This window comes from Rhodobacteraceae bacterium M385 (assembly GCA_025141835.1).
Lineage (GTDB): Bacteria > Pseudomonadota > Alphaproteobacteria > Rhodobacterales > Rhodobacteraceae > Gymnodinialimonas.
Genome location: CP081102.1, coordinates 2785041 through 2900383, shown reverse-complemented (window position 1 = coordinate 2900383; position 115343 = coordinate 2785041). Strand labels below are relative to the sequence as shown.

Annotated in this window: 106 protein-coding genes and 1 tRNA gene (2 of these 107 cut by a window edge); 61 read left to right on the top strand and 46 right to left on the bottom strand. The window is 59.0% G+C overall.

What is annotated here, in order from left to right; genetic code table 11:
* The 3 genes in view from K3728_14115 to K3728_14105 are tightly spaced (at most 2 nt apart) and all read left to right on the top strand, a layout consistent with a single transcriptional unit that may run on beyond the window.
* Nucleotides 1–708, top strand: the 3' end of a protein-coding gene (locus K3728_14115; protein ID UWQ94822.1) for a tripartite tricarboxylate transporter permease. 807 nt of this gene lie to the left of the window's left edge; the window shows 708 of its 1515 coding nt (coding positions 808–1515); its start codon lies beyond the left edge, outside the window; it ends in the stop codon at nucleotides 706–708.
* Nucleotides 701–2947, top strand: a complete 2247-nt coding sequence (locus K3728_14110) for a DUF3604 domain-containing protein (protein UWQ94821.1) — start codon at nucleotides 701–703, stop codon at nucleotides 2945–2947. The genes K3728_14115 and K3728_14110 overlap by 8 nt, the downstream gene beginning before the upstream one ends.
* 2 nt (nucleotides 2948–2949) lie before the next feature.
* Entirely contained in the window at nucleotides 2950–4140 is a 1191-nt protein-coding gene (locus K3728_14105; GenBank protein UWQ94820.1) for a CoA transferase, read from the top strand.
* A gap of 13 nt (nucleotides 4141–4153) precedes the next feature.
* Here the strand turns inward: K3728_14105 and K3728_14100 are convergent, their stop codons facing one another.
* From K3728_14100 to K3728_14070, 7 genes are all read right to left on the bottom strand, one after another.
* Nucleotides 4154–5536, bottom strand: coding sequence for an FGGY-family carbohydrate kinase (locus tag K3728_14100; GenBank protein UWQ94819.1), 1383 nt, complete (start codon nucleotides 5534–5536; stop codon nucleotides 4154–4156).
* Nucleotides 5533–5847, bottom strand: a complete 315-nt coding sequence (gene rhaM / locus K3728_14095) for an L-rhamnose mutarotase (protein ID UWQ97569.1) — start codon at nucleotides 5845–5847, stop codon at nucleotides 5533–5535. Before rhaM ends, K3728_14100 begins: the two co-directional genes overlap by 4 nt.
* Nucleotides 5847–6872 (bottom strand): ABC transporter permease, encoded by a 1026-nt coding sequence (locus K3728_14090; protein ID UWQ94818.1) that lies wholly within the window; start codon nucleotides 6870–6872, stop codon nucleotides 5847–5849. Before K3728_14090 ends, rhaM begins: the two co-directional genes overlap by 1 nt.
* Nucleotides 6869–7867, bottom strand: a complete 999-nt coding sequence (locus tag K3728_14085) for an ABC transporter permease (GenBank protein ID UWQ94817.1) — start codon at nucleotides 7865–7867, stop codon at nucleotides 6869–6871. The genes K3728_14090 and K3728_14085 overlap by 4 nt, the downstream gene beginning before the upstream one ends.
* On the bottom strand, nucleotides 7864–9393 hold the full coding sequence (locus tag K3728_14080; GenBank protein ID UWQ94816.1) for a sugar ABC transporter ATP-binding protein: 1530 nt from the start codon (nucleotides 9391–9393) through the stop codon (nucleotides 7864–7866). Before K3728_14080 ends, K3728_14085 begins: the two co-directional genes overlap by 4 nt.
* A gap of 64 nt (nucleotides 9394–9457) precedes the next feature.
* A complete protein-coding gene (gene rhaS / locus K3728_14075; protein ID UWQ94815.1) occupies nucleotides 9458–10477 on the bottom strand; it encodes a rhamnose ABC transporter substrate-binding protein in 1020 nt (339 codons plus the stop codon).
* A gap of 33 nt (nucleotides 10478–10510) precedes the next feature.
* Nucleotides 10511–11311: a DeoR/GlpR family DNA-binding transcription regulator gene (locus tag K3728_14070; protein UWQ94814.1), complete on the bottom strand. Its 801-nt coding sequence runs from the start codon at nucleotides 11309–11311 to the stop codon at nucleotides 10511–10513.
* 192 nt (nucleotides 11312–11503) lie between these two features.
* Between K3728_14070 and K3728_14065 the strand changes: the two genes are divergently transcribed.
* Together K3728_14065 and K3728_14060 are read left to right on the top strand one after the other, a co-directional pair.
* Complete coding sequence (locus tag K3728_14065; protein UWQ94813.1) at nucleotides 11504–13606, top strand: bifunctional rhamnulose-1-phosphate aldolase/short-chain dehydrogenase; 2103 nt, start codon at nucleotides 11504–11506, stop codon at nucleotides 13604–13606.
* Nucleotides 13607–13618: 12 nt separating this feature from the next.
* Nucleotides 13619–14866 (top strand): L-rhamnose isomerase, encoded by a 1248-nt coding sequence (locus K3728_14060; GenBank protein ID UWQ94812.1) that lies wholly within the window; start codon nucleotides 13619–13621, stop codon nucleotides 14864–14866.
* Between the two features lie 410 nt (nucleotides 14867–15276).
* Here the strand turns inward: K3728_14060 and K3728_14055 are convergent, their stop codons facing one another.
* Nucleotides 15277–16074: a GntR family transcriptional regulator gene (locus K3728_14055; protein UWQ94811.1), complete on the bottom strand. Its 798-nt coding sequence runs from the start codon at nucleotides 16072–16074 to the stop codon at nucleotides 15277–15279.
* Nucleotide 16075: 1 nt separating this feature from the next.
* Between K3728_14055 and K3728_14050 the strand changes: the two genes are divergently transcribed.
* From K3728_14050 to K3728_14015, 8 genes are all read left to right on the top strand, one after another.
* Nucleotides 16076–17356 carry a sugar ABC transporter substrate-binding protein gene (locus K3728_14050; GenBank protein ID UWQ94810.1) on the top strand — a complete coding sequence of 427 codons (1281 nt, stop codon included), beginning with the start codon at nucleotides 16076–16078 and terminating at the stop codon, nucleotides 17354–17356.
* Nucleotides 17357–17422: 66 nt separating this feature from the next.
* Nucleotides 17423–18307 (top strand): sugar ABC transporter permease, encoded by an 885-nt coding sequence (locus K3728_14045; protein ID UWQ94809.1) that lies wholly within the window; start codon nucleotides 17423–17425, stop codon nucleotides 18305–18307.
* A complete protein-coding gene (locus tag K3728_14040) occupies nucleotides 18304–19119 on the top strand; it encodes a carbohydrate ABC transporter permease (GenBank protein ID UWQ94808.1) in 816 nt (271 codons plus the stop codon). The genes K3728_14045 and K3728_14040 overlap by 4 nt, the downstream gene beginning before the upstream one ends.
* A 12-nt stretch (nucleotides 19120–19131) precedes the next feature.
* Entirely contained in the window at nucleotides 19132–20187 is a 1056-nt protein-coding gene (locus tag K3728_14035; GenBank protein ID UWQ94807.1) for an ABC transporter ATP-binding protein, read from the top strand.
* A 23-nt stretch (nucleotides 20188–20210) separates the two neighbouring features.
* Nucleotides 20211–21332 carry a hypothetical protein gene (locus tag K3728_14030; GenBank protein ID UWQ94806.1) on the top strand — a complete coding sequence of 374 codons (1122 nt, stop codon included), beginning with the start codon at nucleotides 20211–20213 and terminating at the stop codon, nucleotides 21330–21332.
* Nucleotides 21332–22129: a 2,4-dihydroxyhept-2-ene-1,7-dioic acid aldolase gene (locus K3728_14025; GenBank protein UWQ94805.1), complete on the top strand. Its 798-nt coding sequence runs from the start codon at nucleotides 21332–21334 to the stop codon at nucleotides 22127–22129. The genes K3728_14030 and K3728_14025 overlap by 1 nt, the downstream gene beginning before the upstream one ends.
* Nucleotides 22119–22817, top strand: coding sequence for an alpha/beta hydrolase (locus K3728_14020; GenBank protein UWQ94804.1), 699 nt, complete (start codon nucleotides 22119–22121; stop codon nucleotides 22815–22817). The genes K3728_14025 and K3728_14020 overlap by 11 nt, the downstream gene beginning before the upstream one ends.
* Nucleotides 22814–23527: an RraA family protein gene (locus tag K3728_14015; protein UWQ94803.1), complete on the top strand. Its 714-nt coding sequence runs from the start codon at nucleotides 22814–22816 to the stop codon at nucleotides 23525–23527. The genes K3728_14020 and K3728_14015 overlap by 4 nt, the downstream gene beginning before the upstream one ends.
* A 3-nt stretch (nucleotides 23528–23530) precedes the next feature.
* Here K3728_14015 and K3728_14010 read toward each other — a convergent pair whose 3' ends face one another.
* The 3 genes from K3728_14010 to K3728_14000 are packed head-to-tail and all read right to left on the bottom strand — an operon-like array spanning nucleotide 23531 to nucleotide 26174.
* Complete coding sequence (locus K3728_14010; GenBank protein ID UWQ94802.1) at nucleotides 23531–24295, bottom strand: TIM barrel protein; 765 nt, start codon at nucleotides 24293–24295, stop codon at nucleotides 23531–23533.
* A complete protein-coding gene (locus tag K3728_14005; GenBank protein UWQ94801.1) occupies nucleotides 24292–24939 on the bottom strand; it encodes an aldolase in 648 nt (215 codons plus the stop codon). The genes K3728_14010 and K3728_14005 overlap by 4 nt, the downstream gene beginning before the upstream one ends.
* Complete coding sequence (locus tag K3728_14000; GenBank protein UWQ94800.1) at nucleotides 24936–26174, bottom strand: four-carbon acid sugar kinase family protein; 1239 nt, start codon at nucleotides 26172–26174, stop codon at nucleotides 24936–24938. Before K3728_14000 ends, K3728_14005 begins: the two co-directional genes overlap by 4 nt.
* 572 nt (nucleotides 26175–26746) lie before the next feature.
* On the opposite strand from K3728_14000, the gene K3728_13995 reads away from it, so the two are divergent.
* The 3 genes from K3728_13995 to K3728_13985 all read left to right on the top strand — a co-directional run bounded on the left by K3728_13995 (nucleotide 26747) and on the right by K3728_13985 (nucleotide 32770).
* Nucleotides 26747–28414: a GMC family oxidoreductase N-terminal domain-containing protein gene (locus tag K3728_13995; GenBank protein ID UWQ94799.1), complete on the top strand. Its 1668-nt coding sequence runs from the start codon at nucleotides 26747–26749 to the stop codon at nucleotides 28412–28414.
* Between the two features lie 42 nt (nucleotides 28415–28456).
* Nucleotides 28457–30964 (top strand): CoA transferase, encoded by a 2508-nt coding sequence (locus K3728_13990; GenBank protein UWQ94798.1) that lies wholly within the window; start codon nucleotides 28457–28459, stop codon nucleotides 30962–30964.
* 153 nt (nucleotides 30965–31117) lie between these two features.
* Nucleotides 31118–32770, top strand: a complete 1653-nt coding sequence (locus tag K3728_13985; protein ID UWQ94797.1) for a BCCT family transporter — start codon at nucleotides 31118–31120, stop codon at nucleotides 32768–32770.
* A gap of 183 nt (nucleotides 32771–32953) precedes the next feature.
* On the opposite strand, the gene K3728_13980 is transcribed toward K3728_13985, so the two are convergent.
* The 3 genes from K3728_13980 to K3728_13970 all read right to left on the bottom strand — a co-directional run bounded on the left by K3728_13980 (nucleotide 32954) and on the right by K3728_13970 (nucleotide 36941).
* Nucleotides 32954–34297, bottom strand: coding sequence for a TrkH family potassium uptake protein (locus K3728_13980; protein ID UWQ94796.1), 1344 nt, complete (start codon nucleotides 34295–34297; stop codon nucleotides 32954–32956).
* 2 nt (nucleotides 34298–34299) lie between these two features.
* Nucleotides 34300–34965: a TrkA family potassium uptake protein gene (locus K3728_13975; protein ID UWQ94795.1), complete on the bottom strand. Its 666-nt coding sequence runs from the start codon at nucleotides 34963–34965 to the stop codon at nucleotides 34300–34302.
* Between the two features lie 350 nt (nucleotides 34966–35315).
* Nucleotides 35316–36941 (bottom strand): hypothetical protein, encoded by a 1626-nt coding sequence (locus tag K3728_13970; GenBank protein UWQ94794.1) that lies wholly within the window; start codon nucleotides 36939–36941, stop codon nucleotides 35316–35318.
* Between the two features lie 163 nt (nucleotides 36942–37104).
* On the opposite strand from K3728_13970, the gene K3728_13965 reads away from it, so the two are divergent.
* Nucleotides 37105–38589: an aldehyde dehydrogenase family protein gene (locus K3728_13965; GenBank protein ID UWQ94793.1), complete on the top strand. Its 1485-nt coding sequence runs from the start codon at nucleotides 37105–37107 to the stop codon at nucleotides 38587–38589.
* Here the strand turns inward: K3728_13965 and K3728_13960 are convergent.
* Nucleotides 38578–39348 (bottom strand): DNA-binding transcriptional regulator, encoded by a 771-nt coding sequence (locus K3728_13960; protein ID UWQ94792.1) that lies wholly within the window; start codon nucleotides 39346–39348, stop codon nucleotides 38578–38580. The two genes, K3728_13965 and K3728_13960, sit on opposite strands and share 12 nt — an antisense overlap.
* Nucleotides 39349–39450: 102 nt before the next feature.
* Between K3728_13960 and hpaD the strand changes: the two genes are divergently transcribed.
* The 8 genes from hpaD (at nucleotide 39451) to K3728_13920 (ending at nucleotide 48472) form a co-directional block, all read left to right on the top strand.
* Nucleotides 39451–40464: a 3,4-dihydroxyphenylacetate 2,3-dioxygenase gene (gene hpaD / locus K3728_13955; protein ID UWQ94791.1), complete on the top strand. Its 1014-nt coding sequence runs from the start codon at nucleotides 39451–39453 to the stop codon at nucleotides 40462–40464.
* Nucleotides 40461–41438: a fumarylacetoacetate hydrolase family protein gene (locus tag K3728_13950; protein ID UWQ94790.1), complete on the top strand. Its 978-nt coding sequence runs from the start codon at nucleotides 40461–40463 to the stop codon at nucleotides 41436–41438. Before hpaD ends, K3728_13950 begins: the two co-directional genes overlap by 4 nt.
* Nucleotides 41439–41512: 74 nt before the next feature.
* On the top strand, nucleotides 41513–41845 hold the full coding sequence (locus K3728_13945; GenBank protein ID UWQ94789.1) for a RidA family protein: 333 nt from the start codon (nucleotides 41513–41515) through the stop codon (nucleotides 41843–41845).
* The gene (locus tag K3728_13940; GenBank protein UWQ94788.1) at nucleotides 41842–42612 is read left to right on the top strand and encodes a 3-keto-5-aminohexanoate cleavage protein; all 771 of its coding nucleotides are present in this window, start codon (nucleotides 41842–41844) and stop codon (nucleotides 42610–42612) included. Before K3728_13945 ends, K3728_13940 begins: the two co-directional genes overlap by 4 nt.
* A gap of 87 nt (nucleotides 42613–42699) precedes the next feature.
* Nucleotides 42700–43701: a TAXI family TRAP transporter solute-binding subunit gene (locus K3728_13935; GenBank protein ID UWQ94787.1), complete on the top strand. Its 1002-nt coding sequence runs from the start codon at nucleotides 42700–42702 to the stop codon at nucleotides 43699–43701.
* A 46-nt stretch (nucleotides 43702–43747) separates the two neighbouring features.
* Complete coding sequence (locus tag K3728_13930) at nucleotides 43748–45664, top strand: TRAP transporter fused permease subunit (protein ID UWQ94786.1); 1917 nt, start codon at nucleotides 43748–43750, stop codon at nucleotides 45662–45664.
* A gap of 68 nt (nucleotides 45665–45732) precedes the next feature.
* Nucleotides 45733–47268: a sulfatase-like hydrolase/transferase gene (locus K3728_13925; GenBank protein ID UWQ97568.1), complete on the top strand. Its 1536-nt coding sequence runs from the start codon at nucleotides 45733–45735 to the stop codon at nucleotides 47266–47268.
* A gap of 22 nt (nucleotides 47269–47290) precedes the next feature.
* Entirely contained in the window at nucleotides 47291–48472 is a 1182-nt protein-coding gene (locus K3728_13920) for an aspartate/tyrosine/aromatic aminotransferase (GenBank protein ID UWQ94785.1), read from the top strand.
* A gap of 283 nt (nucleotides 48473–48755) precedes the next feature.
* Here the strand turns inward: K3728_13920 and K3728_13915 are convergent.
* The 4 genes from K3728_13915 to K3728_13900 form a co-directional block, all read right to left on the bottom strand.
* A tRNA-Leu gene (locus tag K3728_13915) sits at nucleotides 48756–48843 on the bottom strand.
* Nucleotides 48844–49057: 214 nt separating this feature from the next.
* Nucleotides 49058–49597, bottom strand: a complete 540-nt coding sequence (locus K3728_13910; GenBank protein UWQ94784.1) for an adenine phosphoribosyltransferase — start codon at nucleotides 49595–49597, stop codon at nucleotides 49058–49060.
* 16 nt (nucleotides 49598–49613) lie between these two features.
* Complete coding sequence (locus K3728_13905) at nucleotides 49614–50309, bottom strand: DUF2927 domain-containing protein (GenBank protein ID UWQ94783.1); 696 nt, start codon at nucleotides 50307–50309, stop codon at nucleotides 49614–49616.
* A gap of 115 nt (nucleotides 50310–50424) precedes the next feature.
* Nucleotides 50425–50901 (bottom strand): N-acetyltransferase, encoded by a 477-nt coding sequence (locus tag K3728_13900; GenBank protein UWQ94782.1) that lies wholly within the window; start codon nucleotides 50899–50901, stop codon nucleotides 50425–50427.
* A 96-nt stretch (nucleotides 50902–50997) separates the two neighbouring features.
* On the opposite strand from K3728_13900, the gene K3728_13895 reads away from it, so the two are divergent.
* Nucleotides 50998–51606 carry a flavin reductase family protein gene (locus tag K3728_13895; GenBank protein ID UWQ94781.1) on the top strand — a complete coding sequence of 203 codons (609 nt, stop codon included), beginning with the start codon at nucleotides 50998–51000 and terminating at the stop codon, nucleotides 51604–51606.
* Between the two features lie 121 nt (nucleotides 51607–51727).
* Here K3728_13895 and K3728_13890 read toward each other — a convergent pair whose 3' ends face one another.
* Nucleotides 51728–53350 (bottom strand): SulP family inorganic anion transporter, encoded by a 1623-nt coding sequence (locus tag K3728_13890; GenBank protein ID UWQ94780.1) that lies wholly within the window; start codon nucleotides 53348–53350, stop codon nucleotides 51728–51730.
* A gap of 208 nt (nucleotides 53351–53558) precedes the next feature.
* Here K3728_13890 and K3728_13885 point away from each other — a divergent pair, with 208 nt between their 5' ends.
* Nucleotides 53559–54437: an S-methyl-5'-thioadenosine phosphorylase gene (locus K3728_13885; GenBank protein UWQ94779.1), complete on the top strand. Its 879-nt coding sequence runs from the start codon at nucleotides 53559–53561 to the stop codon at nucleotides 54435–54437.
* 57 nt (nucleotides 54438–54494) lie between these two features.
* Entirely contained in the window at nucleotides 54495–55118 is a 624-nt protein-coding gene (locus K3728_13880) for a LysE family translocator (GenBank protein ID UWQ94778.1), read from the top strand.
* Here the strand turns inward: K3728_13880 and K3728_13875 are convergent.
* Nucleotides 55115–55984 (bottom strand): LysR family transcriptional regulator ArgP, encoded by an 870-nt coding sequence (locus tag K3728_13875; protein UWQ94777.1) that lies wholly within the window; start codon nucleotides 55982–55984, stop codon nucleotides 55115–55117. The two genes, K3728_13880 and K3728_13875, sit on opposite strands and share 4 nt — an antisense overlap.
* A 92-nt stretch (nucleotides 55985–56076) precedes the next feature.
* On the opposite strand from K3728_13875, the gene K3728_13870 reads away from it, so the two are divergent.
* Nucleotides 56077–56685 carry a LysE/ArgO family amino acid transporter gene (locus tag K3728_13870; GenBank protein UWQ94776.1) on the top strand — a complete coding sequence of 203 codons (609 nt, stop codon included), beginning with the start codon at nucleotides 56077–56079 and terminating at the stop codon, nucleotides 56683–56685.
* On the opposite strand, the gene ptsP is transcribed toward K3728_13870, so the two are convergent.
* A complete protein-coding gene (ptsP, locus tag K3728_13865) occupies nucleotides 56669–58912 on the bottom strand; it encodes a phosphoenolpyruvate--protein phosphotransferase (protein ID UWQ94775.1) in 2244 nt (747 codons plus the stop codon). The genes K3728_13870 and ptsP overlap by 17 nt on opposite strands.
* Nucleotides 58913–59153: 241 nt before the next feature.
* On the opposite strand from ptsP, the gene K3728_13860 reads away from it, so the two are divergent.
* The 6 genes from K3728_13860 (at nucleotide 59154) to mdoH (ending at nucleotide 68271) form a co-directional block, all read left to right on the top strand.
* A complete protein-coding gene (locus K3728_13860) occupies nucleotides 59154–60767 on the top strand; it encodes a thiamine pyrophosphate-binding protein (protein UWQ94774.1) in 1614 nt (537 codons plus the stop codon).
* Nucleotides 60754–61956, top strand: coding sequence for a CoA transferase (locus K3728_13855; protein UWQ97567.1), 1203 nt, complete (start codon nucleotides 60754–60756; stop codon nucleotides 61954–61956). Before K3728_13860 ends, K3728_13855 begins: the two co-directional genes overlap by 14 nt.
* 218 nt (nucleotides 61957–62174) lie before the next feature.
* On the top strand, nucleotides 62175–63542 hold the full coding sequence (locus K3728_13850; protein ID UWQ94773.1) for a tetratricopeptide repeat protein: 1368 nt from the start codon (nucleotides 62175–62177) through the stop codon (nucleotides 63540–63542).
* Between the two features lie 18 nt (nucleotides 63543–63560).
* A complete protein-coding gene (locus K3728_13845) occupies nucleotides 63561–64862 on the top strand; it encodes an OpgC domain-containing protein (protein ID UWQ94772.1) in 1302 nt (433 codons plus the stop codon).
* A gap of 23 nt (nucleotides 64863–64885) precedes the next feature.
* Complete coding sequence (locus tag K3728_13840; protein ID UWQ97566.1) at nucleotides 64886–66397, top strand: glucan biosynthesis protein G; 1512 nt, start codon at nucleotides 64886–64888, stop codon at nucleotides 66395–66397.
* Nucleotides 66394–68271: a glucans biosynthesis glucosyltransferase MdoH gene (mdoH, locus tag K3728_13835; protein UWQ94771.1), complete on the top strand. Its 1878-nt coding sequence runs from the start codon at nucleotides 66394–66396 to the stop codon at nucleotides 68269–68271. The genes K3728_13840 and mdoH overlap by 4 nt, the downstream gene beginning before the upstream one ends.
* Nucleotides 68272–68276: 5 nt before the next feature.
* On the opposite strand, the gene K3728_13830 is transcribed toward mdoH, so the two are convergent.
* From K3728_13830 to K3728_13810, 5 genes are read right to left on the bottom strand one after another with little or no spacing between them, the layout of a single operon-like run.
* Nucleotides 68277–69086 (bottom strand): polyhydroxybutyrate depolymerase, encoded by an 810-nt coding sequence (locus tag K3728_13830; protein ID UWQ94770.1) that lies wholly within the window; start codon nucleotides 69084–69086, stop codon nucleotides 68277–68279.
* A 48-nt stretch (nucleotides 69087–69134) separates the two neighbouring features.
* Nucleotides 69135–69614, bottom strand: coding sequence for a rhodanese-like domain-containing protein (locus K3728_13825; GenBank protein ID UWQ97565.1), 480 nt, complete (start codon nucleotides 69612–69614; stop codon nucleotides 69135–69137).
* Nucleotides 69598–70143 (bottom strand): SCO family protein, encoded by a 546-nt coding sequence (locus K3728_13820; GenBank protein ID UWQ97564.1) that lies wholly within the window; start codon nucleotides 70141–70143, stop codon nucleotides 69598–69600. Before K3728_13820 ends, K3728_13825 begins: the two co-directional genes overlap by 17 nt.
* Nucleotides 70144–70148: 5 nt before the next feature.
* Nucleotides 70149–70733, bottom strand: coding sequence for a hypothetical protein (locus tag K3728_13815; protein ID UWQ94769.1), 585 nt, complete (start codon nucleotides 70731–70733; stop codon nucleotides 70149–70151).
* Nucleotides 70734–70735: 2 nt separating this feature from the next.
* Entirely contained in the window at nucleotides 70736–71179 is a 444-nt protein-coding gene (locus K3728_13810; GenBank protein ID UWQ94768.1) for a hypothetical protein, read from the bottom strand.
* Nucleotides 71180–71321: 142 nt separating this feature from the next.
* Between K3728_13810 and K3728_13805 the strand changes: the two genes are divergently transcribed.
* Nucleotides 71322–71531 (top strand): hypothetical protein, encoded by a 210-nt coding sequence (locus K3728_13805; GenBank protein UWQ94767.1) that lies wholly within the window; start codon nucleotides 71322–71324, stop codon nucleotides 71529–71531.
* On the opposite strand, the gene K3728_13800 is transcribed toward K3728_13805, so the two are convergent.
* From K3728_13800 to glmU, 5 genes are all read right to left on the bottom strand, one after another.
* Nucleotides 71532–72770 carry an aspartate kinase gene (locus K3728_13800; protein ID UWQ94766.1) on the bottom strand — a complete coding sequence of 413 codons (1239 nt, stop codon included), beginning with the start codon at nucleotides 72768–72770 and terminating at the stop codon, nucleotides 71532–71534.
* 229 nt (nucleotides 72771–72999) lie between these two features.
* The gene (locus K3728_13795) at nucleotides 73000–73683 is read right to left on the bottom strand and encodes a DNA alkylation repair protein (protein UWQ94765.1); all 684 of its coding nucleotides are present in this window, start codon (nucleotides 73681–73683) and stop codon (nucleotides 73000–73002) included.
* Nucleotides 73680–74285, bottom strand: coding sequence for a GNAT family N-acetyltransferase (locus tag K3728_13790; GenBank protein UWQ94764.1), 606 nt, complete (start codon nucleotides 74283–74285; stop codon nucleotides 73680–73682). The genes K3728_13795 and K3728_13790 overlap by 4 nt, the downstream gene beginning before the upstream one ends.
* A complete protein-coding gene (gene glmS, locus K3728_13785) occupies nucleotides 74282–76090 on the bottom strand; it encodes a glutamine--fructose-6-phosphate transaminase (isomerizing) (protein ID UWQ94763.1) in 1809 nt (602 codons plus the stop codon). Before glmS ends, K3728_13790 begins: the two co-directional genes overlap by 4 nt.
* A gap of 3 nt (nucleotides 76091–76093) precedes the next feature.
* Nucleotides 76094–77458 (bottom strand): bifunctional UDP-N-acetylglucosamine diphosphorylase/glucosamine-1-phosphate N-acetyltransferase GlmU, encoded by a 1365-nt coding sequence (gene glmU / locus K3728_13780; protein ID UWQ94762.1) that lies wholly within the window; start codon nucleotides 77456–77458, stop codon nucleotides 76094–76096.
* Between the two features lie 132 nt (nucleotides 77459–77590).
* Between glmU and K3728_13775 the strand changes: the two genes are divergently transcribed.
* Together K3728_13775 and K3728_13770 are read left to right on the top strand one after the other, a co-directional pair.
* Nucleotides 77591–78256 (top strand): HAD hydrolase-like protein, encoded by a 666-nt coding sequence (locus K3728_13775; GenBank protein UWQ97563.1) that lies wholly within the window; start codon nucleotides 77591–77593, stop codon nucleotides 78254–78256.
* Nucleotides 78257–78310: 54 nt separating this feature from the next.
* Complete coding sequence (locus tag K3728_13770) at nucleotides 78311–79510, top strand: DegT/DnrJ/EryC1/StrS family aminotransferase (protein UWQ94761.1); 1200 nt, start codon at nucleotides 78311–78313, stop codon at nucleotides 79508–79510.
* Between the two features lie 72 nt (nucleotides 79511–79582).
* On the opposite strand, the gene K3728_13765 is transcribed toward K3728_13770, so the two are convergent.
* The 3 genes from K3728_13765 to secG all read right to left on the bottom strand — a co-directional run bounded on the left by K3728_13765 (nucleotide 79583) and on the right by secG (nucleotide 82552).
* Nucleotides 79583–80173: a porin family protein gene (locus K3728_13765; GenBank protein UWQ94760.1), complete on the bottom strand. Its 591-nt coding sequence runs from the start codon at nucleotides 80171–80173 to the stop codon at nucleotides 79583–79585.
* 183 nt (nucleotides 80174–80356) lie between these two features.
* Nucleotides 80357–82000 carry a CTP synthase gene (locus tag K3728_13760; protein UWQ94759.1) on the bottom strand — a complete coding sequence of 548 codons (1644 nt, stop codon included), beginning with the start codon at nucleotides 81998–82000 and terminating at the stop codon, nucleotides 80357–80359.
* A gap of 183 nt (nucleotides 82001–82183) precedes the next feature.
* Nucleotides 82184–82552 carry a preprotein translocase subunit SecG gene (gene secG, locus K3728_13755; protein UWQ94758.1) on the bottom strand — a complete coding sequence of 123 codons (369 nt, stop codon included), beginning with the start codon at nucleotides 82550–82552 and terminating at the stop codon, nucleotides 82184–82186.
* 317 nt (nucleotides 82553–82869) lie between these two features.
* Between secG and K3728_13750 the strand changes: the two genes are divergently transcribed.
* Nucleotides 82870–84165, top strand: a complete 1296-nt coding sequence (locus tag K3728_13750; GenBank protein ID UWQ94757.1) for an adenylosuccinate synthase — start codon at nucleotides 82870–82872, stop codon at nucleotides 84163–84165.
* A gap of 61 nt (nucleotides 84166–84226) precedes the next feature.
* Entirely contained in the window at nucleotides 84227–84451 is a 225-nt protein-coding gene (locus K3728_13745) for a DUF2842 domain-containing protein (GenBank protein ID UWQ94756.1), read from the top strand.
* A gap of 84 nt (nucleotides 84452–84535) precedes the next feature.
* Here the strand turns inward: K3728_13745 and K3728_13740 are convergent, their stop codons facing one another.
* A complete protein-coding gene (locus K3728_13740; protein UWQ94755.1) occupies nucleotides 84536–86935 on the bottom strand; it encodes a hypothetical protein in 2400 nt (799 codons plus the stop codon).
* Nucleotides 86936–87143: 208 nt separating this feature from the next.
* Between K3728_13740 and K3728_13735 the strand changes: the two genes are divergently transcribed.
* The 7 genes from K3728_13735 (at nucleotide 87144) to K3728_13705 (ending at nucleotide 94433) form a co-directional block, all read left to right on the top strand.
* A complete protein-coding gene (locus K3728_13735) occupies nucleotides 87144–87833 on the top strand; it encodes a thiamine diphosphokinase (protein ID UWQ94754.1) in 690 nt (229 codons plus the stop codon).
* Between the two features lie 52 nt (nucleotides 87834–87885).
* The gene (gene rpiA / locus K3728_13730; GenBank protein ID UWQ94753.1) at nucleotides 87886–88674 is read left to right on the top strand and encodes a ribose-5-phosphate isomerase RpiA; all 789 of its coding nucleotides are present in this window, start codon (nucleotides 87886–87888) and stop codon (nucleotides 88672–88674) included.
* Nucleotides 88675–88904: 230 nt separating this feature from the next.
* Nucleotides 88905–90260, top strand: a complete 1356-nt coding sequence (gene gor / locus K3728_13725; GenBank protein ID UWQ94752.1) for a glutathione-disulfide reductase — start codon at nucleotides 88905–88907, stop codon at nucleotides 90258–90260.
* A 102-nt stretch (nucleotides 90261–90362) separates the two neighbouring features.
* Nucleotides 90363–91544, top strand: a complete 1182-nt coding sequence (hflK, locus tag K3728_13720) for an FtsH protease activity modulator HflK (GenBank protein ID UWQ94751.1) — start codon at nucleotides 90363–90365, stop codon at nucleotides 91542–91544.
* A 1-nt stretch (nucleotide 91545) separates the two neighbouring features.
* Nucleotides 91546–92448: a protease modulator HflC gene (locus K3728_13715; GenBank protein ID UWQ94750.1), complete on the top strand. Its 903-nt coding sequence runs from the start codon at nucleotides 91546–91548 to the stop codon at nucleotides 92446–92448.
* 7 nt (nucleotides 92449–92455) lie between these two features.
* Nucleotides 92456–92650 (top strand): DUF2065 domain-containing protein, encoded by a 195-nt coding sequence (locus tag K3728_13710; GenBank protein ID UWQ94749.1) that lies wholly within the window; start codon nucleotides 92456–92458, stop codon nucleotides 92648–92650.
* 307 nt (nucleotides 92651–92957) lie between these two features.
* Nucleotides 92958–94433 carry a Do family serine endopeptidase gene (locus tag K3728_13705; protein UWQ97562.1) on the top strand — a complete coding sequence of 492 codons (1476 nt, stop codon included), beginning with the start codon at nucleotides 92958–92960 and terminating at the stop codon, nucleotides 94431–94433.
* A gap of 90 nt (nucleotides 94434–94523) precedes the next feature.
* On the opposite strand, the gene K3728_13700 is transcribed toward K3728_13705, so the two are convergent.
* Together K3728_13700 and K3728_13695 are read right to left on the bottom strand one after the other, a co-directional pair.
* Nucleotides 94524–95093, bottom strand: a complete 570-nt coding sequence (locus K3728_13700) for a peptidoglycan-binding protein (GenBank protein UWQ94748.1) — start codon at nucleotides 95091–95093, stop codon at nucleotides 94524–94526.
* Nucleotides 95094–95159: 66 nt separating this feature from the next.
* Complete coding sequence (locus K3728_13695; GenBank protein UWQ94747.1) at nucleotides 95160–95561, bottom strand: hypothetical protein; 402 nt, start codon at nucleotides 95559–95561, stop codon at nucleotides 95160–95162.
* Between the two features lie 90 nt (nucleotides 95562–95651).
* Here K3728_13695 and K3728_13690 point away from each other — a divergent pair, with 90 nt between their 5' ends.
* The 3 genes from K3728_13690 to aspS all read left to right on the top strand — a co-directional run bounded on the left by K3728_13690 (nucleotide 95652) and on the right by aspS (nucleotide 98777).
* Nucleotides 95652–95975, top strand: a complete 324-nt coding sequence (locus tag K3728_13690; protein UWQ94746.1) for a 2Fe-2S iron-sulfur cluster binding domain-containing protein — start codon at nucleotides 95652–95654, stop codon at nucleotides 95973–95975.
* A gap of 6 nt (nucleotides 95976–95981) precedes the next feature.
* Complete coding sequence (locus tag K3728_13685) at nucleotides 95982–96827, top strand: VCBS repeat-containing protein (GenBank protein ID UWQ94745.1); 846 nt, start codon at nucleotides 95982–95984, stop codon at nucleotides 96825–96827.
* 174 nt (nucleotides 96828–97001) lie between these two features.
* On the top strand, nucleotides 97002–98777 hold the full coding sequence (gene aspS, locus K3728_13680; protein UWQ94744.1) for an aspartate--tRNA ligase: 1776 nt from the start codon (nucleotides 97002–97004) through the stop codon (nucleotides 98775–98777).
* Here aspS and K3728_13675 read toward each other — a convergent pair.
* Nucleotides 98774–99481, bottom strand: a complete 708-nt coding sequence (locus K3728_13675; protein UWQ94743.1) for a response regulator — start codon at nucleotides 99479–99481, stop codon at nucleotides 98774–98776. The genes aspS and K3728_13675 overlap by 4 nt on opposite strands.
* 165 nt (nucleotides 99482–99646) lie before the next feature.
* On the opposite strand from K3728_13675, the gene mce reads away from it, so the two are divergent.
* Complete coding sequence (gene mce / locus K3728_13670; GenBank protein ID UWQ94742.1) at nucleotides 99647–100051, top strand: methylmalonyl-CoA epimerase; 405 nt, start codon at nucleotides 99647–99649, stop codon at nucleotides 100049–100051.
* A complete protein-coding gene (locus tag K3728_13665; GenBank protein UWQ94741.1) occupies nucleotides 100051–100338 on the top strand; it encodes a DUF1467 family protein in 288 nt (95 codons plus the stop codon). Before mce ends, K3728_13665 begins: the two co-directional genes overlap by 1 nt.
* Here K3728_13665 and K3728_13660 read toward each other — a convergent pair.
* The 3 genes from K3728_13660 to topA all read right to left on the bottom strand — a co-directional run bounded on the left by K3728_13660 (nucleotide 100301) and on the right by topA (nucleotide 104421).
* On the bottom strand, nucleotides 100301–101014 hold the full coding sequence (locus K3728_13660; protein UWQ94740.1) for an EI24 domain-containing protein: 714 nt from the start codon (nucleotides 101012–101014) through the stop codon (nucleotides 100301–100303). The two genes, K3728_13665 and K3728_13660, sit on opposite strands and share 38 nt — an antisense overlap.
* Nucleotides 101011–101607: a nitroreductase family protein gene (locus K3728_13655; protein ID UWQ94739.1), complete on the bottom strand. Its 597-nt coding sequence runs from the start codon at nucleotides 101605–101607 to the stop codon at nucleotides 101011–101013. The genes K3728_13660 and K3728_13655 overlap by 4 nt, the downstream gene beginning before the upstream one ends.
* Before the next feature lie 69 nt (nucleotides 101608–101676).
* Nucleotides 101677–104421 carry a type I DNA topoisomerase gene (gene topA / locus K3728_13650; GenBank protein UWQ94738.1) on the bottom strand — a complete coding sequence of 915 codons (2745 nt, stop codon included), beginning with the start codon at nucleotides 104419–104421 and terminating at the stop codon, nucleotides 101677–101679.
* A gap of 116 nt (nucleotides 104422–104537) precedes the next feature.
* Between topA and K3728_13645 the strand changes: the two genes are divergently transcribed.
* Nucleotides 104538–104975, top strand: a complete 438-nt coding sequence (locus K3728_13645; GenBank protein UWQ94737.1) for a hypothetical protein — start codon at nucleotides 104538–104540, stop codon at nucleotides 104973–104975.
* Here the strand turns inward: K3728_13645 and dprA are convergent.
* The 4 genes from dprA to tldD form a co-directional block, all read right to left on the bottom strand.
* On the bottom strand, nucleotides 104972–106183 hold the full coding sequence (gene dprA / locus K3728_13640; protein UWQ94736.1) for a DNA-processing protein DprA: 1212 nt from the start codon (nucleotides 106181–106183) through the stop codon (nucleotides 104972–104974). The genes K3728_13645 and dprA overlap by 4 nt on opposite strands.
* Before the next feature lie 74 nt (nucleotides 106184–106257).
* Nucleotides 106258–106737, bottom strand: coding sequence for a hypothetical protein (locus tag K3728_13635; protein ID UWQ94735.1), 480 nt, complete (start codon nucleotides 106735–106737; stop codon nucleotides 106258–106260).
* A complete protein-coding gene (locus tag K3728_13630; protein UWQ94734.1) occupies nucleotides 106734–107048 on the bottom strand; it encodes a hypothetical protein in 315 nt (104 codons plus the stop codon). The genes K3728_13635 and K3728_13630 overlap by 4 nt, the downstream gene beginning before the upstream one ends.
* A gap of 3 nt (nucleotides 107049–107051) precedes the next feature.
* Nucleotides 107052–108476 (bottom strand): metalloprotease TldD, encoded by a 1425-nt coding sequence (tldD, locus tag K3728_13625; protein UWQ94733.1) that lies wholly within the window; start codon nucleotides 108474–108476, stop codon nucleotides 107052–107054.
* 207 nt (nucleotides 108477–108683) lie between these two features.
* Between tldD and coxB the strand changes: the two genes are divergently transcribed.
* From coxB to K3728_13585, 8 genes are all read left to right on the top strand, one after another.
* Nucleotides 108684–109574, top strand: coding sequence for a cytochrome c oxidase subunit II (coxB, locus tag K3728_13620; GenBank protein UWQ94732.1), 891 nt, complete (start codon nucleotides 108684–108686; stop codon nucleotides 109572–109574).
* A gap of 9 nt (nucleotides 109575–109583) precedes the next feature.
* A complete protein-coding gene (gene cyoE / locus K3728_13615; GenBank protein UWQ94731.1) occupies nucleotides 109584–110513 on the top strand; it encodes a heme o synthase in 930 nt (309 codons plus the stop codon).
* Nucleotides 110513–110719, top strand: a complete 207-nt coding sequence (locus tag K3728_13610; protein UWQ94730.1) for a hypothetical protein — start codon at nucleotides 110513–110515, stop codon at nucleotides 110717–110719. The genes cyoE and K3728_13610 overlap by 1 nt, the downstream gene beginning before the upstream one ends.
* Before the next feature lie 17 nt (nucleotides 110720–110736).
* A complete protein-coding gene (locus tag K3728_13605; GenBank protein UWQ97561.1) occupies nucleotides 110737–111291 on the top strand; it encodes a cytochrome c oxidase assembly protein in 555 nt (184 codons plus the stop codon).
* 19 nt (nucleotides 111292–111310) lie between these two features.
* Nucleotides 111311–112123: a cytochrome c oxidase subunit 3 gene (locus K3728_13600; protein ID UWQ94729.1), complete on the top strand. Its 813-nt coding sequence runs from the start codon at nucleotides 111311–111313 to the stop codon at nucleotides 112121–112123.
* A 175-nt stretch (nucleotides 112124–112298) separates the two neighbouring features.
* The gene (locus tag K3728_13595; GenBank protein ID UWQ94728.1) at nucleotides 112299–112970 is read left to right on the top strand and encodes an SURF1 family protein; all 672 of its coding nucleotides are present in this window, start codon (nucleotides 112299–112301) and stop codon (nucleotides 112968–112970) included.
* Between the two features lie 11 nt (nucleotides 112971–112981).
* Nucleotides 112982–114370: a threonine synthase gene (gene thrC, locus K3728_13590; protein UWQ94727.1), complete on the top strand. Its 1389-nt coding sequence runs from the start codon at nucleotides 112982–112984 to the stop codon at nucleotides 114368–114370.
* A protein-coding gene (locus K3728_13585) for an insulinase family protein (protein UWQ94726.1) crosses the window boundary here: on the top strand, nucleotides 114367–115343 show its 5' portion. The gene runs 283 nt beyond the window's last position; only the first 977 of its 1260 coding nucleotides appear in the window; the start codon lies at nucleotides 114367–114369; its stop codon lies beyond the right edge, outside the window. Before thrC ends, K3728_13585 begins: the two co-directional genes overlap by 4 nt.

Genomic DNA, 115343 nt, shown 5'->3' with positions numbered 1-115343 from the left:
CCGGGTCTTGGTTCTTCCATCGCTGCTTTCGTGGCATATGGCGAAGGAAAACGGCGCGCCAAGAACCCCGACACTTGGGGCACGGGCGTCCTCGAAGGTGTCGCCGCACCTGAAGCGGCCAATAACGCCGTATCAGGTCCATCCATGGCACCATTGCTGACGCTAGGCATTCCCGGATCGACCATCGGAGCGATTTTGATGGGCGTGTTCCTTATCCACGGAATTCAGATCGGGCCAACGCTTTTCACAACGTCACGGGAGTTGATCTTCAACCTCTTCGCTTGCGGACTGATCGGCATCGCGATGTACGGCTTGATCGGCTATTTCGGCGCGGCTTGGGTGGGGCGGTTCATCACCAAAATTCCCGTAAAAGTGCTCTATCCCATCATCTTTTTGACGTCCTTCATTGCCGCGTTCGCGTCGCGAGGAAACCTTTTCGACATACTTGTTATGGTTGTCGCAGGGTTTGGTGGCTGGCTTATGAAGAAGTTCGATTTTAACCCTGCCGCCTTCGTTATCAGCTTCGTGTTGGCAGGTGGTGCAGAAGAAACCTTCCGGCAATCGCTGCTGCTATCACACAATGGATTACTGATCTTCGTAACCCGACCCGTAGCGTTGTTATTTCTTATCATCGGCCTCGCCGCCCTCATTTTCCGGGCACGTGCGTTAAGCCAACAAGCAAAGGAGGCTTCGCTTAAAGATGCCTGATCATTCCTATCGTCCGGACCTTATGGGCCACGCCACTCTTGCCGACACCACACCTGTCGTTGCGGGGGCTTGGTCAAATTTCACCTTAACCTATACTGCGGGCCAATTTGGAATTGACGACCTGGGCGGCGTGCGCGTGGCAATGCGGACGCATTCAGATATGACGCCGCTGCAAACAACTGACCCCAAAGCCCCCGGCTATCTGACGGTTGAAGCCTCTAATGGCGCGCCGATTGACTACCGCTTCGATTACAAGCGCAACATCCGTCCATGGGGTAATTGTATCACCGTCCTGTGCAAGGGTTTCCTGAGGCCAGAAGACAGGTTGATCTTCCGCATAGGAGATCCGCGCGAAGGTTCCCCTGGCGTGCGCATGCAAACGCATTGTGAAAGTGCATTTCAATTTCGAGTCACCGTCGATGCTTTTGCGACGGTGGACTTCACGCCAATTCTAGAGGAGCGTCAGCCAGTCATCGCCATTGTCCCCGGCCCACCGGTGGTCTGGAAGGCCTTGTTGCCGACGCTGCGCCGTCCGGGAGAGCCGTTTCGGGCGATCGTTAAAGCCGAGGATCGCTGGGGAAATCCTAGTGATGGGTTTAATGGCATCCTTCGCATAAAGGCTACTCCTGAAATTGCAGGTTTGCCCGATACTGTCACCCTTGCGAAAGGTGAGTATTCGGCGATCATCGATGATCTTACCCTTGACGCGCCGGGGGATTATCAGATCGACATCCTCCATGGGGAAACAACTCTCGCGAGCACGAATATTCTGCGAATTGCCGATACCCCATATGCGCATTTCTGGTCGGACATGCATGGTCAATCCGGTGAAAGCATCGGCACTGGAACAGCACGGGAGTACTTTACATTCGCACGTGACCGCAGCTTCGTTGATGTCACCGGCCATCAGGCGAACGACTTCCAAGTCTCGGACGAATTTTGGGATGAAATTAACGAGCTAGCAGCGGAGTTCGACGAGGAAGGGAAATTCCTCTGCCTGCCCGGCTACGAATGGTCCGGGAATACAGGCTTGGGCGGAGATCATAACATTTGGTATCGAACAGAAGGTCGACCAATTTACCGCTCTAGTCGCGCACTGATTTCGGACGAAACGAACCCGGATACCGACTGTCATGATGTAAAGGACCTCTTTGAGGCTCTGCAAGGGGAAGACGTTATCGTTGTACCACATGTAGGCGGCCGGTTTGCGGATGTTTCCTATGCGCACGATGCCCGACTTGAGCCGTCAGTCGAGGTTCATTCCTCCTGGGGTACGTTTGATTGGATAGTCGAGCAAAGCCTTCAGAACGGCCATCGTATCGGGATCGTCGCCGGGAGCGATGGTCACAAGGGACGCCCCGGTGCGAGTTATCCCGGAGATGCTAAATTCGGCTCGTATGGTGGTCTGACCTGCCATCTTCTGCCGGAACTTAGTCGTGATGCGTTGTTTGAACAGTTTCGCCGCCGCCACCATTATGCAACCACAGGTGTGCGCTTGTTCTTGTCTAGCACCATAACGTTCGACGCCCCGGCGCATATCTATGACCGCAACCCAGATTTCGCGCCCAACCGTTTCACGTTACAAGACCACGCGATTATGGGCGATATTGTGCGGAGCAACTTCGACACTGCATCATTAGAAATTGAAGTTTCAGCGCCTTCGCCGATTGAGCGGGTCGATCTTTTCGACAGAAATGAATTGATGGAAACGGTTCGGCCTTTCACGGGGTTCGATCTTGGTGATCGGATCCGGATTATCTGCAAGGGGCAGGAAACACGGGGGCGAGGGCGCTTGGTAAAGTGGTCAGGAACGGCACGTTTGACCGGAGCCACAGTTACGCGGATTGCTGCAGTGAACTATTATAATCCGGATAGACAGCCACAACTTACCGCTCCGGACGTAATTGAGTGGGAGACCGTAACAACGGGAGGCTTCTCGGCGATTGATGTATGGCTATCTCGAGAAAGTGAAGATGTAGTGGTTGAGATCGAGACGAACCTAGGCGCTCTGAAGTTACCCCTTTCAGATATCCGTGACACGCCCACTGTCTTGGAATGTGGAGGGATCGACAAGACGCTGTCTGTTCAAAGATTGCCCGAAACGCTTTCCGAACGCAGCATCAAGATCTCTCGACGGATCAGCGCCCCGAACGATGGCGAGAGGGCCATTTTCGCACGAGTCTCGTTGGAGGATGGGCATGTCGCTTGGTCTAGTCCCATATATCTCGGGAAGGAATAAGCATGACTAGCCCCCTCGTAGGTATTCGGGTGATCGATTTTACTCATGTTCTGGCCGGGCCTGCCTGTGCCTATTACCTTGGGCTTTTGGGAGCGGAAGTTATAAAGGTCGAAAGCTCATTGCGCGGCGATGCCATGAGACACCGGGGTGGGACCGACCCAGATAGGGCGACTCAAGGGATGAGCACGGCCTATGTAACGCAAGCGGCGGGTAAGGCAGCGATTGCACTGGACTTAGCTACACCAGACGGCAAACGGGCGATGCAAGATCTGTTGCGTTCGGCCGACGTGCTTGTCGAAAACCATCGCCCTGTTACGCTAGCTGAGCTTGGCCTTGATGAGGCGAGTAATCTAGCTCTCAACCCTTCGCTTATCCATTGTGCAATGACGGGATACGGCAGGGGGGGCAGCAAAGCCAATGCTCCTGCCTATGATGTGAATATTCAGGCCGCATCCGGCATTATGTCTATCACAGGCACAACTGATACTGGCCCGCTTCGAACCGGAGCCCCGATCATGGATTACTCCACAGCTTTGGCCGCCGGTTTCGCAATTTCCGCGGCATTGTTTGAGCGTGAGAGAACCGGCCGAGGTGCCTTCATTGATGTCTCGATGCTGGACACGGCATATACGTTAATGAGTTCAACGATTACCGACTTCTTGGCGACAGGGAACGAGCCTGTCGGCCGCGGCAACGCCGCCAACAGTCGAAGCCCCGGGGCCGGCAGTTTCCCCTGTAAAGAAGGTGTGTTGAGTCTTGGGGTCAACGAGGAAACTCAATTCCGGGCACTCGCTATTGGGCTTGATCGTTCCGAGTGGTTAAGTGACCCGCGTTTCGCAAAACGTGACGCACGCAAGGAGAACTCAGGTCTTCTTGAAGTGGAAATTATTCGGGCTTTAGCACAGAGAACGGCCGATGAGTGGGAAGGGCACCTGCTCAAACTCAACGTACCTGTCGCGAAGGTACGCACGTTACCTGAAAGTCTGCAAATGACTGATGTCGAAGCACGCGGCTATCTACATCGTGACGAAGAAAGCGGACTGATGGTTCCCTGCCTGCCATTTCGTATCGGACAGGATATGGCACACAAGCCGCTTGGCACGATGAAAAGCCATGGTGCCGATACAAAGACTATCTTAGATGGGCTTTGTTCCGACACTTTGGAAGCAGATCGAAAAAAGCTTCTGCCCTAGCGCAAAAAATCAATCAATCTTTGGCTAATTGATTAGCGCAGGCCTTACGCCAATCGTTGGCGTAGCGTTTCAACGCAGACTGCAAGTCTTCTGAGGTTTCATGAACATCCAAGTTAAGCTGGTTTGGATGGTCACAAACCAACAATGCAGCACCTTGACTGGTTCCAGTTGAATTGCTTGCGCCCGAAATGGCACATTCCGTAGCTACGGCCAACAATGATAGATATTCTGTGTTTTCCGCAAATGGCCCCTCTACAACGATATCCCCTCGATGCCCCGTAAGGGAGAGGCAAGTCGCCGTCATCATCGCGCAATAATAGGAGGCCGCAACGCTGCGTTGCCCGCTGCCTATTTCAGGTTGGAATGGGCGCCACGCGCTTTCGCTGCCCGCGAAAGGGCCGGTCGATTGTTCCAAAGCAGGCATTAGCATTGTGCCATTGTCCAACACGTCATCCACGTCTGCGGGCGTAGGCACAACATGTGCGTCGGCTACAATCTGTTCAAACTCGCGCCCGCCCATGAAGCGTGCGGAAGGCACCGGTTGCCCAAGCGCGTTGACATTGATCAATGTATCTCGGTCAGGATCCAGCGTCGGATTGGTTCCTCCAATCGTCATTGCGATGACCCACGTACCTGTTGAGACGACGGAGAATGGTGTTTTACGGGAAAGCAGATGAGGCAAGAGCGACGCGTTGGAATCGTGGATCCCGCAGGTCACCGGCGTGTCGGCGGGTAGCCCAGTGCAGTTGGCGATTTGTTCTTTGATGGGGCCTAAGACGTCAGATGCCATGCGGACGGGTGCGAGCTTTTCTGAGATCCCAAGTGTTTCGATCAAAGAAGATGGCGCGTCGTTCGTCGGGTTCCACAAATCAGTGTGACAGCCAAGCGATGTCCGCTCGGTCGCGGTGACGCCGGTCAGCCGATACGCCCAATACTGGGGATAGGTCAGGATTTGAGCCACGCGATCTTTCAGCGTCAGATCTTGCTGGAACATCCAATACAGTTGAGCGCCGATGTTGAGGCCGCCTGCAAGTCGGGCAGAGCCGGTCTCCGAGAACAATGGTCTGATGGCGTCATAGGCTTCGGCCAGATCATCTGGGCCATGATGCTCGTAATCTAGCATCGGCGCGGCAAGATCCCCGTTGACATCCAGCAGAACGCAGGACGCGCCGTGTGTCGTGATAGAGATTGCATCAATCCCATAGCTGGCGTGAAAGTTGCGCAAGTTGGACAGCAAAAACGCCCAGTGACCCTCTAGATCGAAATGCGGCCAAGGCGGGCCGGACAGCACCATGTTTGGGCGAGTCACGACAGCCACCTCTTGCAAGGTGGCGCGATCAACCAGCGCCAGTTTGGCATTGGTCTTGCCGATATCGATGACAGCGATATGGGTCATGGCAGGTGGAACAGCGGCGTTAGCGGCGTCGCTACCGGCGCGTTGTTGGGATGGGTTTCCATGATGTCTGCCATATGAGCCCACCAGCGTTGCATGACGGGATGATCCGGCAAGGCGTCCATTTCATGATCGTCGGTGCGCCACAGAACGCCGAACAAGATGCCGGTGTCCTCATCAAAGTGGATGGAGTAATCCGATACGCCTGCATCCTTCAGAAGCGCCACCAGATCTGGCCAGATTGCATCGTGCCGCGCTTGATACTCCGCCTGGCAACCGGGACTAAGCTTCATCTTGAAGGCATATTTTTCCATCATGCCCTCCGGTACGCTTGGAATTGAGACCAAAGACGCGGCAGGGCGATAACGCCGATCAAAAGGCAACCGATGAAGATCGACATGACAATCCCCGGCACGTTCAAAAGGCCCAGACCGAAAGTCACCAACCCCATAACAAAAGCGGCAATTACAACGCCCTGCACGCTACCCGATCCACCAAGGATATTGACGCCGCCCAGAACGACCATGGTGACGATTTCAAGTTCCCACCCTAGGGCGATTGTGGGCCGGGTAGAGCCTAATCTTGCCGTCAAACATATGGCCGCGACGCCTGCCATTAGCCCCGTCAGAAGAAACAGGATGAACTTCACCCGCGCCACTCGGATGCCTGAAAACAATGCGCCTGTCGGGTTGTTGCCGATGGCATAAATCGTACGGCCAAAGTTGGTTTTGTGCAGCAAGACATAGTAAATCAGGGCAAGGAAGGCGAAGAGAACGAATTCGAACGAGATCACCCAGTAGACGTACCCTTGACCGAAGTAGCTGAATTCGGGGGGGTAACCGCGGAAGCCTTGATCGCCCAAAACGATGTAAGAGATGCCGCGAAACAAGCTCATCGTGCCGATGGTTACGACGATGCTCGGCAAGCCGAGGCCTGTCACGAGAAAGCCGTTGAACGCGCCGCACAATAGACCTGTGGTGAGACCGATCAGCACCAATGGCACCACGCCCATGTCAAATTGCAGCGCCCATCCCATGGCGGTAGAGGCAAGTGCAATGATGGAGGCAACAGAAAGGTCGATTTCTCCGGCCACAATCAGCAATGCCATGGCAAAGGCGATCATAGCCTTCTCGGTGAAATTGAACGTGGCGTCCGACAGGTTCCAAGCGTTCAGGAAATAAGGCGACAGAAAGCTGTTGGTGATGAAGATTGCCACGGCTACAGCGAGAAGCAAGGTTTCCCACGATTTGAACGCCTTCAGGGCAGGGCTTTGCAACCGGTCGGGCAAGTGGCGGGACGTGTTTTGGGCGAGGCCGCCTTTTGAAGTTGTGTCGGTCATGATGTGGGCGCTCCTTGTGCTTCGGCTTCTGCGCGCTTCAGGATGATGCGGCCCTTAGAGCGGCCGGCGCGGGCGTTGAATGACACCGCAATGACAATTGCTGCGCCGGAAATGGCCAACTGCCAGAACGGAGAGACACCGACCACGGGAAGGGCATTTTTGATGATCCCCAGGAACAGAGCCCCTAGGATGGCGCCCGTGATGGTGCCCGCACCGCCAGCGATGGCAATGCCGCCGATGACGCAAGCGGCCACGACCTCAAGTTCAAACCCTTTGGCGATATCCACATAGGCGACGGAGTAACGCGCCACCCATAGGTATCCGGTCAAACCTGCCAACATCCCCGATAAAACAAACGCCCAGAACTGCGTCTTGCCCACGTTGATGCCTGTGTAAACGGCGGCGTGGGGGTTGCCGCCCACTGCGTAAAAGGCGCGACCCAAAGGTGTACGGGCGATCACTACGAAGAAGGCGAATGCTGTGAGAATGGCTAACCACGCCAAGACGGGAAGGCCGATGATTTGCGCACGGGGGAAGCCTGTGAAGGCGGCGGACATCTCGTGGGCGTTAACCCACGCGCCCTCGGAAATGACGAAGATGAAGCCCCGGTAGATGGTTAACGTGCCCAATGTTACAACGATGGGCGGGATCGCAAGCTTCCACACGAGGATGCCGTTGATCGCGCCCAAGGCGGCCCCAAGGGCCAGTGCCACGGCGATTATCGCGGGGATCGGGATATCAGGATAAGCGACGTTGAGCATCGCACAAACCATTCCCGTTAGCGCAAGGTTTGCCGCCACGGATAGGTCAATGCAACGCGTCAGGATCACAATGGCTTGGCCAATTGCAAGGATGATTAGCGGCGACGTGTCGGTGAAAACATTCACCAGATTGGCGGGCACAATGAAGGCCGGGAACCGGCTCGCGATAAGCGCGACAAGCACGGCGATCACGCCCACCAGAAGTATTTCGCGGGATTTCAGGATGCGGGTCATGTTGGCTCTCCTATTCCGGCGGCGTGGCGCACTAGGGTTTCTGGCGATAGGTCATCGCGGGACAATTCCGCTGCGATCAGCCCTTCGCGCATGACGATCACGCGGTCGGACATGCCAAGGATTTCAGGGATTTCCGAGCTGACCATGATAACGGCCAAACCTTCGGCGGCCAGTTCGGCCATAAAGGCATGCACCGCCGCTTTCGATCCGATGTCGATACCCTTCGTCGGTTCGTCCAAAATAATCACGCGCGGTTTGGTCGCCAGCCATTTGGCGATGACCACCTTTTGCTGGTTGCCGCCCGACAGGTTGCCCACGTCTTGATCCAGCGAGGCCGCGCGCAGTTCCAACCGCTCGGTGTATTCGCGGGCAAGGGAGAATTCATTGGCCAGACGCAAGAACCCCGCACGAGAGGTTTGGGACAGCGACGGCAGCGTCACGTTCTGGAATATCGGCAGGCCTAGAACGGCACCCTGAGCGCCACGATCTTCAGGCACATAGACGATGCCATTGGCAATCGCCTCGGCAGGGGAGTTGATCGAGATAGTCTTGTTGTCCACGGTAATCGTGCCAGCCGACGGCTTGGTGATCCCGAACAGCGATTGCATCAACTCGGAGCGCCCCGCGCCCACAAGTCCGTAGAATCCAAGGATTTCTCCGGCATTGAGGTGGAGAGAGATGTCATCAAATTCAGTAGGATGGCTATAGCCTTCTACTCGCAGCACCTCGGCGCCATTGGATGCGACGCGTTTGGGGAAAATCTGATCGACAGCGCGGCCCACCATAAGCTGCACCAGATCGCCTTCGGACACATCGGCCATTAGGCCGCGCCCCACATGTTCGCCGTCACGGAACACGGCATAACGGTCGGCGATGCGGAAAATCTCGTCGAATTTGTGAGAGATGAACAGGATCGCGCGGCCTTCGGCCTTCAGGCGATCAACCAGTTCATAAAGCTCTTCAATTTCCTTTTGCGATAGCGCAGCGGTCGGCTCGTCCATGATGACCACGCGGGCATCCACAGACAGCGCGCGGGCAATCGCCACAAGGTGTTTATTGGCAATGCCAAGATCTTTTAGCGGTGTTGTGGCGCGCAGGGGCGCGTCGATCCGGTCCAGAATGTCTTGGGCGCGGGCGTTCATCTGGGCGGTATCAATCAGCCCGAAGCGGCCGCGAGGGGCATGGCCAATAAAGATGTTTTCGGCCACCGATAGCTCATCAAACAGCACCGTTTCCTGGTGGATGGCGGTGATACCTGCGGCAGTGGCATCTTCGGCGGAGGTGAAATTTACCCGACTACCATCAACCGTAATCGTACCCCCATCAGCGCGATAGATACCTGTCAGAACCTTCACAATCGTGGACTTTCCCGCGCCGTTTTCGCCGATCAAAGCCGTCACTTGGCCGGGGTAGAGCTCTAACGACACGTCGCTTAGGGCTTTGACGCCGGGAAAGGTCTTGGTGATGGCCTCTAGACGGAGGACAGGCGTGTCCTGCGCGCTGGCCTGTTGGAGAGCGGGTTGCATTAGGAGATATCCATTTGGAGTGAGGGTGCCCGGCCCACGTCAAAAGGGGGCCGGGCGCGAGAAATCAGAAGACTTCGCGGAACTGTTCGATGTTGGAGGCGTCGTAAGTGAACGGATTGGCCATGGGGCCTGTATTGGTGGCGTCCAGCTCAACTTCACCCATCCGACCCATCGGAATAACCGCGCCTTCTTCAGCAACAGCGCCGTTTGCTGTCAGCTCATGGGCCAACATGGTTGCGGCATAGCCCAAGTCGATCGGGTTCCAGATCGCAAAGGACTGCGACGCGCCGGATTCGATGGCGCCAGCCATCTCGGACGGCAGGCCAAGACCCGTAACGTTGACTTGGCCGACCATGCCCTGATCCACAACCGCTTGGGCTGCCGCCACAATACCCACCGAAGTCGGCGCGATGATCGCATCAAGATCAGGGTAGGTCTGCATTAGGCCCACAGCTTCGCGGTAAGAGCGATCTGCAAGGTCATCGCCATAGACCGTAGCTACCACTTCGATATCGGGGTAGTCGCCCATGACGGCGTTCATTTCGGCAATCCATGTGTTCTGGTTGGTCGAAGTCGCCGTGGCCGACAAAAGCGCCACTTGGCCGCCATCGGGCAAGTGATCTGCTGCCAGTTGGATGATCGTGCGGCCAATCAGAGCATCAGATGAAGGCGCGAGGTGCAGCATCCGGCCTTCCTCGGCAACGCCCGAGTCAAACGACAGCACCGTGATGCCGCGTTGCATGGCGCGTTGTAGGGCGGGCACGACTGCGTCCGGGTCATTTGCCGAAATAACAATCGCGTCGACGCCTTGGGCGATCAGCGAGTTGATAACTTCAATCTGGCCTTCTGCGGTGGTCGAGGTGGGGCCGGTGTAGATGATTTCCACGTCGCCCAGTTCCTCGGCGGCTTCCATCGCGCCTTCGTGGGCGGCTTCAAAGAAGCCGATGCCAAGTGCCTTAACAACAAGCGCTATGCGCATTGGTTCATGGCCGTCGGCATAGGCGGATCCTCCCGCCATCATCATTGCGGCCAGCGCCGTGCCGCCAAAAATGCGCCGTGTGATTGAAGTGTGTTTAATGCTCATGTGATATCCTCCCATGGATGAGCGATGGCGCGGTTATCCCGCCCCGGTTTCCGACGCCGAACTGGTCTGCGCCACGATTAGTTTGATATCTGCAGCCTCCAACATTGTGGCCGCCCGATCCGAAATGCCGTCGTCGGTGATCACCACATCAATGCGGGTCAGCGGACACAGCACGAGGCTGGATCGGCTTTCAAATTTGGAGCTATCGACCAGCACAACCAATTCGTCGGCTTGCCCGATCAGCTTGTTTTCGGCCTGGATCAGCAGGGGATCTGCCTCCATTAGGCCCAAGGGCCCAAGGCCGTGGGCCCCCATAAACATTCGCGTCGCGGCAAAGTTGCGGGTCACGTCGTTGTCGAATGGCGACAGGATGATGTTTTGCTCGCGGTAGATCACCCCACCGGACAGCATCACTGTGTTCTTGGAATTCTTCAGCAAATGTTCCGCGATCGGAAAGCTGTTAGTGAACACCTGCATCCGACGCATCGCCAATGGGTGCACCATTTGGAACGTGGTTGTACCGCCATTGATGATGATCGCGTCGCCATCGTCACACAGTTCCACCGCCGCGCGCGCAATTGCCTGTTTCTCGGGGCCGCGCATTGTTTCGTTCACTGCAAAGGTGCGCCCTGCAAGGCCTACAAACTGCGGGGGCGTGATCGCCTCTGCCCCGCCACGCACCCGGCGCAACCGCTTTTGGATGTGTAGGGTATTAATGTCGCGTCGCACGGTTGCCTCAGACGCGCCTGTCAGCGCGCAGAAGTCTGCGACGGTAGCAACCGGGCGCTCTTGGACTGCGGACAATATGACCCTGTGGCGTTCTTTCTCGTGCATTGATTCCTCCCGAACCGTTCCCAAACGTGGCGCTTCTCCCAATCACTTGTCAATCATTAAATGTCATTTCCAGTCATTCTGCGATGCAGCATGACTGGAAATGATTATTTATGATTGACTTGATTGCAGGTTCCCCTCAAGTTGGCGGCAACCAAATTTGCAGAGCGCACGCCGTTCAATGGGAGAGAATGCATGTTGGAAGTCACTGAAAAAGCTAACCTATCTAACCTTTGGGATGATGCCAAAGCTGCCCAGATGTCCGAGTCGGAGAAGCTGCTCTACCGCTCCAATCTGCTGGGATCAGACAAGCGGATCACCAACTACGGCGGCGGTAATACCTCGGCCAAAGTGATGGAAGTTGATCCGCTAAGCGGTGAAAAAGCCGAAGTCTTGTGGGTCAAAGGTTCGGGCGGGGACGTGGGCTCGATTAAGATGGATGGCTTTGCGACGCTCTATATGGACAAGTTGCGTGCGTTGAAGGGGATCTATCGGGGGGTAGAGTTCGAGGACGAGATGGTCGGACTGCTGCCCCATTGTACCTTCAACCTGAACACTCGCGCGGCCTCTATTGACACGCCGTTGCACGCCTATGTGCCGCGCAAGCACGTAGATCACATGCACCCCGATGCGATCATCGCGATTGCCGCTGCCGCCGACAGCAAGGCGATCACAGCGGAAATTTTTGGCGATGACATCGGTTGGCTGCCTTGGAAGCGGCCTGGCTATGAGCTTGGCCTTTGGCTTGAGAAATTCTGCCTAGAAAACCCAGACGCCAAGGGGGTCGTACTGGAAAGCCACGGTCTGTTTACTTGGGATGACGACGCCAAGGCTTGCTACGAGCTGACGGTGGGAGTGATCCAGAAAGCGATGGATTGGTTCGCTGACAAGACCGCTGATGTGCCGGCATTTGGTGGTGCGATCCGCGAAAGTCTGCCCGCAGCCGAACGCCGCGCCGTGGCGGCGCGCTTGATGCCGGCAATCCGGGGCATGGTATCCGGCCAACAGCATATGGTCGGTCATTTCGAGGACAGCGATACCGTTCTGAAATTCGTGAACGCCAAAGACATGCAGGCGCTGGCTGCCCTTGGCACATCCTGCCCGGACCATTTCCTGCGCACGAAAATCCGGCCTCTCGTTGTCGATTTCGACCCGGCCAACGCCGATGTTGACGCGGTGCTCGAGGGCTTGCCCGCCCAGGTAAGTGCCTACCGCGACGACTACGCCGCTTATTATGAACGCTGCAAGCGCGACGACAGCCCGGCCATCCGTGACCCCAACGCCGTGGTTTATCTGGTGCCCGGCGTCGGCATGATTACTTTCGCCAAGGACAAGGCCACCGCACGGATTTCTGGCGAATTCTACGTCAACGCTATCAATGTGATGCGTGAAGCCAACGCGGTCAGCACCTATTGCGGCCTACCAGAACAAGAAGCCTTCGATATCGAATACTGGCTTCTGGAAGAGGCCAAATTGCAGCGTATGCCCAAGCCCAAGTCTCTTGCGGGACGCGTCGCATTGGTGACCGGTGGGGCCGGCGGTATCGGGGCGGCAACTGCCGCGCGGTACTTGGCTGAAGGGGCCTGCGTGGTTCTGGCGGACATCGACGAAAACGCCTTGAGCGCAACGCAAGACGCCCTGACAGCACAATTCTCGGATGACGTGGTCCGTTCGGTTATAATGAATGTCACCAGTGAGGCAGCCGTGGCCGAGGCTTTCGCCAATGCCAGCACAGAGTTCGGCGGCATCGACATCCTGGTCTCAAACGCAGGTATCGCCTCTTCTGCGCCGATCGAAGAAACCTCTTTGGCGTTGTGGCAGAAGAACATGGACATCCTTAGCACCGGCTACTTCTTGGTGAGCCGTGAGGCGTTCAAACTGCTCCGCGTGCAGGACATGGGCGGTTCTGTTGTGTTCATCGTCTCGAAAAACGGGTTGGCGGCCAGCCCCAACGCCTCGGCCTATTGCACGGCGAAGGCAAGCGAGCTGCATTTGGCCCGTTGTCTTGCGCTGGAAGGCGCAGAGGCGGGCATCCGTGTTAACGTTGTAAACCCAGATGCGGTGCTGCGCGGCTCGAAAATCTGGCAAGGCGAATGGCTGGATCAACGCGCTTCTACATACGGCACCGACAAGGAGGGTCTGGAAGCGATGTACCGCGACCGCTCCATGCTGAAGCGCTCGGTCCTGCCGGAAGATATCGCGGAGGCCGCGTATTTCTTTGCCGCCGATCTGTCGGCCAAATCCACGGGCAACATCATCAACGTGGACGCCGGCAATGTCCAAGCGTTCACGCGCTAAGGGAGCGGGCACATGAGCAATCAAGCCTATACCCTTGCGCGACAGATGTTTGCTGACTGGGGCGTTGATACCGAAGCTGCGATGGATCGTCTTTCGCAAATCCCGATCTCCATGCATTGCTGGCAGGGCGATGACGTTGTGGGGTTTGAGACCAAATCCGGCGCGTCAGGTGGCGGCATTCAAGCGACGGGCAATCACCCTGGCCGCGCCCGCACCCCCGATGAATTGCGCGCCGATCTAGAGTTTGCCTACAGCCAAATTCCGGGCCAGCATCGTCTGAACCTTCACGCGATGTATCTGGACACGGATACCACGCCCGACCGCGACGAGATCGAATACGATCACTTCGCCCCTTGGGTGGATTGGGCGAAAGAGCAGGGCTTGGGACTCGACTTCAACCCGACGTTCTTCGCCCACGCCAAGGCCGATGATAACCTGACGCTAAGCCACCCCGATCAGGGCATCCGTGATTTCTGGATCGAACACGGCAAACGGTCGCGTGAGATTGGGGCGCGGATGGGGGCTGAGCTTAACAGCGCCTGTGTGAATAACATTTGGGTGCCTGACGGCTACAAAGATACGCCTGTAGACCGTATGTCGGCCCGTGTTCGGTTGGAGGGATCGTTGGATAAGATGTTCACCGACGCCCACGACCCGTCGCAGCTGTTGGACGCGGTGGAAAGCAAGCTGTTCGGGATCGGTGTTGAAGCCTGCACGGTGGGCAGTCACGAGTTCTATATGGGCTACGCGATCCGCAACAAAAAGTTGCTGTGCCTTGATATGGGGCATTTCCATCCCACGGAAAACGTTGCCGATAAGCTAAGTTCCGTGGCGCTTTCGCTGGATCAAATCCTGCTTCATGTCTCTCGGCCAATGAGGTGGGACAGCGATCATGTGATTTTGCTGAACGATGACATTATGCAAATGGCGCAAGAGCTGGTGTTTGCCGATCTGTTGGATTGCACCCGCATAGGGCTCGACTTTTTTGATGCTACAATCAGCCGTACAGCTGCCTGGGTGATCGGCACTCGGAACATGCAAAAAGCACTTTTGCGCGCGCTTTTGATGCCGCGTGCGGAACTAATGGCGGCGGAGGCGTCTATGGACAACACGGCCCGGATCATGATGCTCGAAGAGGCCAAGGATCTTCCCGCAGGGGCGGTATGGGCAGAATTCTGTGCTCGCCAGTCAGTACAAGAAGGACAAGCATTGATGGGGGCACTGTCAGCATACGACAGCCAAGTTTCCTCGCGGTCGTAACTTACTGAAAGGGTCGTCCCTTGAAGCAAGGGACGGCTTTGTTGCCCTGGCCTGTTGATACACAAGTCTCCCTGTCTGAGGTCAGCACTTGTGGAGTTGATGCCCCAACCGCTACTTGTTTGGACGCAGTCTCTGAAGGGCCGGCTAGGACGCGCCTGAGATAATGCCGAAGTCGTGGCCGTGGTGAACGTTTGCCGGGCGCATCTATGAAGTGGGTACGCCCGAATTACATCGACCTAGCATAGTGCTGGCAACCAGACCACGCGCCGAAGCATGTAGCTGAGAGATCTCAATCGAAAGCCGGGACGGGAATTGAGAACGACAAGTGACCTAAACGACCTTTCATGGCGGAACAAATTGCTTGCCAGATTTAGTGTGGCTGAACCCTATCCGTTACCGAAGTCCTGCTCCTATCGCGACGCGCGACGCCCTTGATGGCGCCTTTCATACAAGATCCTGTACGCTTCGGCTGACGCGGGTAAGTGTTTTCTCGTCGCTTCGACATACACGTCGCTCGCGGTTCCACGCATTGCTTGGATAATATCCCGGTGCTGCGCAATCACTTGAGCCATATGATTTTGGTCGTCATATTTGACGACCCGGATCGGTTGGGCCATTCGGGAATGCTGGGCGATCAGAGCTTCAAGGCGAGGGTTTTCACAGCATGAAAACTGCAGTTCATGAAATTCTTGATTGAGCCAGAATACCTGGCGAAAATCGCCACGTTGAACGGCGGCAGCGTGCTGGTTCGAGACCTCGGTCAGACGATCTACAACTGCAGGGTCTACAGGGAGTTTTGTACGCGCGGCTGCGGCCGTTTCCAAAATGATGCGGACATCATAAAGAGCGTCTACTTCGGCGGGCGTCAGTTCTACGACTTCAACCCCGCGATGCGGCTGGCGCACCAAAAGGCCTTGGGTCTCTAGCAATGTGAAGGCGCTGCGCACCGAGTGCCGCTTGGCATCATATTGCGCCATCACGCTGTCTTCCGTGATACGGCTTCCGGGTGGGTAGATCCCGAAGATTATGTCGTTTTCCAGATCTTGTTCGAGTGCTGTCGGCATCGTTTTCCCGTTAAAAGGCTGTCTCACTGTTATATCCATAATCGGCAGGGCTGCGCCATCAACAAAATTATCAATAATAATATTGACGAAAAAGCGTGCAATCTTTACCGATGGCTGCGTGAGGAATAGGTCTAGGGAGGACACTATGAGATTTTTGACCAGCACGCTTGCTATCACGGCCGCTCTTGCGGCGAGCCAAGCCGCCGCATGGGAGGCGACTGAAGGCCAGCCCTATGCAGGGCAGACCGTTCGTATTTTGGCGGTGACGTCCAGTCAATTTCAAGCGCATGAAGCGCGATTTGCTGAGTTCGAAGAGGCGACAGGCATCGATGTTGAAGTCGATTACGTGCCGTTCCCAAACATGCGCGAGGCGTTGACGGCCGAGATGATCGGCGGCAGCGGCGACTACGACGTTGTGTCGATCATGGATCAGTGGGTGCCATCGCTGGTCAACCTGATCCAGCCCATCGGTGACGGCATTGCGGCGCAAGGGACGGACCTGTCAGATTTTCCCGCCGCGCACATGCGCCATGGCATGATCGGCGATGAACTGTACGGTCTTCCCGTGCGTGGCCACGTTCAGTTGATGTTCTATCGCACCGACCTGTTTGAACAGGCTGGCGTTGGAGTTCCCGAGACCTGGGAAGATGTAGTGACCGCCAGTCAGGCGATTCAGGAGGCCACGGACGCCGCTGGTATCGCATTGCCCTATGGGCGCTTGAACGGTCAGAACCTTATGGTCTGGATGAACCTGCTTTGGGGGCACGGCGGTGACCTTTTCGACGATGCAGGGCAACCGATCTTCAACTCTGAAGCCGGCGTCATGGCGACGGAGCAGTATATTGGCTTCCTAGCCGACGACGAAATCGCGCCCGCCGGTTCGGCCGTTTTTGTAGAGCAGGATGCGGTCAACAGCTTCAAGCAAGGCAACTCTGCTATGCTGCCCGTATGGTGGTGGGTTAGCTCGCAGTTAACCGACCCGGAGCAGTCCACGATTGCCGCGGATCAACTCGGCTTTGCGGCGTTGCCGTCGGTTGCGGGCGCAGATCGCACAACTTTCACGAATACTTGGATCTTCGGTGTAACTCAGGAGTCTGAGAACCCCGACGCGGCCATTGAATACCTTGGTTGGCTAACCGATCCGTCGGTAGAGCGCTCGGTCCTGCTGGACCCAGAGCTGAACGAGTTGGTTGCTGTTCATCTGTCCAACATGCGCGACGAAGAAGTCAATGCGCGTTGGGGTGGCATCCACGCCGCAGCGGCGGAAGCGCTGAGCACGGCAGAAGGCATGGAGTTTGGCGACGACTGGTTGCGCGTCGTCGAGGTTCTGGAAACTGCTATTTCCAGCCTTGCCTCGGGCGAACAGGACGATGTCGGCGCAGCACTTGATGCAGCGGCCGAAGAAATCGCTGAAATCCGCGGTTAATTGCTTTGAACCCCGCGGCTGCCAGATCGGTGGCCGCGGTACCTTCTTAAGGGAAGAGAACCCGCTATGCGCGATAGATCACTCCAGTACTTTTTGTTGGTGCCGGGCTTTCTGATCGTCCTTGCGACGACATTTTACCCGCTGGCCTACTCCCTGACCACGGCGTTCCGTGAATGGGACCTGACCCAGTCCCGCCGACCCGAAGGCTGGGTCGGACTTGATAACTTCATCCGCGCAACAGGCGAGTCCCATTTCCTCAATTCTCTGTGGGTGACGATTATATTCGTGATCTCAAGCGTGATCCTGACCCTTGTTATCGCGATGTCGCTAGCCTTGTTGCTGCGCCGCAAGGGAAAGATGCACACGTTCACTCGGATTATCCTGATCCTACCTTTCGCCATGAGCCCTGCACTGATCGGTGTGAGCTTCCGGTTCATGTTCAATCCCGAATTTGGCGTGCTATCCAACGGCCTCGCGGCGGTCTTTCCCGCCCTTGAAGGCACGCCTTGGCTTGCCAGCCCGGATCTTGCGATGGCTATTCTTGTGGTCACCGATGTCTGGCATTGGGCACCCTATATGACGTTCATGTGCCTTGGCGGCCTTGCCTCAATCCCGCGCGAGACTGAGGAAGCTGCCCGCATTGACGGCGCATCCAACTTCCGCATCATCTTCGGCATCATCCTGCCGCAGATGAAGGGCGTGCTGCTGGTCACCGCAATCCTAAAAACGATTTTCGCGCTGAAGATGTTCGACCAGGTCGTAACATTGACGGGTGGCGGGCCGGGTACATCTACGGAAACACTGGCCTACTTCATCTTCAACGTGGGCTTTGAATGGTACGATATGGGATACGCCTCTGCACTTGCGTGGATCCTGACGGCAATCATGATGACAATCTCGATCTGGTATGTGCGCATGCTCTTGAGCGAGAGAAAGATGGCAACGGCATGATGCGTATACTCTCCTGGTGGGCCGAACGTGCCCTGCTCCTGCTGATTTGCACTGTGGTGCTGTTCCCGATTGCGTGGATGTTTCTGACGGCGTTCAAACGCCCGATTGATGCCTACTCGCTATCGTTGAACTTTCAGCCCACACTCGACAACTTCGCGACGGTCTTCTCAGACCCGTGGAACCTGGAGGAGATGGTGTTGAACTCCGTCATCGTGGCGGGTGTCACGGTGTTGATCGCGGTGCCTTGTGCGTCCTTGGCGGCCTATTCCTTCTCTCGCTTCCGCGTGAAGGGACGCAAGTTTCTGTTCTTCCTAATCCTCTCGACACAGTTCATTCCGGCGGTCGTGATTGTGCTGCCATTCTTCTTGATGTTCCGCACGCTGGACCTTCTGGACACCCGTATCGCGCTGATCATTGTGAACCTCGCCATCGTGACGCCTTTCGTGATCTGGATGATCAAGGGCTACATCGACGCCATCCCTACCGACAGTGAAGAGGCGGCGATGATCGACGGGGCGTCTCGCCTGCGCGTCATCAAGGACATCGTCCTGCCGATGGCCGCGCCGGGCATCCTAACGTCCAGCATCTTTTGTTTCATCCTGACGTGGAATGAGTTTCTGTTCTCCTTGATCCTGACGCGCCGCGACGCTGTCACATTGCCCGTGGGCCTTGTCAGCTTCCGCACCGAGCGTGGCGATCTCTGGGAACTCATGAGTGCGGCAGGCGTCATGATTACCGTTCCAATCTTCATCATGGCTTTGATGATCCAGAAACACTTCACGCGCGGCATGACGGCCGGCGCGGTCAAATAGAGGGGCAGGGGTATGGCTGAGGTCAAACTGGTCGATATTGAAAAGCGGTATGGCGCATTCCACGCGGTCAAGAAGCAGAACCTGACGATTGAGGAAGGCGAGTTCCTCGTCCTTTTGGGGCCATCAGGCTGTGGTAAAACCACGACGATGCGGATGATCGCGGGCCTGGAAGATATCACTTCCGGCGATCTGATGATCGACGGGGCGCGGGTCAACGACAAGCCGCCCAAGGATCGTGACATCGCGATGGTGTTTCAGAACTATGGCCTTTATCCGCATATGACGGTCGGCGAAAACATCGCCTATCCGCTGAAACTGCGTGGCGTCGACAAGGCGACGCGCACAAAGCAGGTGCTGGCAACCGCCGAAAAGGTGGAGCTTAATGCGCTGCTGAAACGCCGCCCGTCCGAGTTGTCGGGTGGGCAAAGACAACGTGTGGCACTCGCGCGTGCCATCGTGCGGACGCCCAAGATCTTCCTAATGGATGAACCGCTGTCGAACCTCGACGCCAAGCTGCGCGTGTCAATGCGGGCGGAGCTGAAGCACTTGCATCATGAGCTTGGCGTCACGACCGTTTTTGTGACCCACGATCAGATGGAGGCGATGACGCTTGCCACCCGCGTGGCCGTCATGCGCGATGGTCAGATCGTACAACTCGATACGCCCAAAAAGATCTACTCCGAGCCGATCAACCTGTTTGTGGCGAGCTTCATCGGCTCGCCGTCGATGAACCTGATTGAAGGCAACATTGCGGGCGGAACCTTCACTGCTCCGGGCGTGAAAATGCCGATTACCGCGCCGGATCGGGACAACGTGGTGCTTGGCATCCGGCCTGAGGATCTGGAATTGTCCGAGGCCTCTGATGCCCCTATCTCGGGCAGCCTCTATGCGTTGGAACTGACCGGTGAGGCAACGCTTTTGACCCTGCGCGAGAAGGGTACGTCGATCTGTGCCCGTGGACCTGCCGACTATGAGGCCGCGATCAACGCACAATGTTCGCTAGCACCGAAACTTGGCGGCCGCATTCATCTGTTCGACAAAACCTCCGGCGAGCGTCTGGACTACTAATCCTTAGAAACAAGGCCATCTTCATGCCCCTCATCACGCAACAAGACGCCGACGCGCGCCACATAAAACGGTCCGATTACGTATCCTGTACAGTAGCCTTCATTGATTGCAAGAAGCCGGGATCGCATTTGAAAGAGAACTATTCGATCATTGGTCCCGGAGTGACTTCATCGACTGAACAGGTGATCAACCTGCCCGAGGCGCACGGTTTCAATGTAGGCGCAGCGGCGATGCCCAACGGCATCACAAATAACTTGCACGTACACTTCACGGCCGAGGTTTTCATTGTCCAAAAGGGCGAATGGACTTTCCGGTGGGGTTCAAACGGCGAGCACACCTTCACTGGGCGCGAAGGCGATATCCTGTCGGTTCCAACATGGATTTTCCGTGGCTTCACCAACGCAGGGCCAGATGATGGCTGGCTGTTCACGATCCTGGGCGGCGACAATACGGGCGGTGTGATCTTCCACCCCGATATCATTGAGGAAGCGGCAGAATTCGGCCTCTATATCTCAAACGAAAACACGCTGATCGACACCTCGCGCGGTGACGCGGTGCCGGAAGCAAGTGAGTGCATCCCTCCGATGCCCGCATCCGATGTTGCCGGCCTGCGCGAGGTTTCGCCGGAAGCGATGCGATCCCGTGTCGTCACCGCCCAAGACCGAGATTTCCGCCCCGCCTTCATCGACGCCGATCTCCCCGGCTGCGGGGCGGAGATCGCACCGGTTATCGGATACGGCATGACCCAAAACCGGGAACATGCGGCCCCGATCACCAACCCTCACGGTTTCTCGACTGAGTGGTTGCGTATGGCGCCGGGCACGCGTGTCAGCCCGTTCGCCTTGCCCGACAAGATGGTCATCATCCTTCACAAAGGCCGTATGCGGATCACATATCAGGAAGGCGTCGCGGTCGAACTGGATGCTTGGGACACCTATTCCATCCCGGCGGGTACAGTGCGGTCGATGGAGGTGCTCGGCGACGAAATGGTCGAGGCGCTCATTACAATTTCGGGCGATCACCGCAAACGGCCTGTCTTTGACGGCGAAGTCATCGAGGCCGCTTTGGCCGATGGTTTCGGACTGGATGCAGGGGGCTTTGTTGCAAAAGCCTCACTTCTTCCGACTTACCGGAGGGCTGGTTGATGCGTCCGAACCTTGTCAAATCACGCCTGAGCGCGGGCGATCCCGTCGTTAATGCCTGGCTCTCTATCGGGGCAAGCTATTCGGCGGAGGGTGTCGGACATACCGGTGCGCATTCTGTCACGGTGGATTTGCAACACGGCATGTTTGGGTTTTCTGAGGCGTTGCATATGTTGCAGGCGATCTCTTCCACACCTGCGATCCCCATGGTGCGTGTTCCGCATCTGGATCCGGCACAGATCATGCAATTGCTCGATGCGGGGGCCTATGGGATCATCTGTCCGATGATTTCAACCGCTGAGCAGGCCGCAGCGCTTGTGGCCGCCTGCCGCTACCCTCCCCATGGCAATCGCAGCTTCGGACCCTCGCGGGGGCTGCTTTATGGAGGCTCGGATTACGTGGCCAACGCCAATAAAACAGTGATGGCGATCCCGATGATTGAAACAGCTGAGGCCGTCGCGCGTATCGACGAGATCCTCGACGTTGAAGGCATCGATATGCTCTATCTTGGCCCAAACGATATGGCCTTCGCGATGGACGGCCACGTGCGTTTTCCGCGCCCCGCCTCGGAGGAGGCGATGAGCCACGTCCTATCACGCGCAAAGCTAAAAGGCCTGCCTGTCGGCATCTTCTGCGCCGATGCGGCTGAGGCCCGCCTGCGGATGGATCAGGGTTATGATCTCGTAACACCGGGTAATGATTTCGCCCATTTGACGCGCAGCGTCTCGGGCGCAGTTCGTGAACTTTTGGATATGGAAGAAGCCGATACTGCCAAGCCCGCCGCTAACCATGGGTATTGATCCATCTGACGGACGCCGCTGGATCTTGCTGCCGGGCACATTGTGTACTGGAGCGGTCTTCGATGGCTTTCTGGATGCGCTGAAAGTGCCCCGTACCGCGCGCTGTTTCGTGGACATGGAGTGGGAAAACGTCGGCGACTACGCCGCCGTGTTGGACGATGTGGCTGCGCCTGACGCCATAGTCTGCGGGTTTTCCTTGGGGGCTATCGTGGCAGCTCATCTGGCAGATAGGCTGGATGTCTCGGCGCTACTCCTTTTTGGCCTCAACCCGCACGCCGATGATCCTGCAAAACGCGACGAAAGACTGGAGCTCGCCCGCGATGTCGCCGCTATCGGAGGCAACGCAGCCTTGACTGGCAGGCTTCCCCCTTTGGCGGGAAACGACCCAGAGCAGGCTCGGGCGTTCGTTCTGTCCATGGCCCATGACACACAGCGTTTTATTGAGGCGCAGACGGCGCTCGCCTTGGGGCGTCCCGGTGCTTTGTCCGCGCTGGCAGGTGCGGCCTGTCCGGTTTCGATGATGACCGGTACAGATGACCAACAGACACCTTTAAGTCTTGCGCAAGAGGCGGCCGCCGCTGCACCCAATGGCCGCGCCGTGGCGCTGGATGGCCTAGGTCATTACGCTCTGGTCGAGGACCCGATAACCTGCGCGAGGGCTGTTTCTGGCGTCTGGACCCCGCAATGACCGATTTCGGCTTATCGAACGATCTTCTGACCCGGCTCCAGGCTTGCGACACGCCGACAGTGTGTAACGCAATCGAAGTGGCCCAGGGCAGACGAGGCTTTGCCGGCTTCACCCGTGCGACCGTGAAATGGTCCGGTGATCTGGACACGCGGATCGTAGGATACGCCCGCACCGCTCACATCGCGGGTCGAGAGGCACCGTCCGAGGATAAGGATATCCTGCGCGCCCGGCGGATGGCCTATTTCCGGTCGATGGCCGAGGGTCCACGTCCCGGCGTTGCCGTCATCGAAGACATGGACGGAGAGGCCGCCACTGGTGCCTGGTGGGGCGAGGTTCATGCGCAGGTCCATGGCAGAGTTTTCGGTCTTGCAGGCGCTGTCACAAACGGGCTGATGCGTGACCTCGGCGATCTGCCAGCGTCTTTTCCGGTTCTCGCGGGCGGCATCGGTCCAAGTCACGGATTCGTTCATGTTCGCCGTATAGGCGACCCAGTTGAAATCTTCGGCCTGCGCGTGGCGGAGGGGGACTTGATCCACGCCGATTGCCATGGCGCGGTGGTCATACCGCCTGACGTACTTCCCGATCTTTCGTCAGCCCTAAACACGCTTTTTGCGAGCGAAGGCCTTGTTCTTAATCCAATCAAGGACGGTCCGGTCAGCTTTGAAGAATTCGAGGCCCATTGGGCCGCGTTCGAGAAGGCCCGAACCTAACGGCTATCCCAACACTTGCATCCATCCCAACGTCTCATTCGTGGGGCCGCCGGGCTTGTATTCCGCACCAAGGGGCTGGGTCCAACCCAATGCAGCAATTTCCGCGAAAACCGGCCCGTAATCCAGATCCCCGTGATCGGGCGTTCCACGATCGGGCACGGCAGCAAACTGGATGTGCCCAATAATCGGATAAAGCACACGAAGATGGCCGATGACATCGCCTTCGGTCCGGCCCACATGGTAACAGTCGAACATCAGCGCCAGATTGGGCGCTGCAATATCCCTGATGATCTCAGCGGCCAGCTGCGTCGTGTTCAAGAAATATCCGGGCGCGTCGAAGCGGTTCAGCGGCTCGATCAGGATGCTTTGGTCGCGCTTGCCAGCTTGGGTGCAGGCATAGCGCAGGTTCCGGGAAAAGGTCTCCTGCGCATGTGCGCCATCGGCAAAACCTGCCATGACATGCACCTTTGGCGCGCGGATCCGTGCGGCGTAGTCCAGTGCCTCATCAATGGCATCGCGGGCTTCATTCTCCCGGCCGGGCAGCGCGGCTAGGCCATTTTCGCCCTCCGTTACATTTCCGCGCCGGGTGTTGAGGCCGAGCATAGGCAATCCGGTCTCCTCTAGCGCAGTTTTCACAACTGCCGGGTCCATGTCGAACGGCCAATGGCATTCGACCGCGTCGAACCCGGCAAGTTTCGCGGCGCGAATTGCATCGGGTAAGGGGCGGTCAGTCCATAAAAAGCCCAGATTGGCCGAAAAACGCGTCATACATCCCACTCCACATCGAATTTTCTCACCAAGGCCTGCACCTGCTCGTCAGTCAGACCACGCGCTTGCACCCCGCGCATCATCATCGCAAGGCGCGCGCTGTCTTCCAATTCCTCTATTGCGTTGCACGCGGCCTCAATGTCTTTGCCTGCCACCACTGGCCCGTGATTGGCCAACATCACGGCGCTGCGATTACCTGCCAAGCCGCGTACAGCGTCTCCCATTGCCGGATCACCCGGCAAAAAGAACGGCAGCAGCTTCACACGCCCCAGTTTCATGATCGCGTAGGGAGTAAATCTTGGCAGGAAATCGTCTTCATTCACCTCAGGCATCATCGACCACGCCACGGAATGACAGCTGTGCAAGTGCACCACCGCTCCCGCCGTACTGCGGGTTTCGTAAAAGGCAGAGTGCAGGGGCATTTCTTTGGTAGGCTTATCGCCCGATATAAGGGTTCCTTGCGCGTCAAACCGACTGAGTTTGCCCGGATCGAGCCTGCCGAAACTTGTTCCCGTGGGCGACACCAGAAGCCCGCCATCGTCTGTTCTTGCAGAGATGTTGCCGGTGCTACCATGGGTCAGGCCTCGGTCGAACAATGACGCGGCCAGCAAGCAAATTTGTTCGCGCAGTTGGGACTCGTTCATTGGGTGCCTTTCAGGATGTGATCGGCTTTCACAAAGAAATCCTCAGCGCCGAAGTTGCCTGATTTGAGAGCCACAACCAGATCGCGGCGGGCGCGCAGGGCAGGGACACCGGGGTCAATTTCCGGGCCGATCTCTAGCGTGTCGAGTGTCAGACCTTCCACAATCGCGCCGGACGTCTCACCACCCGCTGTAATCAACCGCGTCGCGCCGCCCACCACGCAAAGACGCGCGACGTCGGCGAAGAAGCCCTCTAGCGCCTCGGATGCTTTGGCGCGGCCAAACTCGGTCTGGACGCGAGCCACAACATCGGGATCGGCAGAACTATAGACAAGCGGCAGACCATCCGCCTGTAGCAACCATTCTGAGATTTCGGCGGGCGTCACGCGGTGCTCTATCACTTCTTCCGCCGTGATTTCTTTGGTTGGATTTGCTCCCGCATGGCGCGCGATCTGGCGGCGGGTAGCCACAGAGCAGGAGCCCGAAAGCGCGACCGCTTTGCCCGGTTGCCCCACCCACGGAACCGGAGCCCGTGTACAGCCAAAGTTAGCTGGCAACCCAAGGGCCACGCCCGAACCACCGGTGATCAGCGGTAAGCCTTTTGCCGCCCGGCCTATCTCCAACAAGTCCAAATCTCGGATCGCGTCCACAACAATCAGGCGGCGCCCCGTTTGATGCTGCGCCTCTAGCGCCGCCGTTATTCGGTCGGTCCCCGCAAAGACATCCTCAGCTGCGACGTGGCCAACGGTGTGGCGGGTCTGGGGGGCGAGCCATCGGCGGATATCGGGATCCGTCATTGGGGTCAGTGGATGGTTTTGCAAGCCGCTCTCGCTCAACAAAGTGTCATTGACGAAAAGGTGCCCTTGATAGACTGAACGGCCAGTGCCCGGAAACGCTGGGCAAACGATGACTTTATGCGCGTCCAGCGCATCGGCCAGCGCATCCGTGACCGGCCCGATATTCCCGGCGGGCGTTGAATCGAACGTCGAGCAATACTTGAAAAAGATCTGCTGGCAACCCTGCGATAACAGCCACTCAAGGGCCGCAAGGGATTGGCGGACAGCATCGTCCACGTCGATGGAGCGGGACTTCAACGCCACCACGCCAGCCTGCACGTGAGGCGCAGCGGGAGTGTCAGGTGTTCCAGTGTATTGGACCGTCCGCATGCCGCCTTTGGCCAACGTATTGGCCAGATCGCTTGATCCGGTAAAATCGTCACCGATACATCCAAGAAGCATCACGGTCTCTCCAATTGAGTGCTAACTGGCCTCAAAGGCGACGGGCCTTCAGGCGGTGATAATTTTATCAATAATAATATTGATACCGAGAAGTGATTTATGGGTCAAGCCGGGTACCGGCGGCGTATTCCATAACCATCCCACAGAACGCTCTCGCACTTCTGGCCAAACTCGTTCGCTGTTTTCCCGTCGTCACCGCGACAGGAGCTGTGCGGCGACTTTCTCCGACCGACCTTTTGACAATGCGGATAACTTCTTTCGTTTAGCGGTTTCGTGAGAGAGCATTGCGGCGGGCAGGGCGTCGATCTGATATCAACACGACATGCTTAACGAGACCGAGGAGAATTCGAGAGATACTTCTGGTCCCAAGAGGCATTATAAAGAGCGTTTATATTGCAATGTAGCAAAAGTAATTAGATTTCCCTGCTGTTCTCACGCAAGCCTTCGCCATCTTTCACGGCTGGGGAGGGCGCGTGAAGGGTCGGTTTGGCATAGTAGTTTGTACCTATGTCCGGCCCGCAGTCCTCTCTCGTTGTAAGTGACAATGACATGATGGATTGATGGGACGGGCTATGAGCGCTGATGCAACTCGGTTTGACTATATCGTTGTTGGGGGTGGTTCTGCAGGATGCCTGCTGGCCAACCGTCTTAGCGCAGATCCTGCGAACAATGTCCTACTTCTCGAAGCGGGTAAGGCCGACACATACCCATGGATTCACATCCCTGTTGGCTACCTCTATTGCATCGGCAACCCCCGCGCCGACTGGATGTATAAGACCGAGCCAGACGCAGGGCTGAACGGTCGCAGTCTCCTGTACCCAAGGGGGAAGACTTTGGGGGGGTGCTCCTCCATTAACGGCATGATCTACATGCGCGGTCAGGCCCGAGACTACGACAATTGGGCCGAGCTAACCGGAGAGAGCGCCTGGAATTGGGAAAACTCTCTGGCTGATTTCAAAGCTCATGAGGATCACTATAAACTGGACGATGGCGCCGATCCCGCCACAGGCGACAACGCACGTTTCTCTGACATGCACGGCCATGGTGGTGAATGGCGGATCGAAAAGCAGCGCCTGCGTTGGAACGTGCTGGACAGCTTTGCCGATGCCGCAACAGAAACGGGAATTGAAAAAACCGATGACTTCAATAGCGGCGACAACGCCGGTGTCGGATATTTCGATGTAAACCAACGCTCTGGCTGGCGCTGGAACACCTCCAAGGCGTTCTTGCGGCCCGCCAAGACAAGGAAGAACCTGACGGTCTGGACCGAGGCACAGGCTGAAAAGTTGATCTTTGAAGTCGGCGACGAAGGCGTGCCGCGGTGCATTGGCGTCAAGGTGCATCGCAATGGCATGTCCATAAACGCGACGGCCGATCGAGAGGTGGTGTTGTCGGCCGGTGCAGTGAACTCGCCCCAGATTTTGCAGTTGTCCGGCATCGGCCCCGCAGATTTGTTGAAATCTCACGGCATCGATGTGGTGCTGGATCAGCCCCACGTGGGTGAGAACCTACAAGACCATTTGCAGATCCGGGCAGTGTTTAAGGTCAAAGGCGCCAGCACCATGAATACCTTGGCCAATTCCATGGTAGGCAAAGCCAAAATCGGCTTGGAGTATTTGCTGAAGCGGTCGGGCCCGATGAGCATGTCGCCAAGTCAATTGGGGGCGTTTACGCGGTCGGACCCTAGTCGGACCCACGCTAATCTTGAGTATCACGTCCAACCGCTGAGTCTTGAGGCTTTCGGGGATGACTTACATGACTTCCCCGCCATGACTGTCAGCGTATGCAACCTGAACCCGACAAGCCGGGGCCACGTTCGGATCGCGTCCGGCGACTTCCGTGACGCTCCAAAGATCACGCCGAACTACCTGAACACCGAAGACGACCGCAAGGTCGCAGCAGACAGCCTCCGTCAGGTGCGCAAAATCATGGATCAACCGGCGATGCAGCCGTATGAGCCTGAGGAATACAAACCCGGCGTTCAGTATCAATCCGACGATGACCTCGCGCGGCTCGCGGGTGACATTGCCAGCACCATTTTCCATCCAGTTGGCACTGTTAAGATGGGCCGTGAAGATGACCCGACGGCTGTCTTGGACCCGCATTTGCGTCTTAAGGGTGTATCGGGCTTACGGGTCGTGGACGCCTCTGTCATGCCCGAGATCACGAGCGGCAACACAAACTCCCCCACGATCATGATCGCGGAAAAGGCAGCGGCTTGGATCCTGGCTGGAAAGTAACCCCGATAATCACAGAACTAAGAAGTTTTTGATGGAGATCACATGCGAAACTCGTTTTCCAAACTGCCGCTTACCGGCGTAAAGGTCATCGACTTTGGACAGTATATCGCAGGCCCTGCAGTGGCGATGCTTCTCGGCGACTTGGGGGCCACGGTCGTGCATATCGACCCTCCTGAGGGAGCAATGTGGGATAGCCCGGCCAATGCCACGCTGAACCGCAACAAAGTTATTGTTAACCTTGACTTGAAATCTGATGAAGGCCTGTCTCAGGCGCGCGCTTTATGTGCTGAGGCCGATATCATCGTTGAGAATTTCAGGCCTGGTAAAATTGCCAATCTGGGGTTCGACTTTGCCGCCATGCGCAACGAACGGCCCGAGCTTATAACGATTTCGGTGCCGGGCTTCGCGTCTAACGATGCAGAGCGCCGCGAATTGCGGGCCTATGAAAGCATCGTTTCGGCCAGCTCGGGTGTGTTCACCGATATGGGTCTGAACCGTGTATTGATGGGATTGAACCCATCGTTTTCGCCGCTGCCGCTGGCCTCTGCCTATGCCTCGCAAATTGCTGCTTCGGCGACCGTACTGGCACTGCAGTCCCGGCAAATAACCGGACTGGGAGATCAGATCGAAGTGCCGCTGGCCGCTGCCGTGATGGAGGGCCTTTGCTATAACTCGATCAAAGTTGACGGGTTGCCAGAGCGCTATTTGACCCAACGCGAGACAGAAATTGAGCGCCGCCGTGTTGAAGGCCTGCCGATGAATGTCAGCTACGAAGACTTGCAAGAACTGATGGACCCGTTTTTCCGCAGTTACATGTGCAAGGACGGGCGGATGTTCTACGTCGTATGTCCCAGCCACAAAAATCACGCGCGTCGGTGTCTTGAGGTTTTGGGAATCTATGATGAGCTAGTCGAAGAGGGCCTGACGTCAGAGGAAGATACCTACAAGCCGTGGTCCGAATGGGAAAGCAAGACATCGCTTGGGGTCTATCCGATGCCCAAGGACTGGGCCGACAAGATTTCCGCGCGGATGAAAGAGGTCTTCATGACCCGCACATCGCACGAGTGGAAGAAGATGTTTGGCCGCGGGCTAATTCCCGGTGCGCCACAGCGTTGGCTACAGGAATGGATTCACGACGAATACGCCGAGACGGCGGGTCTGATGATAGACGTTTATGACCCCGAGTATGGCGAGATGACACAGCCCGGGCCAGTGGTTTGGATGGAGGAAAGTGGTGAGGAAGCCTTAACGCCGGAACCGCGCCGTTGGGTTGCGTTTGACGAGGCGCTGAGCATCCTCAAGAAGATCCGCACGGAAATACCTGAACCTACTGACACTTCCGACCGTGAAGGCTGGCTGTCGGGAGTGCGGGTGCTTGACCTGTGCAACGTCATCGCCGGTCCTCACTCGGCCAGCTATCTGGCGCGTTTCGGTGCCGAAGTAATCAAGCTGGAACCGGCAGAGCCTATGTATGACAGTTGGAATACTGTCATTTACGGCATGTCGCAAATGCGCGGAAAGCGCTCGATCCTTGCAGATATTACATCGCGCCATGGTCGGCAGGTCTTTGAAGATTTGGTAAAGTCCGTTGATGTGATCGTTTGGAACGCGCCGGACAACCAGATAAAAAAGGTGGGATTGGACGCCGAAAACCTGCGCAAACTCAACCCGGACGCGCTTTTTTGCAAACTGGATTGCTTCAGTGGCGTACGCCGTGGTGCCCGTACGGATTACATCGGATACGATGATCTGGTGCAAGCGACTACAGGCATCATGTTGCGCTTTGGTGGGGCGATGGACCGCCCTGAGGAGCACGCCCATGTTGGCACAATCGACGTAATGTGTGGTTTCGGAGGTGCCTTGGGTGTCGCGGCGGCGCTCTATCAAAAACATCGACATGGCCGCATCGGCCGAGGTCGTACATCGTTGTCCTCGAACAGCGGCTTGCTCCAAGTGCCTTTTGCCTTTGATTTTAAAGGCCGTGGGTTGTTTGATGAGCCTTCGGGGCCGGAAGTCAGCGGCTATGACGCGTTAACACGTTTTTATAGCACTGCATCGCGCCATATCTTGCTGAGCGCCTACGAAGGGGATTTGCCCCTGTTTCGGAAGGTTGAGGGACTTGAAGAACTGCCCGACCTTCCCGAAGAAGATCGCGCGGCTTTTCTTGCTACCGCATTTCAGACCCAAACCGCCGCTGACTGGGTTGATAGACTGCAGGCCGCCGATATTGGCGCCGTTATATGCGAGAACCTTGATGCGTTGAGAGCCAAGAATTTGCGTGTGGCTGATGGCGATCCCGGCACGTCAAACGGCAGCTATTCATTTTCTCTCTATCCCGACCACCCAAGCGGGCATGAGGTTATCCAACTTGATCCCTATGCCGTTCGAACGTCTCGAGGAAGAGTCATCGGGGTGACGCCAGCCGAGAAATTCGGCACTTCTACCCGTACCATCCTGAAAGAACTCGGTTATGCCGACACCGCCATTGCGGCGATGCTCAAGACTGGAGATCTACGAGAGAGTTGGAGCGAGGAATACCTGCCAAGCTAGTCTGAAACTTTGTTCGCGCCATCTCTTCGCATTGGGCGCGGGACACAGAAAAAATTACAAGATCTTATCCAGATTGAAAGCAAAGGTCACGCGGCACAATGGCGCGTGGGAGGAGCATTTGTGTCTGGAACCACCTGCCATATTGGAGGAAACATGGCCAATAAACCACCCTTGATGGACTTACCCATCCAAACAGCCGATCGCGGCTTCTATGCTGGTTTCAGCAAAGATGTTGCTATCACGTCGAAAATCTTAATCGCGGCCCTAATTGTTTGGGCAATTGCTGTTCCCGAAAGAGCGGCGACCTTTCTAGGTGACCTCAATAGCGCGCTTCTCGGTACCTTTTCCGGTTGGTACATCTACGTTGTCGCGCTTTTCTTGATTGTCTGTGTCGTACTAGCTTTGATTCCAAGCACCGGCCGACTGAAGTTGGGTTTGGACGGTGATAAGCCAGAGTTTTCTAGCTTTTCTTGGTTTTCGATGATGTTCGGTGCCGGGATTGGGATCGGGATGCTGACTTTTGCGACGGCCGAACCTATGTATCATTTCGCCACGAACCCCGATGTAATCACGGGCGAAGCTAGCGCATCAGCCGCAGATAACGTCACTAACGCCTACGTTTGGTCATTCCTTCATTGGGGCTTCTCGGCGTGGGCTTGTTATGCGGTGGTGGGCCTGTCGTTGGCCTATTTTTCCTATCGGCGCAATTTACCACTGACGATCCGCTCCGCGCTGACACCTCTCTTTGGAGCAAGGTTGTCTGGCATTCTCGGGCATGTCGTGGATGTAGTTGCCGTGGTGGCCACTATTCTTGGCGTGGCACAGACCTTGGGTTTCGGGGTCGAGCAATTCGTATCTGGCCTGCACCGGATCGGATTGGGTGACTGGCTGATTGTCGCGGAATCCGGTGATCCATCCACCGCAGGTGTTATAACTGCATTGTTGATTATCATGGGCGCGTCCACCCTGTCAGCCTTGTCCGGGGTTGGCAAAGGAATCAAATGGCTTTCCAACATCAACATGGGGCTCAGCTTGTTCCTGCTCGCGTTTTTCCTGATTTTCGGGTCAACGTTCTTTGGCCTTAGCGCGCTTTTTGAAGGGCTAGTGGCTTACCTTGTTCAGCTTCCGCAATTGTTATTCACCGTCTGGACATCTGATGGGGTTGAAGGCAGCGAGGCCGCGCAACTGGCGAGCTGGCAAGGCGGTTGGTCTGTGTTCTATTGGGCATGGTGGATCGCATTCGCCCCCTTCGTAGGCGTATTCCTTGCGCGTATTTCTCGGGGACGCTCACTTCGTGAGTATATTCTGGGTGCGATCATTGTCCCATCGCTCATGTGCTTCATTTGGTTCACAATTGTTGGCGGTACTGCGATCGATTTGACCCTGAATGGTGGCGCAGGCGATGCTATCTCTGGCGCAGGTCAACAAAACCAACTCTTCGCGATGCTCGACTTTATCCTCGAGTCCGGTCTGGCATGGATAATGGCCGTGATCGTTGTGGTACTGTTGCTGACCTATTTGGTGACAACGGCAGACTCTGCCATTTTGATCGTTAATACGATCAACTCCGCTGGCACTGAGGAGCCCTCTGGTCGGCCACACATCATCTTCTGGGGCTTGGCCCTGTCGCTGGTTGTGGGTGGATTGTTGATTGCAGGTGGGGTTGGCGCGATCCAATCCGCTATGGTGATCGGTGCACTTCCATTTTCGCTTGTGATGGTACTGATGTGCTTCTCGCTCGTGAAAGCGATTGTGAAGGATGGGATGCGCGAAAAGAATGGGGTCCAAACCGTTCACGAAGGCTAACACCAATTGGGAGGGGGCGAAGCTGCTCCCTCCTGCTCTCCTTGGCACGAGGCAGCCTATCACGCCGATTGCGGGTAGAGGCTCTTCTCACGCCAATGATTGCGAAGACGCGCTTTAAGGCGCCAATTCCGCTGCTCTCGGTTGATGCATTGTGATGCAGCGATATCTGACCAGGTAATTGGACTACCCCAGATAGATTTGACCTGCCGGGTAATTGACCCTTGGTGCGCTGCGGGTCGCGAAGAAAAAGCCAATCGCTAAGGGGCCGACCCGTCCGATAAACATTATCGTCATGATGATACCGCGGCCAATCCCATCAAGATCCCCGGTGCTGCCGCGCGACAGGCCCACGGTGCCAAAGGCTGATGTGACCTCAAATGCGATGTCGATGAATTCTCCGTCGTGATTGATCGATGCCACAAAGATGCCTGTTAAGACTAGAAACATAGAGATCGTAGTGAGGGCGAGCACTTTCATCACTTCATCGACCCCCAAAGATCGTCCAAAGGCGTTTAATGTTGTTTGCCGTCGGAAAAAGGCAACCGTCGCCAACAGCAACACGAAAAGCGTGGTTACCTTGATGCCGCCGGCAGTAGAGGTGCTGCCGCCCCCCACCAACATAAGCGTCATGGTTAGCATTGTGGCGCTGTCGTGCATGCCGCTGGTGTCGATCGTATTGAACCCGGCCGTGCGCGGCGTGACACCCTGAAACCAACTTGCCCAGAGTTTATCGCCTGTGGTTAACGTACCCAATGTGCCGGGGTTTGTCCATTCGAGAAGGCCGAACATGACGCTTCCCCAGACAATCAAAACACCGGTACCAAGCAGCATCAGCTTGGAATGTAGTGTCAGTTTGCGCCACTGACGCTTCTGGTAAATATCCCCTACGACAATAAACCCAAGTCCTCCCAGAATGAAAAGGGCGGGGATCACGATGTTGATGATCGGATTACCCACCCATTGCGAAAGACTGTCGGGATGGAGGGCAAAGCCTGCATTGTTGAAGGCTGAAATCGAATGGAAAGCAGCCTGCCAAAGACCCTGCCAGCCATATTCAGGCACGAAGACGAGGGCCAAAAAGGCGGCCCCGACCGCCTCGCAAACGAGGGCGATCTTAAAAACAATGCGCGCGAGATAGGTTAAGTTTGACAGGGATGTTTGGCTCAAGTCTTCACGTAGGATCAGCCGCTGGGGCATACCCACCGGGATGCCGAGTGCCCCAAGGATCAACACCGCGAACGTCATCAACCCCAATCCACCAAGCTGAATGAGTATTGCGATGACGGCCTGCCCGAAGCCCGTGAAGGCCGTGCCCGTATCCGCTAACACAAGGCCCGTCACGGTCACGGCAGATGTGGAGGTGAACAACGCATCGCCCAAACTGATAGTGCCGTAGTGCGAGATGGGCAGCCAGAGAAGTAGCGCCCCCACGACAATGAAGGCGAAGTAAAAGATCACTAGAACAGCGGGCGGCGTCAAACGCAGCGGCGAGCGCCGTTTCATCATTTTTGCCGGCAAAAGCGCCATAGCTACAAGCTGGCCGTGAAATTACGCAGATCTTGGCGCTTGCCGAGGAGTAGCAAAAGATCATCGCGTTCCAACTGGCATCCCGTAGCATCTTGCCCCACGAACTCGGTGCCACGCATGACGCCGATGCAACGCAGTTTGAATTTTGATCCATGGGGTAAGTCTTGGAGCCTCTTGCCCTCAAGACTTTCGGGGATACGGAAATTCACTACATGATAGCCGTTGCCTAGGCTGACATAGTCGCGCACCAGAGGGTTATGCAAAACCTGTGCAATATGTTGGCCGACCTCCACTTCGGGGTGAATGACTCTGTCGACACCGAGTTTACTTAGGATTCTGTGATGCGTCTTGGTCGTGGCTTTGGCCCAAACCACGGGTACGCCGACCAGTTTAAGGTTGATTGCCGTCAGAATGCTGGCCTCCAGATCATCGCCCATGGCAACGACGGCCACATCACAATCACTGAACCCCGCTTCGCGCAAGGCAACGTCATCTCGGGCATCTACGATCAAGGTGTGCGAAAGAACATCGGCAAGGGTCACGACGCGGGCTTCAGAGATATCGATACCGATGACGTGATTGCCGAACCGCTGCAATTCCTTCGCGACAGTGCTGCCAAAGTTGCCGAGGCCCACGACTCCAAATGTGCGCTTTGGAGAGTTCTTCATGTTTTCAACTCAAGATCCATGATTACAAGTGCGCGAAGATCGCTGCAGTGCAGAACGATGTCAATATCGGCCGCCCCGAAGGGGAGTTGATGCAGCAGGGCAGCGTTTAACGCGCTGCTTGGTTGGAGCCTTTCATGCTTAGCGGAGGCGATGGCGCGGCTAGCAAATTCGACTTCACTGACATTTGAGTGATCGCTCTCGAACCGGGACGCAGTTTGCCCAAGCCTGTATTCTGGCTTTCGCTCTGTTGCGGACAGCTGACCAAATCGGGTTGATCCGAAACAGGTATCTCTGGCCTTTGGTCGGGCACGCTTATCCTCTGCTATTTTCGACTAGAAGCGGGGCCTGATCTATGTAGCTCCGTGCGGGGCAGGGTGAATCAATGGCCAAGGGGACCCGTCGCCATCCCGCCCGATCATGACTTCGATCACGGCCGGAGCATCTAATTCAAGGGCTTCGGTCAAAGCGTTTCGCAGCTCCGACGGGTTGGTGACACGCCTTGCCCAAGCGCCAAAGCTATGTGCCAGATCTACAAAATCGGGGTTTTCCAGGTCAGATCCGATCAATCGGTTGCCGTAGCGCATCTGCTGATCCCGTCTGACGTTGCCGTAAGAGCCGTTGTTGAACACGATGGCCACAACGCCGATACGGTACTGCACAGCGGTTGCTAACTCTTGCACACCAAACATAAACCCGCCATCGCCTGATACCGACACCACAGAGCGATCGGGGTGAGCGATCTTCACGCCCAACGCAGTGTTGAACCCAAATCCGAGATTGTCCTGATAGCCGCAGCTCACATATTGGCGCGGTGCGTAGACTGGGAAGGCCATCCGCGCGGTGAACCCTACTTGGCTGACTTCCTCTACAAAAAATCCGTCACGTGGCAGAACGTCTCGTATGACGTTTAGGTAGTCGACTTGCGGCTTAACCGCGGAAACAGTTGGCGCTACTGATTGGCGCAAGGTCTCCAATTCGGCGCCACGGTCGTTACGCGAAGCCGTGGGCAACGCGTCTAGTAACGCTTGTGTGCCACTTACGGCATCCGCCAAGATTGTGTGCTCTGCTGGCAAGCGCACAAACTCGGTCGGGTCGATGTCCATACGGATTGTCTTCAGGCCCGCGGGCATCCATTTCCAACGCATATGTTGAAGCTCCAGGCGCGAGCCAATGCCAATCAACAGGTCGCAGTCCTTCCAATAATGCCAGGCCGCAGGCGGAAGAAGCGAGAGGGGGTGATCTTCGGATAGGACCCCCTTACCAGATCGGTGTGCCGTGACCGGCGCTTGCAATCTTTGGGCCAACTCAAGAACTTCGGCAGCTGCATTCATGGCGCCACCACCGACCATAATCAGTGGGTTCGTTGCTTTCGCAATAGCGGATACGGCGGCCTCAATCTCAGCCTCGTCTGGCAAGGTCGCGTCAGGGTCATAGCTTTCCGCGTCAAGCTCCAGCTCAGTAGATTGGCCAAACACGTCCCAAGGCGCTTCAATTCCGACAGGGCGGGGGCGACCTGACAATAGATGGCGGAAACCGTCCGCCATAACAGCCTTGGCCTCGCTTGGGTGGTCAATGCGCTCAGACCATTTGGTCAGGCCCCGCATCAGGGCAAGCTGGTCGGGCAATTCATGCAGCTGCCCGCGCCCTTTCCCGATCATATGGGACATGATGTTTCCGGTAAGGCACATCACGGGCGCATTGGCACCATATGCGGTACAAAGCGCGGCACCGGCATTCAACAGGCCGGGGCCGGGTACAACAGTGAACACGCCGGGCCGCCCGGTGGAGCGGGCATAGCCATAGGCCATGTAGCCAGCACCTTGTTCGTGGCGCGTGTGGACGAAGCGAAGCCCTTCCTCGCGAGCAATCGCATCGTTGAGGTCATACATGTGCGCGCCGGGGATTCCGAAAACAGTGTCTACTCCCTGCTGAACAAGCATCCGAGTGATTATTTCGCCGGTTGTGTGTCGTGCCATGATGTACTCCGCGTTTCTTTTAGGACGTAAAGCAATTGAGCGGGCTTGAGACCAGCCATTCCGTCTGTTTCACCTGTTGAAATCCGTTGGAGTGTCACGGGGTAAGGCTCCACGGTTGAGCTACTGTTTTTGCAAACGTCCCGTAGAGAATTGGTACTTCGAAATGCTAGATCAAGACGCCATTGATGCACTGCGTCACCAACTAATCCCTGAGCAGCGCAACTTGATTGATGGCCGAAAAGTTGCCGCGACCACAGGAGAAACGCGCGCTACGATCTCGCCTATTGACGGCGGCATTCTGGCAAACCTGGCTGAAAGTGCGGCGGACGATGTGGCACGCGCAGTCGCCTCGGCAAGAACAGCATACACGGATGGTAGATGGTCCGGCAGGGCGCCAATAGAACGTAAACAGGTGATGTTGGAGTGGGCGAACCTGATCGAGAAAAACGCATTGGAATTGGCGGTCTTGGGGGCTCGGGAAAACGGGACCGAGATCCGCATGGCATTCAATGCGGAACCGATGAATGCTGCTAATACCATTCGTTACTACGCCGAGGCCTTGGACAAGATTTATGGAGAGATCGCGCCGACAGCTCCGGATGTTTTGGGGTTGATCCATCGCGAACCGGTTGGTGTGGTTGGCGCCATTGTGCCGTGGAACTTCCCCCTGATGATTGGCACGTGGAAGCTGGCCCCTGCTTTGGCAGTCGGCAACAGCGTCGTTCTGAAGCCGTCGGAAAGCGCGTCTCTGACGCTTCTGCGTATTGGTGAGTTAGCTCTAGAGGCAGGTTTGCCGCCCGGTGTGCTCAATATTGTGACAGGCGGCGGTGCCGTCGCGGGAGAGGCCTTGGCGATGTCGATGGACGTGGAGGTGCTGACCTTTACCGGCTCGGGCGCTGTTGGGCGACGGCTCTTGGAATACTCGGCTCGGTCCAACTTGAAACGGATCTATCTGGAGCTGGGTGGGAAGTCTGCAAATGTGATTTTCCCAGACGCAGACCTGAATGCTGCAGCAGGGGGAACCATTGGGGCGATATTCCCCAATTCGGGGCAGGTCTGTGTAGCGGCTTCACGGCTATTGGTGCAGCGCGACATCTTTGATGAAGTTTTGGAAAAAGTCACAGCAGGCACGCAATCATTGATTGTTGGCGACCCGCTATCACTCGTAAATTCTACCGGTGCCGTTCACGGCCCGGCCCAACTGCAAAAGAACCTGAACGCGGTGCAGGACGCTGTTGCGGCAGGTGCCGAAGTGGTCACGGGGGGGCACGCCCTCCATGGGGAAAGTGGTGGCACCTATATGGCGCCGACAATCCTAAAAGGGGCAAGCACGCAGAGCGACCTTTTCCGCGACGAGATCTTCGGCCCGGTCCTGTCTGTACATAGCTTCGATACCGAGGAAGAGGCGTTACATCTAGCCAATGGAACCGTTTACGGATTGGCAGGAGCGGTATGGACCAAAGATCTATCCCGTGCGCATCGCATGATACGAGGGATGCACACGGGAATGGTGCAAGTAAACCGAGCAGCCCCCGTTGATGTGACCTCCCCCCTAGGAGGGGTCAAGCAATCCGGGAATGGCTACGATAAATCCCTTCATGCAGTCGACAAGTTCACCAACCTGAAGACTGCTTGGTTAAAGATCTGAATCCTCGCGCTTGATCAGGCCTTCGATGTTGGTCGCAGTCACTTGCAGAGCCTTCACAAGTAACGGAACCTTGGGGTTAGATCCTCGAAAGAATGTAATTCCGATGACTGCAATCACGTCTTTACCGTGCCGGACGGGCATCGCAATGGTGGTTGTTTGCGGGTCAATCTCGTGGTCGCGTTCGGCATAGCCAAGTTCTCGGACACGGTGAAGTATACCCGCCATCTGGGTTTCTATTTCTTCCGGACTTAGTAAGGTAATTTGGCTTTCGTGCAGAGCAGAATAGAGCCTGCGCCGTTCCTGTGCGGAACAAAAGGCAAGGTACGCACGGCCATGAGCGCGAGTCAGAAGATCAAGGCGTTTTTGCAAGGTGGAATGGGTGTGTGCCAAGGGGCTGTTCGGGATGGTCGAAAGCCGGACAACCATGTCCGTCCCGTCCAATGTCGATAGGGCGGCCGGCCAAAGCAAGTGATGGGTGAGTTCTACCAACACGGGTTTGGCCTGGTCTACGAAAGTGGGCAGCCCGTGATAGCCGGCCGACAGCTCGTTCACTTTTTCCGTCAAGGTGTAGCCTGTCATCCGCGCTTGCTTGCGAACATATCCAAGCTCGACCAAAGTTTCGAGAATCCGCACAACAGTCGCCGGAGAAAGACCAGCGCCCTCGGCAAGCTCTTTGACGCGGCTTATAGGTCGTCGGTTCATCAAGACCAAAACTGCCAGCGTTCGCTCAATGGATCTCACTGAGGAGAAAGAAGCCATGACACACCTCTAGTTTCACGGTGTGAAACTAGCGCGCGTGCGGGCTAAACTCCATCCCGGAATTCGCAATGATGTTGAAAGAAAAATAAGGATTGTTGAGGAATGTCCCTACTAACCCCGCCGCTGCGTCCCGCCTTCAATGTGACGCGACTTAGCCATCTTGTCCTAGAAAGTCGTGATCTGGATGCGACGCGTTTTTTCTATGAAACCGGGCTGGGATTGGAAGTTACAGCAGCCGATGAGGACCACCTCTATCTTCGGGCACAGGAAGAATTTGGGCACCATTCATTGGTGTTCACACGCAAATCCGATGAGGGCCCGGCGACGGCGCAGCGGATTGGGTATCGTGTTTACGAGCATGAAGACCTTAAGCGAGCGCAAGAGTGGTTCGCCGAGCGGGGGCATGAGGCGCGCATGGTGGAGCGTCCCTTTCAAGGACCGACGCTACATGTGTCTGACGGCGTGGGCGTTCCTTTGGAATTCTGCGCGACCATGGATCAACCCGAAAACCGAATGCGCCATTTCCACACGCATTCGGGCGGTAAGCTGGCTTTTCTCGATCATGCGCAAATCGCCTGTCATGATGTCGCGACAGCGTACACGTTTTACAACGATATGGGGTTCCGACTTACTGAATACACAGCACGTGACGGTACTGATGAGATGTGGGGTGTTTGGCTAAAGCGTAAAAACAACACGCAGGACATTGTGTTCAGCAATGGTCGCGGACCAAGCTTGCATCACTTTGCGTTTCACACGCCTGAAATCGCGTCGATCATTCATGCCGCAGACGTAATGGCGTCTCTTGGGCTTGCGGACACTATGGATCGTGCACCTGGACGCCACGGAATCGGCAATGCGTTTTTCGTCTATTTCCGTGATCCGGATGGGCATCGTGTTGAGGTGTTTTCTAGTCATTACAACGTCATCGACAGTGATTACGTACCGCTACGATGGGATCTGAGCGACACGCGCCGCTCGCAGATTTGGGGTTTCCCGGCACCAAGGCGGTGGTTCTATGAGACCACCGAGTTCAAAGGCGTATCGCCACAGCCGCCGCTGTTGGACGCCCCTCCTGTGACACTTGAGGATTACTTGGAAAAGGCAAACTCATGAAAATCGGAACCCTGAAAATAGATGGCCAAGAAGTCGCGGTAATGAGGGGCACGGATGGTGCTCCCCGCAAACTGCAAGCCGTTTGTAGAGCTGCCAATGTAGAGGAATGTGGGACGGTGCTCGAGTTTGTTCGAGCCGAGATTTCAGCCGGCACATTGGTGGGTGCCGTTGATAGTGTTGAGGCAATCGCCGGCGACCTGGATTGGGCGCCGCCGTTGCCAAATCCTTCAAAAATTTTGGGGGTGGCCTTCAACAACAAGGAACTGATGAAAAAGGCCCATACGGATCCTGGTGTCCCCAACTTCTTTCTCAAGCCCCCATCGGCGCTTCAAGGGTGCGGAAAACCTATTGTTGTTGATCCTGAATGGGGCGCAGTCATCCCGGAACCCGAAATCTGCGCTGTGATTGGTAAACGTGCCAAACATATCAAGGACGACCAAGCGCTTGATTATGTATTTGGCTTCGTGATCCATAATGATGTTACTTCGCACGGGTTGAAATTCGGCAAAGATAGCATTGCGGTTACATATGACAGCGACCTCGCGCGACCCGAATTTTACAAATGGCGCAACCTGCACGGTGATAATGATACCGACGCCTACTACGTCTATCACACACGCTCGAAAGGGACCGATACATTCGGTCCGATGGGCCCTTGGATCACGACCAGGGATGAAGTCATCGACCCCAATGACCTATACGTAACGGGGTGGCTGAATGACGAGAAGTTCACCTCAGATCATACAGGGAATTACCGTTTTTCAGTGGAGGAATGCATCGCCGAGGCGAGCCGCTATTTCACTTTGGAACCCGGTGATATGATTTCATTTGGGACAACGGGCAAGGGCGCTGGACGCTTCCCTCGCGGCCACAAGAGCCTGCTGTTGGGTGAGGAAACGGGCACAGTGTCAATCGAGATTGAACCTCTAGGACGGCTAGAGAACCCGATTATTCACAAAAAGGGCGGTGCCTGATGGTCCGATCTCTGAATGTTGCGAATGTCGCCCAGCACAAGAACCCTGTGCCAAACGCCGCCTTGCACAGAGGAATGATGGCCACCTCTTCCATACTGGGAAAAGAACCGGATGCAGACCATTACCCGGCGGATGTGAAGAGCCAAGCGCAGCTGTGCTTTGCTTATCTCCAAGATATTCTTGCCGCAGCAGGGGCGACTTTGCAGGACGTTTTGAGCGTCGAGCTTTACATGGCCGACAAGACGGACCGTGACGTTGTCAACCAATTCTGGTTGCAGTGTTGGCCTGATCCAAAACACCGCCCGGCTCGAAATGCCCTTGTCCTCGAGTTACCCGAAGGGTGCAAACTTCAAGTGAAGGCGTTGATTGTTTTGCCCTATGAGCCAGCCGATGAGGTGTCAAAGTGAGCATAATAGTAGCCCCAAATGGTGCCTATTTGACCAAGGATGATCATCCGGCCATTCCAACAAAAATGGATGAAATCGTATCCTGTGCGGCCGAATGCTTCGCGGAAGGGGCAGATGCGCTTCATGCTCATGTGCGCGATATCAGTGGCAACCATAGCTTGGATATTGGTCAGTACAGCGAGTTGCTAAGTGAAATGGCCCGGGTGCTGCCCGACATGGCCGTACAGATCTCGACGGCGCTTGGAAACCGCTATACGCCGTCCGATCAACGCCGACTTCTCTACAAGCTTCAACCGGCTCGCGCTTCCATCGCACTGCGTGAGCAGTTGGCGGACGATGACCTGCCTGCTGCACGGGTCACCTATTTTAGTGCGCGTGATCAAGGAACTGAGGTTCAGCACGTCCTATATAGTCCTGGAGAAGTTGCTGAACTGGAAAAGCTGCAAGATGACGGTGTGATTCCGAAAGGGATTTTGAGGGTACTCTTCGTGCTCGGGCGTGACAGCGGTGGCAAATCTTCTACCCCAGGTTCGATCGACTTGTTTCTTAGTGCTCGGCGCCGCCCAATGTCCTGGGCCGTCGCTGCCTTTGGCCGAAAGGAGACAGAGTGCCTCGTGGCTGCAGCCCAAAAGGGCGGGGCGATGCGGTTGGGTTTTGAAAACAACCGCCTGAACCAAGATGGGACGATGGCTGGCACTAATGCGGCTCGAGTAGCTGATTTGTTCCACGCGATTGGACGCGCAAAGGTTGGCCAAAAGGCCAGTTAGTTTCAGCACGTGAAATTAAGTGCGCTGACCGATGATTGGTCATGTGCCGGACCGTAGCCTGCAAAGTGAACAACAAGGAGGATCTCTATGTCTTTTATTCGAAATTCGATTTTCGCCACGGCAACAAGTTTGATGCTCGCCGGGCCTGCTGCCGCGGAACAGCTTTTGGCAGAGTCTGCCGGTCAAACTGGTCTAACAACCGTTGTGCTACAGGTCCTGGGACGTGACCTTGCAGGCACCGGAACCGAGATCAGCCTGAATTCCGGCCAGACACTTTCCCGGTCCGCGCTAAGTCTTGCCGCAGGGCAGATCGACGTCGCCATTACGCCGCCACGCGCCTTCCATCTCATGACGCAAGGTTCTGGGCCTTATAGCGAATTGGGTGAGCAAGCCATCGAGCTTTCTGGTAACATTCGCTCGCTTTTTGGCTTTACGGGCGGCGCACTTCATCCGATCGTTCGCGCAGATAGTGGTATCGAAAGCTGGAGCGATATCGCCGGTCGCAGTGTCTATATCGGCCCTCCCGGTGGCGGTGCGAACGCGCAAATCACCGAGTTTGTGAATCTTGTAAGCGGTCTGGAAGCGGATACCGATTATGACACAGTCCGCATGGGCTGGGGAGCTGCAGTTCAAGCGTTCCAAGACGGGCAGTTTGATGTCCTCAACTTCTCGACTGCGGTTGGAAGTGCCAACATCGTGCAACTGCTTTTGCAGGGGGACTATCGTTTTCTTCCGGCCCCTGAGGGCACTGTCGAAAGTGAAGCCTACGCCGATTATCTCCGAGTTGGCAGCATTGCTGGTGGAATTCCTGCTGGTTCCTACGAGGGGATCGAGAACGGTGACATCGATATCACGACCTATGCGTTCACAATGACTGTCGGGGTCAATGCCGAAATGAGCGACGATCAGGCCCATCTTCTGACCGCCACGTTCTGGGACAATCTTGACGCCAACCGCGAGGAGATTGCGCTGTTGAGGGCCCTGTCAAACACACCTTTTGCCGGCAACAACATTCCTCTGCATCCTGGTGCGGTGCGCTACTACGAAGAGCAGGGGCTGGAAATCCCAGAGCAATTGATGCCGCAGTAACGGCATCTCCTTATTTGCAACATCTCATTCAGGTGCAGAGGATCCCATGACCGACGATCAGACAAGCAGTCGTAAACCGACTTTGACACGCATTGCCTTGATCATTGCGTTCTTCATGGGCCTCATCCCCATTATGCACCGCCTGCCGGCAATCGGGCCATTGCCACGCATTGGCCCGTTTGACGCGGAACCCTACCGTGCCGGCGTGATGTTGCTATGTGTTGCGGTTGTTCTGCTTGCCTCACCGCTTGTGAGGAAAGTGAAAGGGCGAAGATCCTTAGAGATCGCGGCAATTGCGCTCGATTTGACTGTTTTTGGCGTCATGGCCTACGCCTGCTGGCGGTTCTATGTCGATGTCACATTGATGCACACCAGTATCGTTTTCTTTGAACCCTACCAAGCTTGGACAGCCTTTGCCGCATGTCTATGCATCATGTATTTGACCTTCCGGCTTTGGGGCGCCCCTCTCGTGATCGTTGCCGGGCTGTCACTGATTTACTTCATCTGGAGCTTTCAAGGATCGCTTGTATCCTCAGTGACCGAGAATCTGTGGCTTGCGATGGACGATGGTGTCCTCGGCAACGTGACCAGTATCGTGCTTTCTACTGTGTTCCCTTTCATTGTGCTTGGGGCAATGCTTGAAGGAAGTGGCGCGGGCCTTTCACTCCTAAAGATTACCGTCAAACACCTCTACAAATATCGAGGTGGTCCTGCCCACGCGGCCGTTTTGGGATCCGGTCTTTTCGGCATGGTATCAGGCTCTGCCGTCGCCAATGTCGTGGGCACGGGCGTTATCACAATTCCAATGATCAAAAAGCGCGGGTTCACTGCCAGCTTTGCGGGCGGGGTCGAGGCGACAGCGTCCACGGGTGGCCAGATCATGCCCCCCATCATGGGAGCTGCTGCATTGGTCCTGGCTGATTTCGTAGGTGTGCCTTACGTCACGGTCATGACGGCCGCGCTCGTACCCGCACTGTTCTTCTACACGTCGCTTTTCTTGACGATCATTTTTGAGAGCCGCCGCCTAAACATCGAACCCGAAGAGGCAAGTCCCGAGGGCCTGGATGTCACGTTTCAGGACTACATCAACCTATTGTTGATCATTTTGCCAATCGGAACGGTTATACTCAGCTTGCTGATGGGGCTTTCCCCAGCCGGTTCAGCCTTGTTGGCCCTGATCGTACTTTTTGTCGTCAGCTTCTTGAATGCGGATATCCGGCGCGAACCATTCCGACTCATTGCAGGGTTTGCGAAAGGTAGCTTGTCCTTTGCCCGGCTCTTGATGGCCGTGGCCTGCATCTCGATTGTGATAGCAACCATGATGTCGACCGGTCTGCCGTCGACGCTATCGTATCTTTTAAATGGGGCGACTGACTTCAGCCTCTTGGCGACACTACTTTTGGCGTGCGGCGCTTGTATGTTGCTGGGGATGGGGATGCCAACTTTGCCTGCCTACCTTACAATCATTATTGTACTCGGCAGCACTATGAGCTCTTTCGGATTAGAGCCGCTAACCGCCCATTTGTTCGTACTTTATTACGGCGTTGCATCTGGCATTACCCCACCTGTCGCAATGACAGCTTATGCGGCTGCGGCCATTTCAGGGGGGAACCCGACCCGTACGGGCTTGGCTGCGGTGCGAATTGGTGTGGTGATTTTTCTGCTGCCCTTCTTCTGGGTCTACAATCCGATGACCTTGATCGTTCCCGAAGCGGGCGCTGTGTTCAGTCTGTCTACGTTCCTATTCATCCTCTTTCGCTTGTTTATGATGTGTTACCTCGTGGCGACGGCCGCCAGCCGCTTTGACTATAAGCGCCTGTCAGGGCCGGAGGCCTTGCTAAGGGCTGCACTAGGCATTGCTATCATTCACCCCCAACCTCTGATCAGCGGCGCGGCGATTGTTGTTGGAGTAGCGTTTATCTTGATTAACCGCTTCTCCGCACGTGCCGAACTTGCGACCTAAACGTAGCTCGTGAAATTCCTCTTAGAAAGGTGGCCAGTTCAGTGACGAAGATTAATTTCCTCTATATCATGACGGATCAACACCGCGCCGAATGGCTGGGCTGTTATGGCCACCCGGTCGTAAAGACGCCGAACATTGATGCGCTTGCCGCAAAGGGTAATCGGTTTGCGGATTTCCACGTTGCCTCGCCCGTCTGCATGCCCAACCGTGGTGCATTCATGACGGGGCGCTTTCCAACGACGAACGGGCTCCGCTACAACGGATGTGTTCTGCCTGAGGGCAGCAATACCTTTGTCGAAGTACTACGCAAGGCGGGGTATCTGACTGCCTCGATCGGGAAGAGTCATTTGGAGCCGATGACTGACGGCAACCCGCATGATTGGCACGATTCTGCTGAACGGCTGGTGAAAGAAGCCCATGCGCCCCGACCCAACGCGAATAAATCAGAAGCCCCTGAGAGCTACGCCGGCGATGTCCGGTTTAATGTTCCCACGCCATACTATGGGTTTGAGAAGGTAGACATCGTCACCGGTCACGGCGCGACGGCGCGTGGGCATTATCTGCAGTGGTTCCGCAAAAAACACCCCGATACTTGGCAAGACTTGCGCGATAGCAAGAACCAATTGCCCCACGAATACACCTGCCCGCAAGCCGTGCGGACTGCCGTTGCGGAGGAGGATTATTCAACCAGCTACATCAGGGACCGCGCGATAGCACATCTGAAGGAAAATGCAGACGATCCGCGTCCCAAATTCACCTACGTCTCTTTCCCGGATCCCCATCACCCGTTCACGCCCCCCGGCAAGTATTGGGACATGTATTCCCCCGACCAATTCGACATTCCGGTGCCCTACGACAGGCATAAAAACCCGCCACCGCCATTGGTTGCGTGCAAAGAGGCGCTTGAGCGTGGCGACACGCCCGACAAGGACACCAATGCAATCATGGTTCGTGATCAGCACGTGAAGGAAGCGATGGCGCTGACGGCGGGTATGATCACAATGATCGATGATGCCATCGGGGATATCATACAGGTTCTCGAAGAAACGGGGCAGGCCGAGAATACGGTTATTATCTTTAACTCTGACCACGGCGATTACCTTGGTGACTACAACTTATTGCTGAAAGGGCCATGGATGCACGAATCCGTCACGCGTGTCCCAATGATTTGGAAAGAGCCGGACTGTCAGAAGGGCAAAGTGGTCGAAACACTCGCCTCTACCGTCGACGTGTCGGCCACGATTTTGGAGCGTGCTGGACTGGTTCCCTATGTGGGGATGCAGGGTGTGTCGCTGCTGCCTGCCATGACTAACGACGTGCCGGCCCATGACTCGCTTTTGGTCGAATATAGTGACGGTTTTGCTCGCATGGGGTTTGACGTCCCCACTCGCGTCCGTTCGGTCATGACACCTGATTGGCGTCTGTCGCTTCACAATGGTCAGACCTGGGGCGAGCTTTATGACCGCAAGAACGACCCGACGCAGGCCCATAATCTTTGGGACGTTCCCGAGTTTGCCGCGATCAAATCCGACATGCTGGAGTTGTTGGCCCAACAATTAATCTCGCTCATGGACGAAAGTCCGCGCGCCTTGCGCAGCGCCTGAATAGCCAGAGAGGCATAGATATATGTTTGAACAGTTTGAAGAAACGCCGCTATTCGGGGCAAACTTGGTGTCGCAGCTTTTCCGGGCGGATACGCGCACAGACAAGATTGATCTAGGCCTAGGCGTGTATCGTGACGACGCCGGGCAGACCCCAGTCATGGCGGCCGTCAAGACGGCTGAAGCGAGGATTTTGGACTCTCAAGCAAGCAAATCCTATGTGGGCCTTGCGGGGGATGATGCATTTTCTACGCTGCTGGCTGAATTGGTGCTGGGAAAGGATGCCCCGCTTGATCGGTGGGCAAGGGTTCAGACCCCGGGCGGGGTCGCGGCGCTCCGCATCGCGGCCGACTTGATCGCGGAAGCCAACCCGACAGCGACGATTTGGATGTCATCACCTTCTTGGGCGAACCACGGCCCAATTCTTCGGGCGAGCCGCTTGGCCGTTGCGGAATTTCGATATTACGATCCGGTCACGCAAGGTGTTGATATCACCGGAATGTTGGAGGATTTGGGGCGTGCCAAGCCGGGAGACGCTGTACTCTTGCAAGCATGTTGCCATAATCCAACCGGTGCGGACCTATCTGTTTCAGAATGGGGGGCGGTGACCGAAGTCGTCCAAAGCCGCGGCCTGTTGCCGATTTTAGATGTCGCCTACCAAGGCTTTGCAAAGGGCCTGGAAGAAGATGTTGAAGGGGTTCGGGCAGTGGTTAAGGATTTACCGGAAGCCATGCTCGCAGTGACCTGTTCGAAGACTTTTTCGAACTATCGCGACAGGGTGGGAATCCTCGGAGCTTTGGCGAGAACGGACGTGCAGGCCAGACGTACCCGCCAAAAAATCCTCGCATTGATTAACAAGACCTATGCAATGCCACCCGATCATGGCGCGACCGTGGTTAAGGAGATACTCAGCAACGGCGAGCTTCGGGAGGTCTGGTTGTCAGAACTTAATCAGATGCGCGACCGGGTGCTACTAGTTCGTAATCGATTGGCTGCAGCGCTTCGGCGCAACACGAACTCGGACCAGTATGATTTTCTTGAACGTCACACCGGAATGTTCTCCACCTTGTCCCTCAGCTCTGACCAAGTAGACGAACTGCGTCTTGAACATGGTATCTACATTCTATCCAGTGGTCGAATGAACTTGGCGGGGATTTCAATGAACCAGATTGATCGCGTCGCACATGCGCTAGTGAGTGTCCTGTAGGTTCGCGCCGCTTCTCACCTCCTGGTCGTTTATGCTCTATAGATCGTCGGCAAAGTTCAGACTAATTGGGCAATAAGTCGCGCGAGTGTAAGCTCTGTGAATGCACGCTTTCGGTCCTCAAAAGAGCATGACTATCGTCTACGGAATTTTGGCCGCTTGCCGAGATCGTACTATTCTTGAACCAGGTAACTACGAGTGCTCTTGCAAAGGTGGATTGATAGGTGGAATTGCACGCACTGGACCATTGCAACTTATTGATATTTATAGGAAATTCGAGAAATATTGGTGCGGGCGGCGGGACTCGAACCCGCACGGGCACAAGGCCCAACAGATTTTAAGTCTGGTATGTCTACCAATTCCATCACGCCCGCAGCAGCCATAGCCCTACCGATGTGTTGAGAGGATGACAATGGAGGAGCGTCAGCAAATGGTGCTACGCGCCCTAGATTGGGGATAGGGCGCGTAGACTTTGCAGTTTACTCGAATACTGAACCGCTACGTACTCAGCGGTACAACTTGGTAGTACGATATGCTTAACGTAAGGTTAAGCGGGAATTGATATTTGTGTTATCAAAATAATTATTCTCACAGCCCCTCATAGGCGCAGATTGCGTGGACCGGGACGCCCATTGCCTCCAACTTGGCACGTCCGCCCAGATCGGGCAGGTCGATCACGAATGCGCAGCCAATGACCTCGGCCCCGAGGCGTTCGATCAGCTTGATACCCGCCTCGGCTGTACCGCCGGTGGCAAGAAGATCATCCACAATCAAGACCTTATCGCCCGCTTGCACAGCATCGTCGTGGATTTCCACAATCGCCTCGCCGTATTCCAGCTTATAGGCCTGCTCGATCGTGGCGGCGGGCAGTTTGCCCTTTTTGCGCACCGGAATGAAGCCTTTGGACAGTTGGTGCGCGACAGCGCCGCCGAGGATGAAGCCACGGGCCTCCAGGCCTGCCACGGCGTCAATGGTTTCGCCCACGTAGGGCGATAACAGCTGATCCACCGCTAAACGGAAGCCGCGAGGGTCTTGGAACAGGGTTGTCACGTCGCGAAACATGATTCCCTCGTGGGGAAAGTCGGGGATCGTGCGGATATAGTCGCGCACGGTTTTCTGGGCGTTCATCGAAGGGGCTCCGGCGTTAATTTGTGGTGGGCTCAGGGACGCCGGGGCGCGGGTAGTGCCGACGCAGAGCGCTCGCATCTTGGCCGCGCAGACGGGTCATGGAATTGCCATTCTCGGCAAAGATGGACAGCTCGTAGGCGGGGGAGGCGATATCGGTGACCAGCCCCAAAGATTGCACCAGTTCTTCCAGAATGACCGAGGCGATTTCCCGGCGGCGGATATCTTGGCTGATGGCAATGGTGGAGGCCACGATTTCACCGCCCCGCGACCGGATCGCGACCCTGCCAATGGCGATGGAAGAGCCATCGAGTTCCTCGACCCCGGTGCCGGTGATCGTGCCGCCTTGGGGCGTGTCCACAAGGTAGAAGGGGACATCCATTTCCCCTTCATAGACGCGCTCAAGATACAGGTGGGCGCCCGCGCCGTTGATCTCGGCGATGGCGGCGTCAATGGCGGCGTCTACGATATCGAAACGGTAATCCCGGAAGCTTTCAGCGGTGCTTGCAATGCCCACCCGCAGGGCAAGGCGGCGATCTTCGGGCCAATATATCAGGGGCTTGTTGCAGTCGCCGCCGGGGCGGGCCGCACAGGCGACAAGGCGATAGAAGGCCTCGTCCGAGATCCGGTCGGGCACAGCAATGAATTCCTGCGCAGAGGCTGCACGGGGAACCGAAAGGCAGATGAGCAGAAGACAAAGCAAGGCACGCCACATGGCGAAGTGATGGCAAGGGGCGGGGCAGGGATCAAGCGCAGGGCGGCGCTTTGGCACGGACCTGTTGCGCGGGCGCATGGTTTGGCCCAAGGGTCGCGCGGTGTGTTCCGCGGCCCTAAGGTTCCCAGCGGGTGACATCGCCGGTGATGTTTTCCCAATCGCCAAGGCCCAAGACCCGCGCGGGGTTGGTGGGCGGGGGCATGGTGACGCCAGAAAGCGGCATGAAGCCGAATTTTTGATAATAGGGCGCGTCGCCGACCAGCAGGATGCGATCACTGCCCATGGCGCGCGCGGCATCTAAGCTGGCGTTCATCAGCAAACCACCGAGTCCTTCGCCCTGCCGGGTCGGGTGGACGGCGATCGGCCCAAGAAGCAGAGCGTCCGAGGCCCCAACAAGCACGGGCCAGAACCGGATCGCTCCGGCCACGATGAGCAGATCATCACGGGCCACAAGGCAGAGATCCGCCACCGGCGGCACCCCTTCGCGCAGGCGGTAACTCGAAAGCGCCTCGCGACCCGGCGCAAAGCAGGTGTCGTAGAGCGCCTCGACCTCGGCGCGGTCGTCTGCCGTTTCTTGGGAAAGCGTATACATGCTCGGCCCGGTTCTCTTCGCTTTGAACTCTGGTGTCTCGCCTAGCACGGGGCTAGGCCTTTGCCAAACCAACGCAATTCATGGAAAGCGCCCGACATGTTCTACCGCCCCGAAAACGGCCACGGCCTGCCCCACAACCCGTTCAACGCCATCGTCTCTCCGCGCCCGATTGGGTGGATTTCAACGCGAGGGGCAGGCGGGGCAGAGAACCTTGCCCCCTATTCCTTCTTCAATGCGGTAGCCTATGAGCCGCCGCAGGTCATGTTCTCGTCAACATCGGCCAAGGCAGATCGGGGCGACACGAAAGACAGCGTGGCAAACATTCGGGAGACGGGCGTGTTCTGCGTGAACATCGTGGAATTTGGCGCACGCGATGCGATGAACGAGACGTCCGGGCCGTGGCCGAAAGAGGATGATGAGTTCTTGAAGGCGGGGGTGGAAAGGGCGGATTGCTCAGAGATCGCCTGTTCCCGCGTCGCGTCGGCGCCTGCGAATTTGGAGTGCCGGGTGAGCCAGATTGTGAAGCTGGAAGGCGCCCACAACTTTGCCGTTTTCGGGGAGGTTGTGGGGGTGCATATCCGCGAGGATTGTTTGGTGGACGGGATGTTTGACGTGACCCGTTTCAACCCCTTGGCGCGGATGGGGTATCGAGATTACGCAGTGATCCGTGAGGTGTTTGCGCTAAACCGGCCCGGGGAGGCGTGAGCCGGGCAAGGGGGGCGCTTGGGGCTAAACGACCCTCCGGGGGGAGGTGTATTTGCCAAGATGAAGGAGGCAGCCCCTCGCCGGAGCCGATTGTAGGCGCGGCGAGGAGGCTTTGGCGGGGCTAGTGGTCGCCGAGGATGCCGGTACGAACGGAGTAGTCGGTGGCGATTTCGTAGTCGGGGTCATCGTCACTATCGACAACGAGGTGGCCTGCCTTGGTGAGCAGGGCGTGGCAATCGCGTGTCAGGTGGCGCAGTTCGATTTTCTTACCGGCGCTCTCGTATTGGCTGGCCAGTTTCTCGATCGCTTGCAGGGCGGATTGATCGGCGACCCGGCTATCGGCGAAGTCGACGATGACACGGGAGGGATCGGTTTCGGGGTGGAAGAGTTCACCGAAACCCGCAGCGGAGCCGAAGAAGAGGGGACCTTTGACTTGGTAGACGCGCGCGCCTTCCGGTGTCTCGTAGGTGGTGGCGCGAATGCGGGTGGCGTTTTGCCAAGCATAGGCGAGGGCCGAGACGATGACCCCCACGACAACGGCGGTGGCAAGGTCTGTGGCGACCGTGACGACCGTGACGAGGATGATGACGAAGGCATCGGTCAGGGGCACTTTGAAAAGGATTTTTAGGGAGTTCCAGGCGAAGGTGCCGATCACCACCATGAACATGACGCCCACAAGCGCCGCCAGAGGGATTTGTTCGATCAGGCTGGAACCGAAGAGGATGAATGACAGAAGGAACAGCGCCGCCGCGATCCCGGCAACGCGGGTTCGCGCACCGGATTTCACGTTGATCATGGATTGGCCGATCATGGCGCAACCGCCCATGCCGCCGAAGAACCCGGTGACGGTGTTGGCGACGCCTTGGGCCACGCATTCCTGGCTTGCGCCGCCTTTTTCGCCGGTGATTTCGCCCACGAGGTTCAGGGTCAGAAGGCTTTCGATCAGGCCAATGGCCGAGAGGATCAGCGCATAGGGGAGGATGACTTGGAAGGTCTCCCATGTCAGCGGAACCGAGGGGATGTGGAACAGTGGCAGGCCACCCTCGATCGAGGCGAGGTCACCCACACGAGGCACGTCGATGCCGAAGATCAGCACGATGGCGGCGGTGATGCCGATCCCGGCCAAGGGCGCGGGGATGGCGTTGGTGATTTTTGGCAGCACCCAAATGATGCCCATTGTCAGTACGACAAGGACCAGCATCGTGGCCAGTTCGACGCCTTGCAGCCATTCGCCCGCCGCCATGCCGTGGCCCGAGGCCTCGGCCGAGCCGGGGACCTGGAACTGGCCCAGTTGCGCCAGAAAGATAACGATTGCCAGCCCGTTCACGAAGCCAAGCATCACCGGATGGGGCACGAGGCGGATGAATTTACCCCAGCGCAGCACGCCCACGGCGATCTGGATCAGGCCCATGAGCACCACGGTTGCCAAGAGATATTCCAATCCGTGGGAGGCCACGAGGCTGACCATAACCACCGCCAAGGCGCCCGTTGCGCCCGAGATCATGCCGGGGCGGCCACCGATGACGGCAGTGATGAGGCCCACGATGAAGGCGGCATAAAGGCCGACCAGAGGGTGCACATCGGCCACGAAGGCAAAGGCCACGGCCTCGGGCACGAGGGCGAGGGCGACGGTCAGGCCTGCGAGGATCTCGATCCGCATCCGGGCGGGGCCCCAGCCGTGGCCCATGTTGGATAACTCGGGTGATAGACGGCTTTTGGCGGCAGCCAGAAGGATGCGGGGCATGGAGAACCTCTTGCAGATCGGAATTTCGGGTGGTGGCGGAATGAAGATCCGCGCAGTTGCGGCTCACCTACGCCCGCAAGGGGGGTAAGTCACGGGTTAGTTGCGAAGTGGCCCAAGCGGGCGTTGCGAAAACCCCACGGCTATCGCGCCCGTTGCAACGGGCAGGGCAGGATGCGACGCTACACGAAACGGGGTTAAGGAGCGGTAAATGGACAGGCATCTGGGGATCATCGGCGGATCGGGCCTCTATCAGATTGAGGGGCTGGAAGACGCGCAGTGGCACAGGGTCGGGACGCCGTTTGGCGCGCCGTCGGACCAAATCTTGTCGGGGCGCATCGGCGCGTTGCCCCTGTCGTTTCTGCCCCGTCACGGGCGCGGCCATGTCCATTCCCCCACCGATGTGCCTTACCGGGCCAATATTGATGCGCTCAAGCGGATCGGGGTCACGGACGTGGTCGCCGTGTCGGCTTGCGGATCGTTCCGAGAGGAAATGGCGCCGGGAGATTTCGTGATCGTCGATCAGTTCATTGATCGGACCTTCGCGCGGGAAAAATCCTTTTTTGGGTCGGGCTGTGTCGCCCATGTCTCGGCCGCGCATCCGGTCTGCCCGGCCCTGTCCGCCACCGCACGCGATGCCGCAATGGCTGCGGGCGTCACTGTGCATGACGGCGGCACGTATCTGGCGATGGAGGGCCCGCAGTTCTCCACCGTGGCGGAAAGCAAGATGTACCGCACCTGGGGGTGTGACGTGATCGGCATGACCAACATGCCGGAAGCGAAGCTCGCCCGCGAGGCAGAGCTTTGTTACGCTTCGGTTGCCATGATCACCGATTATGACAGCTGGCATCCGGATCACGGGGCCGTTGATATCACGCAGATAATCGAGACATTGCACGGCAATGCCGCCGCTGCCCGCGCGATGGTCAAGGGCATTGCCGAGGCCCTTTCGCCGCAAAAGCCCCTATGCGAGGCCCAATGCGACCGGGCGTTGGAGCACGCAATCATGACCGCCCCAGAGGCCCGAGATCCAGAGGTGGTGGCAAGGTTGGACGCCGTGGCCGGGCGCGTTCTGGCGCAAACACGTTGACACAAGGTTTCCACTGGGGATTGCTCTGCCAGTGATAATGAAAGGAGAGCGCCCGAAATGCCCCTAGACACATGGATAACCTTCGTGGCCGCAACAACGGTTTTGCTGCTGATCCCCGGCCCGACAATTTTGTTGGTGCTGAGCTATGCGATCAGCCAAGGCCGCAGGGTCGCGGTGTCCACGGCGGCGGGGGTCGCGGTGGGGGATTTGGTGGCGATGACCGCTTCGCTCGCGGGGCTGGGGGCGGTTGTGTTGGCCTCGGCCACCTTGTTCACGGTGCTGAAATGGGCGGGGGCGGTGTACCTTGTTTATCTTGGTATCAAGATGATCGTATCGGCCCGTGGGGCGGACTTAGCTTTGCCCCAGACCGACGCGATATCAACCCGGCGCACCTTCACCCATGCGGCGGCGGTTACCGCGTTGAACCCGAAATCCATCGCGTTCTTCATCGCTTTCGTGCCGCAGTTCATCCAACCGGGCGCGGCGCTGTTGCCGCAATTTGCCATCCTGGTCGGTACATTCGTGACCATGGCGGCGCTAAACGCACTGGCCTATGCCTTACTGGCGGGCAGCTTGCGCGATCGGCTGGCCCGGCCCGGCGTCATTGCTTGGCTGACCCGAGCGGGTGGCGCGACGCTCATCGGGATGGGCATTCTGACAGCGACACTGCGCCGGAGCTAAAGGTCATCAAGGCGCACGCGCTTCATGGCTTGGGTCAGGGGCGCAAGCGCAGGGGCGGTCAGGCGATTTACATGCCAGAACAGGGGCGTGGCAAACGGCATGTCGGGGGCAAGATCCACCAGATCGCCGCTGGCCAAGGCGTCACGGACCAAGGATAGCGGGTTCAGGCCCCAGCCGATGCCAAGGCGGGCGGCTTCCACAAAGGCTTGGGAATTGGCGATGTAATGGGTCGGCATTGGCACGCTTGAACCCAACCTCTCGGCGACCCAATCCCGTTGCAGCCGATCCTTGGCGTTGAACGTCAGGGCAGGGGCCCGCGAGAGGGTGGTGGCGGTGACACCGTCGGGGAAATGCTCGGCCACGAAGGCGGGGCTGGCACAGGCGATATAGCGCAAATCCCCAAGGGGGTAGCAGTCACACCCCTGCAAGGCCTGCGAGCGAGAGGAGATGGCGGCCGCAACTTGTCCGCGTTTAAGCCAAGCCTCGGAATGGTCTTGGTCGTCGATGATGAGATCAAAGAGAAACCCCTTCAGGGGCGCCAGCATGGGAAGAAGCCACGAGGCCAAGCTGTCGGCATTGGTGGTGATCCGAACCGTGGCAAGGGCGGCCTCGGACAGGCCCAAATCCTTGGCCAGCGTCTTTTCAAGCAGGTGCATCTGGTCCCGGTGGCGCAGCAGTTTTTCCGCCGCAGAGGTCGGAAGGCAAGGCTGGCCGCGTTCGACCAAGATCATGCCTAGGCGGTCCTCCAACTGCTTGATGCGTTGCGAAATGGCCGAAGGGGTGACGGCCAAATGCGCCGCGGCTCTGTCAAAACTGCCAAGGCGGACCACAGCATAAAGAGCTTCGAGTTGGGGATGTTCAAACATTAATCAAACTAATGCAGCTTAAGTTATTGCGATTTGCCTAATGTGAACTGCCGCCGTACTTCCCGCAAGGCACAACGGAGAAGGCTACGGCGATGAATGCGTTTTTTGTGGGGTTTGGGGTCAGCCTCTCTTTGATCTTGGCGATTGGGGCGCAGAACGCTTTTGTCCTGAAGCAAGGCTTGCAACGGCAGCATGTGGCACTGGTGGTAGCGATCTGCGCTGTGACTGACGCCCTGTTGATCGGCGTGGGGGTCACCAGCATCGGCTGGATGACGGCTGAGGCCGCATGGATGACCAATGTGCTTCTTTTTGGTGGGGCCGCGTTCCTGATCTTTTACGGGGCAAAGTCGTTCCACTCCGCGTGGACGGGATCGGGGGCGCTTCTGGCGGCAGGCGAAGTGGTGCAAAGCTGGCAATCGGCGGCGCTGACCTGCATCGCGGTGACGTGGCTGAACCCGCATATGTATCTGGATACGGTGGTGTTGGTCGGCTCGGTCTCGGCGCAATACCCTGATGCGAAACTGACATTCTGGCTGGGCGCGGCGGCGGCCTCCTTCACCTTTTTCGTCACCTTGGGCTTCGGGGCCCGCTTTCTGGCCCCGGTGTTTTCCAGCCGCCGGGCTTGGGTGATCCTGGATGTCTTTGTGGGCTGCGTGATGTGGGTGATTGCCGCAAAGCTGCTGCTTAGCTCTGCCGCTTAAGCCAATCCATCACCGCGCCGCGCACCGACTGCGCGCCAGAGCCACGGGCCTCGGTAATGACGCTACGGGCCTCGCGCAGATCGACCCGGCGCAGGAGCGACTTTACCGGCCCGATGGAGGCAGGCCGCATCGACAGATTGCGCAGCCCCATGGCGGCAAAACACACCGCTTCCACAGGGCGGCCCGCGTCTTCGCCACAGAAGCTGAGCGGCGTGTCGGCCTCATCACAGCGGTGAACGATCTGTTCCAAGAACGTCAGGAACGACACGTTCAGCGTGTCATAGCGGCGGCGCACCCGTTCGTTTTCACGGTCAGCGGCAAAGAAAAACTGCTTCAGGTCGTTGCCGCCGATGGAGATGAAATCTGCCATCTCGAAGAACTGATGCGGGGCAAAGGCCAACGAAGGCGTTTCCAGCATCGCGCCGACCTTGAGGTCCGAGGGCAGGACGTGCCCCAGAGAAGCCTCTCGGTCCATCTCGCGCATCAGGTGATCGCGGGCGGCGGTGAATTCGTCGAACTGGGCAATGAAGGGGAACATTACCGACAGGGGCCGCCCGTTTGCGGCCCGGATCAGTGCCTGCAATTGCATCCGCATCACGCCCGGTTTGTCGAGGCCCACGCGGATCGCACGCCAGCCCAAGGCGGGGTTCGGTTCATCTTGCGGCTTCATATAGGGCAGCACTTTGTCCGAGCCGATATCAAGAGTGCGGAAGATCACACGCTTGTCGCCGGCGGCATCCATGACCTTGGCGTAGAGTTGCGCCAATTCGCCCCGACGCGGCACGCGGGCACGGGTGAGGAATTGCAGTTCGGTCCGAAACAGACCCACCCCCTCGGCCCCGGAAGACGGCAGCGAGGGCAGATCGGCCATCAGGCCCGCGTTCATCTGCAACGAGACCGTCGTGCCGCACTTCGAGGTTGCGGGCTTGTCGCGGATCGAGGCGTAGCGTTCCTGCGCCTCGGCCTGCATCGCCAGCTTATCACGGAACGCAGAAGAGACGGCATCTTCCGGGCGCAGGTGGACGATGCCCTGATCGCCGTCCACAAGGATCGGGTCGCCGTTCAAGGCCTCGGTGTTGATGCGTTTGGCGTGGATCACCAAGGGAATCGCCAAGGCGCGCGCCACGATCGCTGCATGGGACCCAACAGAGCCTTCTTCCAGCACCACGCCGCGCAGGCTGCGGCCATAGTCCAAAAGCTCGCCGGGGCCGATGTTGCGGGCCACCAGAACCGGGTCGAGCGGCATATCCGCGCCTGTGTCACTGCCTTGGCCCGTCAGCAACCGCAGAAGGCGGTTTGACAGGTCATCAAGATCATGGAGCCGTTCACGCAAGTAGGCATCAGGCACCGTTTCCATGCGCGCGCGGGCGGAGGATTGCTCTTTCTCCACAGCGGCTTCGGCGGAAAGGCCCCGCTCGATATCTTCTTCCATTCGCCGCATCCAGCCGCGCGAGCGGGCGAACATGCGGTAGGCCTCCAGAACCTCGGCCTGATCTTTGTCACCCTTCGAGACATGGGTCAGCATCTGGTCAATATCGGTGCGCAGTTGATCCACGGCCTCGTTCAGCCGCACCCGTTCAACGGCGGGATCGTCGGCGACGGGATTCGTGACAACAACGCGCGGCTCATGGAGCCACACATGCCCCATCGCAGCGCCTTCTTGGGCGGTGGTGCCTTTGAACATGAATTGGCTGGTGTGGCGGGCCGACAGGGCGGCGCCTTCGCCCACGAAAGCCCCTAGTTCGGTCATCTCTGCCAGCACCATGGCGACTACTTCGATGGCGTAGACTTCATCCTCGGAATACTCGCGTTCGTCCTTGGATTGCACCACCAAGACGCCGAGGCGTTCCCCAAGGCGCTGGATGGGAACACCCAGGAAGGAGGAATAGGCTTCCTCTCCGGTTTCGGCCATGTAGCGAAAGCCCCGCTCTGCCGGGGCGTTGGCGGTGTTAATTGGACGGGCTTGACGGGCGACACGGCCCACGAGGCCTTCGCCGATGCGCATACGGGTGACGTGGACCGCTTCGGCGGCGAGGCCTTGGGTTGCGCAGAGCTCCAGCGTTTCTGCATCGCGCAACAGGTAGATGGAGCACACTTCCGTGCCCATTGAATCGGCGATCAGATGGGTGATCTTGTCCAAACGCTCTTGGCCCTCACCGGCCTCGGCCATGACGGCCTGAAGACGCGACAAGAGCTTGCGACTTTCCGTTTCAGAATTCTGCGTCATTCGTCCCCGCACCGGCAGCGTGCTACCGCCCTACCACAAGATGTAGCGCGTGGGGTGTTTGTTCGGCAATCCCGTTGTGTCGTCTGTTTGCGGTAACTGAGAAGTTTGCGCAGGGAGAGGGGGCGGGATTCGATATTTATGAAAAGGTGAAATAGGGCACACGCGGAAGTGTGAGCGCCTTGCCTTGGAGGCGGTGGCTGTTTCAGTGTATGGGCGATCCGAGCAGGAAATGGGGCAGGATATGGCAAATCAGATGCGCGCAGCCGATGCGGTTGCCCAGAGGCTTTATGAGGCGGGATGTCGCCACGCGTTCGGGATGCCAGGCGGCGAGGTTTTGACCATCGTCGATGCGCTGGAAAAGGCCGGGATCACGTTTCATTTGGTCAAGCACGAGAACGCGGGCGGCTATATCGGGGAGGGCGTGCATCACGTCGATGGCGCGCCGGTTATTTTGGTCGCAACGGTCGGGCCCGGTCTGATGAACGCGGTGAACGTGGTGGCCAACGCCGAGCAGGACCGGGTGCCGATGGTGGTGTTGACGGGATGTCTCGATGCCGATGAGGCGTTGACGTATACCCATCAGGTTTTGGATCATCGGGCGGTTCTTGCGCCGATCACCAAGGCGACGTTCACGCTGACGGCGGGAGAGGCCGACACGATTGCCGACAAAGCTGTGGCGATTGCCACCGAGCGGCGCATGGGGCCTGTCCTGATCGATGTACCGATTTCTGTGGCCGATGCGCCTAGCGGCGTGCGTGGGCGTAGGCGCGCGCCCGCGGGGCCGGTTGCGCCTTATGGTACGGATTTGCAGAAGGCAGAGGCGTGGTTGAGTGAGGCCAAGAGGCCTGTGATTATTGCGGGCCTTGATGTATTGGCCGATGAGGCAGCCGGTGATCTGCGGACCTTTGCCGAGACGTTTTCGGTTCCGGTCATAACGACCTACAAGGCGAAGGGCGTGTTGCCCGAGGATCATCCGCTGGCCCTTGGGGGGGCGGGGCTGTCGCCGCTGGCCGATACGCATCTGTTGCCCTTGGTACAATCGGCGGACCTGATCCTATGTGTCGGCTATGACCCGATCGAAATGCGTCCTGGTTGGCGAGAGGTTTGGAACCCCGAAACGCAACGGGTTGTTGATCTCCATGCGGTGCCGAACCGGCACTACATGCATCAGGCGACGTTGAGTTTTACTTGCCACATCGGGGCCGGTCTTGCGGCTCTGTCTGGAGCCGAGCCGCAAGATACGTGGCCGGGGGGAGAGCCTTCGGCCACGAAGGCGGCGCTCGCCAGCGCGTTCCCGGTAGATGACGTTTGGGGCCCCGCCGCCGTGATCGCAGAGGCACGCGCCGCGTTGCCCGCCGACACAAGGGCGGCAGTGGACAGTGGCGCACACCGCATTTTGTTGAGCCAGATGTGGGAATGTCCCACGCCGCGTAGCCTGATCCAATCCACCGCATTGTGCACCATGGGGTGCGCGGTGCCGATGGCGATGGGACTTGCGCTGGCTGATCCAGAGCGCCCATCGGTCGCCTTTGTGGGGGATGGCGGATTTCTGATGGTTGCCGGAGAGTTGACGACGGCGGCGGACATGGGGCTGAAGCCGATTATCATCGTGTTCGTCGATGCCTCGCTTGCCCTGATCGAGTTAAAGCAGCGTCAGCGGCAACTAAAGAACGCAGCCGTGGATTACCCGGCAAAGCACGATATCGCGGCGATGGGCCGGGCCATGGGCGGGGCGGGTGTGCGCGTCGGCAACCGGGCCGAGTTGCGCACGGCCATTGAGGGTGCGTTGAAGGCGGATACCTTCACCGTCATCGCCGCAGAGATTGACCGAGGAGGCTATGATGGTCGCATCTAAGGGACCGCTGGACGGGGTCATTGTCCTCGACCTGTCACGCATTTTGGCCGGTCCGACCTGCACGCAAGCCTTGGGGGATTTGGGCGCCACGATCATCAAGATCGAGCATCCTGAGCGTGGTGATGACACCCGCACATGGGGGCCTCCCTTTGCAACGGATTCCGATGGCCAAGCCACCGACCTCTCCAGCTATTTCATGTGCGCCAACCGCAACAAATTGTCGGTTGCGGTGGATATCGCCACGCCTGAAGGGCAGGACACGATCCGCCAGATCGCGGCGCGGGCGGATATTCTGATCGAGAACTTCAAACCCGGCGGGCTTGAGAAGTATGGGCTGGATCACGGCAATATGCTCACAGCTTATCCCCAGCTTATCCACTGTTCGGTTTCGGGGTTTGGCCATACAGGGCCGAACCGGGAAAAACCCGGCTACGATCTGATGGCGCAGGGCTATTCCGGTATCATGTCCCTGACCGGAGAGGCCGATGGCGCACCGGTTAAGGTGGCTGTGGGCATCGCGGATGTCATGACGGGAATGTACGCCAGCGTCGGCATTCTGGCGGCGCTGCGCCACCGGGATCAGACGGGCGAGGGGCAGCATATCGACCTGTCGCTGGTCGATGCCTCCTTGGCGTGGATGATTAACGAGGGCGTGGCCCATCTGACGACGGGGCAGCCGCGGCCGCGGCGCGGGCACCAGCACGCGACAATCGTGCCTTATCAGACCTTCGCCTGCTCGGACGGATTCGTGCTGGTCGCAGTGGGCAATGACCTGCAATACACGCGGTTCTGCGATTTCTTGGGGCGGCCTGATCTGGCGGACGACCCGCAGTTCGCCACCAACTCGGCCCGCGTGGTGAACCGCGATACCCTGATCCCGCAGCTAGAGGCTTTGGTGGCCACCCATACCCAAGCCGAGATCGTGGCTGGGTTGGAAGCGCGTAAAGTGCCTGTGGGCCCGGTGAATACGGTCGAGCAAGCCTTCGCCTCGGATCAGGCAAAGGCGCGCGAAATGCGCATTGATATGCAAAAGGACGGGATCGACCGGGGCGGGGTGGAGCTTATCGGGAACCCGTTAAAGTTCTCGGCCACACCAGTCACATACCGCCGACCGCCGCCGCATCTGGGCGAGGACACGCAGGCTGTCCTCGATTGGCTGGCCGGGAAGCAGGCAACGCCTGAAGCATAGGCAACGGGGCTGAAAACGCGCGAAATCTGACCACTTTAACGCTTGTTTTCAGCGGTTTCCCGCCCAAATTCCAAGTAACCGGGTAGGGGCAGAAATTGCCTCTTCACGCGGGCCTCTCTTCGGCTCACATGTCCGTCATAACTCTGCAACGACCCTTCGCGGGGGCCGACCCTTGGGCTACTCCAAATTCAAGGGACATTATCAGAATCGGAATAGGCATGGCGCAGATTGATTGTTTTGGCCAACCCACAACGATCGCGACGACCGCGGGTGTTGAGGCTTGGAATGCGACGCAGATGGCGTTCTTGGCCCATGGGGCGGCAACGCCCGAGCATCTTGGCGCTACGCTATCAGCGGACCCGGAATTTGCATTGGCCCATGCGGTAAAGGGCATGTTCATGTTGCTTTTGGGGCGTGGAGAGCTGATCCAGACGGCCCGCGATGCCTGCGCGGCGGCACAAACATCCACCCGCAACCGCCCGATCTCAGCCCGCGAACAAGCTTTCGTATCGGCGTTGGAGGTATGGCTGGAAGGGCATCCGTTGAAGGCGGTCGCGCAATTGGACCATGTATTGGAAGTCGCGCCCGAAGACGCGCTTGCGATGAAACTTGCCCATGCGTTGCGGTTTGTCTTGGGCGACGCGCAGGGAATGCGCCGTTCCATCGAAGCGGTGATGCCCGCTTACGGCGAAGACCATTTGGCCCGTGGGTACCTGATGGGCTGCCACGCCTTCACCCTAGAAGAAACAGGCGAATACGGGCGCGCGGCAGCCACCGGAGGGGCCGCGTTGGAGCTGTGTCCCGATGACGCCTGGGGCCTTCACGCGGTGGCCCACGTTTATGACATGACCGGCGCGCCGGAAAAGGGCCTGAACTGGTTGGCAGGGCGAGAGGCTGCTTGGGCCCATTGCAACAATTTCCGCTACCACGTGTGGTGGCACAAGGCGTTGATGCATTTGGACCTAGGGCAGACGGAAACGGTTCTTAACCTTTACGATACGCTGATCCGGGCCGACAAAACCGATGATTACCGCGATATCTCCAACGCGACCTCACTGTTGATGCGTCTGGAGCTGGAAGGCATCGACGTGGGCAATCGGTGGGATGAGTTGGCCGAAACCTCGGCCACCCGAACCGATGATGGCCAGTTGATTTTCGCCGACCTTCACTACCTTTTGGCGCTGGTTGGGGGACGCCGCGAAGACGCTGCGGCCACGTTGGTGGCTCGGATTGCGGCCGATGGTGCACGCTCGGCCAATGAGATGGAGATGCGGATGAGCAGCCCCGGTGTTGCAGCAGCCCAAGGGTTGGAAGCCTTTGGTGAAGGCAATTACAGCGCGGCGTTTCGCGGGCTCAGATTGGCGCGGCGGCACATCCAACTGGCCGGCGGATCTCACGCGCAACGCGATGTGTTTGAGCGTTTGACGATTGATGCAGGCATCCGGGCAGGCGCCATGCGGGAAGCCTTGGGCATCTTGGACGAACGCACCACCCGCCGAGCAGGGCGCGATGACAGCTTTGCAAAAGCCCGGCGCGAGATGATCGCTACCGCCAAAGCGCCCTCCTTGCATGCTTCGATGAACTAGGGACACGCGCGCTTGGCTATGGTCAGTATCACTTCAGACGTTATGTCCCCATCGCCGCAACCGGCTGCCTCCGCCGTTCCTGCGGCGGCGCCCGCGACTGTCCGCGATCCGCGTTTGGATTTCTTCCGCGGGATCGCGATGATCATCATTCTGTTCGCCCATACGCCGGGGAATTTCTTCACCACTTGGATACCGGCGCGTTGGGGGTTCTCTGACGCGACCGAGATGTTTGTCTTCTGCTCGGGCATGGCATCGGCCATCGCCTTTGGGCGCACGTTCGAGAGGGCAGGCTGGGGTCTTGGCACCATGCGCGTCGCCTACCGCTGTTGGCAGGTCTACTGGGCGCATATCGGCATGTTCTTCGCCATTGCGGCCCTGATGGTTGCGCTCAACGCTTTGGGACCGTTTGAAACGAACTATGTGGGGCAGCTGAACCTGATCCCGTTCTTCGACGGGATCACGCGGGACGAAGAGTTGGTTTCCACCACCACCGACCAGATGTTGGGCCTTGTGACGCTGACATATGTGCCGAATTATTTCGACATTTTGCCCATGTATCTGGTGATTTTGGCGATGATGCCCGTCGTCATGGGGCTTAGCCGGATCAACCTGCCCCTAACGGCAGCGGTGGTGCTGACGGTATGGTTGTTTGCGCAATCGCGCATCCTTGAAGCGCTCGGCGTGGGGCACCTGGCCCTATCGTTGCCGGCAGAACCGTGGAGCGATCGTCAGTGGTTCTTTAACCCCTTCGCTTGGCAATTGGTGTTCTTCACGGGCTTCGCCTTCATGATCGGCTGGTTGCCGAAACCGCCCGTCAATAAATGGCTGATCTTGGTTGCGGCATTGATCGTTGTTGCCAACATCCCCCTGTCCAACATTGGGGTTCGGGCCGTGGACCGGGAATGGTTTGGCTTGGCGTTCGAGAATAACCCGGTGGTTGATTGGCGGGTCGCCAACCAGATGTGGATCACCAAAACCGACTTTGGCCTGTATCGCTACGCTCAGTTCCTGTCGCTTGCCTATTTGGGCTGGGTGCTGGTGGGGGAAGGCGGAAAACGGCTGATCGCCGTAGGTAGCGGTTTGGCGTCAAGGGTGTGGGCGCGGGTCGTGATAACGCTCAAGAAGATCGGCCAGCAGAGCCTAGCGGTTTTCGTGTTCTCGATGCTTCTGGCGCGGCTTAACGGGTTTTGGCTGGATCAATGGGGACGCGAGGCGGCCTGGCATACGGTGTTCGTTAACCTTGTTGGCGTCGCGCTATTGGTGGCCGTCGCCTACGGTGTCGGCTGGGTCAAATCACAACCATGGCGGGTGAAACGATGACGAGACCAGTGCCCTTCGGGCAGATGACGCGCCGCTCTTCGCTTGCGCTCCTTGCCGCGGCAATGGCGCAGCCCTCTTGGGGTATGCCAATGGTGCGGGCCGGGTCGACCCATACGTTTGACCGCGCGTGGCTGGAGGCCGAGGCGCGACGTTTGGCGCAAGCACCCCACGTCCCGATGCCCGAAGTGCCCGAGGGCTGGCGCAACCTGAGCTACGATGAATATCGGATGATGTGGTTCAACCCTCAGCGCGGCCTTTGGACCGACGAGGACCGCCCCTTCAAGGTGGATTTTTTCCACCCCGGCCTCTATTTCCCGCGCCCGGTCGAGGTGAACGTGGTGGAAAACGGTCAAGCGCAAACCCTGGCCTTCGACATGTCCCTGTTCGACATGACCGATCAATTCCCCGACCTGCCTGTGGATGAAACCATGGGCTATTCCGGCCTTCGCCTGCGTGCGGCGATGGAACACCCTGATCTCTATACCGAATTCGCGGTGTTCCAAGGGGCAAGTTACTTCCGGGCCATTGGGGCGGGCATGAACTATGGCCTCTCGGCAAGGGGGCTGGCGATCAACACGGCCGGACCCGAGGGAGAGGAGTTTCCCGAATTCACCCGTTTCTGGCTGGAGGCTCCGCAACCGGGCGATGCGCGGCAGGTGCTTCATGCGCTGCTGGATGGAGAGAGCTGCACCGGTGCGTACACCTTCCGCATTGATCCCGGCGATGCCACGTTGATGTCGGTTGAGGTCACGCTTTACCCGCGTGTGGACCTTCCGAACGTTGGCTTGGCGCCTTTGACCTCCATGTTCCTGTTCGATCAGACCAACCGGGCGGGCCACGATGATTTCCGCCCTGCGGTCCACGACAGTGATGGCCTGATGATTCACAATGGCGCGGGAGAGCTGCTTTTCCGTTCCTTGAAGAACCCGGCGCAGCTTGAGGTGTCCTCGTTCGTTGATGACAGCCCACTCGGCTTTGGCCTGATGCAGCGGGCCCGTAACTTGGCGGATTTTGAGGATTTTGAAGCCCACTACCAAAACCGCCCCTCCCTGTGGATAACTCCGGGAGAAAGCTGGGGAGAAGGTTCTGTCCAATTGGTGGAAATCCCTTCTGATCTAGAGGTTTACGACAATATCGTCGCTTTCTGGCGGCCCCGTGACGGGTTGCAGGCCGGGGCGGAATATCGCTTCAGCTATGATATGGAATGGAGCGCGGAGCCGCCGCGCCCTCGTGAGGTTGCTCCGGTGCTGAATACGGCGATTGGCGGCAATTGGGACCGCTCCCGTACCTTGGTTTCGATCGACTTTGCCGATCACCCCGCGCTGTCCGATAGCCCTGACGCGTATACGCAGGTCATCCGCACCAACCGGGGCGAGGTGACGGAAGGGGTGTTGGAACGCAACCCGCGCACCGGTGGTCTGCGCCTGACGTTTGCGTTGGAACCCGGCGAGCATCCGTCGATGGAGTTACGCGCGCAGGTGTTGCTGGGGGAAGAACCTGTCACGGAAGTTTGGCTATATCGGTGGTCCGCATGACGTCTGCGCTTCGCGTCGAGCCCTATATGCCGCCGGACGCGCCCCTGTCGCGTCCGATCCAAGATCTCGGCAGCCGCTACCACGATACCAGCGCCCCGGGCCTTGGCCGGGGGCGGGCGCGGCTATGGCGGCTGGCCACCTTCCTGCCCGCCTTCGCGACGACCTTTGCCCTTGTGGCGGCCTTCACCAACTGGTTCGCCATGGGGGGGCTGACGGGGTTCGAAGCGGCCCTTATCACCCTGATCGCGCTGACGTTTTTCTGGATATCCCTGTCGGTTTCTACCGTGACGGTTGGTCTTTTCCGCCTATTCCTGACCCGAAAACGCGCCGCGCCCGCGCTCGGCCCGGCGATGGATGTGGCGCTTTTGGTGCCCTGCTATAACGAGGTGCCTTGGGACGTATTCGGTAACGCCTGCGCCATGCTTGAGGCACTGGATGCGCACCCCACGCATCACCGCTTCACGCTGTTCATCCTGTCGGACACCCGCGACGCCACCACCGCCGAGCAAGAGCTTCGTGCCTTTGCCACCCTGCGCGCGCGCCTGCCAGAAAGCATCCGCATCCACTACCGCAGACGCGCTGAAAACACCGATCGGAAGGTGGGCAACCTTGCCGATTGGGTGGAGCGTTGGGGCGGCGGCTATGGGGCGATGGTCGTGCTGGATGCCGATAGCCTGATGTCCGGTGACGCGATTGTGGCCCTGACCGATGAGCTTGCGACCGACCCCACCGCGGGCCTGATCCAAAGTTTCCCCAAGCTATACGGGGCCGAAACGGTCTTTGCCCGTGTGCAGCAATTCGCCTCGACCATCTATGGGGCGGTGCTGGCCGAGGGGCTTGCCACCTGGAGCGACCGGGAGGGAAATTATTGGGGCCACAATGCGATTATCCGGACGGCGGCATTCGCCTCTTGCGCGGGGTTGCCGAAAATCAAAACCCTGTCGGGCAAAGGCGCGTTGATCCTTTCCCACGACTTCGTAGAGGCGGGTCTGCTGCGCCGCGCCGGATGGGGTGTGCGGTTCTCTCCGCGCATCCAGGGCAGTTATGAGGAAGTGCCCGCAACGCTGATCGACTATGTCATTCGCGACCACCGTTGGTGCCAAGGCAACCTTCAACACCTGAAACTTTTGGCGACCAAAGGCTTTCACGGGGTCAGCCGGTTCCACTTGTTCCACGGCGCGATCAGCTACCTACTTAGCCCCGCGTGGTTCGCCTTGCTGATGGTGTGGGCGCTGATCGGTACCGGCGCAGAGCAGAACGTGATCCGCTACTTCTCAGGGGTGAACCCGCAGGTGCAATGGCCTGAAATGACAGCCATCCACGCCACCGCGCTGCTGGTCTTCATGTACGGAATGTTGCTGGCACCCAAAGCCTTGGGGGCTGCCGCATTGGGTGGCGTGGGCCTGCGCCTTTCGGAACTTGGCGGGGTGACGGGCTTTGTCACATCGTTTGTGACAGAACTGATCTTGTCGATCCTTTATGCGCCAATCCTGATGGTTCAGCAGACCGTGGCGGTGTTGAAAACATTGGCTGGCATCAAGGTAGATTGGCGGCCACAGACCCGCGCGGGGGGGCAATATTCGCTCTGGGCGTTGCTGAAGTTCCACTGGTTGGAAACCCTGTCCGGGGCCGCGATGATCGCGGGGATGCTTGCCGGGATCGTATCATTTTGGTTGCTGCCGATTGCGATTTCGCTGGCTATCGCGGTGCCCCTCTCGGCCTTCTCGGGCCTGCGGTTGACGAGGTTCCGCGCGACGGCCCGCGCCCTTGGCACGCCCGAGGTATATGCGGCTCCTGCGATCATTCGCGCTGCAAGAGCGCACCGGGCGGAGCTGCGGGCGACCTTGGCTACACTGCCCAGTGCGGCGGAATAGGGCGGCTAGAGCGCCTCAAACCAATCTAACGCCAGATCGGACCAACCACGGGGCACAGCATGGCCGCCGGGGAAGAGCGAAAATTGGAGCGACCCGCCCTCGCATGACGTCCAGATACGGTGCCAGTAGTAGCCCTCGTTGGTGATCTCGTCTGGGGCGGAGAGGGCGCAATTGTTGGTCTCGCGCCAGATTTCCATGGAGGCGAAGACGTCCCCCTGGCGCAGGGTGCCGTTGCGAAGCACGCGGCCTTCAATCGGGACGGTGCCATCGCTCCAACCGTGGGTATGTAGCAGATCAACGGGGCCAGCGCAGGCGTCCAGCGCCGGGTGGGGCCGCCAGAAGGCACCCGCAACGGGGGCATAGGCCCGCGCAAGATTGGGCTCGGCGCAGGCGAGGTAGGAGGTCATGGAGCCGCCGATAGAAAAGCCCGCGATCAGAACCGCGTCGCGGTCGATGTTATGCACCTCAGCGGCGTCAGACAGGACTTGGGTGATGAAGGCAGGCTCATCGCGCAGGGGTGTTTCGGTCGGACGGAAGGACCACGTTGAACCGGATCGCCCCTCGCGCTGGACCCCTTGCGGACCAATCACCGCATAGCCCCGCGCGGTGACCGCCGCGGCCAGCATATTGACCATACCCTCACCCCGACCACCGGCGCCGTGCAGCATCACGAGGGTGGGGAAGGGGCCTTCGCCGTCGGGCAGCGTGATGTGGTATTCGCCCAAAGGCACCTCGCAAGGGCCCGCCCTATCGGCGCAATCCGCGAAGGCTGGCGTGGCGAGAAGGAAAGCCGCGAGGGGTGTGTACTTGAGCATAGGTCGTTCCTTGGCGTGAGAGGAGGAGCAGGGCGGCAAGGGGTGGCGTTACGAATTACGGTTCAGGGGAAGGCCTGCGTTGATCCAGCCCGGCCCCGCAGCGGAGCCGAGCATGCCTTCGGGGACATCCATGACGTTCGTGAACCCGGCCTCGATTAACCGATTTGTCATCCGGGATGAACGTACCCCGCGCATGCAGATCAGTGCGATCCTTGCGTCGGCGGAGCCGCCCGTCAGGTCTAGCAAAGCATCGGTAAAATCCTCTCTCCGCATGTCGAGCCGATGGCCTGAGGCGGGGCTGCCGGTGGCGGCCCATTCATCGGGGCGGCGAATGTCGATCAGCAAAATCTCTCCGCTGCTGGCCAAATCGTGGGCCGTTGCCACGTCGATCTGCGCATCGACGCCTTCTGACAGCGCGGTGTAGAACAGGTTGCGCCCCTCGGTCGCGGCAAACGCGCCGCCGACAAGGGCCAAGGCCCCGGCGCCAAGCAGAAATCTACGGCGGTTCACGTCAACTTGCCTCCAGATATCCGGTGACGATGCTGGCCATCGTCTCGGGGCCCAAGACGGGGGGAAGTAGTGTTAGCACGGTGCCATCGCCGTCGAGCAGGTAGATGAAAGACCCGTGGGAGAACACGGTGCCATAGAAGGGATCAACGAAAAGCTCCTCGAATTCAACGGAGTATCCGGTATATGCCTCTTGCAGTGCGGCTTCCGTTCCGGTCAGTCCGACAAAGTCGGGATGGAACACGGATAGGGCCTCGGCCATGGCGTCGGGGGTGTCACGCTCGGGATCCACGGTAATCATGACCGGACGCAATGTGCCGCCTGCCTCTGCCACGATCTCGACCGTGCTGGCCATGAGCGGCAGTGCGGCCGAGCAGATTTCCTGACAATTTGCGTAGCCAAAGAACACCAATTGGTGGTGCCCGTCGGGGTCCGCCTCCGTCCGCTCGGCCCCGGTCTGGTCGATCAAGGTAAACGCTCCGCCGAGATCATCGGTCAATGACTGTGCCTGGGCTGCGCCTGCGCATAGCAACAGGGCGAGCAGAGCCAGTTTGTTCATTGAACGGCCTCCCACGCTTCTTGCCATGTTTCGCCGGTGCCGAGGTATCCATCAGCCTCGATCAGGGCCAACACGCGGGGATCATTGCGATACCAGCGGCCTTCTTGGCTTGCGGCCTCGGGGTTTGCTTCGGCCCAATCGTCGGTCCAACCGTCGGCGGTGGTCCAGTCCTCAGTGCCCGCAAGGCGGACCATTTGCACAAGGTAGACGTTGGTGGCGCCGACGTAGTCGTCTTCGATCATCAGGCCATCCACCTCGACCAATTCCCCGCAGAAGGGGGCCAGATCGACCGCCGCCCCGGTGAAAATACCTTGGCCGTTTTTGTTGGGGTAGGTCAGCACGCCGTCCACGGTCCGCAGCAAGCCCAACTGCCGCCCCGTGGCGCATTCGTTGGCGCAATCGCCGGCCACTTCGCAGAGCAGATCCACGACCGTGGCCTCAAAACGGGCAGGTTCTTCCCAGGCGAGGTTCCAGGACCGCGCCTCGGACCCGGCGGAGAAGGGGCCTTCTTGGGCGGCTAACGGGGCCGCGGCGGCCGCGATAAACGCGGTAAGGAGGGTGGTTTTTGTCAACTGGCGCATCTTCAGCCCTCCGGGGTGGGGATTGCGAAGCCGGGAATGGCGCCGAAATCAGTGTGGTTAATGTTGGTGATGCCGTGATCTTGGACCAGCGTGTTAATCACGAGGTAGTTCAGCCCGTCGCGGGCAAACAGATCGCCTTCAACCGTGACCTCGTGAGAGGCCAGTTCCAACTGGGTCTGGCCCGAGGCGCTTTGATCGTCGCCGCCGATCGCCAAGATCATGTAGACGGTGCCGTCTTCGCCGAGAAGCCCCACGGGAATGCCGCCTGCCGAGCACCAGATTGCACAGGTGTGATGTGCGGTGCCCTGGACTGCATCGGGGCCGCCCATGACGCCAGAGAAATAGCACCAAGTGTCGATGACTTCGCCTCGGATCGTGACGGCCTCGGCTGCCGCAAGGCTTGGCGCGGCGGCCAAGAGTAGTGCGGTGGGAAGTAGGTGTTTCATCTGAAAAGCGCCCCCTTTGTCGTGTTCCTTTATGGGAGCGTAGCAGGGAAGCGGCAGCGGGTGGGATCACGTTTTTGCGCACTGAGCGTGGCCGTGCTAATGACCCAATAAAGAACGCGTGAAAACACGAGGAGAGGCCGCAGTGGCAAGACAGGCGATGAAGGCAGGGTTACTGGCCCTGGCGGCCGCAATGCTTCAGGGCTGCGCCGCCGTGCGCGTCGCTGACACGGCGGTAGATGCCACGGTTTTCGCGGGCACCACAGTTGTGCGTGGCGCCGGGGCTGCGGGCCGTGTGGTTACCGGCACGACCCGAGAGCGTTGCGATAACGGACAGCGCCGGCGGCGCTGCTAATCAGGCAGCTGTTTCCAGCTCGAACGCGTCGTGCAGGGCTTGCACGGCCAGTTCCATATATTTGCGGTCGATCAGGACCGAGACTTTGATCTCGGACGTTGTGATGACTTTGATGTTCACGCCTTCGTCGCGCAGGGTCTGGAACATTTTCGCAGCAACGCCGGCGTGGCTCCGCATCCCGATCCCCACGATAGAGACTTTGGCCACATCGGTATCGGCGATCAGTGAGGCAAAGTTGATATCGCCCGCTGCTTTCGCGTCGCCCATGGCTTTTTCGGCCCGCGCGACTTCGCCAACCGGGCAGGAGAAGGTCATGTCCGTGATCCCGCCGTCCGAGATGTTTTGCACGATCATATCGACGTTCACGCCAGCCTCGGACAAGGGACCGAAGATGGCGGCAGCGATGCCGGGGCGGTCTTCCACCGACTGAAGGGTCATTTTTGCTTCATCGCGGGAATAGGCGACACCGGCTACTACGTTGGATTCCATGATCTCTTCCTCCGGGCAGACGAGGGTGCCGGCATCATCGGACGGCTCCTCAAACGATGACAGAACGCGCAGGCGCACGTTGAAGCGCATGGCCAGTTCGACCGAGCGGGTTTGCAGGACTTTGGCCCCGAGAGAGGCCAGTTCCAACATCTCTTCAAACGAGATGCGGTCCAGCTTGCGGGCCTTGGTGGTGATGCGCGGGTCGGTGGTGTAGACGCCGTCCACATCAGTGTAGATGTCGCAGCGTTCGGCCCCGAAAGCGGCGGCGAAGGCCACGGCGGTCGTGTCGGAGCCACCGCGCCCAAGGGTCGTGATGCGGCCTTCGGGCGAGATGCCCTGGAAGCCTGCCACCACAGCCACGCGCATCCCTTCGCCGAATTTGGCGTTCAGGTTGTCGGTCGGGATTTCCTCGATCCGGGCGCTGGCGTGGGCGTCGGTGGTCAGCAGCGGCACTTGCCAGCCTTGCCAACTGCGCGCGGGCACGTCCATTTCCTGCAAGGTCAGCGCCATGAGGCCCGCGGTCACGTTCTCGCCCGAGGAGACCACCGCGTCATATTCACGGGCGTCGTAGAACTGGCCGGTTTCCTCGACATAGCCCACAAGTTTGTTGGTCTCGCCTGACATGGCCGAGACGATGACGATCACGTCGTAGCCGTTTGCAACTTCGCGGCCCACGCGCTTGGCAGCGCGGCGGATGCGGTCGAGTGTGGCGACAGAGGTGCCGCCGAATTTCATCACTAGAAGGGGCATGATTGGTCCCGTTGTTCAGTCGCGCACGGGCTTACCCCTGTGGCGCTCTGGGGGCAAGTGTGGGTTGGGACGGCGGGGCCAGACGAGGGTAGGCGTGGGTTGACGAGAGTTGAGGCGCGGGTGGAGGCTGCGGGAAGGGGGCCAGCCCCCTTTGCGACTTTTTCAAAGAAAAAGCTCGCATACCCCCGGAGGTGTATTTGCCAAGATGAAGGAGCAGGGCGCGCGCGTTTCAGGGGAGGTAGCGGGCGGCCTCCTTGGCGGCGAAGGGTTTGAGGCGGGCGCCGTGGGTTTCCAACCATCCGCGCGCGGCGTCCTGATCGCGTTTGGAGAGGTCACGCAGCCACCAGGCGATGGCTTTTTGGATGAACCATTCAGGATCTTCCGCAAGGGTTTCGGCCCATCCTAGAACGCGGGTGCGGGCGGCTTGTTCAGTGGCGGAGGGATGGCGGGATTTGAGAAACGGCAAGGTGAAGACGAAGGCGGCGCGCCGGGTCCACATGTGATCGGCACGTGTCCAGTCTTCGAGCTGCTCGAGGCGGCTGGGGTCCTGGATCAGGCGTTTTTGGCCGCCTTGGGCGACGGCGTCGGCGATCGCCCAGGAGTCGAACTGGGGCACGGAAGAAGATATCCAATCCCAAGCAGCGTGGTCATCGGGGCGCATCCGGGCTTGCAGGAACAGTTTTCCGGCGGCGATTCGGGCCTCAAAAATATCGGTGTCCCAAAGGGATTGAGCGAGCGCCACGAGGCTAGCGTGATCTGGTGCCGCCTTGCGCCATTGGGTGGCAAGGTCACCGGTCACAGCGTTGGAAAGGCCCAAGTATTCCCGTTCTGCCTTGTGATAGGCGGCCATTCCGGCGGCCTTTTCCGGGTCCGCATGGGCACGGAGGGCTTGGAGGGCGTCATCAATATTCATCGGGGTTTCGCGATCTGCCAGTCGAGGTGAGTGCGCACGACGGGCCATTCCGGGGCGGTGATGGAATAGACGGCGGTGTCGCGGATCGTGCCATTGGGGCTGCGCATATGGGCGCGAAGGAGGCCGTCGAACTGCGCCCCCAGCCGCTCGATCGCGCGGCGCGATTGTTGGTTCAGCCGGTGGGTGCGGAACTCCACGGCGAGGCAGTTCCAGACCTCGAACGCATGGGTGAGGAGCAAGCGTTTGGCCTCGGTGTTCAGGGGGCCGCGTTGGGCCGTGGGGGCGATCCAGGTAGAGCCGATTTCGACCCGTGGCGCGGCGTGGTCGATGTTCATATAGGTGGTCATGCCGATGGGCGTGCCGCTGGCATCCATTTGGGTAAAGGGGATCATGGTGCCCGCGTCACGCGCGGCCAAACGGCGGTCGATTTCGGCGGCCATCCCTTCAGCCGAGGGGATGGTGGTGTACCATAGCTTGTGCAGATCGGCGCTGCGGCTGGCAGCGGCCAAGGCATCGTGGTGGTCGTGGCCGAGCGGCACGAGACTGACGTGCTGCCCTTTTAGCGTCAGGTCAATAGGGCCAAGGCGGGCGGGCGTGGTCATTCAACCGTCACAGACTTCGCCAGATTGCGTGGTTGGTCCACATCCGTGCCTTTGTGAAGCGCTGTGTGATAGGCAATCAACTGGGCGGCCACGGCATAGAGCATGGGGGCCAAGACCGGGTCCACCTTGGGCATGACCAACGTTGCCCATGTGCCGTCACCGGCCTGTTCGGCGCCTTCGGCATCGGTCACCAGCCAAACCTGACCATCGCGGGCCATGACCTCTTGCATGTTGGAGATCGTCTTGTCGAACAGCGCGTCTTTAGGGGCGAACACGATCACCGGAACGGACTTGTCGATCAAGGCGATGGGGCCGTGCTTCAGCTCTCCACTCGCGTAGCCTTCGGCGTGGATGTAGCTGATTTCCTTGAGCTTCAGCGCCCCTTCCATGGCGAGCGGGAACATCGCGCCGCGCCCCAGAAACAGAACTGACGAGGCCTCGGCCAGTTTCGCGGTATGGGTGGCGATCTTGCCTTCCAGTGCCAGCGCCTGATTGATCAGGCCCGGCATGCCGCGCAGGGTTGCCAGCAGCTCTGCCGCGCGTTTGGCGTCGATCTTGCCCCGCTGGCGGGCGGCAAAAATGGCGAGATTCGCCAGCACGCCCAACTGGTTCATGAAGGCCTTGGTGGAGGCAACGCCCACCTCCACGCCCGCCATGATCGGCAAGGCCAGATCGGATTCCCGCGCGATGGAGGAGCCGGGCACGTTCACCACAGATACGACCCGGTCAACTTTTTCGGACACATAACGCAGCGCGGCAAGCGTGTCGGCGGTCTCGCCCGATTGGCTGACGAACAGGGCAGTCGCTTTGTCCGAGACCGGAGGTTCGCGGTAGCGGAATTCCGAGGCGATATCGACATCGCAGGGAATGCCCGCGATCTGTTCGAACCAGTATTTCGCCACAGCGCAGGCGTAGTAGGCGGTGCCGCAGGCGACAAAAATCATCCGGTCGGTTTGAGTGAAATCCAGCGTCTCGGGCAGGGCGACTTCGCCGTCCACCGTGTAGTGGCCCAAGCAATCTGCCAACACGACGGGCTGCTCGAAAATCTCTTTCGCCATGAAGTGCTTATGGCCGCCCTTGTCCAACTGCATGGACTGCGCGGGCACGTTAATCATCTCGCGATTGGCGAGATTGCCATCTGCGTCGTGAATTTCTGCGCCAGCGCGGGTGACGAAGGCATAATCGCCTTCCTCTAGGTAGGTGATCTGGTTCGTCATTGGCCCAAGGGCGATGGCGTCTGAGCCGACGAACATCTCTCCGTCACCGTGTCCAATCGCGAGCGGAGAGCCCATGCGCGCGGCGACAAGAAGATCCTCTTCGCCGTGGAACAGGAAGGCCAGCGCATAGGCGCCCTCAAGATGTTTCAGGGTTTCAACGGCGGCTTCACGGGGCGGCAGGCCCTTATCAAGGAAATCTTCGCACAGTTGTGCCACGGTTTCCGTATCGGTCTGGGATACGAAAGTGCGGTGCTGAAGGCCGTCACGAAGTTCCTTAAAGTTCTCAATAATACCGTTGTGGACAACGGCGACACGGCCCGCTTGATGGGGATGCGCGTTGGCGACAGTCGGCCCGCCGTGGGTGGCCCACCTTGTGTGGCCGATGCCGGATTTGCCCGCCAACGGTTGATGTACAAGGGTGTCGGATAGGTTAACCAGTTTCCCCACGGCGCGGCGGCGATCGAGGACGCCGTCGTTCACAGTAGCGATCCCGGCGCTGTCATAACCGCGATATTCCAGACGCTTCAGCGCCTCTACAAGGATCGGCGCAACCTCATGGTCGCCCAAAACACCAACGATTCCACACATAGGTTAATCCTTTGACTTTGCGGCTTTAATGGCTTTGAGGCGGTCACGCAGCTTAACGGCAAGACCGGGTTTATTCACTTGTTTGGCGCGGCTAATAGCCAAGGCGCCGTTTGGAATGTCGTCGGTGATGGTGGAGCCGCTGGCGGTCATCGCCTCCACGCCCACGGACACAGGCGCAACCAGCATGGTATCCGAGCCAATAAACGCATCCGCGCCAATCGTGGTGCGGTGTTTCATGAAGCCATCGTAGTTGCAGGTCACTGTGCCCGCGCCGATATTTGCCCGCTCTCCCACGAAAGCATCTCCGATGTAGGAGAGGTGGTTAACCTTCGCGCCTTCAGAAATCTCTGCGGCTTTGACTTCTACGAAATTGCCGATCTTGGCGTTGTTGCCGATCTCCGCACCGGGGCGCAGGCGGGCATAGGGGCCGACAATTGCGCCGGCGCTGACGTGGCAGCCTTCCAGATGGGAAAACGCACGGATATGCGCGCCGGATTCCACTGTCACATCGGGGCCGAAGACCACATAGGGCTCGATCACCGCGTCGCGTCCGATATGGGTGTCGAGCGCGAAATGAACCGTGTCGGGGGCCTGCATCGTTACGCCCGCGTCGATCAACTCGGCCCGGCGTTGGGCCTGAAACTGCGCCTCGGCACGGGCCAGTTCAGCGCGTGAGTTGATGCCGATAGTCTCGGACGGGTCACAGGCAATGGCGGTGGCGGTCAGCCCGGCCTTGTTGGCCAGTTCTGGCACGTCCGTCAGGTAGTATTCGCCCGAGGCATTGTCGTTGGTGATCTGCTTTAGCAGGCCCATCAACGTGCCTGCCTCGGCACAGAGAACGCCGGAATTGCAGAAAGTAATGGCCCGCTCATCCGCGTCTGCGTCCTTATATTCCACGATTTTTTGCAAAGTGTCGCCGTCCATGACCAAGCGGCCATAGCGGCCCGGATCATCGGGGCGGAAGCCAAGCATCACAACGTCATGGGCGTTTCGCGCGATTCGCATGGCTTGCAAGGTTTCGGGCGTGAAGAACGGGCTGTCTCCGTAAAGGACCATCGCGTCACCGTTGAAACCTTCCAACGCCTCGGCGGCTTGCAATACGGCGTGGCCGGTGCCCAGTTGCGGCGACTGGCGCACGGTCACAGCCTCGGGTGCGATGTCTTGCAAAGCGGCCTCCACCTGATCCGCCCCGTGGCCGGTGATGACGATCAACCGCGCGGGCTCCAGCGCCATGCCAGCCGCGATGGTATGGGCCACCAAGGGCGCAGACCCCAGAGGGTGCAACGGCTTGGGCAGATCAGAGTTCATCCGCGTGCCAGCACCAGCGGCGAGCACGATCAGGGCAAGGGGGCGAGATGTGGCCTGCATGAAACGTCTTTCCTTTGCGTTTGCTGCCTATTAACCGTGCATTGACCTCGGGCATAGCCCCGTTACGTTCAATTTGACCGACAAGCTGTAATAGCTGTGGGCGGAATAATGCCGATAGGGCTTGGGGTTTTGATGCGAACAGTGGTTTTTGATCTGGATGGGACGTTGGCCGACACGGCGGGCGACCTGATTGCCTCGGCGAATGCGGCGCTTGCTGAACTGGGCCATCCGCCGCAACTGGTTATGGGCCAAGACGATGCCACGGCCTTTGCGGGCGGACGGGCGATGTTGCGATTGGCGGCGCAGCGCATGGGAATCGCAGAGGCCGAAGCCTTGGCCGACGCCGGATATCAGCCCCTTCTGGCTGCCTATGGGCGCGATATCGATGTACATACGACGCTATATGACGGCGCCATTGCAGCCGTAGACCGCTTGCGGGCAAGGGGCGATGCGACGGGGATCTGTACAAATAAACCTGAGGGGTTAGCCGTTGATCTGATCGCCCGCCTTGGCTTGACCGAGCGTTTCCCCGCCCTGATCGGAGCCGACACCTTGCCCACGCGCAAGCCCTCTGCGGCTCCGTTGAATGAGACGATCGCCCGCCTTGGGGGCGACACATCGCAAGCGGTACTGATCGGAGACACGATCACCGACCGTAAGACAGCGCAGGCGGCGGGTATCCCCTGCATCCTTGTGACGTTCGGGCCGACGGGCCGAGATGTAGAGGCGTTGAACCCGGAAGGGTTGTTGGATCATTACGACGATCTAGAGCGTGTGATCGACGAAGTTCTTGCCTGATCGCGGTGCGTTTGGCCCATTGACGCGGGCCGACGGGCGCTCAATCTTAGCGCCATGAGCAAAACGATTTTTTCCGGCAATTTCACCCAGCAGGAGCCGATCCCCGAAGCCGCGATTGATGCGGCGGTCGCGGTCATGCGCTCGGGTCGGCTGCATCGCTACAACACAGCCCCCGGCGACGACGGAGAGGTCGCTTACCTGGAGCAGGAGTTCGCAGAAGCGGTCGGAGCGAAATACTGCCTCGCCGTGGCCTCAGGCGGCTATGCCATGGGCGCGGCGCTGCGGGCCGTGGGTGTTGGGCCGGGCGACAAAGTGTTGACCAACGGCTTCACCTTGGCCCCCGTGCCGGGCGCAATTGCGGCTGTGAACGCGGTGCCAGTCTACGTTGAAGTGACCGAGGCTTTGGTCATCGACCTTGATGATTTGGCTGCGAAAGCAACGGCTTCTGGGGCGAAGGTGCTTCTGCTCAGCCACATGCGCGGACATCTGTGCGACATGGATCGTCTGATGGAGATTTGTGACGCCGCAGGTGTGATCGTGATCGAAGATTGCGCCCACACCATGGGCGGCGCTTGGCGCGGTGTGCCATCGGGCAGGCACGGGCTTTTCGGCTGCTATTCCACCCAGACCTACAAGCACCTCAACTCGGGCGAGGGGGGGCTCTTAATCAGTGACGACGCCGAAATGATGGCGAAAGCGATCATGTTATCAGGGTCTTACATGCTTTTTGAGCGTCACAAAGCGGCCCCACCTGCGGAGGCGTTTTCGCAGGTGAAATACGTGACCCCCAACGTGTCGGGCCGGATGGATAACCTGCGTGCCGCGATCCTTCGGCCGCAACTGGCAGATTTGTCGGCTCAGGTCGCGCGGTGGAACGCGCTCTACCGTACGGTGGAAGAGGGGCTGCGCAACACGCCCGGCCTGCAAGTGATTGAAAGGCCAGAAGAAGAGAGCATCGTAGGGTCCTCCATTCAGGTGCTGCTGCCGGGTATTTCGGCGTCGAAGATTGAGGCTGTTGTGGCGGGATGTTTGGCCCGCGGGGTAGAGCTGAAATGGTTCGGCGCACCGGAACCGGTGGCATTCACGTCAAGGTATGACAGTTGGCGATACGCGCCCGCGCAGTCCTTGCCCGAAACGGACCGGATCTTGGCTGGTCTGATGGATATGCGTTTGCCGCTGACCTTCTCGGTTGAGGATGCCGCGGTGATCGCGGAGATCATTCGGGATGAAGTGCTGACGGCCCGCGCCGACTGATCCGAGCCCACAAGCCCACAAAAAAGCCCGCGTCTTTCGATGCGGGCTTTGTCGTAAGTGATGTGGGTGCGCTTAGAAGTGCAGTGCAACCCCAAGACCGACAGCGTTGGCGTCGATCTGTTCGCCGGCAGAGCCGCCAGTGATCGTGCCCGCGTCTGGGGACATGTGGGTGGAGGTGTAATCGACCCGAACGGAAACTTGCTCGTTCAGCAGCATTTCCATGCCGATGCCATAAACAAGGCCGTCTGCCGATCCTGCCGACGAAACGCCAGCCGAGGCAGAGTAGTTCACGACTTGGTAGCCAAGGGAGCCATAAACCAGAGCGCTTCCGATGGCATAGCCACCGCGAACACGCGCGTTCATGACGTTGTCGAATTCAAAGTCATTGGCGCCAAGCGTCGTCTGGAAGGAGGCCGGGCCGCTAAATCCAAGCTCTGCCCCGACAACGAAGTTATCGCCGAATGCGTAGTTGTAACCGCCGTATGCACCGAAACCAGTGCCCTCCTGCAAAGGAGTCGTCGCAGTGGAGTTATCAAACTCGGGCGAGATGATGTTGGTCGCGAAACCTGCATAGAAACCAGTCCACTGGCTGGCGTCTTGTGCGGCGGCGCCGGACGCGGAAAACGCGGTGGCTAGGGCGATGGCTGACAATGTGAAGCGCATGGCGTGTCCTTTTACGACCTTCAATCGGTGGCGGTGCTCGATTCCACCGGTCTCTTCTTTATAACGGTAAGCCCCCTGACTGGAAAGGGAGGCCACCAGCCCCATCGGCCCAATTCGGCGTACATGTGGCACATTCATCCCAGTGTGCCCGCCACAGGTTGAGACACCGTTAACGCAGCCCCCTTAAACGAGGCGCGAGTTGTCCTTCGCGGCGCGCACGAAGTCCCGGAAAAGCGGGTGAGGGGCGAAGGGTTTGGACTTCAATTCCGGGTGGAATTGCACACCAATATACCACGGGTGATCCTTCACTTCGACGATCTCTGGCAGCGCGCCGTCTGGGGACATGCCAGAAAAGATCATCCCCTTTTCCTCCAGCGCCTCGCGGTATTTTGTATCGACCTCATAGCGGTGGCGGTGGCGCTCTTCGATCGCCGTCGTCCCGTAAGCCTCGGCCACGCGAGAGCCTTCGGTCAGCACCGCATCATAGGCCCCAAGACGCATGGTGCCGCCTTTGTCGTCACCCACTTTACGTTCAACCTTGTGGTTGCCCTGCACCCATTCTTTCAGGTGGTAAACCACTGGTGTAAAACGTTTCTTTCCGGCCTCGTGATCGAATTCTTCAGACCCGGCATCGTCCAGATCGGCCAAATTGCGCGCCGCCTCGATCACCGCCATTTGCATGCCAAGGCAAATCCCAAGGTATGGGATTTTCCGGGTGCGGGCGAATTCCGCGGCCTTGATTTTACCTTCAGTACCGCGCTCTCCGAAGCCGCCGGGGACGAGGATCGCGTGGTATCCATCGAGATGAGGCGCAACATCCTCGCGCTCAAATATCTCGGCATCGACCCATTCAACCCGGACCTTCACCCGGTTCGCCATGCCGCCGTGGGTCAGTGCCTCGGCGATTGACTTATAGGCGTCTTCCAACTGCGTATATTTACCGACAATTGCGACCTTAACTTCACCTTCAGGATTGTTGATCCGATCGGCCACGTCTTCCCAAATGCTGAGGTCTGGCTTGGGGGCGGGGCTGATGCCGAATGCGTCCAGAACGGCCTGATCCAGCCCCTCGCGGTGGTAGGCAAGCGGTGCGGTGTAGATGGACGACAGGTCCTGCGCGGCGATCACGGAATCAGGGCGAACGTTGCAGAACAACGCCAGCTTTTCACGCTCTTTCTCGGGAATCGGGCCCTCAGATCGGCACACCAAAATGTCCGGCGCGAGCCCGATAGAGCGCAATTCCTTGACCGAGTGCTGCGTCGGCTTTGTCTTCAACTCACCCGATGCCTTGATGAACGGGAGCAGCGTGAGATGCATAAAAATGCACTGACCACGTGCCTTGTCCTGGCTGAACTGGCGGATCGCTTCAAAGAAAGGCAGCCCTTCAATATCCCCGACAGTGCCGCCGATTTCGCACAACATGAAATCAACGTCATCCTCACCAATTGAGATGAAGTCTTTGATTTCATTGGTAACATGGGGGATCACCTGAATGGTTTTGCCCAGATAATCGCCGCGCCGCTCTTTTTCGAGAACGTTGGTGTAGATGCGCCCCGACGAGATCGAATCCGTCTTGCTGGCCGGAACACCGGTGAAACGTTCGTAGTGGCCGAGGTCGAGGTCCGTTTCCGCGCCGTCATCTGTCACAAAGACTTCGCCATGCTCAAACGGCGACATCGTTCCGGGGTCCACGTTCAGGTAAGGGTCCAGCTTGCGCAACCGCACCGAGAAGCCGCGCGCCTGCAACAAGGCGCCCAAAGCGGCCGAAGCCAATCCCTTGCCAAGCGAAGAGACCACACCCCCGGTGATGAAAATAAATCGCGCCATGCCTGTTTAGTCCCCCGTGCGGATGGCGCGGCCAATTTGCCTGCCCATCAAAGTTATTGTCACGGGATTTGAGAGTACCCGGATTCGGGGGGCGCGCACAAGCACGGACCCACGTTGCGACGCAATATCATGTGGAAAACCCCAACCCCCACGCGAAATCGAGTGGGGAGGAGGGGGGTGAATTTATTCGGAGACTGGCGGAAGGGCCGGGCCGTCTGTGCCAACAGGTGGCAGCATCGAGTCGATTGGCGGCAATGCGCTGTCTGCGTCACCCTCGACCGGGGGCAAACCGCCCAAACCGTCAAGCACCGACGATGTCGAAGAATTCTGCGCCGCGATGATCGTCAAGGTGATGGATGTCACCAGAAACGCAATGGCGAAGAACCATGTCAGCTTGCCCAGTGCAGTCGCTGCTTGGCGCCCTGTCATAACGCCGCCGCCACCGCCGCCACCGCCCATACCAAGGCCACCGCCTTCAGAGCGTTGCAACAACACGACACCGATCAGGCAGATTGCCAAGATCAAGTGAATGACGAGGATGACGTTTTCCATGTTCAGGCCTTATCCCAGCGACCAATTCTCTGGTCCGCGCCCCACATATGAGATGCGACAGGGGGCCGCAAGGGCGTCCCACACAGACAGAGGCATGATTCCTATTTTCTCGTTCACTTCTTAGCGTCCCACATGCAGCCATTCGACGCAATCAAACTCACATTGCCTGCATATTACTTAATGAATGATGAATCATTCCCGATATCTCGCCGGCCTGCGGCAAGGAAAACGGCCCTCAGATGCGGAATTCGGTTTCCTCCCCTTGCGCCGCCCGCTATGCCGCTTGCGGGTTTTGCAAACTACCTGAGGGGAAGCACATGGCCAATGTTGTAGTTGTCGGCGCTCAATGGGGTGACGAGGGCAAGGGCAAAATCGTTGACTGGCTCAGCGAACGCGCTGATGTCATTGCGCGGTTCCAAGGGGGCCACAACGCGGGCCATACGCTGGTTATTGACGGGAAAGTCTACAAACTGAACGCGCTGCCCTCGGGCGTTGTGCGCGGTGGCAAGCTTTCGGTGATCGGCAACGGTGTCGTCCTGGACCCTTGGCACCTGGTTAAGGAAATCGAAAGCATTCGCGCTCAAGGTGTGGAAATCACGCCAGAAACGTTGATGATCGCGGAAAACACGCCGCTGATCCTGCCTATTCACGGCGAACTGGACCGTGCCCGCGAAGAGGCGGCCTCTTCCGGCACCAAGATTGGGACAACGGGGCGGGGCATCGGCCCGGCCTATGAAGATAAAGTGGGCCGTCGCTCGGTCCGGGTGGCGGACCTTGCGGATCGTGCCACGCTGGAGGCGCGCGTTGACCGCGCCCTGCAACACCATAACCCGTTGCGCCGAGGTCTTGGCATCGAGGCGATCGACCGTGACGCGCTGATTGAAGCGCTTTCGGAAATTGCGCCGCAGATTTTGCAATACGCGGCACCGGTCTGGAAGGTATTGAACGAAAAGCGGAAATCCGGGAAGCGCATCCTGTTCGAAGGGGCCCAAGGCGCGCTTCTGGACATTGATTTCGGCACCTATCCCTTCGTGACATCCTCTAACGTAATCGCGGGGCAGGCCGCGACGGGCGTGGGACTTGGTCCCAACGCGATCGACTACGTCTTGGGCATTGTGAAGGCCTACACGACCCGCGTGGGCGAAGGTCCATTCCCGACGGAATTGGACGACGATGATGGCCAGCGCTTGGGTGAACGGGGCCATGAGTTTGGCACCGTCACAGGCCGCAAGCGTCGTTGCGGGTGGTTCGACGCCGCTTTGGTGCGCCAGACATGTGCCACATCGGGGGTCACAGGAATCTCGTTGACGAAATTGGACGTGCTAGATGGGTTTGAAACCCTGAAAATCTGTGTCGGCTATGAATTGGACGGAGAGCGGTTGGATTACCTGCCCACCGCCGCCGAACAACAGGCCCGTTGCACGCCAATCTACGAGGAAATGCCCGGTTGGTCTTCCAGCACCGAGGGCGCGCGTTCTTGGGCGGATTTGCCCGCCGAGGCCATCAAATACGTGCGCCGGGTGGAGGAATTGATCCAATGCCCCGTCGCGCTTTTGTCCACCTCGCCTGAGCGGGAGGATACGATCCTCGTGACCGATCCCTTCGCCGATTGACGCGATTCGCAAATGAGAGAGGGGTCGTTACGGCGCACTTTCTCGATCAAAGGAGGCCGATATGGCATTGAGCTACAAGGCAAGGAAGCGGTGGTCGCTTTTCATCCTTCTGGTCGGTCTGCCGGTCTACATTGCGGCGGTCTGGTACATCCTAAGCCTCTTGGAAGGCTGGAATATCTGGCTTCAGTTGATCATTTGTCTGGTGTTCAGCATGGCGTGGGCGTTCCCGTTGAAAGCGGTGTTCCTGGGAGTCGGCAAAGCGGACCCAGACGCGCCAGAGGAATAGGGCGCGCGCCACGGCGCGACACTGGTTAACGCAAAAAGGGCGCCCGTTTGGGGCGCCCTTGTTCGTAGAGACTTCCGGTGCGGATCAAAGACCGCGGTGCATCCGGTATTGGTTGCCGCCAAGGGCTTCGAGCACATTGTCCTCGGTCAGCTTATCAACGGCCGCGATGGCATCCCCGCGGGAGATCGAACCATCGGTTGCGATCCGAACCAGGCGCAGCAATTGCATGCGCTTGAATTCTGGCATCCCGGCTTCCTCGGTCAGGTATTCGGCACCCATTTCGATAACTTCTTCGATCTCGGTCGCGGTCGATTCTTCCAGCATTTCAGCGAAGCGGGCGAAGTGATCTACATCATCTTCGGCTGCGGGCGCTGCTGCGGGAGCGGTCTCAACCTCTTCGTTGATCTCACGGGCCAGCTGAGCTTCGAGGTCGGCGATCGGGTCGCCGCTTGCTTCATCGGCCGCGGGGGCTTCGGTGACGGTGTCAACAGCCGCGGGCGTCTCTGGGGCGGCTTCAACCGTTGGCTCCAGATCAGGCGCGATTTCATCTGCCACGTCTGCCTCAGCCGCAGCTTCAGCGGAGGTTTCTTCTTCCTCAACGGCGACCGGAGCAGGGCGATTCAGGCCTACGGCGATCTGCCCGGCGCGTTGCGCCAAATTGGCCAGCGATGCCGCCATCTTGCGCGGTGCCGTGCGGGCTTGTTCGATGGCTTCTACGTCGACGTTTTCAGCTTCGATTGTTTCAAACACGGGCGCTTCTACCTCTGCTGTTTCTACTTCGGGGGCTTCCAGTTCTGCGGCCTCCTCGGCGAGGGGGGTGTCCAGAATCAAGGGTGCGGCGTCTTCTGCGATTGCGGCGGAAGAGGTCGGGCGCAATGTCGTTGCGGTATCGACCGTTTCCGGGGCAACGCGGCGCGGCATGATAGTGGTCGTATCGCTGCCGGCCTGGCCCGCATCGGAGTCCACGCGCTGTTCAGACACCAGAACAAGCGGTGTAGGCCGCGAGTCTTCGGCGGCGCGACGGCGCGTCACATCTACGCGCACCCGGCGGGGGCGCATGACGCGGGCAAGATCATCGCGGTATTCTGCGGCAGAGTCCTGCACTCCGGCATAGTCGGCAGAGGATGCGCCTTCTGCGGCCAATTGCGTGTCTGCCACGCGGGCAGCAACGGCGGCCTTCAAATGCTCGATATTTGCGCGGCGACGGGTGGTTTCGTCGGTCGTCAGGCGGCCTTCGGTCGCTGTGAACAGACGTTCCATATCGCCTTCAGACTGAGGCACGATGGTATCGTTTTCGGCCTCTTGTTCTGCCTGCTCAACCATTTCGGCGTTATCAGCCAGCTCTGCGGTGTCGTCCAAGTCTTGCTCGGCGAAATCGTCGGTGTCGGCGACCAGAGCGGTGTCTTCGTCGTCGGTCTCGGCTTCCGCTTCCGTCGTGGCGACGTCGGAGTTGAACGCGGCAACCAGAGCGGCAACGGCGGTATCGTCGTCGGTTTCCATGACAGGTTCGGGCGCGGCGTTGTCGCCGCCCGCCGAGATCAGTTCGTCATCGGGTTGGACCGTTACGGGACGGTCGCCGTTTTCCGCCAGCGAGGCGCGGCGGATACGGGCCAGACGCGCGGCAACAGAGGCCCCGTCGAAGGCATCGTCTGTTTCCGGCTCGTCTGCAAAGATCGAATCGATGTCTTCATCGTCGATATCATCGGCGTCGGCGCTCAGGTCGCCAAGGTCCGTTTCCGTTTCATCATCGGCGTCGTCAGCCGCAGCCATCGCGCCACCTCCGGCGGCTAGGGCGGCAGCAACGGCGATCAGCGTGTCGGCACCGGCAACGCCGTCTTCTTCGGCGGCCTCTGGAAGTGCATCTTCGCCAGCCCGTGTTTCGACGTCATCTGCTGCTACTGCGTTCTCGGCCACATCGGCAGGGTCGTCGTCGGCGGCCATGAGCGCGGCGACACCAGCGATGGTGTCTTCGACGTCGGGCGTCTCGATCTCAGCAGTTTGTGCTTCTTCTTCTGCCTCAGCTTCAGGAGCGGTTTCTACGACCTCCTCCACCGCGTCTTCTTCAACGGTTTCTTCGGCCAGTTCTGCTGCTTGTTCTTCCGCGTCGGCCGCGTCTGCGACCAGAGGCGTGTCTTCCGCTTCCGGTGCGACGCTTTCAATCGCGTCTTCAATGTCCAAACCAGCATCTAGGCCGGCGCTCATGAAAGCGGGAGTGTCTTCTGCGGGTGCGCCTTCGGGGCGCATAATCATACCTGATTCCAGCACGCGCGCTTCAACCCGGCGCTCAATCGCGGCTTCGGTGATACGGTGCAGGGTGTCGGCGTCCGGGGTGGGGGGCTCGGCCCCGAAATAGCGGTCTTCCGCTGCGAGGTCGCGGAAATATTCCGCGATCGCTTTCATCGCCTCGAAAGGGCGGTCAAATCCCTCTAGGGTACAGGAAAACGTGCCGTAGGAGACCGTTAGGATCTTGTTTTCGTCACTCATTGCTCTGCCACTCTGCTCGTCCGGCCCACTTTGTTCGTCAAGATAGACACCGGAAATTCAACTTTCTCCGGGTCGACCCCGAAATTATCATCGCCTCAAAAGGTGTAACAAACTGTTTCCAGTAAAAAGCGACGCGAATTTGACCTTTCTGGGGAGATTGCCCCAGATCATGGCGTTATTGTGCCAAGCCCCAAAGGACTGACTCCGTATGTCATTGAAGTATCAAGATTATATTGCGCTTGTGGGCGGTGGTGACTTGGCCGCGGATGTGTTCAAGCTTGTGCAGGATCGCGCCGGAATTTTTGTGGCTGCCGATGGCGGCGCGGACGCGCTGCTGGGATTCGGCGTGATTCCCGATGCCGTCATCGGCGATATGGATTCGCTGTCCGAAGCGGGGAGGGCGGCGATTTCCGAAGATCGGATCTTCGAAGTATCCGAGCAGGATAGCACCGATTTCGACAAGGCCCTGCGCCTGGCTGATGCGCCTCTGGTCTATGCCTTGGGGTTCACTGGGGCGCGATTGGATCACGAGCTGGCGGCGCTTCACGTCTTGCTAAGATACGCCAATCGCCTTGTGGTGTTGCTCGGAGAAGAGGATGTGACGGTACATTTGCCCGCCCGCATCGCGTTGGACTTGCCGGTGGGCATGCGGGTTTCGCTATTCCCGATGAATGCTGTGACAGTGGGGATGACGGGGCTGCGATGGTCGTTCGAGGCGCTGGCACTGCACCCAATGCACAAAATTGGAACCTCCAATGAAGTGGGAGAGGACGGGGCGGGGGCACCGGTCGTTCTGACCAGTGACGCGCCGGGGGCGCTGCTGATCTTGCCGAAAGAGGCATTGGACGCGCTGGTGGCAGGACTGCGGGAGGCGGATTTGCACTCGCTACAAACGTAAGGGTCCGTTAAGACATGGGCCAACTGCTGCCCTTAAGAAAAGAGACCCGCCCATGACGGCCGAGCTTTCCCCCATTGATAAAGCCAAATACGTAGCCGCGCGTCGCGCGGTGGAATTTGTAGAAGACGGGATGCGCGTGGGTCTGGGAACCGGCTCGACCGCCGCATGGATGGTGCGCTGTCTGGGTGAATTGGTGCGCGAAGAAGGCATGATGATAACCGGGGTCGCGACGTCGACCCGGACGGCGGATCTGGCCCGAGAAGTGGGCGTGACAATCAAGACTTTGGATGAGGTGCGCTGGCTGGACCTGACGATCGACGGCACGGACGAGTATGATCCGAACCTCAACTTGATCAAAGGCGGCGGCGGTGCATTGTTACACGAGAAGGTCGTGGCGACGGCCAGCGACCAGATGATCGTTATCGCAGATCCCACCAAGCAAGTAGACACCTTGGGCGCGTTCCCCTTGCCGGTGGAGATCATCCCGTTTGGGTGGCAGACGACGAAGGCGTTGATCGAGGAAATGCTGTCTAATCTGGACGTTTTGGGGCGATCTGCCTCTTTGCGGCTGTCGGGAACGGAGCCATTCCGAAGCGATGAGGGGAACTTCATCCTCGACCTGCATTTGCGGCGCATCGCGCAGCCTGCGCAGTTGAGCCTCGTGCTCAATCAGATCCCGGGCGTGGTGGAGAATGGGCTTTTCCTTGATATCTGCGACGTTCTGGTGATCGGCAATGCCGACGGCACCGTAGAGGTGCGCGACATCAACAACGGCACGATCGAGCATGAGCGTGTGGATGTGATTGATACCGATAATCTGTTCGTCGATATCCGCGACTAAGCGGTTTGCCGCGTGAGGGGTGGGGAAGACCCTTGGCGGCTGTGCCTGGAGCATGGGTCAGATTGGGGGGCGCTGCCCCCCTGGCCCCCCCGGAGGTGTACGGCCAAGGTGAAATTGGGGTGTCCGGCTTCACGCAGGCGTGCGCGGGTGTGGCGGCCGCGCTACTGGTCTTGGGGCGAGGGCTGTGAAATACCTGCGTGCGACTTGTTTAGCCAAGAGGAACGCGCGCCATGTCGAAATTTGACTACGACCTGTTTGTGATCGGTGGCGGCTCGGGCGGCGTGAGGGCGGCGAGGGTCGCAGCGGCAGGCGGCGCGAAAGTGGCGCTGGCCGAGGAAAGCCGGTTGGGCGGCACCTGCGTTATTCGGGGCTGTGTGCCGAAGAAGCTGATGGTGTTTGCGTCGAGCTACCGCGAAGGATTTTCCGAGGCGAGGGCTTACGGCTGGGACGTAGAAGATGGCGCGTTTCAATGGCCTGTATTCCGAGGGCATTTGCATGAAGAATTGAACCGCTTGGAAGGGGTCTATGGAAAGTTGCTGGCCAATTCCGGAGTGGAAGTGTTCGATAGCCGTGCGACGGTTTCAGGCGCGCATTCTGTGCTTGTCGGGGGCGAAGAGAAGACGGCCAAGCACATCCTTGTCGCCACCGGAGGGCGCCCCACGCGGCCTGAAATGCCCAACGCGGATTTGGGCATCGTATCGGACGACCTGTTTGACCTTGAGGCGTTGCCCGAGCGGCTGTTGGTGATTGGCGGAGGCTACATCGCTTGTGAATTTGCCTGTATCATGGCCGGTTTGGGCGTGGAAGTGACGCAGTATTACAGGGGCGCGCAGATCCTGCGGGGCTTTGACGAGGAAGCCCGCGGTCTGATTTCCGAGATGATGATTGAGCAGGGCATTCATTTGCATCTGGGCACCAATATCCACGAGATGTCCGAGGATGGCGACAAGATCGCCGTGCGCTCTACCGCCGGCCATGAGGAGACCTTTGACAAGGTCTTGTTTGCGACGGGACGTGCGCCCAACACCGACGGGCTCGGTTTAGAAGAGGTCGGCGTTGAATTGGGCCGTAGCGGTCAGGTGGTTGTGGATGAGTATAGCCAGACGGCTGTCCCCTCTATCTATGCCATTGGCGATGTTACTAACCGGGTGAACCTGACGCCTGTGGCGATCCGTGAAGGCATGGCCTTTGTGGAAACGGTCTTTAATGGAAACCCTACGCCTGTGGATCACGAGTTGATCCCCTCGGCCGTGTTTACCATGCCGGAATATGGCTCCATCGGCCTGTCGGAGGAAGCGGCAAGGGAACAGGAGCCGATCGAGGTTTACTGCACGTCGTTCCGCCCGATGCAGACGGCGTTTGCGGGCAAGCCTTGGCGGGTGATGATGAAATTGGTGGTCAGCAAAGAGACCCGCAAGATCCTAGGCTGTCACATCGTGGCCCCCGCTGCCGGAGAGATGATCCAACTGGCCGGCATCGCCGTGAAAATGGGCGCCACAAAAGAGGATTTCGACAGGACGGTTGCAGTCCACCCCACGATGTCGGAAGAGATTGTGACGATGCGAGACCCAATCCGAACGTCTTAATCGACGCTTCGAAGCCGATTCTGCGGGTTTCTAGGTGCAATCCGAATTTTTCGCCCCATATTGGGCGGTAACAACGCGACCTTTGTGAGGGGTAAGAGACACATGGCGGGCAACAGCGGCGGACCTTGGGGTGGCGGCAGTAACAATGGTGGCAGTGGCGGCGGTGGCAATCGCGGCACTGGCTCTGGCGGGAATGGCAACGGCAATGGGCCTCGACGCCCCGGCGGCGGCGAGGGGCAGAACATCCCTGAACTCGACGACATCATGCGTAAGGGTCAAGAGCAGTTGCGCGTTCTGATGGGCGGCCGCGGTGGCGGCACGGGCAATGGGGGCGGCCAAGGTGGCGGCGATCCGGTCAGCCCACGTGTCTTGTGGATCGGCGGCATTGTGGTCGCGGCTTTGGCTTGGCTCTACGCGTCGTTCTACTCGGTTCAACCCGGTGAGCAGGGCGTGGAGCTGTTCCTCGGCTCTGAATACCGCATCACGGGCGACGGTCCTCATCTTGCGCCGTGGCCTTTGTTCACAGCGGAGGTGCTTGGTACCGAGCAGGAACGCACAGAAGCGATTGGCAACAACCGTTCCGGCGCGTCGGACACCGGCTTGATGCTGACCACGGACGAAAACATCGTCGACATCGACTTTGACGTGGTTTGGAACATCAACAACGCGGCTGACTACCTGTTCAACCTGCGCGACCCTGAGGCAACCATCCGCGCTGTGGCTGAATCCGCCATGCGCGAGATCATCGCCCAGTCCGAACTGGCCCCGATCCTGAACCGGGATCGTCAGTTGATCGGTGATCAGGCGCTTGCCCTGATCCAGACGACGATGGACAGCTACGAATCCGGCGTGAACATTATTCGTATCAACCTTGACCGGGCCGACCCTCCGGTTGAAGTGATCGACGCTTTCCGCGAGGTGCAAGCCGCCGAGCAGGAGCGCGATCGTCTGGAGCGCACGGCGGATGCCTATTCCAACCGCGTAACCGCCGGTGCACGTGGTGAAGCTGCGCAGGTGCTGGAAGAGGCCGAAGGTTACCGCGCCCGCGTGGTGAACGAAGCCTTGGGTGAAGCGAGCCGTTTCCTTGCCATTCTTCAGGAGTACGAAGTGGCGCCGGAAGTGACCCGCCGTCGCCTGTATCTGGAAACGCTGGAGCGTGTGCTTGGCGATACGGACTTGGTGATTATCGACAGCGAAACCGGCGGATCGGGCGTAGTGCCTTACCTGCCGCTGAACGAACTGCGGAGCCCATCGGGCAATTCTACAACAGGGGGCTCGAACTAAGATGCGCCGTATTACTTATCTTATCCCTGCCGTGGTTGTCGTCTTCGGCCTTCTCTCATCCTCGATCTTCGTGGTGGATGAACGCGAACGCGCATTGGTGCTTCAGTTCGGTCAAATCCGTCAGGTCATTGACGAGCCGGGCCTGAACTTCCGCGTGCCGATCATCCAAGAGGTGATCTATTACGAAGACCGTATCCTGTCGCTCGATACGGCGGCTACGGAAGTCACGCCTTCCGATGACCGTCGTCTGGTTGTGGACGCTTTCGCCCGCTACCGGATCACCGACACGCGCGTGTTTAACGAACGTGTAGGCACGGGCGGAATTCGCCGTGCGGACGACCTGATCGAAGACATCCTGAACGACCGTATTCGGGCGGTTCTTGGTGCGGATGGTGTGACCTCCAACACGATCCTATCTGATGAACGGGCCGGTTTGATGCAGCAGATCACGCTTCAGGCGCGGGCCCGTGCGGCCTCGCTCGGGGTGGAAATCCTTGATGTGCGGTTGAAGCAAACCAACCTTCCGGCGCAGAACCTTGACGCGACCTTCGCCCGTATGCGGGCCGAGCGAGAGCGGGAAGCCGCAGATGAGATCGCCCGTGGTGAAGAGGCCGCGCAGCGTATCCGCGCGACCGCCGATCGGACGGTGGTAGAGCTGGTTTCAGACGCCACCCGAGAGGCCGAGATCACCCGTGGTGAGGCCGACGCCGAGCGGACCCGCATCTTCGCCGAGGCCTTTGGCCAAGATACGGAGTTCTTCGACTTCACCCGGTCGCTTACCGCGTATGAGCGGGCCTTGGGCGACAACGCCAGCTTCGTCATCAGCCCCGATAGCGAGTTCTTCGAATACTTCGATGGCTCGGCCCTTGGCGGCGGCAACTCTCTGACGCCAGCGGCAGAGTAACCGGCCCATGGGGCTGGCGATATTGATGGGCCTTGGCATGGTCCTTGTGATTGAGGGGCTGGTGTTCGCACTGGCCCCTTCGCGTTTGGAAGACCTACTGCGCGCCATGCAGGCGGTCCCGCCCGAGGCGCGGCGCCTGATCGGCCTATGTGCCGTGGCGGCGGGGGCGGTGTTAACCTCTTGGGCGGTGAGCTCGCTGTAAACGCCGGTTTCTGTGCCTTTACGGGAATTAGACGTTGGTCCGCGCACAACTCCGTGCAAACCTTGGGGCAAGGGACGCTGTTCACGCCCATGTGACATTCCGCGAGGCAAGGGTTGGGAAACCCGAACTTGAAACCACGCTGAAGAACCCAAATTATAATAAGAGGACAGCGGCGCCTGTCCGCCGGTTTTGCAGGAGGCCTTTTACCGTGACGACCCATTCAAGACTCTCCCTTTCCCCCCAACAACAGAACCGCAATCGTCCTTATGCGCGGCCACAAGCCCGCCCCCAGGTACGGGCCCGCGCTATCGCCGCGGCTCCCCCAAAAATCCATGAAGCCCGTTTCGCTGTCGGGGCCTTGCTGGCCCTTCTGGCGGCCTTTGCCGTGGCTCTTTCGGCGTTGCCGGCGCGGGCGCAGAACGCGGGCTTGCCCGGTTTCGCGGATTTGGTGGATCAAGTCGGTGACGCGGTGGTGAACATCACGACGTCCTCGGTCGTGGCAGGGCGCACCGGCGGCCCTGCGCCGGTGGTGCCGGAAGGCTCCCCGCTGGAGGACTTTTTTAACGACTTCCTTGGTCCCGATGGCGGCGGAAACGGTCCCGCCCCGCGCCGTAGCCAAGCGCTCGGCTCAGGTTTTGTGATTTCGGAAGACGGATTTCTGGTGACGAACAACCACGTCATTGAAGGCGCCGATGAGATTATGATCGAATTCCGCAACGGCGTTGAATTGCCGGCAGAACTAGTCGGCACCGACCCGAACACCGATATTGCGCTGCTGCGTGTGGAAAGCGATGAACCGCTTCCCTTTGTGCCCTTTGGCGTCGCCTCCGATCATCGCGTGGGTGACTGGGTGATGGTCATGGGCAACCCGCTGGGGCAGGGGTTCTCGGTCTCGGTTGGGGTGGTTTCGGCGTTCGGACGCTCTCTTTCGGGCACCTATGATGACTTCATCCAGACCGACGCGGCGATTAACCAAGGTAACTCCGGTGGTCCTCTATTTAATCTCGATGGCGAGGTGATCGGCGTAAACACTGCCATTCTGTCGCCTACTGGCGGCTCCATCGGGATCGGCTTTGCGATGTCCTCGGATGTTGTGGTGAACGTCGTGAATCAACTGCGCGAATTCGGCGAAACCCGCCGCGGTTGGTTGGGCGTGCGTATCCAGGATGTGACGCCTGAAATGGCTGAGGCTCTGGGCCTAGATGAAGCCCGTGGCGCTATGGTCACCGATGTGCCTGACGGTCCGGCTCTGGAAGGCGGCGTAGAAGTGGGCGACGTGATCTTGTCGTTCGACGGCAATGAGGTGCAGGACACCCGCGGTTTGGTGCGGGTCGTCGGCGATAGCACAGTGGGCGAAACCGTCCGCATGATGGTGTTCCGCGATGGCGGCACCGAAACCCTGCGCATCACCCTGGGCCGCCGTGAAACGGCCGAGGCCAGTGCCACACCAGATGCCGATGGCGAAACGCCAGAAGCAGCACCTCCTGCCGTTGTGCTTGGCATGACCCTGACGCCCCTGACCGATGCCATGCGGGCCGAGTTGAACGCGGCCAATGTGGCCGGTGGTCTGGTTATCACGCAGCTTGATCCGGTCTCGGATGCGGCTGAAATGGGCCTTCAGGTGGGAGATATCATCACCGAGGTCACGCAAGCGCCCGTCACCACGGTGGCCGATTTCCAGCAGCGTATTGAGGCTGCCGACGCGGCGGGGCAGGAAACGATCCTGCTGCTGATCCGCCGCGATGGGAACCCTCGGTTCATGGCGCTGAGCATCAAGGATTGATCCTCGGCTGATCCCCGTTCTTGCAAACAAAAGCCCCCGGCAGTGGATATCCTGCCGGGGGCTTATTGCTTTTGGTAGGGCCCGCGTGCCTTAGTTTTGGGCGAGCTCTGGGTCCCAGACCGATAGGCCCAGTTGGCGGGCCGCGGCCAATGACAGCACGCCGCTATCCAGCCCCTGGGGCTGCTGATAGGCCCGGATCGCATTGACAGTGGCACGGTCCATCACGCCGCTGGCCGCCCCCGCGAAGTGACCTCGCGCGCTCAGCGCCCGTTGTAAGTTGGCAATATACTCGACGTTACCCTCCATCGCGCAGGGGGTCTCAAACCATGTCTCGGTGCGGTCCTCGATAATACGCTGCTCTGTCGCGGTCACGAAGACGGCGGGGCGGCGAACATTGCCGTCTCGGTCCAATTGCTCGGGTTCTACCATGATCTGCTCGGTCACGGTTTCGATCACCGCGGGCTCGATCTCTCGGCCATAACAGCTTTGGGGATCGGCGTTCGGTGGCCCAAGCCCGCGCGAGACCTGCACCCCGCCAGAACCGGAGTTGGTGGAGGGCGCAATCACCGACGTAAAACTCTCGCCCTCAGGCGAGGTCGATTGACACGCGCCAAGGCCAAAGACGCCGGTGACAGCGGCCAGAAGAAGTGATTTGTGCATGGGACTGCTCAACGTCCTGATTATATTTTGCCCTATGGTAGCGGAAAACGGGGCCTCAGGAAAGCGTTACGGCTGTAGGGCGGCGGGCGGCGGCTGATGTTGGGTCAGCAGCTCATCCAACAGGGGCGAGATATCCTCCACATGCTCGGCCACCACATGGGTCACGTCCGAGTCACGCTGAATGCGCCCGGTCACCCGCAACAGACGCCCCGAAATCACCGCGCGGCGATACTTCTGGAACAGTTTCTGCCAAACGACGACGTTGCAGACGCCGAATTCATCCTCCAGCGTGATGAAAATAACGCCCTTCGCCGTGCCGGGGCGTTGGCGTACCAGCACAAGCCCCGCCACCGTGATCCGCGCCCCTTCCGGCGGAAGGTGCAGCAGGTGGTGCGGAAGGCACGAGGGCGGGCGTGGCCAGCTGGGGGCGTGAGTAATAGGTTCCATGTAGGAACAAAAATAGAACATAACGGTGTGAACGCAAGGGGACGCTTTCGTGCTGGAAAGGCGGAGGCGGGCGTATTACCTAGTTGAAGAACCGAAATTCAGGGACGGACCATGGCCAAGATCACTTACATCGAACACAACGGAACCAAACATGAGGTCGAAGTCGCCACTGGCATGACCGTCATGGAAGGCGCGCGTGATAACTCCATTCCAGGGATCGAGGCCGATTGCGGCGGCGCCTGCGCCTGCTCCACCTGTCACGTCTATGTGGACCCCGCGTGGGTCGAGAAACTTCCCGCCATCGACCCGATGGAAGAAGACATGCTGGAATTTGCCCATGAGCCGGACACAGCCCGGTCTCGTCTGACCTGCCAGCTGAAAGTGACTGATGAATTGGACGGTCTGGTCGTGCAAATGCCCGAAAAGCAGATCTAAGCCCCAATGGCGCCGCGTCTGCCACCTTCGATTAGGAAAGGGCGCATGCGCGGCGCGTGGATGGGCCTGGGTTTGGGGCTAGCGTGGTCAGGCGTGGCGCTTGGATGCACCGTACCGCCCCATGTGGCGACGCAAATGCCCGATACCCTTAGCGTACCCTTCTCGGACGGTAGCCTCGCTTGGTACGACGGTCCCACGACACGCTACGCCCACGGCGTACTCGGCGACAGCATCGAGGCCACGCGCCTGCACGCTTACGCCACAACGGCCCAGACACCCTGTGGCGACCAGTCCATTACCTTGCCCTCCGAATTGGTGTTTGAGGATACGGCCCCTCGGCTTGCCGATGTGGACGGCGACGGCACGCCCGAGATCATTGTGGTCCAAAGCCACCAACGCCTCGGCGCCCAACTCGCTATCTACCGGTTCTCCGACAACGGTGCGGGTATGGACCTTCTCGCCTCGACACCCTTCATCGGGCGCTCCAACCGATGGCTATCTCCCGTTGGGATTGCCGATCTGGATGGCGACGGCACTGTAGAAATCGCCTACGTCGACCGCCCCCACCTCGCGCGCACCCTGCGCGTCTGGCGCTTCACCCCCGCGACGGCCACCGACGCTGCTCACTTGCGCGAACTGGCTTCCGCCCCAGGCCTGACCAACCACCGCATCGGAGAAAGCTTCATTACCGGAGGCATCCGAACCTGTGGAACCGCACCGGAAATGATCACAGCCAACGCCGACTGGACCCTCGTGATGGCCACGCGCCTCTCCTCCGGCGCCCTCACATCTCGTGCAATCGGCCCCTTCTCCCTCTCCGCCACAGCCGCTGCCCTCTCTTGTTCCCAATGACCTCCCCCTTCATCTTGGCCAATACAACTCAATCCCTCACCTTCAACCCTCGCCACCTTTCGAAATAAAGCGCCAACCCTCCCGCTCACACTTCCTGCCCTTGACTTAACGGGGCTTGCCCTGTCTATCCGTCCCGCACACCACACCATGCTTACCACCGCCGGAGATCTCCCGATGCACGCCTATCGCAGCCATTCCTGTGCCGCCCTGACCGCCGCCAATGTTGGCGAGACGATCCGCCTTTCGGGTTGGGTGCATCGCCGCCGTGACCACGGTGGGGTGATCTTCATCGACCTGCGTGACCACTTCGGCATCACCCAGATTCTCTGCGATCCCGATAGCCCCGTGTTCTCCGAAGTCGAAAAGCTCCGGGCCGAGTTCTGCGTGCGCATCGACGGCGTCGTAAAAGCCCGTGCGCCCGAGCTGGTGAACGAGAAACTGCCCACCGGTGAGATTGAGGTCTATATCCGCGACCTCGAAGTCCTCGGTGCGGCGGCTGAGCTGCCCTTGCAGGTCTTCGGCGACCAGGAATACCCCGAGGAAACGCGACTGAAGTATCGCTACCTCGATCTGCGTCGAGAGAAGATGCAAAACAACATGATGCTGCGCTCGGATGTGGTGTCGAGCATCCGCAAACGGATGTGGGAAAAGGATTTCCGCGAGTTCCAGACGCCGATCATCACGGCCTCCTCTCCGGAAGGCGCGCGCGATTTCCTCGTGCCGTCCCGTCAGCACCCCGGCAAATTCTACGCGCTGCCCCAAGCGCCTCAGCAGTTCAAACAGCTGCTGATGGTCTCGGGCTTCGACAAATACTTCCAGATTGCGCCCTGCTTCCGCGATGAAGATCCGCGTGCTGACCGCTCGCCCACCGACTTCTACCAGCTCGACCTGGAAATGAGCTTCGTGGAGCAGCAAGATGTCTTCGACACGATCGAACCGGTCCTTCGCGGCGTGTTTGAAGAGTTTGGCGAAGGCGCATCCGTCGATCAGGATTGGCCGCTCATCAGCTACGCCGACAGTGCGCTGTGGTACGGCACCGACAAGCCCGACCTGCGCAACCCGATCAAGATGCAGGTCGTGTCCGAGCATTTCGCGAGCTCCGGCTTTGCCATCTTCGCCAAGCTGCTAGAGCAGGAAGGCACGCAGGTTCGCGCCATTCCCGCGCCCAAGGGCGGGTCTCGCAAGTTCTGCGACCGGATGAATAAATTCGCCCAAGAACAGGGCCTGCCCGGCATGGGCTACATCTTCTGGCGCGATCAGGGCGAGGGGATGGAAGCCGCCGGTCCTCTGGCGAAAAACATCGGGCCAGAACGGACCGAAGCGATCCGCCAACAACTTGACCTTGGCGTCGGCGATGCGGCCTTCTTCCTTGCGGGCAAGCCTTCTCAATTCGAGGCCGTTGCAGGCCGTGCGCGCACAGTAATCGGTGATGAACTCGGCCTGACCGAACAGAACCGCTTCGCCTTCGCTTGGATCGTGGACTTCCCGATGTACGAGGCCGATGAAGAAACCGGCAAGATCGACTTTTCCCACAACCCGTTCTCGATGCCACAAGGCGGGCTAGAGGCGCTGAACGGTGACCCTCTGACAGTGCTCGGCTACCAGTATGACCTTGCCTGCAACGGGTATGAACTGGTCTCCGGTGCCATCCGTAACCACCAGCCCGAGATCATGTTCAAAGCATTTGAACTGGCGGGCTATGGCGCCGACGAGGTGCGCAAGCGCTTTGGCGGCATGGTTAACGCCTTCCAATACGGCGCTCCGCCCCACGGTGGGTGCGCGGCAGGGATCGACCGCATCGTGATGCTTCTAGCGGATACCGCGAATATCCGTGAGGTGATCTTGTTCCCGATGAACCAAAGGGCCGAAGACCTGATGATGAACGCGCCGTCTGATCCGATGTCGGATCAATTGATGGAGCTTGGCCTGCGGGTCATACCGCAGGACTAAACCGCGCCTGCGACGGCTTGGATACGACCCGACAATATCGCGCGCAGCGCCGCGCGGTCTGGGGCGCCGAGAGTCTCTGTCATGTCATGGGCATGCGCCTCTAGCGAATTGTCCTTCACGGCGCGCGCCAAGCCGATCAGAAACCGTCTTAGGTAGCTGACGGGCGGCCTGTCTAACGCCAGCAGGTCCATGGCGTGGCTCAGGTCTTCGCGTAGGGCGAGCGGATCGGGGTCAACGCTGACGATATTGGCCTCTCGCGGGCCTGAGGGGCGCTGCGCATAGGGCAGGTGGGCCAGGATCGCGGCCTGATAAGCGGCGACGGTGGAGACCGGCTTGGCAATGAACCCATCGGCACCGCACGCCAGAACGGCGGCTTCAGATGCCTCCCTCTCTGCGCCAGAGGTGCCCAAGATCACTTGGACGCGGGGCTTCGTCTCCGCCATGGATTTGATCAGATCCAGCCCCGAGCCATCGGGCAGCCCAAGGTCAACGATGGCGACCGTGGGGGAATAGACGTTCAAATGCCGCTCCGCCGATGCCAGACAATCGGCCCGTCGCAAACGGGCGCCGGAACGCAAGCTCATCAGCCTAATCGCTTCAGACGCATATCGGCTGTCTTCAACCACAAGGATCGTGATCCCCAGAAGAGGGCGTTCTGCCGTGGGCTGAGGGCGAAGTTCAAACTCCGTCAATCGGTCATCCATCGCTGCTTTCCATTGTGAGAACGCGATTCCTTTCGCGCCCTCACTTTTTGGCACACTTAAGGTTTATGATCGGTAAACGCGGACCCTGATGCGACATCGCCTGTCCTTGCCTTGGTAGTCCCGCCGCGCCATATCCGTGGGAACGCTAGATAAACGGAAGCTCCCATGATCGGACGCCTTAACCACGTTGCCATCGCCGTGCCGGACCTCGACGCTGCGGCTGCGCTCTATCGTAACACCCTTGGGGCCGAAGTGGGCCCGCCCCAAGATGAGCCGGACCACGGCGTTACGGTTATTTTCATCACCCTTCCCAACACCAAGATCGAGCTTCTCTACCCCCTTGGGGATAACTCACCCATTGGTTCGTTTTTGGAAAAGAATCCGGCTGGAGGCATCCATCATATCTGTTATGAAGTTGAAGATATCCTAGTCGCACGAGACAAGTTGAAGGCCGATGGTGCCCGCGTTCTGGGCAGTGGGGAGCCGAAGATCGGCGCCCATGGGAAACCCGTCTTGTTCCTGCATCCCAAAGACTTCACCGGCACGCTGGTCGAGTTGGAGCAGGTCTGATGGGGGTAGTTACCGGGATCGTTCTTTACGCCGTGATCTGGTTCATGACGCTGCTGATCGCGCTTCAGGTGCGTGTCACCAGCCAGGATGAGGCGGGCGAGCGGGTGGCAGGCACCCACGGGTCCGCCCCCGCCGATGCGCAAATGAAAAAGCGTGTGATCTGGACGTCCATCGTTGCGGCGGGCATCTGGGCCGTCATCGCCTCGATCATCATTTTTCAGCTGATCTCGCTGGAAGATATTGACCTCTTTACCCGCTTCGGGATGGGGTCGTCGGCGCCGCGTTAAGCATGTGGTAAAGGTGCGTGAACGTGGCTGCCCCAAGGATCGGGACCAGCAAGTTCACCACTGGGATCGTCAGCGGCACCGCCATCAAAACGCCCGCGGCGAACAAAGTCGGCCGGTTGCGCTTTCGGAACGCCGCAGCACCCGCCGCAGATTCGCGGCGCAGGGCAACCATTTGCCCGTACTCCCGCCCTAACAAGACGCCGTTCACGACCCAGAACAGGATCGGCGCAAGAGGGGCGAAGATCAGGTAAAGGATCAGTGCCACAAGGTTCACTAGCGTCAGAACCCCCAGAAATTTCGCAACATCTACAAGGGCTTCGCCAATTGACAGGCCGCGCGATGGGGGCAGACCCTTGTAGTGTTTATCCTCTACCGCGCTGGCCACGCGCTCCAGAAAAATGCCCATGAAAGCCGAGGCGACGGGCACCATCAGAAAGATAGATAACACCAACATCAAAGGGATGCCCGCGATCGTCAGCGCATCGTCCACCCATGTGATTTCACCAATCCACGGCAGCGAGAAACTGTCCGGCAGCATCCACCCGATGAACAGCGCGAAGGCGCCGTAGAATGCCACCAGCAGGCCGACGGTCAGGCCGATGCCAAGGGCCAGCACGCCGATGAAGCGGCTATCGGTCAACTGCCGGAGGGATTTGAAAAAAGCGTCTAAAATCATGTGTCTACCCAGGTGGTCAGCGCGTCGGTGTCAGGGCGAGGGCGGTCGGGTGGAACCCGGACCTCATTGGCAATGTGGATATAGCCCGCGACGGTTTCATGGGGGAAAAGCTGCAAGCCCTGCGTCAGAAAGGGCCGATCCGTCGCGCGCCACCCCGTCAGCCAGACAGCACCCCAGCCCGCCGCCAATGCGGCGTTCAGGAGCGACAGGCAACACGCGGCGGCAGAGGCATATTGCTCCACCTCGGGTACAATCGGATGGGGTTTGGGGCTGGAAATGACGGCCACAATCATCGGGCTCTCGCGAAATCCCGTGACATCTTTGGCAAGCCGTTTGGGATCAATGCCCAAAGCTTCGCCCCGTGTCTGCGACAAGTCTGCAAGGCGTTGGCAGGCCTCTGCCTTCAGTACGATAAAGCGCCACGGCTCCAGCTTGCCGTGATCGGGCACGCGACACGCGGCGTTAAGAAGCGTCGTCAGCGTCCCGTGATCCGGAGCGCGATCGCCCAACATCCGCGGCGGACGAGAGCGGCGCGACAACAGAAACTCCAGGGCTTCTGGCTTTGACGTAAGGGGGCGCGTGGGCTCGGACATGCACAGCATTTCGGGGGTGGTGGCGGGAAGATCAAGCCTTAACGGCTCAATATCCTCCCGCCGGCTGCGTTAGTCCGCGTCTTTCTTGGCGGCCGCCGTCTTCTTGGGGGCCGCTTTCTTCGCCGCGGGCTTCTTTGCCGCGGGTTTTTTCTTTGGGGCGGCCTTTTTCTTTGCCGCTGGCTTCTTCTTGCCAGACTTTGCTGCCCTCTCCTCGATCAATTGTACCGCTTGATCCATGGAAATTTCTTCTGGATCAATGGTTTCGGGGATCGTGGCGTTGACCTTATCCCACTTCACATAGGGGCCGTACTTGCCCTTCATGACGTTGACCGGCCCGCCCGCATCGGGGTGTTCGCCCAATTCACGCAACGGTTTCGCGGCTTGGCCCCGCGCCCCCCGAGAGGCGACTTTCTCGGCCAAAAGCTGCACGGCACGGTTCATGCCCACAGTGAAAACCTCGTCCAACCCGTCCAGATTGGCGTTGGTGCCACCCCGGTCCGAGGTGCTTTCGGCGTGCTTCAAATAAGGGCCGTAGCGCCCGATATTGGACCAGACCATCACGCCATCTTCGGGGTGCGGCCCGATTTTGCGCGGCAGGGACAGGAGCATCAACGCGCGCTCCATCTCCAGCTCTTCCGGTGGCCAGTCCTTGGGAACCGACTGGCGCGGCGGCTTCTTGTTTTCTTCCGTTACGGGGCCGCGCTGCACATAGGGGCCGAAACGGCCCTTGAAGACGCGGATTTCGTCGCCTTGATCTTCGCCCAACAGCTTGCCTTCGGGCGGGATGGCGGATGCTTCCGCCTCGGGATTTGGCGGGCCGAAGGGGCGCGTGTAGCGGCATTCGGGATAGGCAGAGCAGCCGATAAATGCCCCACCCGCCCGCGCAGTGCGCATGGACAGACGTCCCAGCCCGCAGTTGGGGCAAAGGCGCGGATCTGTGCCGTCGCCGGGGTCAGGGAACAGATGCGGCTCCAGCACCTCGTTAATCTTGTCCAACACCTCGGTGATGCGCAGCTCGGAGGTCTCATCAATAGCGGCGTGAAAATCCTTCCAGAACCGCTCCAGCACATCCTTGTAATGGCGGTCACCGGCGCTGACTTCATCCAGCTGATGCTCTAGATCGGCGGTGAAGTCATATTGCACGTAGCGGTTGAAATAATTGGACAAAAACACCGTCACCAGACGGCCCTTGTCCTCTGGAATCAGGCGGCCCTTGTCCTTCAGCACGTAGCCACGGTTCTGGATCGTATCCATGATCGACGCATAGGTAGAGGGGCGCCCGATGCCGAGTTCCTCCATCCGTTTCACCAGTGTCGCCTCGGTGTAGCGGGGCGGGGGGGCCGTGTGGTGTTGTTGGCCCAGAACCGCGCCCGATGCAGCCATAATTGCGCCCTTGGAGCGTTGCAGATCGCCGCTGTCGTCTTCCACCACATCATCGCCGGAGAACTTGGCGTAGTCCGCAGCCAGCGCTTGCGCCGTCGGTGTCAGCGAATCGCCCGCGTGGACCTGCGGCAGGCGCTTGCTGTCTTCGTCGTCGCCCACATCGTCGCGGCCTTCCTCGTAAACCTTGAGGAAGCCGTCAAACAACATCACCTGACCCGTCGCGCGCAGCTCCACGTCGCGATCGTCCGAGGCGATGGTCACGGTCGTACGCTCAAGACGCGCGGCTTCCATCTGGCTGGCAATCGTGCGCTTCCAGATCAAGTCATAGAGCCTACGCTGATCCTCTTCCGTCAGGCTCAGATCACTGGCTGCCTTGGTCATGTCGGTGGGGCGCACACATTCGTGGGCCTCCTGGGCGTTCTTCGCTTTGTTCTTGTAAATCCGTGGCTTGGCGGGAACGTAATCGTCGCCGTAACGATCCTTGATCGCCCCACGCGCCTGATCTACGGCTTCGGGCGCCATGTCGATCCCATCGGTCCGCATGTAGGTAATGTGGCCCGCTTCATACAGGCGCTGAGCCGTGCTCATCGCTTGTTTCGCTCCCATGCCCAACTTGCGCGAGGCTTCCTGTTGCAGGGTCGAGGTCATGAACGGCGGCGAAGGATTGCGGTTGGCTGGCTTGGCCTCCACATCCGCGACGCTGAGTTTGCGAGAGGACACGGCCTTTACCGCAAGGCCCGCTTCGGCAGCGGAGGGCAGGTCGTAGCGGTCCAGTTTCTTGCCACCCAGAACGGTCAGGCGGGCCTCAATGGATTGCCCACGCGGGGTATCGAGAACGGCGCGCACCGACCAATATTCGCGGGGACGAAACGCCTCGATCTCCATCTCACGCTCAACCACAAGGCGCAGGCAAACCGATTGCACCCGGCCCGCAGATTTCGCGCCGGGCAACTTGCGCCACAGAACGGGCGACAGGTTGAAGCCCACCAGATAGTCCAGCGCGCGACGGGCCAGATAAGCCTCAACCAGCTCCATATCCACTTGGCGCGGCTCGGCCATCGCTTTGGTGACGGCATCCTTGGTGATCGCATTAAAGGTCACCCGGCTGACGGGAGTGTCTTTCTTGATCGCCTTGCGCGATGTCAGCGCTTCTTGCAGGTGCCAAGAGATCGCCTCCCCCTCGCGGTCGGGGTCGGTCGCGAGGATCAAGGCGTTGTCTTCTTTTAGCGCGTCCACGATCGCTTTGACGTGCTTTTTGGAATCACTTCCGATCTCCCACTTCATCTCAAATCCGTCGTCGGTATCGACGGAACCGTCCTTGGAGGGCAGGTCGCGGACGTGACCGTAAGAGGCAAGGACAGTATAGTCGCTGCCTAAATACTTGTTAATTGTCTTGGCCTTAGCTGGGGATTCGACAACGACAACAGGCATATTTTGATCACTTTCGAACGGAATGGGACTGGCGGCGGAACATGTGGGCGCTTGGGGTAAGATGTCAATGCGCCACGCCGCATGTATATTGTGACGATGAATTGAGGAGGCGCGATATGCGAATTCGGCTTGGGTTAATAGCTTCAATTTTCTTCAGTTTGTCCGGTCTATGCCTCGCGGCACCCTTTGAGCCGCCCAGAGGTTCGGAGTTGCGGGCAGAGCTGCTGAACACCTTTCGCCCCCTCGCGGCGTTCGATCTGGGTGCGCCGATAGAATTTCGCGTGCTGGAGTTGTCGGTGGACGGCGACATAGCCTTTGCGCGGTTGATGGCACAGCGCCCCGGCGGGGCAGAGATCGACATGGCCGCGACGCCGATGGTTCAGTGGCGGTACGTGGATCCGTTTGAGGTCGATGGCCCAAGGTTCGAGGTGTTTTACGTACAAGAACGCGGTCACTGGCAGGTGGTGGAATACGGGTTGGGATCATCGGATGTGTGGTGGTGGGGATATCGCTGCGACGTGTTCGGTAGTTTGTTGCCGCGATATGGCTGCTAACTGGCGCTGATCATGCCCCCCGCTGTCCGAGTGACACGGCCAGACATTTCCAAAACCGCTAATGCCTGCGCCAATTCGCGCGGGCTTGCCCCCAGATCTCGGATGATCTGATCCTCGGGTACGGGCGTTGGGCCTATGTGGGAGAGAATCTGCGCCTCCCAACCGCCGTCGGGACGTTCTGGGGCAGGGGCGGGTTTCTGGAAGTCCTGTGCCATGGCAGAGGCACTGTTGAGCGGTTGCGGCGGGCTGCCAAGGGCCTCGATCACATCATCAACGCCCCGGATCAGGGTGGCGCCATCGCGCAGCAGGATATTGGCGCCGGAGGCCCGGCTATCCATTGGGTGGCCGGGGACGGCCATGACCTCCCGGCCTTGATCGGCAGCACACCGCGCGGTGATCAGGGATCCAGACCGCGCGGCTGCCTCCACCACAATCACGCCTTGGGCAATCCCCGAGACGATACGATTGCGGCGCGGGAAGTGACGCGCTTGGGGGTGCAAACCAAGGGGTTGCTCGGACAGTAGCAATCCCTTGTCCGCGATTTTCGCTGTCACTTCCGTATTCTCCGTAGGGTAGACGACATCGACACCACCCGCGAGGACGGCGACGGTGCCGGTTTCAAGACTGGCCGTGTGGGCGATCGTGTCGATGCCTCGCGCAAGGCCAGACACAACGGTGAATCCAGCCTCCCCAAGCTCTGCCGCCAGTTTCCGCGTCATTCTGGCCCCAAGGCTAGAGGCATTGCGCGTCCCCACAAGCGCCACGCAGGCCCGCGCTATCAGGCTGACACGACCAATGGCCCAGATCACAGGCGGCGCATCCGATATCTCGGCCAGCGTCGCAGGGTAATCAGGGTCGCCCAAGCAGATCATCCGCGCGCCAACCCGCGCCGCGGCCCGCAGTTCCGCCTGAACGACGGCCTCTGGGCAGACTTCATACTTCTGAACACCCGCCGCGGCAGCCACCTGAGGCAAGGCGTCCAACGCGGCAGCGGCGCTGCCGTGTTCAGCAAGCAATCGCAGGTAGGTAGCGGGGCCGACCCGCCGCGACCGAATGAGGCGCAAGCGTAGCAAGCGGTCATCGTCGCCTTGGGCGGGCGGGGGCGTATAGGCCACAGGGGCGTCGTGAAACGCGGCATCAAACCAATCGTTGGGTTGCTGCGTTTCGGCCCATTGGCCTGCCAGAGGAGAATCGGGTGCTGTCCACATGCCCTCAGGCTTGCGCGGAGTCGTTAACGAAGCCTTAATAAAGGGCGTCAAACACGAAGACTCTTTGCCTAAAGTTAGCTGGAAGGCGTGATTAGGGCCTCTGGGCAAAGCCAGCGCGTCGCAATCCACATGATTGCCCCATGCACGAGGCTGACGGGAACAAACACAAACATCGCGTCGATCGCCTCGGATGTGGGCTCAGACCACTGCATGAAGGCACCGATTCCCAACGGGGCCAAGATTGCCACGATCAGCGCTGTCGCCCACCCGGCCACCCCAAACCGCATGGCCCATGCCCCTACCAAAAGCGCCAGAGGTACCAACATGATGCCCGCCAAAGGGGCCAGCAGCATCATACCGCCAATCGTCGAGACAATAGTCCAAGGGCTGTCAAAATTGTTGGGCTCATACCCGTATAGTGCCAAAGCAAAAATCAGCCCCCCAATCAACGTAGGGGCGAGCCAGGTAATCGCCCCGATCAGAACGACCTTCTGAGCGGTCAACAGGCGATGGCCAAAGCGACGACTGCGGAAGATGGGGGAAAAGAAGCTCATGATCTTGCTTTCCTGTCGCGCAGGTGCGCCATGCCATGGGCGAGCGCGCAAAACGACAGCCCGTAGGCTGTGCCGAGCGCGACGCTCAGGCCCATAAGTTGCGGCTCAGGCCCGCCAAGAAGGATACCAGCCATCGCGCCGAAACCCGCACCGCCCGCAATCGTTGCACGCCAGCCGTTAATCTCATGTCGATTTGCGAAATGTGCCAAGATCAGCGCGAAGGGCAGGGCGAAATGGCACAAGATGCCGGCCAAGACCATCAGCCCCGTGGGCACGGGGCGGGCGGTGCGTATGGGGGCAATGCGGCCCATCGGTTAAGCTGCGGAGCCGCCAACCGTAAGGCCACCGATCAAAAGCGTCGGTTGCCCCACGCCCACTGGCACCCATTGGCCTTGCTTGCCGCAATTGCCCATTCCGGGGTCCAGCGCCATGTCGTTGCCGATGGCGCGGATGTGTTGCAACGCGGTGGCGCCGTCGCCGATCAGGGTGGCGCCTTTGACGGGCGCGCCCACCACGCCATTTTTTACCCGGTAGGCTTCGGTGCAGGAGAATACGAATTTGCCGTTGGTAATATCCACCTGACCGCCGCCAAACCCGACCGCATAGATCCCGTCTTTCACGTCAGCCACGATGTCGCCGGGGGCCACGTCGCCGCCCAACATGTAGGTGTTGGTCATCCGCGTCATGGGCGCATGGGCATAGCTTTCGCGCCGTCCGTTGCCGGTGGGCGCGACCCCCATCAAGCGGGCCGACTGGCGGTCCTGCATGTAGCCCACCAGCACGCCGTCCTCGATCAATGTGGTGGCCTCCGAAGGTGTCCCCTCATCATCCACCGAGATCGAGCCGCGCCGATCCGGGATCGTGCCGTCGTCAAGCACCGTCACCCCCTTAGAGGCGATCCGCTGCCCCATCAGCCCTGCAAAAGCGCTTTGTTTCTTACGGTTGAAGTCCCCCTCCAGCCCATGACCAATGGCCTCGTGCAGCAAAATACCGGGCCAACCGTTGCCCAAGGCGACGTCCATGACGCCCGCAGGCGCGGGTTCCGCGCTTAGGTTCACGACGGCCACACGCAGAGCTTCACGCGCGGTGGCTTCCCAATGTTCGCGGGTCATCAAACCGGTCAGGCCAACACGCCCGCCGCCGCCCGCCGAGCCGGATTCGCGGCGGCCGTTCTCTTCGACAATGATCGACACATTCAGGCGCACCATCGGGCGCACATCACTGACGCTGCCGCCTTCAGGGCGCAAAATCACCACCTCCTGGTGGGATGCCGCCATCGAGGCGCTGACCTGCACCACGCGTTTATCCAAGGCACGCGCGTAGGCATCAATCTCGGCCAACGTTTCTAGCTTCACGCCAAATTCCGCGCCCGCCATGGGGTCTTCATCGGTGTAGAGCCTTTCGTTGGTGCCGCGCGGCGCATCGGCCATAGTGCCGCCGCCATCGCCTACCGCAAGGCGCGTGGTTTCTGACGCGCGGAGCAATGCAGCCTCGGAGATTTCGGTAGAATGCGCGTAGCCAGCGACTTCCCCTTTCACCGCGCGCAGGCCAAACCCCTGCACCGCATCATAAGAGGCGTTCTTTACGCGACCGTCGTCAAATACGAGAACTTCCGAGCGGCACCGCTCCAGAAAAAGCTCTCCATCGTCGGCACCCTGGGTGGCAGAACGCAGCACCCGCAGGGCGGCGGCCTCTTCAAGATGGGTCTCAAACGGACGGAAGGGCGTGGCGTCAGACATTTAGGGCTCCTTAAGGTCGCTCTCTATATAGTGTGTTTCGAGCCGGGTGCGACACCCCGTCTCAACCAATAGGTGAGACAATTTAGGCCACTGCCTTGTGTGACACGGCGCTATATGGTCTGGCACAGCGTGAACAGATGACGGCACCGCGGCTTAGGGCATTGCGCCCTTTGGGGAGCGGACCGGACGGACAACAGGACAGACCACATGGCAATTCGCAAGACGCTCAGCGGCGTTATGGCCGCACTTGGCGCAACCTTCACCGCCACGATGGTGGCCGCGCAGACCACCGGAATGCGCGATGGGCTCGAGATTCGCGGCGCACCGATTCCCGGCGGGATTGATTTTCAACCCGGCGTGACCGATGGCGCACTGGATATTCGGGCGCTCGATGATTTCTTGCTTTGGATTGCAGGGCTGATCACACTCTTCGTGCTGGCGCTGATGGTCTATTCCGCGATCAAGCATAACGCGAAGGCAAACCCGACGCCTGCGTCCTTCACACATAACACACGGATCGAAGTGGCTTGGACGATCGTTCCGCTTATTATCCTAGTGGTGATTGGCGCGTTCTCCCTTCCGGTACTGTTCCGTCAGCAGACAATCCCTGATGCGGACGTTGTCGTTAAGGCGACGGGTTACCAGTGGTACTGGGGCTATGAGTACCCCGAAGAAGGCATCTCCTATGACAGCTTCATGCTGGCCGAGGATGAGCTGGCTGAATTCGGCTATTCCCGGGATGAGTATCTGCTGGCAACTGACACAGCCGTTGTTGTGCCAACAGGTCAGCGCGTTGTGGTTCAAGTAACAGCGGCGGACGTGATCCATTCTTGGACAATCCCCGCGTTCGGCGTGAAGCAGGACGGCGTGCCCGGTCGCTTGGCTGAGCTGCACTTCCAGGTGAACCCCGGCGAAGAAGGTATCTACTTCGGTCAGTGTTCCGAACTGTGCGGCGCATCCCACGCCTATATGCCGATCACGGTTTTCGCTGTGACACCGGAAGAGTATGAAGCATGGCTGGCCGGTGAAGCGGCAGAGTTTGCCTCCCTCGACGGTGCGCGTGCTCCTCTGTACCTAGAGCTGGCAGCGGCGGAGTAAGCCCGGATCATGAGCGATTTTGCTGCACAAACTACACCCGAGCCCCGCGAATACGACGCGGGGTTTGGCGATTATTTCGCGCTGCTCAAGCCGCGTGTGATGTCGCTTGTGGTGTTTACGGCGCTGGTCGGCCTGCTGGTCGCGCCGGGCGGCACGTCGCCGATGATCGGATTTACCGCGATCTTGTTTATTGCGTTGGGGGCAGGGGCCTCGGGCGCGCTGAATATGTGGTATGACGCGGACATTGATTCCGTGATGCAACGCACCGCCAAACGGCCCGTGCCTGCAGGCAAAGTCCCCGCTGGTGAGGCGCTGACCTTGGGGCTGTGGCTGTCGGCCTTGTCGGTCGTGATGCTTGGCTTGGCGACCAATTGGGTCGCGGCGGGCCTTTTGGCCTTCACGATCTTCTTTTACGCGGTCGTCTATTCCATGTGGCTGAAACGCTCCACGCCTTGGAATATCGTGATCGGCGGCGCGGCGGGTTCTTTCCCTCCGATGATCGGATGGGCTGCGGTGACGGGTGATATTACCATCGCTTCGGTTCTGATGTTTGGGCTTATTTTCATGTGGACGCCCCCGCACTTCTGGGCCTTGGCGCTGTTCATGAAGGGCGATTACCACAAGGCGAACGTGCCGATGCTGACCGTGACCCATGGTCGCCGTGAAACGCGTCGTCAGATTTTGATCTATACCGTGCTGCTGGTGCCTGTGGCGCTCGGCCTTGTGCTGACAGATGTGGCCGGACCAATCTATCTGGTCACTGCCGTCGTGCTGAACGCGCTGTTTCTGAAAGGCGCCTACGACATCTGGAAGCGCGAAGAAGCGCAGGCCGAGGCTGACAACTACGCGGTCGAGCGTCGCGTCTTCAAATTCTCGCTTCTGTATTTGTTCCTGCATTTCGGCGCTTTGTTGCTGGATGCAATCTGGAGGCTGATCTGATGGCCGAGGGTAAGGGGCTCACCGAGACCCACGAAATCCACAAGCGCCGTTTGGGCCGTAACGTTGGCACAGCTTTGTGCCTTCTGGGGTTCTGTGCGATCGTGTTTGGCCTGACCATTGCCAAAGTGCGCGAAGGTGGCTTGCTGGAAGCCAGTGACCACGTGCCACGCGCCTCGATGCTTCCGATCACGGAGGAAACGGAGTGAGCAATACGCCGCAAAAGATGGACCCGAAGACCAAAACCGTGCTGCAATTGTGCGGCGTGGTGGTTTTCATGGGGTGTCTGACGGCAGCGGCTGTTCCTTTCTATGATTGGTTCTGCCGGGTCACCGGCTTTGGCGGCGCAACGGTTACGGCCGATGCGGGCAGCGAAACGGTTCTCGATGACATGATCCGGGTGCGGTTTGACGCCTCGACCGCCAGCGATATGCCTTGGGAATTCCGCCCCGTGGTGCCGCATATGGATATTGCAATCGGTGAGACGGGCCTTGCGTTCTACGAGGCCTATAATCCCACCGACCGCCCGATTGCCGGGACCGCAAGCTACAACGTTGCCCCCTTTGTCACCGGCGGCTACTTTGTCAAAATCGCCTGCTTCTGCTTTGAGATGCAGGTGCTTCAACCCGGTGAGCGGGTTGAAATGCCCGTCACATTCTATGTCGACCCCGAGATCCGCAATGATCCCGAAACCGTCGGCACGCCCGCAATCACCCTGTCGTATACGTTCCACGTAACCGACATGCCCGAAGACTACGCCGCCCTAGAGGCGGAGAATTAAGATCAGTCCGGAGAACCAAATGGCCCACGTAAAACGCCACGATTACCACATCCTACCGCCGTCGATTTGGCCGCTTATGGGCGCCGTCGGCGCGTTCGCCATGTTGTTTGGCGCGGTGAACTGGATGCACTCTGGCTCCCCTTGGTTGTTCCTCGCGGGCTTTGTTGCCGTGCTCTACGTCATGTTCGCTTGGTGGTCCGAAGTCGTGACCGAAAGCGGAGAGGGCGATCACACACCCGTCGTGCGCATCGGCCTGCGCTATGGCTTCATCATGTTCATCATGTCGGAAGTCATGTTCTTCGTGGCGTGGTTCTGGGCGTTCTTCAAACATACGATCTACTCGATGGATACCTATGAGGCGTCCACCTACATCCCGCCAGAGATCCACCAGGTTGACCCGTTCCACCTGCCACTGATCAACACGCTGGTTCTGCTGTTGTCGGGCTGCCTTGTGACTTGGGCACACCATGTGCTGGTCCACGGCGGCGCACGCAAAGACATTGAATATGGCCTGCTTGGCGCCGTTGTTCTGGGCCTTGCGTTCACCGGTTTGCAAGCGTTCGAGTATTGGGAACTGATCGCCCATGAAGGCTGGCAGTTCGGCGGCCCCGATGGCGACCGTTTCTATTCTACCTTCTTCATGGCCACGGGTTTCCACGGCTTCCACGTGGTAATCGGGACGATCTTCCTGTTCATCTGCTACCTGCGCGTGCGCAAGGGCCACTTCACGGCAGAACAGCACGTGGGCTTTGAAGCCGCAGCTTGGTACTGGCACTTTGTTGACGTGGTGTGGCTGTTCCTCTTCGTGGCGGTTTATATCTGGGGCCAGTAAGAACTGGCGAGGTTGGACGGGGGAGGCGTCGGAGCCCACCCGCCCACCCCTCCGACGCCTCCCCCGCGCCTTCTCGGAAGTTCGCGCTAGCTGGGAACCGTTGGATGTCGATATTTGTGAAAAGATGAAGAAAAGGCCTGCCGCAAGGTGGGCCTTTTGACCGTTAGGGGGACGTATGTCGCGGGTAATTTCTGTTGTGATTTTTGGGCTGGTGGGGGCGGCTTTTCTGAGCGCTCTTGGGGTGTGGCAATTGCAACGATTGGCATGGAAAGAGGGCGTTTTGGCCGAGATTGCTGGTCGGATTGAGGCAACCCCTGTGGATTTGCCGGAACAGGTAGACCGGGATGCGGATCGCTATTTGCCGGTCGTCGTTGAAGGCCGTTTTGATCGGGATGCGGTTCGGGTTTTGGTGAGTATGCAGGGGTCTGGCCCCGGCTACCGCGTGATTTCCGCCTTTGAAGTGGAGGGGCGCCGGGTGATGGTGGATCGGGGCTTTGTGTCGGAAAGCGTTAATTTGCCGGAGCCACCGGAAGGAACCGTCACCGTCGTTGGCAATCTGCATTGGCCCGATGAGGTGGATGGCTTTACGCCGGAGCCGGATTTGGTCCGCAACATCTGGTACGCCCGCGACGTGGACGCGTTGTCTGCGCAATTGCAGGCCGAGCCGGTTTTCATCGTGACACGGGAGATTTCGGCATCGGACGCGCCGTTAACGCCGCTTCCTGTGACGGCGGATGGCATTCCGAACAACCATTTGGGTTATGCAATCCAATGGTTTGGCCTTGCTCTTGTGTGGTTGGGGATGACAGCGTTCTTGCTCTGGCGTATCACGCGACGGAGTGTTTGAGGGAGCCTGAAATGCAATATGTCTCGACCCGAGGGCGCGCGCCCGTTTTGTCTTTTGAAGAGGCCATGCTTACCGGACTTGCGCGGGATGGTGGGCTTTATGTGCCGGCGGGAATTCCGCAGATGTCTCAAGGGGATATCGCGGCGCTGGCGGGGCTGTCCTATGAGGAAATTGCGTTCCGTGTGATGCGGCCCTTTGTGGGCGATACTTTTGGCGATGATGAGTTTGCTGCGCTGATTGAGGCGGCCTATGCCGGCTTTGGCCACAGCGCGCGCGCGCCTTTGAAGCAGTTGCAGGACAATCATTTCCTGCTGGAATTGTTCCACGGCCCCACATTGGCGTTCAAAGACTTCGCCATGCAGCTGATTGGGCAGATGTTCCAAGCCGCTTTGACGCGGCGCGGGGACCGGGTGACGATTGTGGGGGCAACGTCGGGCGATACGGGTTCCGCCGCGATGGAGGCGTTTCGGGGCCTTGATGCCGTGGATGTTTTCATCCTGTTTCCCCATGGTCGCGTATCCGACGTGCAGCGCCGTCAGATGACAACCGTGGCTGAGGCCAACGCCCATGCGCTCGCTCTGACCGGAGATTTTGACGATTGCCAAGCGCGTCTTAAGGATATGTTCAACCATTTCGAGTTTCGTGACCGGGTTCGGTTGGCGGGCGTGAACTCGATCAACTGGGCGCGGGTATTGGCGCAGGTTGTGTATTTCTTCTCTTCTGCGGTCTCTCTTGGCGCACCGCATCGGAAGGTCTCGTTCTGTGTGCCGACTGGCAACTTTGGCGATATCTTTGCCGGCTACATCGCCAAGCGTATGGGACTGCCGATTGATAAACTGGTGATTGCGACCAACCAGAACGATATTTTGCACCGCGCGATGGTTTCGGGCGGCTACACCACCGAGGGGGTTGTGCCCTCGATCAGCCCGTCGATGGATATTCAGGTGTCGTCGAACTTTGAGCGGGCGTTGTTCGATGCCTATGACCGCGACGGTGACGCCGTCGCGCAGTTAATGGATGAGCTGAAATCTGGCGGCGGCTTCAAGATCAGCCAAGGCGCGATCGGGCATTTGCGAGATACCTTTGCCTCCGGGCGGGTGTCTGAGGACGAAACCTCGGCCATGATCGCCCGCGCCTTGCCTGAAATGGGAGAGCTGCTTTGCCCCCATTCTGCCGTGGGCGTGGACGTGGCACAGGATTTCCTTGGGAAGACGCCTCTTATCACCTTGGCCACAGCGCATCCCGCCAAGTTCCCCGACGCTGTCGAAGCTGCTTCCGGCATCCGGCCTGGGCTGCCCGAGCGGATGGCAGATTTGTTCGACAAGCCCGAACGGGTGCAACGGGTAGAAAATGATCTGCACGCTCTAGAGCAAGTGATCGAAGGAGGCATCCGCACGTGACCGTCGAAATTCACACGCTCGCCAATGGCTTACGCATCGTGACCGAGCATATGCCGGGACTTGAATCCGCGGCATTGGGCATTTGGGTAAGCGCCGGTGGCCGCCATGAACGGGTCGAGCAGAACGGTATCGCGCATTTCCTTGAGCATATGGCGTTCAAGGGGACGAAGCGGCGGACTTCTTTGCAGATTGCCGAGGAAATTGAAGACGTTGGCGGTTATATCAACGCTTATACATCGCGCGAGGTAACAGCCTATTACGCCCGCGTTTTAAAATACGACGTGGCGCTTGCGTTGGATCTGATCGGCGATATCGTCCTCAATCCCATCTTCGACCCACGAGAGATTGAAGTAGAGCGCGGCGTCATTTTGCAAGAGATCGGCCAAGCCGCAGACACGCCCGACGATGTGATTTTCGATTGGTTGCAGGCCGCCGCGTACCCCGAACAGCCCCTAGGTCGCACAATTCTTGGACCGGCGGAGCGGGTGCAAAGCTTCGGTCGCCCGGATTTTGATCGCTTCGTGGCCGAGAACTATGGTCCCGGTCAGTTGATCCTGTCGGCCGCAGGCGCCGTGGATCACGATGAGATTGTGCGCCTTGCCGAAAAGGCCTTCGGACACCTGAAGCCGGTGCCTCAAACCGCCCCTCAGCCCGGGGCCTTCGGTGGTGGAGAGCACCGCGTTGTCAAAGGCTTGGAACAGGCGCACTTCACGCTTGCGCTAGAGGCGCCGGGGTATCGGTCGGACGATATTTACACCGCCCAAATTTATGCCACGGCCCTTGGCGGCGGCATGTCTTCGCGGCTGTTTCAGGAGATTCGTGAGAAGCGCGGCCTGTGCTATACGATTTATTCACAGGTCGGCAGCTACGATGACACGGGCCTGCTGACGATTTATGCGGGCACCTCGGCCGAAGATTTACCGGAGCTTGTGGGCCTGACAGTTGATGAGCTGAAGCGCTCTGCCGACACGAT

Coding starts and splice junctions, on each gene's coding strand:
- K3728_14110 (UWQ94821.1), top strand. CDS start 701: ATGCCTGATCATTCCTATCGTCCGGACCTTATGGGCCACGCCACTCTT.
- K3728_14105 (UWQ94820.1), top strand. CDS start 2,950: ATGACTAGCCCCCTCGTAGGTATTCGGGTGATCGATTTTACTCATGTT.
- K3728_14100 (UWQ94819.1), bottom strand. CDS start 5,536: ATGACCCATATCGCTGTCATCGATATCGGCAAGACCAATGCCAAACTG.
- rhaM (UWQ97569.1), bottom strand. CDS start 5,847: ATGGAAAAATATGCCTTCAAGATGAAGCTTAGTCCCGGTTGCCAGGCG.
- K3728_14090 (UWQ94818.1), bottom strand. CDS start 6,872: ATGACCGACACAACTTCAAAAGGCGGCCTCGCCCAAAACACGTCCCGC.
- K3728_14085 (UWQ94817.1), bottom strand. CDS start 7,867: ATGACCCGCATCCTGAAATCCCGCGAAATACTTCTGGTGGGCGTGATC.
- K3728_14080 (UWQ94816.1), bottom strand. CDS start 9,393: ATGCAACCCGCTCTCCAACAGGCCAGCGCGCAGGACACGCCTGTCCTC.
- rhaS (UWQ94815.1), bottom strand. CDS start 10,477: ATGAGCATTAAACACACTTCAATCACACGGCGCATTTTTGGCGGCACG.
- K3728_14070 (UWQ94814.1), bottom strand. CDS start 11,311: ATGCACGAGAAAGAACGCCACAGGGTCATATTGTCCGCAGTCCAAGAG.
- K3728_14065 (UWQ94813.1), top strand. CDS start 11,504: ATGTTGGAAGTCACTGAAAAAGCTAACCTATCTAACCTTTGGGATGAT.
- K3728_14060 (UWQ94812.1), top strand. CDS start 13,619: ATGAGCAATCAAGCCTATACCCTTGCGCGACAGATGTTTGCTGACTGG.
- K3728_14050 (UWQ94810.1), top strand. CDS start 16,076: ATGAGATTTTTGACCAGCACGCTTGCTATCACGGCCGCTCTTGCGGCG.
- K3728_14045 (UWQ94809.1), top strand. CDS start 17,423: ATGCGCGATAGATCACTCCAGTACTTTTTGTTGGTGCCGGGCTTTCTG.
- K3728_14040 (UWQ94808.1), top strand. CDS start 18,304: ATGATGCGTATACTCTCCTGGTGGGCCGAACGTGCCCTGCTCCTGCTG.
- K3728_14035 (UWQ94807.1), top strand. CDS start 19,132: ATGGCTGAGGTCAAACTGGTCGATATTGAAAAGCGGTATGGCGCATTC.
- K3728_14030 (UWQ94806.1), top strand. CDS start 20,211: ATGCCCCTCATCACGCAACAAGACGCCGACGCGCGCCACATAAAACGG.
- K3728_14025 (UWQ94805.1), top strand. CDS start 21,332: ATGCGTCCGAACCTTGTCAAATCACGCCTGAGCGCGGGCGATCCCGTC.
- K3728_14020 (UWQ94804.1), top strand. CDS start 22,119: ATGGGTATTGATCCATCTGACGGACGCCGCTGGATCTTGCTGCCGGGC.
- K3728_14015 (UWQ94803.1), top strand. CDS start 22,814: ATGACCGATTTCGGCTTATCGAACGATCTTCTGACCCGGCTCCAGGCT.
- K3728_14010 (UWQ94802.1), bottom strand. CDS start 24,295: ATGACGCGTTTTTCGGCCAATCTGGGCTTTTTATGGACTGACCGCCCC.
- K3728_14005 (UWQ94801.1), bottom strand. CDS start 24,939: ATGAACGAGTCCCAACTGCGCGAACAAATTTGCTTGCTGGCCGCGTCA.
- K3728_14000 (UWQ94800.1), bottom strand. CDS start 26,174: ATGCTTCTTGGATGTATCGGTGACGATTTTACCGGATCAAGCGATCTG.
- K3728_13995 (UWQ94799.1), top strand. CDS start 26,747: ATGAGCGCTGATGCAACTCGGTTTGACTATATCGTTGTTGGGGGTGGT.
- K3728_13990 (UWQ94798.1), top strand. CDS start 28,457: ATGCGAAACTCGTTTTCCAAACTGCCGCTTACCGGCGTAAAGGTCATC.
- K3728_13985 (UWQ94797.1), top strand. CDS start 31,118: ATGGCCAATAAACCACCCTTGATGGACTTACCCATCCAAACAGCCGAT.
- K3728_13980 (UWQ94796.1), bottom strand. CDS start 34,297: ATGGCGCTTTTGCCGGCAAAAATGATGAAACGGCGCTCGCCGCTGCGT.
- K3728_13975 (UWQ94795.1), bottom strand. CDS start 34,965: ATGAAGAACTCTCCAAAGCGCACATTTGGAGTCGTGGGCCTCGGCAAC.
- K3728_13970 (UWQ94794.1), bottom strand. CDS start 36,941: ATGGCACGACACACAACCGGCGAAATAATCACTCGGATGCTTGTTCAG.
- K3728_13965 (UWQ94793.1), top strand. CDS start 37,105: ATGCTAGATCAAGACGCCATTGATGCACTGCGTCACCAACTAATCCCT.
- K3728_13960 (UWQ94792.1), bottom strand. CDS start 39,348: ATGGCTTCTTTCTCCTCAGTGAGATCCATTGAGCGAACGCTGGCAGTT.
- hpaD (UWQ94791.1), top strand. CDS start 39,451: ATGTCCCTACTAACCCCGCCGCTGCGTCCCGCCTTCAATGTGACGCGA.
- K3728_13950 (UWQ94790.1), top strand. CDS start 40,461: ATGAAAATCGGAACCCTGAAAATAGATGGCCAAGAAGTCGCGGTAATG.
- K3728_13945 (UWQ94789.1), top strand. CDS start 41,513: ATGATGGCCACCTCTTCCATACTGGGAAAAGAACCGGATGCAGACCAT.
- K3728_13935 (UWQ94787.1), top strand. CDS start 42,700: ATGTCTTTTATTCGAAATTCGATTTTCGCCACGGCAACAAGTTTGATG.
- K3728_13930 (UWQ94786.1), top strand. CDS start 43,748: ATGACCGACGATCAGACAAGCAGTCGTAAACCGACTTTGACACGCATT.
- K3728_13925 (UWQ97568.1), top strand. CDS start 45,733: ATGACGGATCAACACCGCGCCGAATGGCTGGGCTGTTATGGCCACCCG.
- K3728_13920 (UWQ94785.1), top strand. CDS start 47,291: ATGTTTGAACAGTTTGAAGAAACGCCGCTATTCGGGGCAAACTTGGTG.
- K3728_13910 (UWQ94784.1), bottom strand. CDS start 49,597: ATGAACGCCCAGAAAACCGTGCGCGACTATATCCGCACGATCCCCGAC.
- K3728_13905 (UWQ94783.1), bottom strand. CDS start 50,309: ATGTGGCGTGCCTTGCTTTGTCTTCTGCTCATCTGCCTTTCGGTTCCC.
- K3728_13900 (UWQ94782.1), bottom strand. CDS start 50,901: ATGTATACGCTTTCCCAAGAAACGGCAGACGACCGCGCCGAGGTCGAG.
- K3728_13895 (UWQ94781.1), top strand. CDS start 50,998: ATGTTCTACCGCCCCGAAAACGGCCACGGCCTGCCCCACAACCCGTTC.
- K3728_13890 (UWQ94780.1), bottom strand. CDS start 53,350: ATGCCCCGCATCCTTCTGGCTGCCGCCAAAAGCCGTCTATCACCCGAG.
- K3728_13885 (UWQ94779.1), top strand. CDS start 53,559: ATGGACAGGCATCTGGGGATCATCGGCGGATCGGGCCTCTATCAGATT.
- K3728_13880 (UWQ94778.1), top strand. CDS start 54,495: ATGCCCCTAGACACATGGATAACCTTCGTGGCCGCAACAACGGTTTTG.
- K3728_13875 (UWQ94777.1), bottom strand. CDS start 55,984: ATGTTTGAACATCCCCAACTCGAAGCTCTTTATGCTGTGGTCCGCCTT.
- K3728_13870 (UWQ94776.1), top strand. CDS start 56,077: ATGAATGCGTTTTTTGTGGGGTTTGGGGTCAGCCTCTCTTTGATCTTG.
- ptsP (UWQ94775.1), bottom strand. CDS start 58,912: ATGACGCAGAATTCTGAAACGGAAAGTCGCAAGCTCTTGTCGCGTCTT.
- K3728_13860 (UWQ94774.1), top strand. CDS start 59,154: ATGGCAAATCAGATGCGCGCAGCCGATGCGGTTGCCCAGAGGCTTTAT.
- K3728_13855 (UWQ97567.1), top strand. CDS start 60,754: ATGGTCGCATCTAAGGGACCGCTGGACGGGGTCATTGTCCTCGACCTG.
- K3728_13850 (UWQ94773.1), top strand. CDS start 62,175: ATGGCGCAGATTGATTGTTTTGGCCAACCCACAACGATCGCGACGACC.
- K3728_13845 (UWQ94772.1), top strand. CDS start 63,561: ATGGTCAGTATCACTTCAGACGTTATGTCCCCATCGCCGCAACCGGCT.
- K3728_13840 (UWQ97566.1), top strand. CDS start 64,886: ATGACGCGCCGCTCTTCGCTTGCGCTCCTTGCCGCGGCAATGGCGCAG.
- mdoH (UWQ94771.1), top strand. CDS start 66,394: ATGACGTCTGCGCTTCGCGTCGAGCCCTATATGCCGCCGGACGCGCCC.
- K3728_13830 (UWQ94770.1), bottom strand. CDS start 69,086: ATGCTCAAGTACACACCCCTCGCGGCTTTCCTTCTCGCCACGCCAGCC.
- K3728_13815 (UWQ94769.1), bottom strand. CDS start 70,733: ATGCGCCAGTTGACAAAAACCACCCTCCTTACCGCGTTTATCGCGGCC.
- K3728_13810 (UWQ94768.1), bottom strand. CDS start 71,179: ATGAAACACCTACTTCCCACCGCACTACTCTTGGCCGCCGCGCCAAGC.
- K3728_13800 (UWQ94766.1), bottom strand. CDS start 72,770: ATGCCCCTTCTAGTGATGAAATTCGGCGGCACCTCTGTCGCCACACTC.
- K3728_13795 (UWQ94765.1), bottom strand. CDS start 73,683: ATGAATATTGATGACGCCCTCCAAGCCCTCCGTGCCCATGCGGACCCG.
- K3728_13790 (UWQ94764.1), bottom strand. CDS start 74,285: ATGACCACGCCCGCCCGCCTTGGCCCTATTGACCTGACGCTAAAAGGG.
- glmS (UWQ94763.1), bottom strand. CDS start 76,090: ATGTGTGGAATCGTTGGTGTTTTGGGCGACCATGAGGTTGCGCCGATC.
- glmU (UWQ94762.1), bottom strand. CDS start 77,458: ATGCAGGCCACATCTCGCCCCCTTGCCCTGATCGTGCTCGCCGCTGGT.
- K3728_13775 (UWQ97563.1), top strand. CDS start 77,591: ATGCGAACAGTGGTTTTTGATCTGGATGGGACGTTGGCCGACACGGCG.
- K3728_13770 (UWQ94761.1), top strand. CDS start 78,311: ATGAGCAAAACGATTTTTTCCGGCAATTTCACCCAGCAGGAGCCGATC.
- K3728_13765 (UWQ94760.1), bottom strand. CDS start 80,173: ATGCGCTTCACATTGTCAGCCATCGCCCTAGCCACCGCGTTTTCCGCG.
- K3728_13760 (UWQ94759.1), bottom strand. CDS start 82,000: ATGGCGCGATTTATTTTCATCACCGGGGGTGTGGTCTCTTCGCTTGGC.
- secG (UWQ94758.1), bottom strand. CDS start 82,552: ATGGAAAACGTCATCCTCGTCATTCACTTGATCTTGGCAATCTGCCTG.
- K3728_13750 (UWQ94757.1), top strand. CDS start 82,870: ATGGCCAATGTTGTAGTTGTCGGCGCTCAATGGGGTGACGAGGGCAAG.
- K3728_13745 (UWQ94756.1), top strand. CDS start 84,227: ATGGCATTGAGCTACAAGGCAAGGAAGCGGTGGTCGCTTTTCATCCTT.
- K3728_13740 (UWQ94755.1), bottom strand. CDS start 86,935: ATGAGTGACGAAAACAAGATCCTAACGGTCTCCTACGGCACGTTTTCC.
- K3728_13735 (UWQ94754.1), top strand. CDS start 87,144: ATGTCATTGAAGTATCAAGATTATATTGCGCTTGTGGGCGGTGGTGAC.
- rpiA (UWQ94753.1), top strand. CDS start 87,886: ATGACGGCCGAGCTTTCCCCCATTGATAAAGCCAAATACGTAGCCGCG.
- gor (UWQ94752.1), top strand. CDS start 88,905: ATGTCGAAATTTGACTACGACCTGTTTGTGATCGGTGGCGGCTCGGGC.
- hflK (UWQ94751.1), top strand. CDS start 90,363: ATGGCGGGCAACAGCGGCGGACCTTGGGGTGGCGGCAGTAACAATGGT.
- K3728_13715 (UWQ94750.1), top strand. CDS start 91,546: ATGCGCCGTATTACTTATCTTATCCCTGCCGTGGTTGTCGTCTTCGGC.
- K3728_13710 (UWQ94749.1), top strand. CDS start 92,456: ATGGGGCTGGCGATATTGATGGGCCTTGGCATGGTCCTTGTGATTGAG.
- K3728_13700 (UWQ94748.1), bottom strand. CDS start 95,093: ATGCACAAATCACTTCTTCTGGCCGCTGTCACCGGCGTCTTTGGCCTT.
- K3728_13695 (UWQ94747.1), bottom strand. CDS start 95,561: ATGTTCTATTTTTGTTCCTACATGGAACCTATTACTCACGCCCCCAGC.
- K3728_13690 (UWQ94746.1), top strand. CDS start 95,652: ATGGCCAAGATCACTTACATCGAACACAACGGAACCAAACATGAGGTC.
- K3728_13685 (UWQ94745.1), top strand. CDS start 95,982: ATGGCGCCGCGTCTGCCACCTTCGATTAGGAAAGGGCGCATGCGCGGC.
- aspS (UWQ94744.1), top strand. CDS start 97,002: ATGCACGCCTATCGCAGCCATTCCTGTGCCGCCCTGACCGCCGCCAAT.
- K3728_13675 (UWQ94743.1), bottom strand. CDS start 99,481: ATGGATGACCGATTGACGGAGTTTGAACTTCGCCCTCAGCCCACGGCA.
- mce (UWQ94742.1), top strand. CDS start 99,647: ATGATCGGACGCCTTAACCACGTTGCCATCGCCGTGCCGGACCTCGAC.
- K3728_13665 (UWQ94741.1), top strand. CDS start 100,051: ATGGGGGTAGTTACCGGGATCGTTCTTTACGCCGTGATCTGGTTCATG.
- K3728_13660 (UWQ94740.1), bottom strand. CDS start 101,014: ATGATTTTAGACGCTTTTTTCAAATCCCTCCGGCAGTTGACCGATAGC.
- K3728_13655 (UWQ94739.1), bottom strand. CDS start 101,607: ATGTCCGAGCCCACGCGCCCCCTTACGTCAAAGCCAGAAGCCCTGGAG.
- topA (UWQ94738.1), bottom strand. CDS start 104,421: ATGCCTGTTGTCGTTGTCGAATCCCCAGCTAAGGCCAAGACAATTAAC.
- K3728_13645 (UWQ94737.1), top strand. CDS start 104,538: ATGCGAATTCGGCTTGGGTTAATAGCTTCAATTTTCTTCAGTTTGTCC.
- dprA (UWQ94736.1), bottom strand. CDS start 106,183: ATGTGGACAGCACCCGATTCTCCTCTGGCAGGCCAATGGGCCGAAACG.
- K3728_13635 (UWQ94735.1), bottom strand. CDS start 106,737: ATGAGCTTCTTTTCCCCCATCTTCCGCAGTCGTCGCTTTGGCCATCGC.
- K3728_13630 (UWQ94734.1), bottom strand. CDS start 107,048: ATGGGCCGCATTGCCCCCATACGCACCGCCCGCCCCGTGCCCACGGGG.
- tldD (UWQ94733.1), bottom strand. CDS start 108,476: ATGTCTGACGCCACGCCCTTCCGTCCGTTTGAGACCCATCTTGAAGAG.
- coxB (UWQ94732.1), top strand. CDS start 108,684: ATGGCAATTCGCAAGACGCTCAGCGGCGTTATGGCCGCACTTGGCGCA.
- cyoE (UWQ94731.1), top strand. CDS start 109,584: ATGAGCGATTTTGCTGCACAAACTACACCCGAGCCCCGCGAATACGAC.
- K3728_13610 (UWQ94730.1), top strand. CDS start 110,513: ATGGCCGAGGGTAAGGGGCTCACCGAGACCCACGAAATCCACAAGCGC.
- K3728_13605 (UWQ97561.1), top strand. CDS start 110,737: ATGGACCCGAAGACCAAAACCGTGCTGCAATTGTGCGGCGTGGTGGTT.
- K3728_13600 (UWQ94729.1), top strand. CDS start 111,311: ATGGCCCACGTAAAACGCCACGATTACCACATCCTACCGCCGTCGATT.
- K3728_13595 (UWQ94728.1), top strand. CDS start 112,299: ATGTCGCGGGTAATTTCTGTTGTGATTTTTGGGCTGGTGGGGGCGGCT.
- thrC (UWQ94727.1), top strand. CDS start 112,982: ATGCAATATGTCTCGACCCGAGGGCGCGCGCCCGTTTTGTCTTTTGAA.